This window comes from Pseudooceanicola sp. NS-SX8 (assembly GCF_057380755.1).
Window position 1 is genome coordinate 2,064,610 of the sequence record NZ_CM170819.1, and the last position, 111,754, is coordinate 2,176,363.

Below are 111,754 nucleotides of genomic sequence, written 5' to 3' on the forward strand. Positions count from 1 at the left end.
CAGCCGCTGCCGTCGGTGAGCCCCGCTGCGCCTGCGATCGTCCCTGCGCCAAGCGGCGTCATGAAGTTCACCACGTCGGCGGTCAAACGTCCGGCAGAGGTCTCCATCCATCCGCGATCTGCATCCACGGACAGGACCCGCCCGCCTTGGTCAGGGCGAAGCCACTGAATGAGGTCTGAAACGTCCCCCGGCAGGAGGTGCCGCAGCTGCCCGTGATGGCCACCGTCAAGGACGGTGAACCGGGCCGAGGTGCGTCTGGCGACCTCGGCCAGAGATCCGACCCGGTCCAGGGCGACCTGCGGGTGGGACATGGTTTCCGGTAAGCGCAGTACCAGGTGTTGCCCCTTGGTGATGCCCGCCAGGCGGGCCGCCAGGCGGCGGGCCTCTGCCAGGCTGCCAAGGGCAGCGGGCCAGGCATGCCGGGCCCGGGCATCCAGACCCGGCAGGTTTTCCTCCACTGCCGTTGTGCCGGGGGCGAGTATCAGCCGGTCGAAGGCAATGTTGCGCCCGCTGAAGCCCGCGACACGGGCGGCGGTCCAGTCGATACCGATGGCGTCATCCAGGTACAGTTCGACTCCGGCGGCGGAGAGGTCCGCAAACGTCGGGCCGGCGAGGGGGCGGACGAAGGCGCTGACCTGTTGCGGTAGTTCGGAACGTCCCGCAAGCCGCGCAGGATCCCGTTCCACCAGGGCCACGCGGTGACCGGCACGGGCCAGTGTCAGGGCCGCAGTTGCGCCGGCAGGACCGCCGCCGAGGATCAGGATCCGCTCCGCCGCCCCTGGACGGGATAGCGACAGGCCAGCAGAGATGGCACCGCCAAGCAGAAGGCCGTTGAAACGACGCCGGGTTAGCGCCGGGACGAGGGGGGACGCAGCTGTCATCTTTTCTTCTCCAGCAGTTCGGCTTCGGGGTGGATGGGGCGGTAGATCTCGATCCGGTCGCCTTCGGCCACGGGTTTGTCCAGCTTTGCCACCGCGCCGAAAATGCCCACGCGGTTACGGCCGAGGTCCAGGTCCGGAAACTGATCCAGAAGGCCCGAGGCCTCGATCACCTGCTGCACCGTGGCACCGGGATCGACATCCATGTTGCGCCAGACCTGGGCTCCGGGACGGGCATGGGCGACGGAGACGATCATCGGGGTTCTCCTTCCGGATCGGGCTGCAGCACGCCGATGGCGGTGAAGCTGCGCGGAGGTGTGTCGGGCAGGGGGACGGTGTGAGTCTTGCGGCGGCTGTCGGCCATGGACTTCAGCGCCAGTAGCCCGCCCAGCACGATGAACCCCCCCGGCGGCAGGATCAGCAGAAGGAAGCCATCGTAGTTCGGGAATACCGTGGTTTCGAGAAAGGCAAAGTGCGGTCCCAGAAGGACATCGGCATTGGCAAAGAGGGTGCCGGAGCCGAGCACTTCTCTCAACGCGCCAAGCAGGACCAGTGCGAGGGTGAACCCAAGCCCCATGGCAAGCCCGTCGACACCTGCGGCCAGCGGGGAGCAGCGGGAGGCAAAGGCCTCGGCCCGGCCGAGGATGGCGCAGTTCGTGACGATCAGCGGGATGAAAAGCCCCAGGACCTTGTGCAGGTCGTGGACCCATGCGTTCAGGGCCATGTCCACGACGGTGACGATGCAGGCGATCAGCAGGACGAAGGCGGGGATCCGGATCTCGGCCGTGATGAAGCTGCGCAAGGTGGAAACCGCCAGACCGGAGGCCACGAGGACCGCTGTCGTGGCCAGCCCCATTCCCAGGCCGTTCGTTGCGGTCCCCGTGACGGCGAGCAGCGGACACAGGGCAAGCATCTGTCCGAAAACGATGTTGTTGTCCCAGATCCCGTCGCGAAAGATCTTGCCGAACTCGGTCTGCATCAGTGTTCCTCCGGGTTTGCGGACAGCAGCGCTGCGCGGTTGCGATCCAGGAATTCCAGTCCGCGATGCACGGTTGCCACCACGGCCCGGGGCGTGATGGTGGCGCCCGAAAACTGGTCGAAGGTCCCGCCGTCGCGTTTCACCTTCCAGCCGTCAGGCGCGGGATCGGTGAGGGAGCGACCGACGAACCCTTCGATCCAGTCGCTTTTCGTTCGTTCGATCTTGTCGCCAAGGCCCGGCGTTTCGGCGTGGGAAAGGACCCGCACGCCCAGCAGTTCGCCCGACGGGGTAGCCGCCATCAGCACGCGGATTGCGCCGCCGTAGCCATACCCCGTCAGCTCCCAGGCCATGCCGGTGGTCGAGCCGTTCCGACGGGCCAGGTGGACCGTCACCTTTCCTTCCACCGGATCGTTCAGGGTGACCCGGGTTGTGCCGGGATCATTGTCATGCAGATCAGCCGGGATGACCTGCGCGAGGGAGTTCAGCATGTCCTCCGCCGCGCGTTCGGCGATTGCGTCGCGGGTCAGTTCGTCTGACGCGGCCAGGATCACGGCAGTGCCAAGCGCGAAGGCGGCCAGAAGGACACCGGGCGCCGAAGGGCCGGACAGGAAGCGGGACCATCTGGTCGGGGTCGTGACCTCCGTCATGTCCGCTCCTTGATGGGCAGGGGTTTGCCGGAACGGGTCCGCCCGAAGACGCGCGGACGTACGTAGGCCTCAATCAGGGGGGTGGCGGCGTTCATCAGCAGGACGGCAAAGGCGACGCCTTCCGGGAAGCTGCCCCAGGTGCGGATCACGAAGATCAGCGCCCCGATGCCGGTGCCGTAGATGGCCTTGCCCGCGGATGAGACGGGGGAGGTGACGTAGTCCGTGGCAATGAAGAAGGCACATAGCATGGTCGCGCCGGAGGTCAGGTGCAGAAGCGGCGGTGCATAGTGCGCAGGATCGACCGTGTTGGTCAGCCAGGCCAGCACTCCCAGCGTGCCCAGAACGGCGACCGGTACGACCGGCGTGATGATGCGGAGCAGGATCAGGCCCATGCCCCCGCCAAGAAGCAGCAGGGTGGCCGTTTCGCCAAGGCTGCCGGGAACCTTGCCCCAAAGGCGGGCGTCCAGCGACGGCAGCTCCGCCAGGATCGCAGAGAGGTCGCGCCCGGCGTCGAGGCCGCTCTTGACCGCCGCAAGCGTGGAGGCAGAGGAGACGGCATCCACCGGCGCGCCCGTGCCGAAGGTGATGGAAAGGGCTTCAGCCAGTTCGGGGCCGGTCCCGCCCATTGCGGGCACCCATGTGGTCATCTGTACGGGAAGCGCGACCAGCAGCATCGCGCGGGCGACCATGGCAGGATTGAAGAGGTTCTGACCCAACCCGCCAAAGACCTGCTTGCCCAGCACGATGGCGATGCCCGCGCCGGTCACGCCGACCCACCAGGGCGCCCAGGGCGGCAGGGTCAGCGCCACCAGCCATCCCGTCAGCAGGGCCGAGCCGTCTGTTGCAAAGGGGCCGATCGGACGCCCGGCCAGGGCCAGGCAGAGAATTTCGAAGGCTTCCGCGGCAATCAGGGTGATCACGAAAAGCAGCAGGGCCGGCCAGCCGAACTGCCACAGCCCGGCGATCGTGGCGGGCGCGAGGCAGACCATCACCGCCAGCATGGTGCGCGGCACGTTGAAGAGAGAGTGGGTATGCGGCCCGCTGGCCAGGATCGGGCCGCTCATGACCGCGCCTCCTGCGTGTCATCTGCCGGTGCGGTCGCTGTCCTTGCCGCCTCGGCTTCTGCGGCCTTCTTCGCCGCCATCTCTGCCTTGCGCCTAGCCATGGCCTGTCGCTTTGCCTCGGCGATGGCTTCCTGTCGGGCCGTGCGGGCCTCGGACAGGCGCCTGGTTTCATCGCGCTTGTGGCGCTGAGCTTCCTTCTCCGCCAGTTTGCCTCGGGCGTGGTTGAACCCCTGCACGAGCGGGATGCCGGAGGGGCAGATGAAGGCACAGCAGCCGCAATTCACGCAGTCGAGCAAACCGACATCCGCCGCACCTTCGAAGTCGCCGGCCTGGATGCGCGCGTTCATTTCGAACGGGGTCAGGCCACAGGGGCAGACCTGCATGCAGGAGCCGCAACGGATGCAGGGCATCGGCGTCTCCTTGCGGGTTTCGGCACGGGTGAGAGCCAGTATGCCGTTGGTGCCTTTCACGACAGGCACGCGCAGGTTGGTGATCGGTTGCCCCATCATCGGGCCACCCAGCAGCAAACGTTCCGGATCATCCACCATGCCGCCGCAAATCGCCAGTATATCGCCCACCGGGGTCCCGATGCGAACGCGCAGATTGGCGGGCCGGGCCACCCCGCGCCCGGACACCGTCAGCACGCGGGACGTCAAGGGTTCGCCGTAGCGCACGGCGAGGTGGACCGCATGGGCGGTGGCTGCATTTTGGACCACGACGCCCAGCTCTGCTGTTAGCGCACGCGCCGGAGTTTCCTGTCCGGTCAGGATTTTCACCAGGTGCTTTTCCGATCCCATGGGATACTGGGTCGGAACGATGCGTATCTCGATCGGGGTGCCGAGGCCCTGGGCGTGGCGGCGCATTGCGGCGGCGGCCTGGGGCTTGTTTGCCTCTATCGCGATGATGATGCGGCGCACGCCGAGCGCGCGGGCCATGATACCGGCGCCATCGGCGATCTCTTCTGCGTGTTCGCGCAACAGCCGGTCGTCGCAGGTCAGGTAGGGTTCGCATTCCGCAGCGTTCAGGACCAGGGTGTGCAGTGGGTAGCGATCACGCAGGTTCAGCTTCACCGCAGCGGGGAAGGTGGCGCCGCCCATGCCGACGATGCCTGCCTCGGCCACCCGGGCGGCGATTTGGGCAGGGGTCGCATCTTCCGGGCGCAGGCGGGGAAGGGGCGGCGTGGCGCGGTCTTCGCCATCGGGTCGGATGGTGATCGTCGTGACCGGCAGGCCGGATGGATGCGGCGCGGAAAAGGCGCCCACTGCAAGCACGGTTCCGGATGTGGGCGCATGTATCGCCGCCGAGACCGGAGAGACCGCCCGCCCGATCAGCTGTCCCCGCAGGACATGATCCCCACGTTTGACGATCGGCACGGCCTCGGCCCCGATATGTTGCTGCAGCGGCACCCGGAGAAGGGGCGGCAGGGGCATGTCCCGGATCGGCAGGTCCGCTGTCAGGAACTTCCGCGTTTCGGGATGGACCCCACCGAAGCCGGCAAAGAGCTTTGCGGGGTTGAGGAGCTGGACCAGTGTCATGCCTGTGCACCTTCCGTCAGGGTGATGCCCGCCGCGGGAAGGTCCCAATACCATCCGCGCAGGGAACGGGGCGGCGCGCGCAGCACGATCGCTTCGGTCGGGCAGACTTCGACACAGGCGTTGCAGCCGGTGCAGGCGGCGTCGAGCACGGTATGGATCTGCTTGGCGGCGCCCAGGATCGCGTCGGTCGGGCAGCGTTTGAGGCACTTGGTGCAGCCGGTGCAGTGATCTTCGAAGATGAAGGCGACCTGGGGAAGGGCGTCTCCCATGGCAGAAAGATCGGCGCCGCCGGCGTGACAGTCCGGGCCCAGGATCTCTGCCAGCTGTTCGGCTACTTCCCGACCGCCGGGTGGGCAAAGCGTGACGGGGGCGCTGCCATCGGCGATGGCTTCGGCGGCCCCATGGCAGCCCGGGTGCCCGCACTGGCCGCAATTCGTGCCCGGCAGGCAGTCTTCGATCTCATCCACGATGGGCGGGGTTTCCACGTGGAAGCGCCGGGCGGCGGCGCCAAGGATCAGCCCCAGCCCGAGGCCCAGGGAAGACATGGAAGCGGCAGCGAGGAGCATGGCGGTGTCCTTTCTCGGCTCAGTTGGGCACGAGGCCGGCGAAGCCCATGAAGGCCATGGACAGAAGGCCCGCTGTGATGAAGGCGATCGGCGCTCCGCTGAACGGGGTTGGCACGGCCAGTTGGGCCAGACGTTCCCGCAGCCCGGCAAAGAGAACCAGGACAAGCGTGAAGCCAAGTGCCGAGCCGAAGCCGTAGAGCAGGCTGCCGGCAAAACCGGTGCCTTCCTGGATGTTCAGCAGGGCGACCCCCAGGACGGCGCAGTTGGTGGTGATCAGCGGCAGGTAGATGCCAAGCGCGCGGTAAAGCCCCGGTGCCACCTTGCGCATCACGGTTTCGGTGAACTGCACGATCGCCGCAATTACCAGGATGAAGGCGAGGATACGCAGGTAGGTCAGTCCCAGCGGCTGCAGGATGGCGGCTTCCACCAGCCAGCTTGCGGCGGCGGCGAGGGTCAGCACGAAGGTTGTCGCCAGTCCCATCCCGATCGCGGAGTCGAGCTTTCGCGAAACCCCCATGAAAGGGCAGAGGCCCAGGAACTTCACCAGAACCACGTTGTTCACCAGCGCGGTGCCAAGCAGGACAAGAAAGAACTGTTCCATCGGGTGCCTCCGGGTGCCTCGGATCGGGGAGCGGCGCGGTCCGCCGGTCGAGGGGGGAAGAGCAAGGGGCGTGCCAAGCGGAAAGGTCGGGCATCGGGTGGAAGAAGGCAGACCGTACTGTCAGCCCCGTGACCCTCGATCTTCCCCGGAATGCAGTGGGCCCGGGAATGCAATGGGAATGTCGCCTTGCCGACAAATTGTCAGGTCGCGTCGCGAAGGAGGCATGGGTGGCGGGGCTCTCGTCCCCCGATGCGGCGGTGAGGGCGCCTCTGACAGTTGGCACGTTGCTTGCTGTTCCTTCCCGAAGCCAGCGCATTGCGCGAGTAGAGCCGGAGGCCGCGATGAAGGACGCGATGATCGACAACGAGGCGGGAGAGGCGACCCCGGTCGCGACCGCCCGGATGACCTTCACCGACATAGGCGCCACGGTCACGGTGCCATCGGGTACCCGCATCGTCGATATCGCCGAACGGCTGGGGGCCGGGATCACCACCGGTTGCCACGAAGGGGATTGTGGCAGTTGCCTGGTCCATATCGAGGACGGCGCCGATGGTCTGTCCGAACCCTCGGCGCTTGAACTGCGGGTGCTGCGCGATGCCATGGCAGGCCGCAAAGACAGGCTTGCCTGCCAGTGCCGTGTCCTGTCGGGCCATATCACCCTGCGTCCGGGCTGACCGGCACCGCTTTCACCTTCCTCAATTCAACCGAAACCGAAAACGCGAAAGGATCCTACCATGGCCATGTTCATCAATGCCGATCTTTGCACCTCCTGCGGGGATTGCGAACCGGTCTGCCCGACGGGGGCGATCATCCCCAAGAAGGGGGTCTACTTCATCCAGGCCAGCATCTGCACCGAATGCGAGCCCGATCACGATATGCCCCAATGCCTTGCCTCCTGCCTGGAGGACGGCTGCATCGTGCCGGCAGAATGATGGCGGGCGATGGTGAAACCCGCCGCCTGCAACAGCGTATGACGGTCTCGGGCATCCGGGATGGACAAGCCGCGGTCGAAGGGCATGGCGCCGAGGCCTGCGGCAGCTGCGCCGTCAGTTCCGGCTGTGCAGCGGCCGCGCTCGTGCAGCTGGTCGCCGCGCGCAAGAAGGCAGCGGAAGAGGCGAATGCACCCCAGATGATCACGCTCGACGCGCTGAAGATACCGGCGCCCGAGGGGGTGCAATCCGGCGATCAGGTGGAGGTGAGCGTGCCCGTCGACCGCCTTATGGGCGCGGCGGTTCTTGCCTGGCTTCTTCCCGCGCTGGTTCTCGTTGCCGGTGCATCGGTCATGACCGGCCTGGGATTGCCTGACTGGGCTGTGGTGCTGGTCTGTGTTCCGCTGTTCGCGCTCTCTCTGGTTCCCTTGCGGCGGGCCGAACTGCAGGGCATGGGACTGCGCATCGACGCCGTTCTGTCACGCAAGTCGCAACCTGATGCGTAATGCAGTCCTTGGGCTGGCCGTGTTGCTGGCCCTTGGCGGTCTGGGCGGCGTGCGCGCGGCTCAGGACAGGCAGGAGCACCGCGAAACTCTTTATGTCTTTGGAACGCTGGTGGAAATCGTGCTGCGGGACGTGTCCGCCGCCCGTGCCGAAGCCGCCTTCGAAGACATCGGGGCCAGGCTGCAACAACTGCATCGCGACTGGCACGCCTGGCGTCCGGGCGCATTGGACGAGGTGAACCGCGCCATCGCCGCAGGCCACGCCGCGCCCGTGGGTCAACAGTTGGAAGGGGTCCTTCGCCTCGGGCAGCGGTTGTCCTGCGAAAGTGAAGGTTTGTTCGATCCCGGCATCGGTGCACTGGTCGGCCTCTGGGGGTTTCACGAAGACAGTCCGCCGGTCAGCGCCTTGCCCTCAACCGCGCGGATCGAAGCTCTGGTTTCGGAACATCCGTCCATTGCCGATCTGTCCCTGGGGCAGGGGCACGTCCTTTCCGGCAATCGGGCGGTATCTCTCGACCTTGGGGGATTTGCCAAAGGCGCGGCGTTGGACCTGATTGGTGAAATGTTGCGCGAGCGCGGGATCGGAAACGCGGTGCTGAACGCGGGCGGGGACGTCAACGTGATGGGGGCCCACGGCGGGCGGCCCTGGCGGGTCGCGATCCGCGATCCCTTCGTCTGGGGGGCGGTTGCCTCGGTCGACATGGCACCGGGGGAGGTTCTCTATACCTCCGGCAACTACGAACGCTTCTTCGAGGTCGGGGGAATTCGCTTCGCCCATATCCTGGACCCACGGACAGGCTGGCCTGTACAGGATGTCGTTTCGGTCTCTGTCCTGGCAAGGAACGGGGCACGGGCAGACGCCGCCGCGACGGCGTTGAGCGTCGCGGGGGAGGCGGCCTGGCCCCGGATCGCCGCGCGGATGCAGGTTTCCGATGTCCTGATGATCACGGGGGAGGGGCGCATGCTGGCAACCCCCGGCATGGCTGCGCGGCTGGATCCGGTCGCCGGATCCTTTCCGCGCCCGCTGGAGATTGTCACCCTTCCCCAGGTCCCGGCACCGCCCTGCGGCTGAGTGAGCCTTGCCTGAGCTGTCTGCCCGCACCGCGCCCCACAGGCGCGGTGCTTTGCCTTTGTCGCTCCAGGCTTTTCACGGGACAGATCGCGCGCATCACCGCATGTGCTGTCGGCTTTGTTGCCTTTGCTCCAATTGTAGGGGTGGCGCTATCTGGCTGAAGTTAAAATGAATTTTACTCCGAAAGGGCTTGGCACGGTTCCTGCTGATTTCACCCTGAGCGCGGTCGCGCACCGTCTCGCACCCGAGTGAACGTAACGCAACCAAAGGAACCTGATATGAGCGACCTTCGTCAGATCGCCTTTTACGGCAAGGGGGGGATCGGCAAATCCACCACCTCCCAGAACACCCTCGCCGCCCTCGTTGAACTGGGTCAGAAGATCCTGATCGTGGGCTGTGACCCGAAGGCGGACTCGACCCGCCTGATCCTGAACTCCAAGGCGCAGGATACTGTGCTGCACATGGCCGCCGAGATGGGCTCGGTCGAGGACCTGGAACTGGAAGACGTCCTGAAGGTCGGCTACCGGGACATCAAGTGCGTTGAATCCGGCGGGCCCGAGCCGGGCGTCGGCTGTGCCGGCCGCGGTGTGATCACCGCCATCAACTTCCTGGAAGAGAACGGCGCCTACGACGACGTCGATTATGTTTCCTACGACGTTCTGGGCGACGTGGTCTGCGGCGGTTTCGCCATGCCGATCCGGGAAAACAAGGCCCAGGAAATCTACATCGTCATGTCGGGCGAGATGATGGCGCTCTACGCGGCCAACAACATCGCCAAGGGCATCCTGAAATACGCCAACTCCGGCGGTGTGCGCCTGGGCGGCCTGATCTGCAACGAGCGCCAGACCGACAAGGAACTGGAACTGGCCACCGCCATGGCCGAGAAGCTGGGCTCCCAGCTGATCCACTTCGTGCCCCGCGACAACATCGTGCAGCACGCCGAACTGCGCCGCCAGACGGTGCTGCAGTACGCGCCCGACAGCAAGCAGGCCAACGAGTACCGCGAGCTGGCGCAGAAGATCCACGCCAACTCCGGCAAGGGTGTGATCCCGACCCCGATCACCATGGAAGAGCTGGAGGAGATGCTGATGGAATTCGGCATCATGCAATCCGAGGACGAACGCCTGGCTGCCATCGCGGCATCGGACGCCGTCGCCGGCTGAGCCGGTCCCGGTGCGTCCCGGGACGCACCCCACGCATTGCCACGGGGGGCCGCTTCGGGCCCTCCCTCCCCAGAAACCGTGTCAGTGAAAAGGAGCCAAAAGGATGGCCAAGGATCACGCAAACGGGCCGGAAGACTACGAAGCGCTTATCGAAGAAGTGCTCGAAGCCTATCCGGAGAAATCCAGGAAGCGGCGCGCGAAGCACCTGACGGTGTCCAAGGCGGCCGAGGAAGAGCCCGATGCCACTACCGGCATCGCGTCCAAGTGCGACACCCAGAAGTCCAACATCAAGTCCGTGCCGGGTGTCATGACCATCCGTGGCTGCGCCTACGCGGGCTCCAAGGGGGTGGTCTGGGGGCCGGTCAAGGACATGGTCCACATTTCCCACGGGCCCGTCGGTTGCGGCCAGTACAGCTGGTCCCAGCGGCGCAACTACTACATCGGCAAGACCGGCGTGGACAGCTTCGTGACGATGCAGTTCACCACCGATTTCCAGGAAAAGGACATCGTCTTCGGCGGTGACAAGAAGCTGGAAAAGACCATCGACGAGATCAACGAGCTGTTCCCGCTTTCGAATGGTACCACGATCCAGTCTGAATGCCCCATCGGCCTGATCGGCGATGACATCGAAGCGGTGGCGCGCAAGAAGAACAAGGAAACCGGCAAGACCATGGTGCCCGTCCGCTGCGAGGGTTTCCGCGGTGTCAGCCAGTCCCTTGGTCACCACATCGCCAACGACGCTGTGCGCGACTGGGTGTTCGAGACCGAGGACAGCGATGCCGTGAAGTCCTACGAACCCGGCCCCTACGACGTGAACGTCATCGGTGACTACAACATCGGTGGTGACGCCTGGGCCTCCCGCATCCTGCTGGAAGAGATGGGCCTGAACGTGGTCGGAAACTGGTCCGGTGACGCGACCCTGGCCGAGATCGAGCGCGCCCCGAAAGCCAAGCTGAACCTGATCCACTGCTACCGGTCGATGAACTACATCTGCCGCTACATGGAGGAGAAGCACGGCATCGGCTGGATGGAATACAACTTCTTCGGCCCCACGCAGATCGCCGCGTCGCTGCGCGCCATCGCGAAGAACTTCGACGAGACGATCCAGGAAAACGCCGAGAAGGTCATCGCCAAGTACCAGCCGCTGGTGGACGAGGTCATCGCCAAGTTCCGCCCGCGCCTCGAAGGCAAATCGGTGATGCTTTATGTCGGCGGCCTGCGTCCGCGCCACGTTGTCACCGCCTACGACGACCTGGGGATGGTCATCGCCGGCACGGGCTACGAGTTCGGCCATGCGGACGACTACAAGCGGACCGGCCACTATGTGAAGGAAGGCACGCTGATCTACGATGACGTCACCGGCTACGAGCTGGAGAAGTTCATCGAGAAGATCCGCCCCGACCTGGTCGGTTCCGGCATCAAGGAGAAGTACCCGGTGCAGAAGATGGGCATCCCGTTCCGCCAGATGCACAGCTGGGACTACTCGGGCCCGTACCACGGCTACGACGGCTTCGCCATCTTCGCCCGTGACATGGACCTGGCGATCAACAACCCGGTCTGGGGCATGTACGACGCGCCCTGGGACAAGGCCCCGGAAGCGATCGCGGCCGAGTAATCGCGGCTCCCGGACGGTGGATTTCATCCACCCTACGGCAGAGGCGACGGCCAGAGTTCCGCGTAGGGTGGATGCAATCCACCGTACCGGCCCGGCCATCGGCCCGCGCGACAAAAGACGGAGGGCGGCAGCCCGCCCTCCCGCACTCCCGCCAATTTTCTTCACCCAAGGCGCGTCTCGGAATGCGGACGGCCAACAGAAGGATCACAGCCATGCCACAGTCGGCAGACAAGGTGCTCGATCACGCACCCCTCTTCCAGCAGCCCGAATACAAGGAGATGCTGGAGAACAAGAAGATCAAGTTCGAATGCGGTCACCCGGATGAGCTCATCCAGGAGATCGGCGACTGGACCAAGTCCTGGGAATATCGCGAAAAGAACCTGGCCCGCACGGCCCTGACGGTGAACCCGGCCAAGGCCTGCCAGCCTCTTGGCGCCGTCTTCGCCTCCCAGGGCTACGAGGCCACCATGCCTTTCGTGCATGGCTCCCAGGGCTGCGTTGCCTACTACCGCTCCCACCTGTCGCGTCACTTCAAGGAGCCGAGCTCCTGTGTGTCCTCGTCGATGACCGAGGATGCGGCCGTCTTCGGCGGCCTCGTGAACATGGTGGACGGCCTGGCCAACACCAAGGCGCTCTACGATCCCAAGATGATTGCAGTGTCGACCACCTGCATGGCGGAAGTCATCGGGGACGACCTGAATTCCTTCATCCAGCAGGCCAAGCAAAAGGGCTCCGTCGCGGAAGATTTCGACGTGCCCCATGCCCACACGCCGGCCTTTGTCGGCTCCCACGTCGATGGCTATGACAACATGCAGAAGGGCATCCTGAGCCACTTCTGGGACGAGGCGGAGCGCACCGCGAACGAGACCATCAACATCATCCCCGGCTTCGATGGGTTCGCCGTTGGAAACAACCGTGAAATCAAGCGTATGCTGGACGAGATGGAAGTCGATTTCACCTTCCTCAGCGACGTGTCCGACGTCTACGACACGCCGTCCGATGGTGAATTCCGGATGTACTCCGGCGGCACCAAGCTGGAGGACGCCAAGGCAGCGCTGAATGCCAAGGCCACGATCTCCCTGCAGGAATGGTGCACGCCCAAGACGATGGAATACATCGCGGGCAAGGGCCAGCAGACCGAGGCGCTGCACTACCCGATGGGCATCCAGGCCACGGACGAGTTCCTGATGAAGGTGTCCGAGCTGACCGGCAAGGCAATCCCCGACAGCCTCAAGCTGGAACGTGGTCGCCTGGTCGACGCCCTGGCCGACAGCCAGGCGCACCTGCACGGCAAGACCTTCGCCATCTACGGTGATCCGGACTTCGTCTATGCCATGGCCCGTTTCGTGATGGAGATGGGCGGAGAGCCGATCCATTGCCTGGCCACCAACGGCGGCAAGAAATGGGCCAAGCAGATGGAAGAGCTCCTGGCCTCCTCGCCCTTCGGCAGGCAGGGTCAGGTCTGGGCCGGCAAGGACCTGTGGCACATGCGCTCGCTCCTGAATACGGAACCCTGCGACATGCTCATCGGCAACAGCTACGGCAAGTACCTGGAGCGCGACACCGGCACCCCGCTGATCCGCCTCATGTTCCCGATCTTCGACCGTCACCACCACCACCGCTTCCCCACCATGGGGTACCAGGGGGCGCTGAACGTGCTGGTGAAGCTTTTGGACACGGTCTTCGACAAGCTGGACCAGGACACGATCATCCCGGGCGAGACCGATTACAGCTACGACCTGACCCGCTGATCCCACGGAAGGGGCGTCCCGGTGACGGGCCGCCCGTTCCGATCCCCGGACCGGCAGCCCCTGGGCTGCCGGTTTTTTGTCGCCAGCTGTGGAAAGGCGCCATTGTCGGGAAGGCGACAATGCTTCCCTCCGCGCGTCGATTGGCGGCGAACCGTCCGGTTGAAAGGTCCCGGCGCTTGGCACGGAGCTTGCTGTTCCAATTCCGAACAGGATCCCACAGCCAGGAGACGCGCCATGAGCGATGCCGTGAAGCAGAAGATAGCCGATGTTTTCGACGAACCTGCCTGCGGGACCAATGTCTCCAAGTCCGAACAGCAGCGCAAGAAGGGCTGTGCCAAGCCGCTGACGCCGGGCGCGGCGGCTGGGGGCTGTGCCTTCGACGGGGCAAAGATCGCCCTGCAGCCGATTGTCGATGTCGCCCATCTGGTGCATGCGCCCCTGGCCTGCGAAGGCAATGGCTGGGACAACCGCGGTGCTGCGTCGTCCGGGTCGGAGCGCTATCGCACCGGGTTCACTACGGACATGACGGAGCTGGATATCGTCATGGGCTATGGCGAGAAGAAGCTGTTCCGCGCGATCCGCGAAGTCATCGCGGCGGAACAGCCGCCTGCGGTCTTCGTCTATTCGACCTGCGTGCCGGCCCTCATCGGTGACGACATCGACGCTGTCTGCAAGGTCGCGTCGGAGAAGTTCGGCACCCCCTGCATTCCGATCAACGCCCCGGGTTACGTCGGATCCAAGAACCTCGGCAACAAGCTGGCGGGCGAGGCGATGCTGGATCACGTGATCGGCACGTTGGAGCCGCGGGAGAGCACCCGCTACGACATCAACATCGTGGGCGATTACAACCTGTCGGGCGAGCTGTGGCAGGTGAAGCCGCTGCTGGACAAGCTGGGCATCCGCATCCTGGGGTCAATGTCCGCCGATGCCCGCTACCGGCAGGTTGCCATGATGCACCGCGCCAAGGTGACCATGATGGTCTGCTCCAAGGCGCTTATCAACGTGGCCCGAAAGCTGGAAGAGCGTTACGGGATCCCGTTCTTCGAGGGGTCCTTCTACGGCATTACCGATACCTCGGACGCCCTGCGCACCATGTGCCGGATGCTGGTGGAGCAGGGTGCGGAGGCAGGGCTTCTGGACCGCTGCGAGGCCCTGATCGAGGTCGAAGAGGCCAAGTTGCGCGCCGATCTGGAGGCCTATCGCCACCGGGTCGAGGGCAAGCGCGTGCTGCTCTACACCGGTGGGCACAAGAGCTGGTCCGTCGTCTCTGCCCTGCAGGAGCTGGGGATGGAGGTCATCGGGACCTCGGTCCGCAAGGCCACGGAAGAGGACAAGGGCCGCGTCGTGGACATCATGGGCGACGACAAGCACATGTTCGACAACATGGCGCCCAAGGACATGTACCGCCTGCTGAAGGAGGCCGGCGCCGATGTGCTCATGTCGGGCGGCCGCAGCCAGTTCGTGGCGCTGAAGGCCAAGATGCCCTGGGTCGACGTGAACCAGGAGAAGCACGAACCCTACGCGGGGTACATGGGTATGGTCGATCTGGTGCGCGCCATCGACCGGGCGTGCAACAACCCGATGTGGCAGGAGCTGCGGGCGCCTGCACCCTGGGAGGAACCGCTGCCCACCGGGGCCGTACTGCCGGCACCCACGGGCAACTGCCCGGTGACAGGCATCCCTGCGGGCGTATCCCGTCCCGTGACGCTGGTCCCGCCGATGCCACCCGCCAAGGAAGAGGTGCCGCAGGCGAATGTCACGGCATTCACCTCTTCTGCAACCGATTTCGAGGATTGCTGAGATGGCCAAGCTGGTACACCCGAAACGGGCCCTGTCGACCAATCCATTGAAAAGCTCGACCCCGCTGGGGGCCGCTCTGGCCTACCTGGGGATCGAAAGGTCGATCCCGCTGTTTCACGGCTCGCAGGGCTGCACCGCCTTCGCGATGGTCCACCTCGTGCGGCACTTCAAGGAAGCCGTGCCGCTGCAGACCACGGCGATGAACGAGGTGTCGACGATCCTCGGAGGGGCCGACCAGATCGAGGAAGCAATCGAGAACCTGCGCAAGAAGTCCGCGCCGGGCTTTATCGGCATCGCCTCCACCGCGCTGACAGAAACGCGCGGAGAGGACGTGCCCGGTGAATTGAAGGAGATCCTGTCGCGTCGGGCGGACTTCGCGGACACATCCGTGGTCTATGCCTCCACGCCTGATTTCGACGGTGCCCTGCAGGATGGCTGGGCCAGTGCCGTGGAAGCCATTGTCGACGCCATGGTGCCGGCCTGCAGCGAACACGATCCCGACCTGCGCCAGGTCACCCTGCTTTGCGGGTCCCACCTGACCCCGGCGGAGGTGGAGGAACTGGTGCGCATGATCCGTGCCTTCGGGCTGGATCCCCTTGTGCTGCCCGACATCTCGACCTCCCTCGATGGCCACATGAGCGACAACTGGTCCGGAACATCCCAGGGAGGGACGCCCGTGGAGCGGATCGCGGAAGTCGCAAAGAGCGCCTTCACCCTGGCTGTCGGCGAAAGCATGCGCGGCGCGGCCAAGCTGATCGAGGACCGGGCCATGGTGCCCTACCGGGTGTTCCAGTCGGTCACCGGGTTGAAGCCCGTCGATGCTTTCGTCCGTACCCTGATGGCGCTTTCCGGGCAGCAGGAACCGCCTGCCTCCATCGCCCGGGACCGGTCGCGGCTGGTCGATGCCGCGCTTGATGCGCATTTCCATACCGGTGGGTTGAAGGTGGCCATCGGTGCCGACCCGGACCTGCTGTTCTCGCTTTCCTCCGCCTTGACCTCGATGGGCGCGGAAATCGTGACCGCGGTGACCACCAGCCCGCACAGCCCGCTGATCGACCGGATGCCCTGCGCCGAGGTGACCCTTGGGGATCTGGGCGATTTCGAACGCTCCGCGAAAGAGCAGGGCGCGCAGATCCTGCTGACCCATTCCCACGGGCGCCATGCCGAACACCGCCTGCATGTTCCGCTGCTGCGCGTGGGGTTCCCGGTGTTCGACCGGATCGGCGCGCAGGATGCCTGCCGCGTCGGATATCGCGGCAGCCGGGCGTTCCTCTACGAGGTCGCCAATGTCGTGCAGGCCCAGCATCACCGTTCGCGGCCCGAGGATTTCGGCGCCGCCCCCATTGCAGAGGAGTTCGAACATGTCCCGCACGCTGCGACTTGTTGAGGAAGAGGCGGCGCCCGCGCCCGGTGAGACACCGCTGCGCATCGCCATCGCGACCAACGACATGGAAAACCTGAATGCCCACTTCGGGTCCGCGAAGAAATTCGTGGTCTACGAGGTCTGGAAGACCGGGTCGCGTTTCCTTGCCGCGCATGAGTTCACGAACGTGACGAAGCAGAAAGGCAAGCACGACGATCAGGACGACAAGATCACGCCCAAGGTCGAAGCGCTGGAAGGCTGTGCGCTGCTCTTCGCGCTCGCGGTGGGTGGTCCCTCCGCGGCCAAGGTGGTGAAGGCAGGCATCCACCCGATCAAGCGCAAGGATCCCGAACCGATCGGCGCGGTGATCGAACAGGTCCAGGTGATGCTGAACGGCACGCCGCCGCCCTTCCTGCGCAAGATTCTGGGCACCTTCGAGAAGCCCGATTTCATGGACTACCTGGATGAAGAGGAAACCGTCTGATGAGCATTGAAACCCTGGCTACCCCGCGCGGTGGCGCCATGGTCGAAAGCCCCTTCCTGGATCAGCTCGCCGCGGTGATCCGAGCCGAAGACAGCTATGGCCAGTGGGATGACAAGACCGATGCCGACATCCTGTCGGAATTCATCGTCACCAAGGAGGAACGCCGGGATATCCCGATCATCGGTGATCCCGATCCGGACGTCATGTGGCGGGTGACGAAGTTCTACGACGCGGCCGGTCTGCTGATCGAAAAGCGCACCGGCTGCATGGCCAGCCAGATGCAGAAGATGAGCCATGAAGGTTTCGGCCGCGTCGTGCTGCTTGCCGGAAAGCTCGTCGTCACCTCCAGGCACCTGCGCGACATCCACCGTTTCGGTTTCGAAACCTGGGAGAAACTGGCCGCCGCGGGCGACAAGGTGGTGGAGGAGGCAAGCGCCGTCATCGACAGCTTCCCCGAAGCTGCCCGCGCCTGACCTATAGCCCGGTCGGGGCAAGCACGCCCCGTCCCGCCAACCGAAAGGACCATCCGATGGAGATTGAAGAGCTGGAAAAACGCGTGAAGAAGCTCTCCATGCGTTCGACCGATGCGAAGATGAACCTGCACGACCTCGCGGAGGAGCTCCCGACCGATTGGGAGAAGATCCCCGAAGTGGCGGAGCAGACCTTCCTTGTCTTCAAGGAGCTGACCGCCGCCCGGCGAGAGCTGAAAGCGGCAAAGAAAGCCGCGGAAGGGGTCTGAGCCATGGGAATGGTCGCCTTCACCAGGGGCGGGGCCGAATACGTGCCCGAGTTCCTCATGGCCATCAACGCCGAGAAATGCATCGGCTGCGGGCGCTGCTTCAAGGTCTGCGGGCGGGGTGTGATGACCCTGCACGGGCTGACCGAAGACGGCCAGCTCGTTCGGCCCGGTACCGATGAATACGATGATGTCGAAGATGAGATCATCAAGAAGGTCATGGCCATCGTGGCCGAGGATGACTGTGTCGGCTGCGGGGCCTGTGCCCGGGTGTGCCCTTCTGATTGTCAGACCCATGCAGCACTCTGACCTCTCCCAACCGCATGTGGAGGAGGGCAGGGCGCTGACCTGCTGGGATTTCTCGGCCATCCTGGCCCATGCCCTGGCGGAACGCGCGGCGGGCAAGGGACCCTTGACCGAACGCCTTGGCCTTTCGGGGCAGGAAATCGCCGCGCTGCGGGACAGGTGGTTTCCCGGATGTCTCCTGCCCGATACGGATCTGCCCGCACCGGACATCCCGGGTGATCAGCGGGCCGTGCGCACCCTGATCCTGTGGCGTGGCAAGACCACCAGCGACGAAGCACGCTGGTTGTCCGCCATTCTGGCCCGCCGGGCGATGGAGCCGCGCCACCTGTGGGAAGACCTGGGGCTGCCGGATCGCCCCTCTCTGACCGCCATGATCCGGCGGGAAATTCCGGGCCTTGCTGCGGCGAACAGCCAGAACATGCGCTGGAAGAAATTCTTCTATCGGCAGATATGCGCGGATTCCGCCTTTGCGCTGTGCCTGTCGCCCAGTTGCGAGGCCTGCGATGAACGGGCCGAATGTTTTGCACCGGACTGACATGTCGGACCTCCTGGCAGGGGCGGAGGCTGCACGCAGTCGCCCTGCCGAAAGCGCGGCCGCGATCGCACGCGCTCTGCAGGCCGCCCCGCATGACCCCGATGTCCGGTTGGCGGCCTATCGCTTCCATTTCTACAATCACGACCACGCGGCGGCGCTGCCGCATGCGCGGGCGCTTCTGCATCATGCGGCGCGACAGCTGAACCTCGCCCCTGACTGGAAGGATGTCCGTCCGGGCGATGCCGCATTTGGCGAAGCCGCCTTTGCGCCGGGTCTCTACCTTCAGGCGCTGGTGGCCATCGGCTACTGCGCGGCGCGGACCGGAGATATCGGCGAAGCGGTATCCGCCCTGGGCCGGGCCGCGCAACTGGATCCGAAGGATCGCTTCGGCGGGGCATGGCTTCTGCGTCAGATGCAGGCGGCGGAGACGGAAGAGGACTGAGCGCGGTGCTGTCGTTTCCGGTGTCGTCGCGACGGTCTTGTCGCAAATGCCTCAATGTCGTGTGAACTCTTTGAAGAAGTGGCGGCAGGTCTCTGAAAACACGCGGGAAAACATCTTGGCACGTAGCTTGCTTGTAGCAACCCAAAGGCCACGCTTGAACAGGAGACCCTCCCCATGATCGAGATTACCGAACCTGCCCGCACTGCCATCAAGTCTGCCATCGACGGGGCCGGACAGCCTGTCGCGGGTCTGCGCGTCATGGTGCAGGGCGGCGGTTGCGCCGGCCTGAAATACGGCATGGCGCTGGAACTGGAAGCCCAGCCCGATGACGCGATCATCCAGGCCGGAGAGGTGACCGTGCTGGTGGACCCCGCCAGCCAGGAACACCTGAGCGGTACGACGATCGACTTCACCACCGGGCTGGATGGCTCCGGCTTTGTTTTCGACAACCCGAACGCCAAAAGCTCCTGCGGCTGCGGCAAGTCCTTCTGCTGAGGAGATAAGGCAATGTGGGAATACAGCGACAAGGTGAAGGAATATTTCTTCAATCCCAGGAATGCTGGTGCCCTGGCCGATGCAAATGCTGTGGGTGAAGTCGGCAGCCTCAGCTGCGGCGACGCGCTGAAGCTGATGCTGAAGGTCAATCCCGAAACGGACGTCATCGAGGATGCGAAATTCCAGACCTTCGGCTGTGGGTCCGCCATCGCCTCCTCCTCGGCGCTGACGGAGCTGATCATCGGCAAGACGATCCAGGACGCACGCCGCCTGACCAACCAGGACATTGCCGATTTCCTAGACGGGCTGCCGCCCGAAAAAATGCACTGCTCCGTGATGGGGCAGGAAGCGCTGACCGCTGCCGTTGCCGCCTACACGGGGGAGGACCTGGAAGAGGACGACCACGAGGAAGGCGCCCTGATCTGCCGTTGTTTCGGTGTCGACGCGGGCATGATCGAACGCGCGATCCGGGGCAACAAGCTGACGACGCTGGAAATGGTGACTTTCTACACCAAGGCGGGCGGCAGCTGTAACTCCTGCCGCGAGCAGGTCGAGGAACTTCTGGCGGACACCAACAAGGCGATGGTCGAAGAGGGCGCGCTTGCCGCGGAAGAGGCCTTCGTCTTCGGATCGGCGCCGCTGCCCGCGAAGAAAAAGAAGGTTCAGGGCTTCGTCATCCCCGATACGCCCCCCGCGCCCAAGCCGGAGCCGCGCCCCTCTGCACCTGTCCAGATCGCGATGCCGGGGGCAGCCCCCGTCGCCCTGGCCGAAGCCCCCGAAGCCCGGGTGAGTGAACCCGCGCCTGCCGCGACCCAGGCTGCGCCGACCGGCCTTTCAGCGGCCAAGGAGGCAATCCTGGCTGCCAGGATCATCGAGGACCTGCGCCCGGTCTTCCGCCGCGATGGCGGGGATGTCGAGCTTGTCGACATGGAGGGCTCCATGGTCCTCGTCCGTCTGACCGGGGCCTGCTCGGGCTGCCAGCTGGCGGCGCAAACCCTGGGCGGGATCCAGCAGAAGATCACCGAGGCGCTTGGTCGTCCCGTCCGCGTCATGCCCGTCGCCAAGGTCTGAGGAGATATCGCCATGACCCTTCCTCCCGTCTATCTCGACAACAATGCCACCACCCGCTGCTTCCCCGAGGTCGTGGAAGCGATGCTGCCCTACTTCACGGAGCAGTTCGGCAACGCCTCTTCCATCCATGCCTTCGGGGCGGAGGTCGGCGGTGCGCTGCGGACGGCGCGCCGCTCCCTCCAGGCGCTGATCGGGGCGGAACATGATCACGAGATCATCTTCACCTCCGGTGGGACCGAGTCCAACAACACGGCGATCCGTTCTGCCCTGCAGGTGCAGCCGGGGCGGAACGAGATCATCACCTCCATGGTGGAACACCCCGCGATCCTTTCCTTGTGCGACTGGCTGGAGAAGCACGAGGGCGTGGTCGTGCACCGCATTCCCGTGGACAGGCAGGGCCGGCTGGAGATCGACGCCTACCGTGAGGCCCTGTCGGACAAGGTGGCCCTTGTCAGCTTCATGTGGGCCAACAACGAAACGGGCACGGTTTTCCCCGTCGATGGCCTGGCGGAGCTGGCGCACGAGCATGGCGCGCTGTTCCATACCGATGCCGTGCAGGCCGTGGGCAAGCTGCCCATCGACCTCAAGACGACCGAGATCGACATGCTGTCTCTCAGCTCGCACAAGTTCCACGGGCCGAAGGGGCTGGGTGCGCTTTACCTGCGCAAGGGCACGCGGTTCCGGCCTTTGCTGCGGGGCGGGCACCAGGAGCGCGGCCGCCGCGCCGGGACCGAAAACGCCCCCGCGATCATCGGACTGGGGCGCGCAGCGGAAATGACGATGGCGACGCTGGCCGAGGATACGGTGCGGATGACCGCGCTGCGCGACCGGCTCGAACAGGGCCTGGTGCAGAGCGTCGGCCATTGCTTCGTGACGGGCGATCCCCACGACCGTCTTCCGAACACCGCCACCGTGGCCTTCGAATACATCGAGGGAGAGGCCATCCTGTTGAAGCTGAATCAGGCAGGTATCGCGGCGTCTTCCGGCTCCGCCTGCACCTCCGGATCGCTCGAACCTTCGCACGTGCTGCGGGCGATGGACATCCCCTTCACCGCCGCCCATGGCGCCATCCGCTTCTCCCTCTCGCGGGAAACCACGGATGCCGACGTCGACCGGGTGCTGGAGGTGATGCCGCAGATCATCGCCGGGCTGCGAGAGATGTCTCCCTTCTGGTCCGAGGCCGGCGCCCAGCCGGATGGTTTCAACCCCGCCTATGCCTGAGGTGCCGTCATGAAAGCCGAAACCTTTCCCGCCGTTCCAAATCGCCTGATGCTTTGCGACACGACGCTGCGCGACGGCGAACAGACCGCCGGTGTGGCCTTTTCCCTGAAGGAAAAGCTGGCGATTGCCCGTGCGCTGGATGCGGCCGGGGTGGGGGAGGTCGAGGTGGGCATCGCTGCCATGGGATACGATGAGATCGCCCAGATCCGCGCGGTGATTGCCGAGTTGCGACAGGCCGTTCCCGTCGTCTGGTGCCGCCTGCGGATGCATGATCTGGACATGGCAGCCAAGACCGGTGCGCGGCGGGTTCACTTCGCGGTGCCGACCTCTGACCGGCAGCTGGCGGGCAAGATGCGCACCGACCGCGACTGGGCCCTGAGGGAGACGGCTGCCCTCGTCTACTGCGCGGTTGCGCGCGGGTTGGAGGTTTCGGTCGGGGCCGAAGACGCCAGCCGCACGGATCCGGACTTCCTGCTGCGCCTGGCCGAGGTCGCAGCCGCTGCCGGGGCCATCCGTTTCCGCATCGCGGATACTCTTGGCCTGCTGGATCCGATGGCGGCGCACCGGCTGGTGGCTGAATTGTCGGCCCGCTGCCCGCTGCCGCTGGAATTTCATGCGCACAACGACTTCGGCATGGCCACGGCCAACACGATGATGGCGGCCATGGCCGGTGCACCCTTCCTGTCGGTGACGGTCAACGGGCTGGGCGAACGGGCGGGCAATGCCGCGCTGGAAGAGGTCGCCGCCGCGCTGGAGGCAAGCGGGATGTCCTCTGGCATCGACCTGACGGCGCTGTCGGGGCTGTCCTGTGTCGTGGCCGCGGCATCGGGCCGGGCGCTGCCCCCGGCCAAACCCATCACCGGGGAGCTGGCCTTCGCGCATGAAGCCGGGATCCACGTCGATGCCATCCTGAAGGCCGCCGACACCTACGAGGATCCCCGCTGCGCACCGGCGCGCTTCGGACGCGAAAGGCGGATCGTTCTGGGCAAGCATTCCGGCCTCGCCGGGCTGCGTGCGGCCCTGGCCGACGCGGGCCTGCCGGTCGAAGACAGCATTCTGCACGGGCTGAAGCCCCTGCTGCGGCGCCATGCAGAGCGTCGCAAGCGTCCGGCGACCGCCGAGGACCTGCGCCACATGGTCAGCTGGCTCTCCCGGCTGAACCGCATCCGGGAGGAGGACCTGGCATGACCCGCATCACGCGACTGATCAGAAGCGACTTCGCCGCGATCCGCCTGAGGGATCCCGCCGCGCGGGGCAAGCTGGAAACGGCGCTGACCTATCCGGGGCTCCACGCGATCACCGCGCACCGTCTGTCCCATGCACTCTGGACCCATGGCATGCGCTTTCCGGCCCGGGTGCTGTCCTACCTTGCCCGCATGGCCACCGGGATCGACATCCACCCCGGTGCGAAGATCGGCGCGGGCTTCTTCATTGATCACGGCGCGGGCGTCGTGATCGGTGAAACGGCAGAGGTCGGTCGCGACGTGACGCTTTACCATGGGGTGACGTTGGGGGGCGTGTCCTGGTGCCCGGGCAAGCGCCATCCGACCCTGGGGGACAACGTCATGGTCGGCGCGGGGGCCAAGATCCTGGGGCCGATCCTGATCGACGAAGGGGCGCGCGTGGGTGCCAATTCCGTGGTGGTGGAGCCTGTGCCCGCCCTGGCGACCGTGGTGGGCATCCCGGCGCGGATCGTGCAGACCGACCGCATCGCGGGCACGGATCCCTGGCGCGTCGACCTGAACCATCACCTTGTGCCCGATCCCGTCGGCCGCCTTCTGGCGCGCCTGACCGATCGTGTTGCCTTCCTGGAAGCGCGCCTGGCTGCCCGTGATGCCATGGCCGACCCTGACACGCCTTCCCTGAGCGGAAGCGCAACCGATGCCTGCGAACGCGCCTGCCGCGCGCCCAACTGACCGAGGAGAGCCACATGAACATTATCGACCGACTGAGCCGCCTCTCTTCCGCGGAGGAAATTTTTGAGCTGCTGGACGTGCCCTACGCACCCGAGGTGGTCAACGTGGCGCGCCTGCACATCATGAAGCGGTTCGGCAGCTACCTGCGGGACGTGCAGGCCGAGGGCCGGACCGAGGAAGAGCTCCTCCTGGAATGCCGCGAAGGGCTGACCCGCGCCTATGACGATTTCGTCGAAAGCTCTCCGCTCAAGGAGAAGGTCTTCAAGGTCTTTCGCGACGAGGAGGAGAAGAGGAAGGCCAAGTTCGTCGGTCTGGACACGCTGACCGTCGCGTCCCGCTGAGGAGGAGAGAGATGCCGTTTGCCCCCCGCCGTATCCCCCGCAATCTGGCCCAGAGCGGACACGACACCCAGCCGCCCGCCGGGGCTGCCGGTGCCAAGCCCATGATCACCATTCGCCGTCGCAAGCGCGACAGCGCGGCGCTGCGGGTGCTGACCCGGATCTGCCCCGGCAATTGCTTCCACTTCGGGGCGGGGGACCGGGTGGAGCTGCAGGCCGGTGCCTGCACCTTCTGCGGTATCTGCCGGCAGGTTTGCGGCGACACCGGGGAAATCATCTGGCCCGACCTGCCGTCGGACGGGCCTCTGCAACTTGCCTGAACCCTGCCACGGGAGCCGAGACGATGAATGACCGCTGCCCTGCTTCTTTCCTGGTGAGCCTCGCATTGCTGATTGCAGCCCCGCTTGCCGCCCCGGCAGAGCCGCTGTTGCTCGCTGCGGCCTCCACCGCCCAGGCAGTGGATGCGGCGCTTGGCGAAAGTGGTGTGGGCGCCCTGACGAGCTACGGCGCCTCCGGCACCCTGGCCCGGCAGCTGGAGCAGGGTGCGCCGGCCGATCTCTTCATCTCCGCCAATCCGAAGTGGATGGCCTACCTGGTGGATGCCGGACTGGTCGATGAGGGCGAGGTTTCCGTGCTGATGTCGAACGCCCTTGTCCTGATCGGGCCCGCAGGGGAAAAACCGGCCAGCCCGCAAGGCCTTGCAAGAGCTCTCGCCGACGGGAACTTCGTCATGGCCGATCCGCAGGTCGCCCCGGTGGGGGCCTATGGAAAGGCCGCGCTTCAGACGCTCGACCTTTGGGCGACGCTGGAGCCGCGTTTCGTCCCGACCCGAAACACCCTTGCGACCGTCGCCGCCGTGGCCAGCGGAGAGGCAGCCCTGGGCCTGGTCTATGCCAGCGATGCGACGGGACAGGCGGGGGTGGCGGTGCTTGCGCGTCTGCCCGCCGAAAGTCATCCGCCGATCCGCTACCTGATCGCGCCCGTGGCGCAGGGCGAAGACCCCGAAGGCGCCCGCCAGTTGGAACATTTCCTTCTGGGGGCGGAAGGGGCCGCGATCCTGGCGCAGCATGGTTTCATCACGCTGGAAGGGACCGAATGATGGCCTGGCTTTCTCCCGTGGAACAGGAGGCTCTGCTGCTCTCCCTCGGGTCATCGACCCGGGCGGTCCTGTGGTCGCTGCCGCTGGCCGTTGGGCTGGGCTGGCTCCTGGGAAGTCGTCGTTTCCCGGGGCATGGGCTGCTCAATGCGGTCGTGCACCTTCCACTGGTCCTGCCGCCGGTGGTGCTGGGCTACCTGCTGCTGTTGCTGCTGGGGCGAAACGGGCCGCTCGGCGCTGCGCTGCAGGGGATTTTCGGTGTTCGGGTGGCTTTCACATCGCAGGCGGTGGTGATCGCCTGCGCCGTGGTCGGCTTTCCGCTGCTGGTCCGTGCAATCCGCCAGTCGGCAGAGGCGATCGACCCCCGCTATGCCCGCGCCGCGCGCAGCTTGGGCGCGTCGGAGCTTCGGATTTTCGCGACCGTGACCCTGCCTCTGATGGCCCCGGGGATCCTGACCGGGATCACGCTGGCCTTCGCCCGCGCGGTGGGGGAGTTCGGCGCCACGATCACCCTTGCGGGGAATATTCCCGGCCGTACCCAGACCCTTCCCCTCGCGCTCTTCACCGTCACGCAGAGCCCGGGTGGAGAGGCGGCGGCGCTGCGTTTGTGCCTGCTGTCCCTCGCGCTGGCGGGCGGCGCGCTGATGGCCTCCGAAGCGGTGGCGCGGCGCGTCACCCCGCAGGAGGTCCGGGCATGATCGCGATCCATCTTCGCCACCGTCAGGGAGATTTCAGGATCGAGGTTGATCTGGCGCTGCCCGCGCAGGGGATCACCGGCCTGATCGGTCGATCCGGCTCGGGGAAGTCGACGCTGTTTTCCTTGCTGGCCGGGCACCGGCGCCCGGCGGAAGGTTGCATCACGCTGCGCAACCGGGTGCTGTTCGACAGCCGTGCACGGGTCAATCTGCCGCCCGCACGGCGGGGCATTGGCGTCGTGTTCCAGGATGGCCTTCTGTTTCCGCACATGTCCGTCGCCCGCAATCTCTCCTATGGGGCACGCGCGACACCCGATGCTTTCCGGGCCGAGGTGATCGACGCGCTGCAGCTCGCTCCGCTGCTCTCTGCCCGGCCGGGGCGCCTGTCCGGTGGCGAAAGGCAACGCGCGGCGATTGCCAGGGCGCTCATGGCCGGGCCGGAGCTTTTGCTGCTGGATGAACCGGTCTCGGCGCTGGATCCGGGTTTGAAGGCACGCACGCTGGACCTGATCGCGAAGGTCCAGGAGCGGACTGGCATTCCGATGATCTACATCAGCCACGCCCCGGAGGAGGTCCGCAGGCTCTGTTCCCGGGTCGTGACGATGCACGACGGGCGCTGCACGGATATCGCCCTGGCCCAGGGTGCGACCGCGCAGTCGCCCGAACCGAAGTGCACGCCGTTGTTTCCCCCCTGTCGCCCACTGGCGGCGGCAGCCAGCCCAGGCCGATGAGAGAGGTGATCCGATGATCCTTTGTTCCTGCACCAGTTTGACCCGCGCCGATCTGCGAGCCGCCGTTCAGGTCGGCGCCCTTGCCGCGGAACAGGCGGATCACAGCCCCCACGCCGTCTTTCGCCGCTGCGGGCGCAGCGTCTGCTGCGGCAATTGCCTGCCCTCCGTCAGGAGGGAGATCGACGCGGAACTCTGCGGTGCGGGCCCCTGCGAGGCACGCCGGGCACGGCAATCGTGACTGCCGCGGGACCAGGTTCTGCCGCTTTCGGCGGCATTCAATGCCGTACGGGCGACGGCCCGCGCGGTTCCAACCCTCGAATTGACGTGAAGATGATAGGCTGATCCCCATGGAACTCGTCCAGACCCTCGCGCAGCGCCAGACGATGCAGATGAGCGGGCAGATGCTCCACTCTCTGACCATTCTCGGCATGTCTTCGAACGACCTGGATGAACACCTGCGCGAAGTGGCCGAGAGCAATCCCCACCTGCGCTACCGTCCGCCTGCGGCCTTTTCCACCGGTGCTTCGCAAGGTGGTGAGAGCTTCGATGCGGTGGCGGCCCTCGCGGCGGACCGGCCCAGCCTGATGGCCCATGTGGTCGAACAGATCGAACGCGCTTTCACCAATCCCGCCGAACGGATGATCGCCCTGCATTTCGCCGAGGCGCTGGAACCCTCCGGCTGGCTCGGGCGGCCGGTGGAAACCATCGCGGCCCTTGCCGGGGTGCCAAGCGCCCGGGCCGAACAGGTGCTGGCCGTGTTGCAGGGGTTCGAACCCACGGGGCTCTTCGCGCGATCCCTGGCGGATTGCCTGATCCTGCAGGCGAGGGAGCAGGATATCCTGACCTGGGAGGTGGAGGCATTGCTGAGCCACCTCGACCTCGTGGCGGAAAGCCGGTTCGTGGAACTGGCGGAGATCTGCGACTGCGAGCCGGTCGATATTCCCGATATCCTGGCACAGGTGCGCGGGTTGGATCCCAAGCCGGGCATGGCGTTCGACCATGCCCAGACCCCGATCGCGCCCCCGGATCTGCTGGCCAGCAAGGGCGACGGTGGCTGGACGGTGGAACTCAACCGCGCAACCACGCCGGTCCTGACCGTGCAGGAAGAGCTGCAGGAGGACGAGGCGGCGGATGCGGAGGCGCGCCGGCAGCGCAGGAAGACCCTGAACGAGGCGCGCACCCTGGCCCTGGCGCTGGAACGTCGTGGGGACACGCTGTTGCGGACGGCCGCCGTGCTGATCAGCCGCCAGGCCCGGTTCCTGGAAGAAGGCGCTGCCGCGCTGACCCCTCTGACCCTGGAAGACGTGGCCGGAGAGCTGGGTGTGCATGCCTCTACCGTCAGCCGCGCGGTCTCTGGCCGGATGATCCAGACGCCGACCCGCGCGCTGCCGCTGCGGGCCTTCTTTTCGCGGGCCGTGGCCAGCGGGGGTGGGGGTGTCTCCCGCGATCGGGCGATGGATTTCGTCGCGCAGGCCGTCGCGGCCGAAGATCCCACCAACCCCCTCAGCGACGAGGCGATCGTGGCCCTGGCGCGGCGTTCGGGCGTGCGGATGGCGCGGCGGACGGTGGCAAAGTACCGTTCGACCCTCGGTGTGGCATCTTCCTATGAACGCCGGCGCAGGGCGCTCAGCGCGTGAACCTGCTCCCGATTCGCCTTGCGCGCACTGACCCGTGGGTCAGATCCCCCCAGTTCCCGGCTGCTTTGCCGATTTCTTGCCCAGTGGACGGCGTAAATTGGCGTGTTTCAGGGGCGGCGGAGCCTTGTGAACAAGGTATTTCGCGCGCGAACCCAACGAAACGTTACAATTGATGGAACGGCCAGGAAACAGCGCCCCGACCACGGGGAAGGACTGCGGGCCGGATCTGCCAGGTACCACGTCAAAGGAGGGATCTCCGAAGATGGACTACTCAGCACTCAAGGACCGTTCCGAAAGCGAGGCGAAGGCCCCGCGCCGCACGCCCCAGGTAGCGGGAGGGCGCGATCGCCTTGCGCTGGATGCCATATACGAGATCGCGCGCAGTTTCTCTTCGGCGGACGACCCGATGGAGGTCGTGCCGCGCATCATGGATGTGCTGACCTCCTTCCTCGACCTGCGTCACGCGGTGCTCGCCTTGCTGACGGAGCCGGGCGCGAAGACGGCGCAGGGCAGGGTGAACCCCTACACCATCGCCGCAACATCTTTCACCCGCGATCCGGAGGAGCCGGCCGAAGCCGTCCTGCCGGAGGAGATCGCGAGCATCGTCTTCAAGACGGGGGTGCCCCTGGTGTCCTTTGACCTGGATCGGGAATTCGGCCCGCATGCGGTGCCCGACAGGCTGCGCGGACAGAGCCAGGCAGTCATTGCCGTGCCCCTGCGTGACCCCGATCGCAGTCACTTCGTTCTGGGCGTGCTCTGTGCTTTCCGCACGCATGATACCGGATGGTCGGGGCATTCCGATCTGGATGTTCGCGTTCTGACCATGGTCGCCTCGCTGCTGCAGCAGGCACTGCATTTTCGCCGGCGCATCGCACGGGATCGCGCCCGCGCACAGGAAGAAACCCGACGCCTGTTGCAGACCGCGACAGAGCATCGGGGCGTGCGGCCGCCGGTCTCGCTTGACGGGATCATCGGGGACAGCCCCGCGATCGTCGGTGTGATCGACCAGGTGAAGCGCGTCGCGGGGACCAATGCGCCCGTGCTTCTGCGCGGTGAAAGCGGCACCGGGAAGGAGCTGTTCGCCCGCGCGGTCCACACGGAATCCGAGCGCCGCAAGGGTCCCTTCGTACGGGTCAACTGTGCTGCGCTGTCCGAAACCCTGCTGGAGGCGGAACTCTTCGGGCATGAAAAGGGGGCCTTCACCGGGGCCACCGCCCTGAAGAAGGGGCGATTTGAGCTGTCGGATGGTGGCACGCTCTTCCTCGACGAGATCGGGGAGATCAGCACGACCTTCCAGTCAAAGCTGCTGCGCGTTCTGCAGGAAGGGGAGTTCGAGCGGGTTGGCGGGACGCGGACCATAAAGGTCGATGTCCGGCTGGTTGCTGCCACCAACAAGGATCTGGAAGCTGCGGTTGCCCGTGGGGAATTCCGCGCCGACCTCTATTTCCGGATCTGTGTCGTGCCGATCGTCCTGCCACCACTGCGCGAACGCAAGAGCGATATCCTGCCGCTGGCCCAGCTCTTCCTGGACCAGTTCAACAAGGAAAACGGCACCGAGGTGAAGTTCGCCACCGACGCCTTCGACACGATCTGCCGCTGCTCCTTCCCCGGAAACGTGCGTGAGCTGGAAAACTGCGTGAACCGTGCCGCCGCGCTGTCGGATGGGGAAGTCGTTCTGGGAGAGGAGCTTGCCTGTCAGCAGGGATCTTGCCTCTCCTCCGCGCTGTGGCGGTTGCAGAACGACGCCTCGCCCATCGGGGGACTTGCCGTCGGCAAAGTGGTGACGCCTTCGGTCCGGCGCCCGGCGCCGGCGGATCCGGTCGACGTGCCACAGGACCATGTGCCGGCCTATCCCCGCCGCAAGACCGCGAACACGGCCCGCGAAGAGCTGATCGCGGCGATGGAGGAGGCTGGTTGGGTGCAGGCGAAGGCCGCTCGCCTGCTGGGCATGACCCCGCGCCAGGTGGCCTATGCCCTGCAGAAGCACGGTGTCGAAGTGCGCAAGATCTGAACCCGGATCACTTGCGGATCCCAGGTGTTCCCGCCGCCCGGATGGTTGTCGCCGTCCGGGCGGTTTGCCCTTGGTCGCGCCCGACATCGGACGGCGCCCATCTGACATCTCCTTGCGATCCCGGCATTCCCTGCCGCGCGTCGGTTTGTCGGATGCTTTGTCTTCAATCCGACAAACCGCTGCGCTTCGGGATGCGTGGCTTGGCACGCCGCTTGCTGCTCCCACTCCATCAGGCCCGCCAAGATCCGCCAGCAACGAGAGGAAACGCCATGACTGCCAATGTCATCTCGCTCGACGGTCTCTCCGTCGGTTCCAAGGACACCCTGACCAAAGCGATGGAGTCCGAAGGCTGCTCGACCTCTCGCTGCGGCTCTTCGGATGCGCCGGAGGACATGGATCCCGCCACCTGGGAAAAGGTGAAGGATCACCCCTGCTACTCCGAGGAGGCGCATCATTACTTCGCCCGGATGCACGTGGCCGTGGCGCCCGCCTGCAACATCCAGTGCAACTATTGCAACCGGAAGTACGACTGCGCCAACGAAAGCCGCCCCGGCGTGGTCAGCGAACGGCTGACCCCCGACCAGGCCGCGCGGAAGGTCATCGCGGTGGCCAACGAGATCCCGCAGCTGTCGGTGCTGGGCATCGCCGGGCCGGGGGACAGCGCCTATGACTGGCGCAAGACATCGGCCACCTTCAGGAAGGTCCAGGAGGAGCTTCCGGACATCAAGCTGTGCCTGTCGACGAACGGTCTGTCCCTGCCGGATCATGTCGATGAGCTGCTGGACATGAACATCGACCACGTCACCCTGACGATCAACATGATCGACCCGGAGGTCGGGACGAAGATCTACCCCTGGATCTTCTACCAGCACAAGCGGCACACCGGGCTGGAGGCCTCCCGCATCCTGCATGAACGGCAGATGCAGTCGCTGGACCTGCTGCATGAACGCGGGATCCTGGTGAAGGTGAATTCGGTCATGATCCCAGGGATCAACGACAAGCACCTGCTGGAGGTGAACAAGGAGGTGAAGCGGCGCGGCGCCTTCCTGCACAACATCATGCCGCTGATCTCGGCCCCTGAACACGGCACGGTCTTTGGCCTGGAGGGGCAGCGCGGCCCGACGGCGGCAGAGCTGAAGGAGCTTCAGGATGCCTGTGCCGGTGGCGCCAACCTGATGAAGCACTGCCGCCAGTGCCGCGCCGATGCCGTGGGTCTGCTGGGAGAGGACCGGGGGCAGGAATTCACCATGGACCTGGTGCCGGATGAAGTGACCTACGACCCGCAGAAGCGCGAGACCTACCGCGAATGGGTCGCCAAGGAACGGGAGGATCGCCGCGTCGCAGCCGCCGAGGCGAGGGCGGAGACGGAAACCGCCGTCGCGCAGGACGCGGGTGCCATGCTCGTTGCCGTTGCCACCAAGGGCGGCGGACGGATCAACCAGCACTTTGGCCATGCCACCGAATTCCAGATCTTCGAAGTCGATGCAGAGGGCGTCCGCTTCGTCACCCACCGGCGCTGCGACAACTACTGTGTTGGCGGCTACGGCGAGGAAGACAAGCTGGAGCTGGTCATCAAGACGCTGGAGGGGATCGATACGATCCTGTGCGCAAAGATCGGCGACTGCCCGCGCGAAGATCTGGCCGCAGCCGGTATCGAAGCGATCCAGGACCATGCCTACGACTACATCGAAACCGCCGTCTCCGCCGTCTACCGCGCGCGCCGGGGCCTTGCCCAGGACGCAACCGTCGCGGTGGAAACGGCGTGACGGAGCGCGGCGGCAGCCCCGCTCCCCGCTGTCGCCGCGCCCTGTCTGCCCTCCTTCAACCCGTTGACCCGGAAAGGATTTCCCCATGGCCTTCCAGATCATCCAGTCCAACTGCACCGTCTGTGGCGTCTGCGAGGTCGAATGCCCGAATGCCGCCATCAGCTTTACCGGAGAGACCTACATCATCGACCCGGTGCTTTGCACCGAATGCCAGGGCAACTACGACAAGCCGCAATGTGCCGAGATCTGCCCGGTGCCGGAAACCTGCGTGCCAGATGCGCAGCCGGTGGCCTGAGGTGGGGCGCTGAACGCGATGCCGGAGGGGCCGCCCCCGGTCGACTGGCAGGGCCAGCCGCTTGATTGCGACCGCTGCCGGTTCCGCGACCGGCTGGCGCCGGGGCGCTGCGGGCAGGGCTGGGCCTGCGCCCATGATCGCTACGCCAAGCGGATAGAGCGGTTCTTTCTGCTGAACCGCGACCTGGCCGACGAATGCCTGTCGATGCCCTATTTCGAGACGCGGATGAACGCCGCGCGGGTGGCATCGGTGTTCCGCCTGCCCCGGCTGTTGTCGGATACCGACGCGGGCGTCAGGGCCATGGCGATCCTGCGGCTGCCGCCCGCGCAGGCGGAACGTCGGATGAAGGACCCGGACCGGCGGGTGCGGATCGCCGTGGCACACAGGGTGCCGGCGGAAAAGCTTCTGCCGATGACGGCGGACGAGGACAGCTACGTGCGGTCCATCGTGGCCCGGAGGGCGGAACCGGGGATGCTGCCGGTGATGATCGCCGATGCGGACCCCGAGATCCGCCGCATCGTCGCCCGGCGCCTGAACCCCGACTGGCTTGACCGGTTCCGCGCCGATCCCGATCCGCTGGTCCGGCGGGAGGCCGCGCGGCGAAGGCCCGGGCTTTTCACCGGGGACGAGGATCTGCGGGTGCGCCACGTGGTGGCCGAGCAGGGCCCCGTTGAAGCGGTGCGCGCCCTGCTGGACGACCCGGAAGACATCATCAGGGAGACCGCGGCGGCGCGGCTCTCGCAACTGGAGAAAGGGGCCCGAGATGTCCACTGACGACCGAGAGATCGAGGTCTACCGCGACCCGGCCTTCCTGCCGGGGGACAGGGTGATCTCGAAGAAAAATGTCAATAATGACGGGACGATGGCCGGCAAGGAGATCGGAGAGACCGTCGTGAGGAAGGGCGATGTCGGCTATGTCCGCGACATCGGCGTCTTCCTGCAGCAGTTCTACATCTACGCGGTCGATTTCGTCGGGCGCGGCAGCATCGTCGGCATGCGCGAGAGGGAGCTGGTGCCCGATGAACTGGGCGCGCGCAGCGCCGCGGAGCAGGGGTTGCAGCCCCATATCGTCACCCGAGTGCAGGAGGCCGCGGAATGAAGGTCATGATCCGAAATACCCCCAAGGGAATGGAAGCCTACGTGCCCAGGAAGGACCTGGAGGAGATGATCGTGGAAACCGAAAAGCCCGACCTCTGGGGAGGTTGGGCGCGGCTGTCCAACGGCTGGATCTTCGAGATGCCGGCCTTCGACGAGCCGCCCACGCTGCCGGTGACGGTGGATGCCCGCCGCATCGCGACGCAGGAGGCGTGACGATGTCCGATCTGGATCAGCTTGACCTTGCCCTGGCAGAGGTGGCCCGGGGCGCGCGCGTGCCCTACCTGGGGCCGGGCGTTTCCGCCCTGTCCGGGGGCAACCTGCCGATGACCACCGCCGACCTCTGCGCCAGGATCGAGGCAGAGGTACGGCCGCCCCGCCGGGCCGCTGGCAACCTCTGGGCGGTGGCGCAATACGTCGAAAGCCGGAAGTTCCGAGCCACGCTGGATGACATCATGCGCCGCGCCTTCGCCGGACAGGGCGGGACGAACCCGGTGCACGACTGGCTGGCCCGGATCGCGCCGCCGCTGATCGTGGACACCTGGTACGACGACGGCCTTCCGGCGGCCTTCCCCGAGGGGGGCGACTGGGCCATGGTGCAGGGGGTCAGCCGCAACGGCGAATGGATCGACATCTTCACCCGCAGCTACGACAGCCGCGGGCAAGAGATCGAAGCGCTGGATTCTGATGTGAAAACAGTGCTCTACAAGCCGCATGGCATGGCGCGCCCGGATCGGTCATTCCTGTTGTCGGACAGTGATTACGTCGAGGTCCTGACGGAAATCGACATTCAGCGCCCGATCCCCGAAGAGGTGCAGAAGCGCCGGACGGGGCGCCCCTTCCTGTTCCTTGGCTGCCGTTTCGACGACCAGATGCTGCGCAGTTTCGCGCGGCAGATCGCCAAGCGGTCGGCGCCCGGGCATGTCGCGGTGATGCCGGGGCCGCTGACGCGGATGGAGGGCAAGTTCCTGGAAGAGCTGGGCATCACCTGGCTCGACCTGCCGGTGGAGGCCCTGGAGGAAGCGCTGAGCGTGCCCGAGGGCTGAGTCGCCGGAACGCTGCGGCACTTCGCGGGCCCAGGGGCCTGCGCGGATTGAAAACCCGCCCTCTGCGGGCTCTTATGCCGGGGCCTGCAGAGGGAGGAATGCAATGGCTTATCCGCAGATGCTGCGCCCGCTGGACCTTGGTTTCACCACGCTCCGGAACCGGGTGATCATGGGATCCATGCACGTGGGGCTGGAGGAGGTGAAGGGCGGGTTCGACCGCATGGCCGCCTTCTATGCCGAACGGGCGCGGGGTGAGGTCGGGCTGATCGTGACGGGCGGCGTGGCCCCCAACGAACGCGGGCGTCCCTTTCCGGGCGGGGCGAAGCTGTCGACGCCCCAGGAGGCCGAGCAGCACCGGGTGGTGACCGAAGCGGTGCATGAGGCGGGCGGGAAGATCGCCATGCAAGTGCTTCATTTCGGGCGCTATTCCTATCAGAAGGACCTGGTAGCCCCCTCTGCCGTGAAGGCGCCGATCAACCCCTTCGTGCCCCATGAGCTGAGCGCGCAGGAGGTGGAGGAGACCATCGCCGATTTCGTCAACTGCGCCGCGCTGGCGCAGCAGGCGGGATACGACGGCGTGGAGGTGATGGGATCGGAAGGCTACCTGATCAACGAGTTCATCGCGGAACGCACCAACCGGCGCGAGGATCAATGGGGCGGCAGCTTCGAGAACCGCATCCGCCTGCCGGTGGAGATCGTCCGGCGCATCCGCGAAAGGGTGGGGCCGGAGTTCATCCTGATCTACCGCCTGTCCATGCTGGACCTCGTGGAGGGCGGCAGCACGGCCGAGGAGGTCGTCGCGCTGGCGAAGGCGGTCGAAGCGGCGGGGGCGAGCATACTGAACACCGGGATCGGCTGGCACGAAGCCCGGGTGCCGACCATCGTCACATCCGTGCCTCGGGCCGCTTTTGCCTGGGTTACCAAGCGCTTGAAGGGAGAGGTGGGGATCCCGCTGGTGGCCACGAACCGGATCAACATGCCCGAGGTGGCTGAGCGGCTGCTGGAGGAGGGCTATTGCGACATGGTGTCGATGGCGCGGCCCTTCCTGGCAGATCCGGCGTTCATGGTGAAGGCGCGCGAAGACCGCGCGGAGGAGATCAACACCTGCATCGCCTGCAACCAGGCCTGCCTGGATCATACCTTCAGCGGCAAGATCACTTCCTGCCTGGTGAACCCGCGGGCCTGCCACGAGACGGAGCTGGTGATCGCGCCGGCAGAGGTGCCCCGGCGGGTGGCCGTGGTCGGGGCGGGGCCGGCGGGAATGGCCTGCGCGGTGACCGCCGCCGAGCGTGGGCACAGGGTGGTTCTTTTCGAACAATCGCAAGAGGTTGGCGGGCAGTTCAATGTCGCCATGAAGATCCCCGGCAAGGAGGAATTCGCCGAAACCCTGCGCTATTTCCGCAAGCGGCTGGCGCTGACGGGGGTGGAGCTGCGCCTGGGGCAGCGGGCAGAGGCGGAGGCGCTGTCGGGCTTTGACGAGGTCGTCCTGGCCACCGGGATCCGCCCCCGCACACCAGAGATCGACGGCATCGGCCACGAGAAGGTGCTGGGCTACCTCGACGTGCTGCGGGACGGCGCGCCGGTGGGCGCGAGGGTCGCGGTGATCGGCGCCGGCGGCATCGGGTTCGACACGGCGGAATTCCTGGTGGAGGAGGCCGGGCCACGCTCGGTCGAGGCCTTCTGCAGGACCTGGGGCGTCGATCAGGGCTTTGCCCGCGCGGGCGGGATCATGCCGCCGGAGGACGAGGCGCCCTTGCGGAAAGTGTATCTGCTTCAACGGTCTAAGGGGAAGGTTGGCGGCAAGCTGGGCAAGACGACTGGCTGGATCCACCGCGCCACGCTGGCCAAGCGTGGGGTGCAGAGTATCGGGATGGTCACCTATGAGCGTATCGACGACGCGGGGCTGCATATCACCCGGGACGGCGTGCCGGAGGTGCTGGAGGTGGACAACGTGGTGATCTGCGCCGGGCAGGAGCCCTGCCGCGATCTGGAGGCGGCGCTGCGCGCGGCGGGGGCCTCTGTCCACCTGATCGGCGGGGCGGATGTGGCGGCGGAGCTGGATGCGAAACGCGCCATCGACCAGGGCACGCGGCTGGCGGCCGCGCTCTGACCGTGGGGCGGGGTTAACCCAGTCCTACAGCATCGTGTCCAACGTCGGTACTGCAGTGCAGCGACTCACACCGCCCGGGCCTTGGTTAACAGGGGTTTCGGGCCGAAATCGGAACGTCGGTATCACGTCGGTATTGCGTCGGTATCGCGGCGGTGCGGCATGGCCGGATCGCCCCGGGTTAACGAGGCGTGCGGTGGTGAGGGAGGTGAAGGCCGGGCCGCGGGCGGGGGAGAGGTGGGGCGAGTGGGGGAGCAGCGGTGGATTGCATCCACCCTACGGGGAGGCTCCGGGGGGGGCGATCGGCTTTGTTATCAGGCCCGGGCGCGGCGCAGGCGCAGGATCTGGCGCAGGATGGTGCCCAGGCCCACGGTCCGGAAGATGTCGCGCATCATCCCGGCATCGGCCTTCAGCCCGGCGAGGGTGCCGTACTTGTCGGCCTTCAGCGGGCTGACCACGTCCGGCCAGGAGACGACGGCCACATGCAGGTGGGCCTGCAGCCAGAGCCGGTTCATGAAGACCTCGAGCCCGAAGCGGGGCAGGTCGGCCAGTTCATCCAGGTGCCGGGTCATCAGCGCGCGCGGCATCACCCGTTCGCCGGAGATGTAATCCAGCCCGATCGCGCGCCAGGGCGCGGGGGCATTGCCACGCAGCGACAGCGAGGCGCCGGTGCGGCCCGACAGCACCGGCTGGGCGAGCCGGGTCAGGTGTTCGGGCTTCAGGCCCAGGAGGTCGCTGTCGAGGAAGAGCACGAAGTCGCCCCGCGCTGCGCGCAGCCCTTCGGCCACCGCGCGTGTCTTGCCGCCGTTCACCGGCTGGCGGATCAGCTGCAGACGGTTGCAGCCGGTGCTGCGGCGGTCGCGGATCACGCCTTCGACCACCTCGGCGGTGCCGTCTGTGGATCCGTCGTCCACCACGATGAGCTCCTCCACCTCGGGCGTGGCAAGCGCCACGTCGAGCACCCGGCGGATCCGGGGGGCCTCGTTGAAGGCGGGAATGATGCAGGTCAGCCGCGGTGCGGGGGCGGTGCGGGTGGTGTGGGGTTCGGCAGTGGGTTGGGCAGTGGGTTGGGCGGGGGACATGAGGGGAGCCGTTGGTTGGGACATGGCGTATGAGTTAGGTCGATCCTGCCCGTTCGACAGGTGGGCGGTGCTTCAGGTCGTGCGCTTGCGGAAGAAGAGCCAGCTGCCGATCGCCACGAGGATCAGGGCCAGCAGGCCGAGGGAAATGCGCCCGATCCAGTCGTCGATGCGGGTATAGGCGGCGCCGAAGCCGTAGCCCACGGCAACGAAGAACAGGCTCTTGGGTATGGTGCCCAGCAGGTTGAACCACAGGAACTGGCTGATCCGCATGCGGGCGGTGCCGGCGGCGACCAGGACGGGGAAGCCCATGGAGTGGGTGATCTTGCCCAGGATCAGCGTGCGCCCGCCCTTGCATTCGAAGTGACCGGCCAGAAGTTTCAGCCGCGCCGGGCGCAGGCCCAGCCGGCGGCGCCAGCCCTCTGGCAGTTTCGCCAGGCCCCAGCGGCCCAGGGCATAGGCCAGGAAATCGCCCAGCAGGTCCGCCAGGATCACGATGATGATCACCGACCAGAGGTCGAACCGCCCGGTGGAGGCCAGCCAGGCCGCGATCACCGTGACGATGGGCCCTTCGATCACCGCGACCGGGGCCACCAGGGCCAGGCCGTACTTGGCCAGCAGGGCCGCGACGGTTTCAAGGCCGAACATGCTGCGGTCTCCGGTCGGAGCGGGGCTTGGCGTTGCCGGGGGTATTGCCGGGGGTGACCTCTGCCTCCATCTCGTTGCCGCGCCAGGAGAAGCCCTGGCGGAGCAGGCCGGAGAGCCAGATCGCGGGTTGCAGCAGGTCGCGGGTCAGCATGGCGGAGAGGTCGCGGGCGTCGAGCGGGATGCCGTTGGCCCGGGCGAAGGCGATTTCGGCGGCGTACCAGGCCAGCAGGAAGCCCAGCGCCCAGAGCGGCGAGGCGCCCAGCGCGGTGAGCACGATCAGGCACAGGAAGCCCAGGGCGGGCGCCTGCAGCAGTTCCAGCGCGAAGAGCGTGGGGAAGCCCTGGCGGCGGATCACGCTCCAGCGCAGCTGGCGGTCCCAGACGGACCGGGCGGAGCGGCGGCCCACCGGGTGGCGCGACAGGCGGGCGGGCAGGCGCACGCGCAGGCCCTGGGCGCGGATGAGCTTGGTCGAGCCGACGTCTTCGGCGGTGTCACGGCCCAGCGCGGCCAGCCCGCCGCCGGCCTGCAGCACGCGGCGGTTCCAGAACAGGGTCTTGCCCTGGGCAAAGCCCAGTCCCAGCGTGTCGGCGGCCAGCTGCCAGCGGGCCTGCCAGGTGTTGAGGAAGGCGCATTCCACCGCGCCCCAGAAGTTTTCCGGATCGCTGCCCACCGGCGGGCCGGAGACGAGACCGGTGCCCTGTTCCCAGGCGTCCGCCAGGCCGGAGAGGTAATCCGCGTCCAGCATCAGGTTGGCATCTGTCAGCACGAACCAGTCGGAAGAGGCGGCCTCCACCCCCTTTTCGACGTTGTTCAGCTTGGGATTGGCCGACAGGTTGCTGCGCCCGGTCAGCAGGCGCGCGGGCACCTGGGGATGAGAGGCCATCATGTGGCGCAGGGGCGCGCAGGCGGGATCGGCGGGATCTTCGGCGCAGAAGATGACCTCGTAATCGGGATAGGCCTGGGTGAAGGAGCTTTCCAGGGTCGCGCGGTCGTGCGGGTCGAGCCCCTTGACGGGCCGGACGAGGGAGATGCGGGGGCGGAAGCCGGTGGCGGCGCGGGGCCGCAGGGTGGGGCGCAGGGCGGCCAGGGTGCAGCTGCCCAGCTGCGCGGAGAGGGAGAGCGTTGCGATCCCGCCGAGGAGAATGTTCGCCGCCATCATGATCTAGGCATCCTGTGTTACGGGGCCGAAGGGGGCCGTCGCAGGTACCATCTGTGGCGCATCCCCCCATTCGACAAGTCTCAATGTGCCGTCGTGATGTTCCGTGAGCGCGGTGAAGCTGTCGATCCAGTCCCCGCAGTTCGCGTAGATCGTGCCGTCGATGTTGTCGAGCATCGGGCGGTGGCAGTGGCCGCAGATCACCCCGTCGGCCCCGGCTTCGCGGGCCATGGCCACCAGCCGGTTCTGGAACCGGCCGGCCATGACGAAGAGGCCCGAGAACTTGACGATGGCGCGCTGGATCGCGGTGGACTGGTCGGGCATGCGGGTGAAGAACCGCCGCCCCAGCCAGTCGTCGAAGCCGCGCAGCATGGCATCCAGGCGGGAGCCGAGGCGGGTCATGAAGTGCTGGCGCATCAGGCGGCTGTCGGCCTGGTCGCCGTGCAGCACGAGGTAGCTGCGGCCATCGGCGCCCTGGTGGGTCATGGTTTCGCAGTGCTGCCAGCCCACGGGCAGGTCGTTGTCGCAGGCGCGCAGGGCGGCATCGTGGTTGCCGGAAAGGTAGATCACCTCCACCCCGGTTTCGGCGCGGCGGTCGAGTTCGCGCATGAAGGCCTCTGCCGCCTCGGGCCAGTGGATCTTGCCGCCGTGCCAGATGTCGAGGATGTCGCCCACGAGGAAGATCCGGTCCGCTTCATGGGCGGAGAGGAAGGCGAGGGCCGCATCGGGGCGGGAGGCGCGGGCGCCCAGGTGCAGGTCCGACAGGAAGACGGAGCGCACCCGTTCGGGCGGCTTGCCGCGCCCGCCGGGGGCTGCGGGGCTGTTGGCGGCGGTCGTGCGGCTGGCGGCACCGGGCAGGGCCGCGCGAAGCTGTTCGCAGGCCGGAAGGCCGGAGTTTGGAAGGCCGGAAGGGGCCCGGGTCACGGGCTGGCCCAAGGGCCGTGCGGGGGTGTCGGGCAGTACCGTGCCGCCCGGCAGGGCGCCGGGTGCGGGGGCAGGGCCACGCCGCAGGACATGAAGCGTGTGGGGCGCATGGGGGGGCGTGCGGCGGAAGGCGTCCTGCACGGGCAGGCTTGCGTCCGTCGGCCCCTTGGCGGGAAGGCGGTCGATTTTCCGTGCGGGAGAGGCCACGCCAGCTGCACCCTTAGAGCTTCGTTCGCGGCGATCAATGGGCGCGGCAGGTGATGTTTTCGTGACGGTCACGTATCGGATCGGTGAATTCTACCGCCCCCGTTTGTCCCGGAGGGAAGAACCGCCCGGCGATTAGACGAAGCCCCCGGCAGGAAGGTCGGGGATGCGTCCTACCTAATGACGACACCCGGCATGTCAACGGATAAGACGCCGGCGCCCGGCCCCTGAGGCAGCCCGTCGCAACCCCCGTGCGCGGGACGCAGGCCCAGCAGGCGCGGGGTTCGCGGCGCCGTGAGGCCTGTCGCGGGGGTCCGCGGAGGGGGCTGACGTTACGTCCCGCGGTGGCGGTGCGGCGCCGAAAACTGCTTGTTCAAAAGGCGAAACGGGCCTCTTTGCCGGGCTTGGCACTGGGGGAGCGCCCCGGGATGGAAAGCGGGGCGGGATCCGGCCTGCCGGGGCGGTGGGGATCGGCGGGCCATTGCCGGGCCATCGCGGCACCATCACCGGGACAGCCCGCGCGCGGGCTTTCCCAATTGCGTGATCCCGCCCCGCGCGCCCTGCGGGACGGGCCTGGAGCCGTGGGCGGCGGAGTTGATCGGGCGATGACCCTGGATGATCAGAGCGCCTTGACGATCCGTTCCGCCGCATCGGCCAGCTGTTCGGCGGGGCGGGCGACGCAGAGGCGCACGTAGCCGCGGAAGTCTTCGCCGAAGAGCGACCCGGGCGCGAGGCCCACGCGGGCGTCGGTCACCAGTCGCAGGCAGGTGGGGCCCGCGTCTTCCTCTCCGTCGAAGCGGAAGAAGGCATACATGCCGCCCCTGGGCTTTGCGGGAAGGATGACGCGGTTGGAGCGGCCCAGCACCTCGTAGACGGCATCGAGGCCATCGCGGCAGCGGGCGCGGATCATTTCGACGGTGGGTTCGCCATGGGTGAGCGCGGCCAGGGCGCCGGCCTGGATGAAGGCGGCGGTGCCGGAGTTCATGTACTGGGTCAGCGCATGCACCGTGGGCGCGACGGAGGCGGGGTGGTTCAGCCAGCCGATGCGCCAGCCGGTCATCGCCCAGGCCTTGGAAAAGCCGTTGATGCAGAAGACCAGGTCCTCTTCCGTGGCCTGTTGCAGGATGGAGGGCGCGGCGCGGCCCTCGGCCACGAGGCGGGCATAGACTTCGTCCGAGATGATCCAGACGCCGTGGCGGCGGGAGAAGTCGAGCAGGGCCGCGTAGAGCGCTGCATCGGCCATGAAGCTGTTGGGATTGGCGGGGCTGGACAGGATGATGACCCGGGTGCGGGCATCGCAGGCGTCAAACAGCCGGTCGAGGTCCAGCGTCCAGGCGCCATCGACGAGGTCGAGCGGGACGCCGCGCGGTTCCGCCCCGGTGACGGAGACGGCGTGCCGGATGTTGGGCCATTGCGGTTCGACGATGACGGCATTGTCGCCGGCCTGCAGCAGCATGGTCAGGGCGATGTGCATCGCCTGCATGCCCGAGGGCGTGATGGTGGTGCGGTCCGGGCCCAGGTCGATGCCGTGCAGGTCGGACTGGTAGGCGGTGAGGGCGCGGTGCAGGTCGGGGCGGCCCTGCATCTGGGGCACGTAGAAGACCTCTCCGGCATCGAGGCTGTCCTTTGCCGCCTGGCGGATGAAATCGGGGGTGACGATATCGCCTTCGCCGTACCACAGGGGGATCATGTCGGGCACGCCATCCGCGCGGGCGGCGAGGGAGGCGATGTTTTCGGTTTCCAGGTCCGCGAGGTTGGGGCGGATGGCGGAAAGGGCGGTGTCGGGGGAAAGCAGGCGGCGGTGCACGGGAGGCCTCTTGTCAGCGGTGAGAGCCGGGACAATCTGCGCCTTTGGGGGAGGGGTCAAGCCGGGCGGCGTACCGCCCGGCCCGGAAACTGCCGGTTCAGGTGACGGGGGCAGTTTGCGGGGTCTGTTTTGGGGTCACTGCGCGGGAACGGGTGCATCCATCCAGGACTGGTCGATCCAGCCGGAGAGATCGCCCGGCCAGTCCAGCGCGGCCCCCCCGGGCCCCTTCAGCACGCCGCTGTCGAAGAGAAAGCGCGCCATGGTGGTGAAGGTTTCGGGGGCGATCCGGCCCACGGGGGTCTGGCCGTCCGTCAGGTAGTGGCCATCGGCGATCAGCTGCATCGAGGCGCGGACAAGCTCTTCGTTCGGGAAGTCGCCCGCGTCGATCAGGATCCGGGCGGCCTGGCCCGGGTGATCGGCGGCCCAGGCGTAGCCCTGTTGCGTGGCCTGCATGAAGCGGGTGACGAGGGCGGGGTCTTCTGCCAGCAGGGCGCGGGTGGTGCCGATGTAGCCGTTCTGCTGGGCGGGCACGCCGTAGTCACCATAGGCGAAGCTGGACTGGTGGCGGCCCAGCAGGGTGCTGTTGACGCCTTCCCAGGTCGCGACCTCCAGCGTGAAGTCGACGGCGCCGGAGGCCAGGGCCTCGTAGGCGCCGGTGCCCAGGGTGACGGTGTCGTAGTGCGGATCGCCGCCGTCCGCTTCGATCATGGTGGTGATCAGGGCATGTTCCCAGCTGGTGCCGAAGCCAGCGTAGGTCTTGCCCGCGAGGTCGGCGGGGCGGGTGATGGCGGTATTGTCGCTGTTGTAGACGAGGCGCCCGGTTTCGCGCTGCATCGTGGCCCAGAGCGCGGTGATGGGCGCGCCGGAGGCCCGCGCGTTGAGGAAGCCGAGCGAGGTCATGTAGGCGAAATCCGCAGCCCCCGCCGCCAGCAGCGCGGTGGAGCTGCTGTCGGAATAGGGCAGGATGTCGACCTGCAGGCCGGCCTGGCGATAGAGCCCGCGATCGCGGGCCACGACGAGGCCCACGTGATTGGTGTTCAGCGTCCAGTCGAGGGCGATGCTGACCTCGACAGGCGCCGCGTCGGGGGTGTCGTCAGAGGTGGTCTGGGCCTGGGCTGACTGGGCCAGAGACAGGGTTAGGGCCATGGCCATGGAAAAGGCCAGCGGCAGGGCGCGCGTGGCGGCAGGCAGGAAGTGTTTCATTGTCGGTCCTCCAGGAGCAGGGTTCGAAGCATGTCCCGGGTGGGGGCCAGGGCGGCCTCCGACCGGGAGGTGCGGGGGGTGGTGATCGGGATGTCGGCCAGGATGCAGGCGGCCGCGTCGGGGCGCGGGGCCTGCGCCGGGCGGCCCATGACCAGAAGGCGGTCGGCCAGGCGGGTCGCCTCGTAGAGGTCATGGGTGACCAGCAGCACGCCACGGGGCCTGCGGGAGAGCTGATCGCAGAGCCAGTCCTGCATGCGCAGGCGGGTGACCGCATCGAGGGCGGAGAAGGGTTCATCCAGCAGGATGAAGCGGCTGTCGCCCACGACGGCGCGCAGGAAGGCCGCGCGCTGCCGCATCCCGCCGGAGAGCTGGTCGGGGAATTGGTCGGCGGTGCCGGCCAGGCCGAAGGCGGGCAGCAGGTCGTGCACGCGGGCACGGGCCTCGCGGCGGGGCAGGCCGGCGATTTCCAGGCCGAGCCCTGCGTTTTCCGCCACGGTCAGCCAGGGGAACAGGGTATCCTGCTGCGGCTGGTAGGCGATGGCGGGGTGGGGCGTGGCAAGTGGCGCCCCGTCGAGCCGGGCGCGGCCCCGGGCCGAAAGCCCGGGCGGCAGCACGCCTGCCAGCCATTTCACGACGGAGGTCTTGCCGCAGCCCGAGGGGCCGATCAGGCAGGTGATCTGCCCCTGGTCCAGACGCAGCGCAACATCGCGCAGCAGCGGCGCCCCGGCGGCGGAGATGGTGAGCGCGTCAACCTGCAGCATCGGGCGCCCTCCTGTGGCGGCGGCCGGTGGCGCGGTCGGCCAGGTCCAGAAGCGCCAGCAGCAGCAGGGTCAGCCCGGCGGAAACGACGACGGCGGCGAGCACGAGGTCGGCGCGGAAGTTGTTCTTGGCCGAGAGGATGTAGATCCCCAGCCCGCGCCGCGCCCCGGCGTATTCGGCGAAGATGGCCGCGACCACGGCGTAGGTGGCGGAGATGCGCAGCCCGGCGAAGAAGGCCGGCCGGGCAACGGGCAGGGTCGCGCGCAGGAAGACCGTGCGCCCGGACGCGCCCATCGACACCAGCTGATCACGGTAGGCGCGGGGCAGGCGGGCATAGCCCGACAGCAGGCTGACCAGCATGGGAAAGAAGGTCACCAGGATCACCAGAAGCACCTTGGGCAGCAGGCCGAAGCCGAACCAGAGCACCATCAGCGGGGCCAGCGCGACGATGGGCACCGTCTGGCTGGCCACCAGCAGGGGCATCAGCGCGCGCCGCACCCAGGGCAGCGCATGCAGCGCCACGGAGGCGGCAAAGGCCGTGACGACCGACAGGGAGAACCCCGCCAGGGTGACGCAGAGCGTCGACAGCCCGTGCCGCCCGATGTCGGCGCGGTTGAGCCAGAGCCCGCGCGCCACATCCGTCGGCGCGGGCAGGATCAGCGGGGACACCCCGGCGCGGCGGCAGTAGACCTGCCAGGCCAGCAGCAGGGCGAGAGAGATCAGGATCGTGGGAAAGATCCGTCGGAAGAGGGTCATCTTGACCTCCGTCTTGGCGCCCCGCGTCGGCCAGCCCTGTTTCACGCCCAAGGTCGGGCCACAGGTGGGGCCGTGGTTATGGCTGTGATTTCCGGCCGTGATTTCGGCCGTGGGCCGGGCGGGGGGCTTTGATGGGCGGGTTCCGTGGCCTGCGCGGTGCCTGCGCGCCCCTTGCGCGCGCATGGCGGGCGGGTGGGGCGTGCAGGCGGGACGCGCGGGCGTGCGGCGCCCGCGTGTCGTCAGCTGTTGGTGGGGGTCTTGCTGGGGGAGTTGGCAGAGGCGGTCATGTCGATGGTGACATGCCCCTCCGCCGGGCCGAAGCGCAGGAAGGCCTGTCGCAGCGTTTCGAAGACCGCCCCGGCATCGCCCTGCAGGCGGGTGCAGAAGTTCTTCGACCGCAGGAAGGTGCCGGAGCCCTTCAGGAAGTCGATGCAGCCATAGATCTCGTCCATGTGGCGATCCTGCCCAAGGACGTAGAGGGAGAACTGCAGGTCGATCTGCACCCCGGTGACGGGGGCCTGAAGGACGGCCTGCCGGGCCAGGGCCTGACGCTCGGCGAGGGTGCGATCCTGGGCACGGGTCAGCGTGTCGCAATGGCAGGCGGGATCATCGGGTTCGCCGGGGCAGCCGCGCGACAGGGTGACATGCATCGCTACGTGCTCCGGCCGCCGGGCGGCGGCGGCGAAGAGATCGCGGATGGCGTCGAGCAGGGGACCCGGCGCGCCGACCATCAGGGTCGACATGTCGTCGGTCTCGATCCTGAGATCCTGCTGGTAGGGGGTGAGGGCGTCGAGCCCGGACAGGATGACATCGACGAAATCGGACGTCATCGGATAAAGCGACACTTGGGCGCCTATGAACATGGTGACCTCGCTCCGCTGGCATTAACCAGATCAGCTGTGAAGGGTTCACGCATCATCGCGCATCTCAGCCCCGATCGGAGCACCCCTGGCTATGTGCGGGCAGGGTGTGGCAGCGCGGGCGGAGTGTCAACCGGCGGAGGAGGATTTCGGGAATTTTCCGCGAGGCAGGGCCGGGGGCCATGGGCGGGTGTGTCGCCCGGGGGAGGCGTCAGGGCGCGGAGCGCAGGCCCAGGTGGTGCATCTGGAAGGCCAGCTGGGCATCGGCCATTTCGATGCCGGTGCAGATGGCCAGGCCCCGGTCCAGGGCGGCCTGCAGGACGGGGGTCACCCTTTGGCTGGTGACCGCGTCGGCGGCCAGTCCGCCCTGTTTCAGCAGGGCCGGATCGTAGGGCAGCGGATCGCCCGGGCGCATCCCCAGGGGAGAGGCGTTTACCGCGATGTCGAGGCTGCCCGGCGCGGGCAGCTCGGTCGTGACCGCAACATCCGGGCAGAGCGCGCGGAGTTGGGCGCGCAGGGCCTGGAGGCGCCCCGCGTCGGGTTCGATGAGCACCAGCCCGGCCGGTCCCTGTGCCGCCAGGGCATGGGTGATGGCCGCCCCCGCGCCGCCACCGGCCCCGGCGACGAGGATATGCGCCCCTGCCAGCCGCTGGCCGACGGGGTGGCTTTCGAGATGGGTTTCGAGCGCGCGTACCAGCGCGGCGCCATCTGTCATGTCGCCCAGCAGGGTGCCATCGGGCTGTCGGCGGATGATGTTGACAGCGCCCACGGCCTGGGCCCGCGGGGTCAGCCTGTCGACGCATTCGCAGGCGGCCTGCTTGTGCGGCACGGTGACCGAACAGCCCAGGCAGTTCGCACTGCCCCGCAGGATGTCGAGGAAGTCCGGAACCGCGCCCGGGGCCAGGTCCATGGGCACCATCACCGCGTCATGACCCTGCGCCGCCAGCCAGGCGTTGATCGCCGGGGGCGTCTTCACCTGGGCGATCGGGTGGCCGATCAGCGGGATGTGGCGGGTGTGGCCGGTGATCCGGGCCGGGCGCCGGTCAGACCGGTCAGACATGTTCGGTCTCGTGCGGGTCGGCCGGTTCCAGCCGGGGCGCCAGGGCGTTCACCGCCGCCTGCAGCGCCATGGGCACGAAGCAGAACACCGGGGAGACCTTGAACACCGTGTCTGGGATGCGGAAGACCGGCGTCTTCAGGCCGAGGAATTCCCAGACCGCGCCAAGTTGCACCAGCACGTAGATCGACAGGATCACCGTTGCCAGGTTGATGATCAGGTCGAAGAGGCGCTGCACCCGGGGGCCCAGCATGTCGACCAGGGCGGTGACGACGATATGGCGCCGGGTCCGGAACAGCACGAAGGCCATCAGGAAGACGACCCAGGTGATTGCCAGCTGGGTCAGCTCTGCCGAGCCGACGAAGGCGCGCCCCAGGAAATAGCGCATGAACACCTCGGTCAGGATCCCCACGACCAGTGCGACCAGCACGATCTGCGAGATCCGCAGGTAGATCTTGGCGATCAGGCCAAGAAGGGTGTCGATGAATTTCATGTCTTTCTCCTGCGGCGCGCCGCTGTCACTCGATGTCCTGGATGGCGTCGTAGAGCCCTTCGCCCCAGAGGCCGTCTGCCTCCTGGTCATGGGCCGCCGCGCGCAGCTTGTCGGCGAAGGCCGCGCGGTCGACCTCGATCACCGTCGCGCCGTCCGCTTCGAGCTGTTCGCGCACGGACTGGGCGGCCTCGGCCACGATCTGGGCGGAGTAGGTGGCGGCCTTGGCCGCGGCGTCCAGCACGATGGCCTGCTGATCCTCGTCCAGCTTGGACCAGCGCCGGCCGTTCATGGCCACGGTGATCGAGTCGTAGACGTGGTTGGTGAGGGAGACATAGGGCGCTGCCAGGTGGAACTTCTGGCTGAGGACGGAATCGTAGGGGGCTTCCATGGCGTCGGTGATGCCGGTCTTGAGGGCCTGGAAGCTGTCGGACCAGGGCACCTGGGTCGGGTTGGCGCCAAGGGTCTGCCAGGTCTTGATGTAGGAGGGGATGCCGGGCACGCGGAACTTCAGCCCGGCCAGGTCAGCGGGGGTTTCCACTGGCTTGGTGGAGACGACGACGCGCGGCAGCTTGGACCAGTTCGAGGCCAGCATCTTGATCCCGGCCTCATCGAAGAGCTGATCTTCGAGGCCCTTTTCGATGTCGGAGGCCAGGAAGTGCTGGAAGTGGTCGTTGTCGCGGAAGGTGAACCCCCAGGAGACGACGTTGTAGTCGTCGATGAAGTTGCCGTAGTTCGACAGGCTTTCGACCACCATGTCGAGCACGCCCGCCCGCATCTGCTGGATCGCCTTTTCGCCCGAGCCGAGCTGCCCGCCGGGGAAGACCTGGATGTCGATGTCGCCATCGGTGCGGTCGCGCACCTCGTCCGCGAAATGGGTGGCGGCGAGGCAGGTGGTGGAGGTTTCCGCCGAGGGGCAGGCCAGCCGGTAGGTGGCGGCCTGGGCCGCGCCGCCGGTGAGGGCAAGCGCGGGCAGGGTGAGGGCGCTGAGCGCGAGGGTGGTGGTGAGTGCGGTTTTCATTGGGTCTCCTCCCTTTAGAAAACGTGGGTTTAGGGGCCTCAGTTGTTGCTGGGCAGAAGCAGTTCGCCCGGCAGGGTCACGAGGCCCGGGATGTAGGTGATCATCAGCAGCACGATCAGGATCGGGATCAGGAAGGGCATGATGGCCTTCGCCGTGTCGATGAAGCGGATTTCCGCGATTTCGGTCACGATGTAGAGGCACCAGCCGAGCGGCGGGGTGATCAGCCCGACGGTGAGGTTGAGCACGACGACCACCCCCAGGTGCACCGGATCGACGCCCAGGGCGGTGCCCATGCCCACCAGGGTGGGGGTGAAGATCACCAGGATCGACGTCAGGCTCATGAAGGTGCCGAGGATCAGCAGGATGATGTTGACCGCGAAGAGGAAGGCCAGGTGGCCGTAGCCGGAGGACTGGAAGAATTCGGCCATCGCCTGGGGCAGCTGTTCGGTGGTCACGAGCCAGCCGAAGAGCGAGGACATGCCGAGGATGAACATGATCTGGGTGGTGGTGATCAGCGCCTCTTCCAGCATTGCGCCCAGGTTGGACCATTTCATGTCCCCGTAGGCCATGGCGACGATGGTGGCGTAGAAGACGGCGACCACGCCGGCCTCGGTCGGGGTGACGATGCCGAAGACCAGGCCCAGCAGGATGACCACCGGGGTCATCAGCGGCGGGGCGTTGCGGATGAAGCTGCGGCCGATTTCCCCCATGGTGGCGCGGGGCGAGGGGGTGACGTTTTCCTTCTTCGCGGCGAAGTAGACGTAGACCATCATGAAGCCGCCCAGCATCAGCCCGGGCACGAGGCCGCCCACGAAGAGCGCGGGGATCGAGACCTCTGACATGGAGCCGTAGAGCACCATGAGGATGGAGGGCGGGATGATCGGCCCGATGCAGGAGGAGGCGGCGGTGACGGCGGCGCTGAAGGCGCGGGAATAGCCTGCCTTGGTCATCGCCTTGATTTCGATCCGGCCGAGGCCCGCGGTATCGGCCACGGCAGAGCCGGAGATGCCGGCGAAGAACAGGCTGGAGACGATGTTCACATGGGCCAGGCCGCCGCGGATATGGCCCACCAGAAGGCCGGCGAAGTGGAAGATGCGGGCGGTGACGCCGCCGACGTTCATGATCTCCCCCGCGAGGACGAAGAAGGGGATGGCCAGCAGGGTGACGCCGCCCAGGCTTTCGACCATGGAAAAGATGAAGATGGAGGGCGTGACGTCGCCCAGCAGGATGTAGACCATGGAGGCGAAGCCCATGGCCAGCGCGACCGGCGCGCCCATGGCCATGAAGATGGCGAAGGTGATCAGAAGGGCAGTGAAGGCCATGGGTCAGACTCCCAGAAAGGCATGTTCGGCGCGCAGGCGCTGTTGCAGCTGGGGCAGGGGCACCTGTCGGACCTCGCCCTGGGTGCCGGCGGCGGCAATGGCCGCGCCGATGCCCGCGGCATGGCCCATGGCCATGGCCGTCGGCATGACGCGCAGGGCCGCGAAGGCCTCATGCGTGGCGGAGATGCCGCGCCCGGCGGTCAGCACGTTGCGCAGCCCCGTGGGCACCAGGGCCCGATAGGGGATCGAGTAGTGGTGATCCTCTCCGAACTCGATGAAGGTCAGTTCCGTCCCCGTGGGCTTGTGCACGTCGATCGGGTAGGCGCCGCAGGCGACGGTATCCTCGAAGGCAGTCCCCGAGGTGATCTCTTCGCGTGTGATGACGTGGTCCCCCTCGATCCTGCGGGTATCGCGGATGCCCAGCTGGGGGGCAAGGGCAGAGAGGCGCGCGCGGTCGCAGCCGGGCATGTGCGCCTGAAGAAAACGCGAGATTTCCACGGCCTGGCGGCGGCCCTCGATCTCTCCCCGGCTGATGGAGAAGGGATCGTCGGGATCGACGGACACGCGGGAGATGTTGAACCAGGCGGCATCGGCGCCGGGCACGCGGGAATAGTGCAGCGCGGCGCGGGGCAGCGCCCCGCAGGCCAGCCCCTCGGCCACGACGCGGTCGCGGTCGTCGGGGGTCATGGCATCCATGCGGTCCAGGTCGACCGGCGCCATTTCGAACATCATCGTCCCGGGCTGCAGCGCCTGGTCGGGTTCGAGGCCCAGGAAGCTGCCCCCGGCCACGGTGACCAGGGTCATGTCGCCCGAGGCGTCGATGAAGCTGCGCGCGCCGGCCTCTATCCACTTGCCCGCGGCCCAGATGAGGACCGAGGCGATGCGGCCCTCGTCGGTTTCGGCGGAGACGACGAAGGATTTCAGCAGGACCTCGACCCCCGCTTCGACCAGCATCTGTTCGAGCGAGACCTTGAGGATGTCGGCGTCATATTCGATGCGGTTCATCACGTGGCCGGTGGACATGACGAAGGTGCCCATCTCCCCGCAGCCGCCATCGGCGCGCAGGCGGGTGACGATGTCATCGGCCACGCCGGCCACGACCTTGCGGCCCTTGCGGGTCTGCCAGCCGACGAACTGCCCCACCATGCCGGCGGTGGCGGCGCCGCCGAGGAAGGCGTTCTGTTCCACGAGAAGGACACGGGCGCCGTTGCGCGCCGCCGAAAGGGCCGCCGCGCAGCCCGACATGCCGCCGCCGACGACGATCACGTCGAAGGCATGCTGCGCCGCGTCGGCCGCATTGGGTCCCTTGCTGGATGCCGACATGCTGCGCTCCTCCTTCGCGTTCTACCGGATGGGCAGGGTATAGATTGCGGGCGCGGGCGCAGTCGATTAACATCTTGACTGAGTGGTTTAACAAAAGATCAATCGCCCTGTTTGACAAGGGTGTGGAGAGGGATCGGAGGCCCGCATGATTTCCATCCGGCAAGTGGAAGTGGTCCGCGCGGTGATGGTCGCGCGCACGATCACCGGTGCGGCGCAGCTTCTGAACGTTTCGGCCGCTGCGGTGAGCCGGATGCTGCGCCATACCGAGTCGCAGATCGGGTTCGACCTGTTCGCGCGGACCCAGGGCGGGTTCGTGCCCACGGCGGATGCGCTGGCGCTGATGCCGGACCTGGAGCGGATCCAGCACAGCCTGAAACGGATCGAGGACCGGCTGACCCTGCGCGATGCGGGGGATGCGCCGCTGCGCATCGGCACCTCGCCCGGGCTGGGGCTGAGCGTGGTGCCGCAGGCGCTGTCGGCGATGCACCGGGCCCATCCGGCGATCCGGTTCGAACTGGGCAGCCTGCACGTGGACGAGGTGGTGCCTATGCTGGAATTCCACCGCTACGACTTCGCCCTGACGATCTACGAGCTGGAGGATCCGCGGCTTGAAATCTCCCGCATCGCGGAGGCGCCGCTGGTCTGCCTGATGCCGGAGGATCACCCGCTGGCGGGGGAGGAACGGGTGACGCTGCAGCAGGTGGCGCGCCATCCGATGATCGGCTACGGCACCCATGCCTTCCAGCAGCGTATGATCGACGGCTGGTTCAGCGAGCTGGAGCTGGAACCCGAGTACCGGGCGCGCTGCCGCCTGATGAACACCGCCTGCGCCCTGGTGCAGGAGGGGCTGGGCCTGACCCTGCTGGATGAATTCACCATCTTCCGGCGCATCCCGCCGGGCACGCGGGTGGCGCAGCTGGACCTGGAATACCGGTTCCCGCTGAACGTGCTGACCTTCCGCGATGCGCCGCTGTCGCGGGTGTCCGAGGAGTTCCTGTCGAACGTCCGGTCGATGCTGGCCCCGCGCCGCTGAGGTGCCGCTATTGCTGGCCGTAGGTGCGGAAGCGGTCCAGGACCTTCGCCATCTCATGGGGCGGCAGAACCGGGACCTCCCCTGCGGCGCGGCAGAGCAGGTAGAGGCGGGCCAGTTCCTCCACCGTGCCGGCCAGGGCCAGGGCGCGTTCGGGGGTCTGGTGGCAGGCGACCATGCCGTGATGGGCCATCAGGCAGGCGCGGCGGTCCTTCAGGGCCGTGACCACCCCGTCGGCCAGGGCCTGGCTGCCGAAGAGGTCGTAACCGGCGCAGCGGATGTCCTGGCCGCCGGCTGCGGCGATGGAGTAGTGCAGGGCCGGGATCGGCTGCCCAAGGATCGCGACGGCGGTGCAATGGGTCGCATGGGTGTGCACCACCGCGTCGAGGTCCGGCCGGGCGGCCAGGATATCGCGGTGCAGGCGCCATTCGGAGGAAGGTTTGCGGGGGCCCTTCGGGGTGCCGTCCATGGTGACCAGGACGATGTCTTCGGGGGTCAGGCCATCATAGGGCATGCCGGTGGGCGTGATCAGGAAGCCATCGCCGCAGCGCATGCTGACGTTTCCCGAGGTGCCCCGGTTCAGGCCGCTGGCGTTCATGGCGCGCGCCGTGTCGATGATGCGCTGCCGCTGCTGGGGGGTGTCGGTCATCTGGGTCATTTCCGGGACGCGGGGGCGGCGGGCGGATGGATCGCGCCGCAGGTGGGGCAGGCGGCGGGGGCAAAGCGGCGGGCCTGCCAGTCGAGGTATTCGGGGATCAGCGAGGGGAGGCGCGCGAGGCGTTCCCGGGTTTCGGCGCGCAGCTCTGCCGCGGCGTCGGTGGCGCGGGCCAGGACCTCTGCCTCGTCGAAGACCAGGACCTTGCCGTCCCGCAGCAGCCAGTCTCCGGCGATCATCAGGTCGCGCACCGCGCCCATGTGGCCCTGGCTGACAAGGCCGCGCGCATCGGGGGGCGTTCCGGCCAGGCCGGGGCAGTTGCGGTCGAGGATCTGCAGGTCGGCGGGGGCGCCCGGGGCCAGGCGGCGGGGCGTGGCCCCGGGGCCGAGCGCGGCCCAGCCGTCGCAGGCGGCGGCACGCAGCACCTCTTCGGCGCGGATCCAGCCGGTGAAGTCGCTGCCGGGGGTGCGCCCGCCGACAAGGGCGTGGCGCATGGTTTCGAACATGTCGTAGCGCCCGGCGGTATTGCTGCAATCGGTGCCCAGGCCGACCCGGACCCCCGCCGAAAGCGCGGCGCGCAGGCGCATCTGGCCGGAGCCCAGCATCTGGTTCGACAGCGGGTTGTGCACGGCCATCATGCCGCCCCGGGCCATCGCCTCGAAATCGCGGTCGGACAGCCAGACCGCATGGGCGCCGGACACGCCGGGGCCCACCAGGCCGCGCCGCGCCAGGGCGTCGATCACCCCGCCATCGGGCCAGCGCCGCGCGGCCAGGTCGGCCTGGGGGAAGGTTTCCAGCAGGTGGGTATGGCTGCCGATGCCCAGCTCCTCCGCCAGCGCGCCCCAGCTGTCCAGCAGCAGGTCCGAGCTGCGCTGAGGCGCATTGGGGCCCAGCAGCAGGGAAATGCGGCTGCCCGAGAGCTCTGCCGCCAGGGTGCGGAAGAGCGCGCGCATCCCGTCGGGGGTGGAGGCCACGGGCAGGCCCAGTTCGGCCAGCAGGGCGCGGTCGCCGGGGATCTCCAGGATGTCTTCATCCCAGAGGTCGGCGAAGAAGGGGGCATAGCCCACGCGCAGGCCGCTTTGGCGGTGGACCCGCAGGGCGATCTCGGCCCGGCGCACCTGGGGGGCGTGGTCGGTGTAGCCGCCGATGCCGCCGCGGATCATCTCAATCGCCGTCAGCTGCATGGCGCATTCGTATTGCGCGGCGGTGGCGCTGCTGCCGATGCCGATGGCCCAGAAGGACCACAGTTCCAGCGGCAGGGAATCCTCTGTCCCGCGGGCCAGGGCGGAGCCGGCGTGGACATGGGCGTTGTAGAAGGGCGGCAGGATCATGCAGCCGGTGACATCGCGTTCCTGCCAGTCGGCGTTGCCGGGCGTGGCGGGATCCAGCAGCGCGGTGATCCGGTCGCCGGTGATCAGCAGGTCGCGGGGGTGGGCCGTGGCCTCCTCCCCCGTCCAGACGAGGCCCCCTGTCAGGCGCAGCGGGCGGCTCATCCGAAGACCTGTTCCAGCGCGATGGCCGCGTGGACCCCCTGGCAGGTGGCCACGGCCGAGACATATTCCGGTGGCGTGACGTCGAAGGCGGGATACCAGCCCTTCGCCAGCGGCGTGCCGGTGCGGTGGCCCAGGCAGCTGAGGACCTCTTCGCCCTCGCGCATTTCATTGCGGACGTCTTCGGGGCCGGGGGCCAGGCGGTCGGGCTGCTGGACCATGGCGATGAAGGGCACGCCCAGGGCGCGGGCGGCAATGGCGATCTGGTAGGTGCCGACCTTGTTGAAGACATGGCCGGAGAGCGTCACGCGATCCGCCGCCGTCATGAAGCGGGAGACCATGCCGCTGGCCATGGCATGGGCCGCCATGCCGTCTGTGATGACGGTGGTGGGGATGCCCATTTCCGCCACCGAATGCGCGGTGAGCCGGGCGCCTTGCAGGTAGGGGCGGGTTTCCGTGCAGATCACCTCGATCTTCTTGCCCTGGCGCAGGCAGGCGTCGAGCGTCGCGATGACGCTGGTTTCGCCCCAGCAATGGGTGAGGATCGTGTCACCGTCCCGGACCAGGCTTGCGGCGGCCTGTCCGAGGGCCTCGCTTCGGGCGCGGCGTTCCGACCAGAGCACGCGCACGGCTGCCTCCATCGCGGCGGGAAAGTCGGCGGCCTCCGCCAGGGTCTGCGCCTGTGCCTGCAGGGCGCTCATCGCGTCACGGATGGCGTTGTTGGTGGGGCGGGTGTTGCGCAGACGCTCCGCCGCCTGGGCGAGGGCGGCCAGACGCGCCCCGGTGTCGAGGGCCTGCGCTGCGCGGGCGGCCAGGACCATCCCGGCGGTGGCCGCCAGGAAGGGCCCCGCGCTTTGCGTCACCATGTCTTCGATCGCGCGGGCCACGGTTTCGACATCGGTGCAGTCGACGAAGCGCTTTTCCAGGGGGAAGACCCGGCGGTCGAGGATGCGGACGCGGTCCGCCTCGATCAGGACGCTTTCGCGCAGCAGCGTGGGTTCGGGAATATCGGCGAGGTCGGTCATCGGAAAGCTCAGTTCGTCATGTCGGAAAGGGTCAGGGTCTTGCGCCCGGCCGCCGCCGCCGTCGCATCCCAGGCAGAGAGGCGCGCCAGGGCACCGGCACCGGCCAGGCAGGCCTTCTCGATCCCGCCTTCGTCGCCCCAGACCCCGGTCATCCGGTTCGCGATGACGGAGACGACGGCGCCGGCACGGAAGCCGAAGATCCGCGCAAGTGTCAGCAGGGAGGAGGTTTCCATTTCGAAGTTCAGCACGCCCAGCTGCTTCATCTCCGCGAAGATGCGTTCGCCCTCGGCGGGCAGGAAATCGCGGAAGCCGGGGCGCCCCTGGCCGGCCAGGAAGGAGCCGGAGGTGCAGCCGGTGCCCACGTGCAGCGGTTCGCCCATGGCCTGCACGGCATCGCAAAGCGCCATCGTGACCTCGTGCGAGGCGGTGGCGGGGTATTCGGCGCGGGCGTAGAAATTGGTGGTGCCATCCAGGCGCACGGCGCTGTCGTTGATGATCAGGCTGTTGGTCGCGATCTCCTCCTTCAGGGTGCCGCAGGTGCCGACACGCAGGAAGGTATGCGCGCCGAGGCGGGCGAGGTCGCTGAACACCAGTTCCAGGGAGGGCGCGCCGATCGAGGTGGAGATGGCGCCGATGCGCTGCCCGTTGAAGGTGCCGGCGGCGGCGCGGTAGCCGCGGGGCAGGCCGATGACGCGGGCATCCTGCCACTGGCTTGCCATCAGGTCGATCCGTTCGGGATCGCCGGGCATCAGGACATAGGGCGGCATCTCCAGCTCCTGCAGGGCCTGCAGGCGTTTCATGTCACCGCTGGTGGCGGTGGGTTCGGGGGTGGTCACGGTCATGGGAAGGCTCCGGTTGATCAGCTGGTGCGCCAGCGCACGAGGAGGTGTTCGGCCAGGGTGACGGCCAGGAAGAGGACCAGGGCGAGCGCCGAGGAGACGGCGATCGCGCCGTAGAGAAGCTCTGTCCGGTAGTCGAAGGTGGTCTGGATGATCAGCACCCCCAGCCCCTTTTCCGCGCCGATCCATTCGGAGACGATGGCCCCGATGACGCAGGAGGTGGCGGCGATCTTCAGCGCGGCGAAGAGGAAGGGGATGGAGCGCGGCAGCCGCAGGCGGAAGAAGACCTCCGTCCGGGAGGCGGACATGACCCGCATCAGCTCCAGCTCGGAGGCAGAGACGGCTTCGAAGCCGCGCAGCATGTTCACCAGCGTCGGGAAGAGGCAGACGATGGCGGCGACGACCATCTTGGAGGTCAGCGTCAGGCCGAAGATCAGGATCAGGATCGGAGAGAGGGCGATGATCGGAATGGTGTTGAAGACGACGACAACGGGGAAATACATCTTCCGCGCGGTGGCGGAGTGGACGAAGACCGTGGCCAGGATCACCGCCACCAGGTTGCCGATGAGGAAGCCGCCAATGGCCGCGGCGGCCGTGGGCCAGAGGTTGTCGAGCAGCAGGGCCGCGTTTTCGATCAGCGCCTGCCAGACCGCGCCGGGCTTGGGCGCGATGTAGTCGGGCACGTCGCGCAGCACGATGATGCCCCACCAGGCCAGGATCAGGGAGAGGAAGCCCGCGAGGGGCCAGAGCCAGTGCAGTTTCGATTTCATGCCGCGTCCGCCCGTTCCAGCAGCAGCCGCAGGTCCGAGGTGATCTCGAAGAAGGTTTCGGTGGTGCGGTCGATGGCATTGCCGGGCTTGCGCGCGTCCAGGTCGACGACGTCGAGGATGCGGCCCGGCTTGGCGGCCATGACGACCACGGTCTGACCGAGGAAGGCCGCCTCCGACAGGGAGTGGGTGACGAAGACGATGGTGGTGCCGGTTTCGCGCCAGATCCGCAGGATTTCCTCGTTCAGGCGGTCGCGGGTGATCTCGTCCAGGGCGCCGAAGGGTTCATCCATCAGCAGGATGTCGGGCCGGGTGACCAGGGCGCGGGCGATGGCGACGCGCTGTCGCTGACCGCCGGAAAGTTCGTGGGGCAGGGCGTCTTCGCGCCCTTCGAGGCCGACGAGGCGTACCATCTCGGCGGGGTCGCCCGCCTGACGTTTCAGGCGGGACCAGCGGCCGACCTGCAGCGGCAGGCGGACATTGTCCAGCACGCTGCGCCAGGGCAGCAGGGTGGCATCCTGGAACACGAAGGAGAGCTTGCGGGTCTTGCGGGCCTCGGCCCCCGATCCGCCGAAGACCTGCAGCCGGCCGGAACTGGCCGGCAACAGGTCGGAAAGCACGCGCAGCAGGGTGGACTTGCCGCATCCCGAAGGCCCGATCAGAACGACGAAGCGCCCACGATCCACGTCCAGATGTACATCCTGGACCGCTGTCAGCGGTCCGGTCGGGGTTTCGAAGGTCACCCCCACATCGTCAAGGGAGAAGGCATGTGTCGTCGTCATCGTCGGTCTCGATCTGTTTCGGAATGCGGCGGCCTGCGGCAGGCTCAGAGCTTGGGGCGGACGTCTGCGGTGGCGTCCAGCACCTCGTAGGTGATCACGTCATCGACCACGGGCACCTGTTCGGCGAAGCCGTCGCCGGAGGCGAAGATTTCCACCTGGCGTTCAAGCTTGTCCTTGTCGAACCAGCCCCAGCCATGGGTCTTGGTGTCGGCGCCGAAGGCGATGTTCATGACGATGTCGACGGTGTTGTGTTCGACCTCCCGGTCGAGGTTGGGGTAGGCGTCGCACATGATGTCCACCGCCTCGGTCCGGTTTTCGAAGGCCCAGCCCCAGCCGCGCGCGGCGCCGGCGATGTATTTGGTGAAGGACTCCTTGTGCTCCTCGAACCCGTCCTGGGTGGAGAAGTAGGCATTGGCGTAGCCCACCAGCCCGGCATCTTCGGCGGTCATGGTGATGTAGTCGGGGCCCAGGGCCGCCAGCGCGGAGGTGTTGGTCATGAAGCCCGTGACCGCATCGGCCTGGCCCACCAGCAGCGGCGTCATGTCGGCGCCCTGGGTGATCATGCGCACGTCATCCTTGCTGATCCCGTTCAGGTTCAGGATCAGTTCCAGGGTGAAGCGCCCGTTGGGGTTCACCGCGATGGTCTTGCCCACCAGGTCCTGCGGGGTGCGGATCGGCGATTTCGGCAGGGAGATGTAGGCGTAGGGCGTGTACTGGTAGCCGCAGGCAAAGAGCTTCACCGGGCGACCGGCGCCGGCGGCGACGAAGGTCTGCGCGGTGGAGGAGAACTCCGCCATGGGCGACTGGCCGGTCAGTACCGGCGGCAGGGTCTGGGCGTTGGGACCGCCGGGGGCGAATTCGACGTCAAGCCCCTCTTCGGCGAAGAAGCCCTTTTCGCGGGCCACGATGTCGCCGATCTGGCCATTGCCCATCAGCCAGTCGAACTGCACCCGCAGCGGGGTGAGGTCCGCCGCACGGGCGGGGCCCGCGGTCAGCAGGGCCTGCGCCCCGAGACCGGTCACCGCCGTGGCGCCGAGGGTATTTTTCAGGAAGGCACGGCGGTTCAGGCCGCCGGGCGCGTAGGGCGCCTTGCGATACTTGGTCATTGTCATTTCCCTGTTGATTTTTTGATGGGTCCAGTATGAGCGGCCCCCGGCCGCCCGTAAGGTCCAGTTTTCGACGGCCTGAGAGTCCAGTTTCGCGCGAAGGTGTCAGGTCAGCTCCCGCAGGACGGCGGAAAGCCTTTGTACACCGTCGCCGATCCGCTCTGCCGGCAGGTTGGAAACCGACAGCTGCAGGTGATGCAGGGCGCTGCCCGGGGTGCTGAAGAAATGCGCAGAGGAGCGCAGGGCGAGCCCGCGGTCGGCCGCGCGGGCGATCAGCTCTGCCCCCGGCAGGGGGCGGGGCAGGGTGATCCAGAAGGTCGAGGCCCCGGGGCGGTGACTGACGGCGAGCTCGGGCAGATCGCGGGCGAGGGCGGCGCTCATCGTGTCGCTGCGCTGGCCGAGGACGCGGAAGGCGCGGCGCAGGAACGCACCGTAGTGGCCATGGGCCAGGAAGAGGGCCAATGCGCGCTGATTGTTGCCGGGGGGATGGCGGTGCATGATCCGGCGCAGGGCGCGCAGCTGCCGGGCGACCTCTGCCGGGGCCACGACGTAGCCCATGCGCAGGCCGGGCGCGATCAGCTTGGACATGCTGCCGATGTGGATGACCCGGCCCGAGCGGTCCAGCCCGTGAAGCGCCGGCAGCGGATCCGGCAGGAGCTCCACCTCGAAGGTGTCTTCGACGATGACGGTGCCGCTCCGGGCGGCATTGGCCAGAAGGGCCTCCCGCCGGTCGAGGGGCATGACGGCGGTGGTCGGGCACTGGTGCCCCGGGGTGATGAAGATGGTGTCGCAGCGCGCGGTTTCGGCCCCGGGGCAGAGGCCGCAGGCATCCATGGGCAGGGCGATCTTGCGCGTGGGCATCAGATCCAGGATCTGCCGCATGTCGGGCATGCCGGGGTCTTCGTAGCCCGTGGTGGTGCCCTGGCCCGCCAGAAGCTGCGCCACCAGGAAGCGGCCCTGCTGGCCGCCCAGGGTGACCACGATTTCCTCGGGCCGGGCGCGGATGCCCTGGCGGGAGAGCACCGTGCTGATCAGGTAGTCCACCAGCATGGGATCATCGGCATCGCCCATGTCGCGGGCCCATGTCTCGATCTCTGTCACCGCGAGGGCGCGGCGTTCGCAGTCGCGCCAGGGGTTGGTGGGAAAGAGCGTTGGATCGAACTGGCCATAGGTGAAGTCCAGCTCCGCCTGCGGGGGGCGGCGGTGGGTATCCGGCAGGGTGACCGAGAAACGCCGCGCCCAGTCCCGGACCGGCGCCTCTGGCGGGGGGGCTGGCTGCGCGCAGGGGCCGGCGCTGGCCAAGGGCGTGGGCGCCACGTAGCAGCCGGATCTGTCGCGGATGTCCAGCACGCCCTGTTCGGCAAGCGCCTCTACCGCGGCGATGGCGGTGTTGCGGGAAATGCCCAGCTGCAGCGACAGCTTGCGCGTGGAGGGCAGGCGGGTGCCCGGGGGCACCTCGTGCTGGCGGATCGTGTCGATGATGACCTGCATCGTGCGCAGCTTCAGGTCCCTGCGGTCATCCGCGCGAAGGGCGGGCATCAGGGGCCAGCGATCCCGCAGGGGGATCTGTGCGGTGCGGGGCGGTGGGGTGGACCGGGCGGAGGGGGCGGCCCTGGGCGGAAGTGTCGTCATTCCCCCGATCTGGCCCGAAGCCGGCCGTCCTCGCAACGTCGCCGGGGGCAATCTGCCCCGCGCGCGGGGCCAAGCGTGCAGAACGGGCAGCGGCCGGGCCGAGTGCCCAAGGAGGCGCCATTACCTGACGGAGGCCAGCAGTGACGGGGGCCAGTGCCTGATGAGGGGCAGTGCCTGATGGGGGCCAGTGTCTGATGGGGGGGCGGTCGGGGGGATCCGGCGCGGGTCTTCGGGCCGGGCCTTGCTCCCCTGCCGCTCCGATTCCTGCCTTGCCCGGCGCGCGCCCGGGCTTAGCCAGGCCAGTCCCATGCTGGCGGAGGTCCTTCTTACCCCTTATGAGGCCCCCACGATTCCCGACTGTTCGCCTGTCTGCCCTCCCAAGCCGAAGAAGCCTGTCCGTTGAAGAGTGCCAAGAAACCCAGCCCGTTCGCCCGTGCCCTCCGTTACCTGCGCGCGCGCTTCCGACATGACGAATTCTGGATATCGGGCATCGCGGCGCTGCTCGGACTTGTCTGCGGGATCTCGGTTTCCGTCTTCGACTGGATCGTGAAACACCTGCAATTGCTGGCTTTTGGCCTGGGCATGGGGGAGGTCAGCGGCGCCGATCACATCCCGCTGGACCGGCTTTGGGTGCCTGCCGCCGGGGGCGCCGCGCTTGGCCTGACGATCTGGATGGGGGCGAAGTTCCGTCGCCACATCCAGACGGTCGACCCTATCGCGGCCAATGCGACCACGGGCGGGCGCATCCCCTTGCCCGGTGCGCTGTGGATCATGCTGCAGACCATCCTGTCCCATGGCACCGGCGCCTCCGTCGGCATGGAGGGGGCGCACACGCAGATGTGTTCCGCCCTGGGATCTCGCGCGGGGCAGTGGGCCTCGGGCCGGCGGATGGACATGCGGCTGATGGTGGCCTGCGGGGCCGGGGCCTCCATCGCGGCGATCTTCCAGTCGCCCGTGGCGGGCGCCTTCTACGCCTTCGAACTGGTCGTCGCGGCCTATTCCATCGCCAACCTTGCGCCGGTGGCCATCGCCTCTCTGGTGGCTGCGGGAACGCGCGCCGTGCTGCGCCCCGCGCCGCTGCACTTTCCCACGTCCGACTTTCCCGTTGCCGCCAATGCGGTAATGGTCACCCTGCTGATCACCATCGTGACCAGCTTCATGGCCATCGGCGTGATGCGCGCCTGCACCTGGCTGGAGGGGCGCGCCTCTGCCAGCCTTCCGGGCTGGTTCGCCCCCGTGCTGGGCGGTGGTGCGCTTGGCGTTCTGGCGCTGGCCAGTCCCGCCGCGCTCTCCTCCGGGCGGACCGCGCTGCAGGGGCTCTATGGCAATGAAGTCTTCTGGCTGACCATCCTGGGGGTGCTGGCGCTGAAGGCCGTGGCGGTGACGCTGTCGGTGGGGCTTGGTTTCCGCGGTGGCCTCTCTTTCGCCTCGCTCTTTCTCGGGCTTCTTTGCGGCAAGCTGGTGGGGGCGCTGCTGCAGATGGCCGGTGTCACCGCGCTTTCGCCGGAACTGTGCGAGCTGATCGGCATGACCGCATCGGCCACCGCGATCATCGGCGCGCCGCTGGCCATGGCCTTTCTGGTGTCCTTCGCCAGCCAGGACATGAACAACGTCATCCCGATGGTCTGTGTCGCCACCCTCGCCAACCTGCTGGTGCGCCGCTACTTCGGCTATTCCTTCGCCACCTGGAAGTTCCACCTGCGCGGGGATCCGATCCGCTCCGGCGCGGATCAGAGCTTCCTGTCGGGCCTCAAGGTGGGGGAGATGATGCGCCGGGATTCCACGCCCGTGCTCTACAGCACCGACCTGGCGCAGTTCCGCAAGCGCTATCCCCCGGGGTCACGCTACCGGGTCGTGGTGACGGATCACGATGGCAGCTACCTTGGCATGGTCTCGGTGCCCGAAATGCACAATCCCGCCTCCGACGACAAGGAGATGGAGGACCTGCTGCGCAATCGGGGCGACTACCTGACCCCCGACATGACCGCGCCGGAAGCGCTGAAGCGGTTCGCCGCGACCGGCACCGACGCGCTTGCGGTGGTGGAGGGTGAGACGCGCAAGGCCCTGGGGGTCCTGATGGAGCCCTATGTGCTGCGCCGCTGTACGGAGCTGACCGAGCAGCGCATGCGTGAGATCTTCGATGAACGCGGCTCCCACGCGGCCCGCAAGGGCGCGCGCGCGGGCTGATCCCGGTGCCCTCAGGCGGTGCGTGGGCTGCCTCCGGATGCGGGGTTGTTCGTGATGGGGTGAGTCTCATTATTGTATGTATTGAATGGATAGATTGTATGTGATTGTGTGAAGGGTGTATGGCGGCCTAGTCTTCCCTCTTTCGATATACCTCTAATAACAATGGGTTTTTGGTATACCTGTGTGCTTCTGGCTCACTTTTCGATGTTGCGTCAATCCTCTTGCGGTGGGGTGGATTGAGGTATAATTGGGTTTTGAATGTATGTACGCGAAGCGCGTAACGGCGCAGGGCGGATCTCGGTCGCGCAAGTGTCGCTGGCTCCGTCCTTCCCCCTTCTCGCGCAGGACGCCGCGACCCGACTGAGGGGTGGTACGGACGTACAGCAAGCAAGGAGCAATACGATGATCTGGGTTCCCATAGCCTTTGGCGTGTTCAAGTTGTCCGTGATCGGTACGACCATCTTCTTCTCGATCAAGACCCACCGGGATGGCGAAGAGGAAGACAGAAGGAAGCGCGACGAGAGCAGGCAGGTGGCCGAACACGCAACCGATGGCCCCGCTGCAAAGCTGGAGGGCTGAGGAAGTCGGAAGACTGGGGCGAGGAGCCGGTTCAAGTTTACCCGGGATCCCCGAAAGCTGGCGCTTTGCAATCTCGGCGCCAACGGCAGGTTGCGGGGCTTCGGCCCGAGAGACTTGCCTGTGAAAATTGCCTGTGAAAATTGAGGGTCGCTGACGTTCGGGCGACCGGCCGTCCAGGCCCCTAATGGGTGCACGCCGATCCCGCAGTCATGCGTTCTTTCCAAATCTGTTCGGGCATCCCTCCGGCATGGGCCGCCGACCTTCAGGACCCCAAGTCTTCCTTGACGACGAGCATGGGGGAGCCTGCCTCCGGATCTTGCGAAATCAGGACGTCGACATCGAAAGCGTCGCGGATGTGGGGCGCGCGCGCGACCTCTGCCGGCGGGCCGCTGGCGATCAGCCGGCCACCGTTCAGCATTGCCACGTGATCCGCATAGCGGAAGGCCTGGTTGAGGTCATGCAGCACGGCGATCACCGTCCGGCCTTCGCGGGCCCAGGCGCGGCAGAGCCGCATCACCTCGACCTGACGGGCGATGTCCAGGTAGGTCGTCGGCTCGTCCAGCAGGATCACGGCGGTCTCCTGCGCCATCACCATCGCCAGCCATGCGCGTTGCTGCTGGCCTCCGGAGAGCTCGGACAGTTGGCTGTCCGCGATGTCTGTCAGGGCCAGACGTTCGAGGGCCGCGTTCACCGCGTCATGATCCCTGCGCGTCATGCGTCCCCATAGGTTGTTGTGCGGGCTGCGTCCGTAGCCCACCAGCTGGCGCACGGTGACCCCATCCGGGGAGATCATCTTCTGCGGAAGAAGGGCCACCTTGCGGGCCAGGTCCCGTGCCGCGTAGGAACCGATGTCCTTTCCGTCGAGCAGCGCCCTCCCTGTCCGGGGTGCGAGGTTGCGGATCATCGATTTCAGCAAGGTCGACTTGCCGCAACCGTTCGGACCGACGAGCGCCGTGAACTGGCCGCGCGGCAGATCGAGGGTGAGGTCGCCAATGACGGTCTTCTCGCCGTATCCAAGGCAAAGCCTGTCGAATGTCAGGACAGCATCCATCATCTCATCCTGTAGAGTAGCCAAAGAAAATAGGGCGCGCCGATGACTGCCGTCATCACGCCGATGGGGATCTCGGTCGGGGGGGCGATCGCGCGCCCGAGCGTGTCGGCTGCCATTGCGATTGCTGCCCCGACTCCGGCAGAGGCGGGAAGGGAGTGCAGCATGCGGCCCGCGAAGAGGTGGCGCGACACGTGCCCGGCGATCAGCCCGATGAAGCCGACAGGCCCCGCGACGGCCACGCACAGGCCCGTCAGCGCCACGGCAATCGCCAGGGCGAGGAACTGGATCATGCGGGTTCTCACGCCCAGGGCCTGCGCGGAAGCATTGCCAAGCGTCATCAGGTCGAGGGCCTTCGCCAGGGGCAGTGTCAGGAGCGCGAGCGGCACCATCAGCGCCAGCAGGGTGACGTCGGACCAGCCGAGCGCCCAGAGGGAACCCGTCAGGGACATCAGGGCGGTATTGATCTCGACCGGGTGCGTGAGCAGCAGGAATTCGGTCATGCCCGACAGGCAGGCCGAGACCGCGATCCCGGACAGGGCGAACCGCAGGGGCGAGAAGACACCGATGTTGTAGAGCATGAGAAACGCCGCGCCTGCGGCCCCGCCGCCGATGGCCAGCAGTGGCAGCCAGTTGACGGGAAAGCCCTGGAACACGAGCAGGCCGAGCGCCATCGCCAGCCCTGCACCCTGGGTCACACCAAGCAGGTCCGGCGATGCGAGCGGGTTTCGGATGACAGCCTGGACCAGGGCGCCGGCCAGGCCGAGAGCGCCGCCGAGCGCGGCCGCGATGATCGCGCGCGGCAGCCGATGGTTCCAGATGACGAAGTCCTGCGCATCCCTGGCAGAGAGGTAGCCCAAAAGGTCCGCCGGGGGCACGAAACTTGCGCCCAGAGACAAGGCCGCAACGAAGAGCAGCAGCAGGACGGTCACGAGGGAGAGCATGCGCAGCATCAGGCTTTCCTCGCCAGCCACAGGAAGACGGGCGCACCGATCAGCGCGGTCACGGCACCGGCCGGCGTTTCCGACGGAAAGGCAACGACGCGCGACAGGATGTCCGAGCCGAGCAGCAGGACAGCCCCCAGGATGGCCGCAAGCGGCTGCGCATATCTATAGTCGGCGCCGACGAGCAGATAGGCGAGGTTCGGGGCGATCAGGCCGATGAAAGCCAGCGGGCCCGCCACGGCGACGCAGGTTCCGGTCATCAGGCACCCAAGCGCAAAGACAAGGCAGCGCAGCGGTGCAATGCGCACCCCCATGGCCTGCGCGGCATCATCGCCAAGTGCCAGCAGGTTGAGCTTGCTGGCCACGATCGCCGCGCCCGATGCCCCGACCAGCAGCACGGGCGCCAGCAAGGTAACATCGTGGAAATTCGTGTTGGAAAGCGAGCCCGCAAGCCAGTTGAGCACGCCCAGTGCACGCTCTTCGGCCAGCAGGACGACCAGCCGGGTGAGGCCGGCACAAAGCGCTGCCATGGTCATCCCGGCCAGGACAAGGCGGATCCGCGACGCATCGGCCGAGAAGGCGGAGCCCAGCGTCACCACCAGGGCCCAGGCGACAGCGCCGCCGCAGGTCGCGGCAACGGGGCCGGGGATCGTCGCCCCCACAAGCCCGCTGGTGCTGAGCGCGAGCGCAAGGCTTGCGCCGCCCGTCACCCCAAGCAGGCTGGGTGAGGCCAGCCTGTTGCGCGACACGCCCTGCATCAGCGCCCCCGTAAGCCCCATCATGGCGCCGATGAGCAGTGCCACCAGGGACCGGGGCAATCGCACCTGCGCCACGATTTCCGTCATCGTTTCGCGGGGGCCGCCCGTGAACAGGGGCCAGACCTCGGCCGGCCCCAGCGGAAAGCTGGAGAAGGCCCAGAGAGACCAGACGAAAAGCCCGGCCCCGAGGGCCAGGCTTCCCGCAAAACTCAGGATGATGCGCGACAAGATGTCAGTCCGCCGGCGCCTGATAGCTGCCATCGAGAATGTCGAGCGTGGTCTTTGCGATCTTCTCGGCGGCGATGATGCCCCGGTTGCGGGCCCAGACGTTGCTGTCCACTGCGATGACATGGTCATCCTGTGCGGCCCGAAGCACATTCCACAGCGGCATCCCGCTCCAGGTGTCGATGATCGACGGGCGGCGATAGTGACCGACGAACAGGTAATCCGGATCAAGCGCCAGCAGCTGCTCGATGGAAACGAACTCGTAGGCATCACCCTCTGCACGCACTTCGGGAACGGTCAGGCCGAGCTTGGCCAGCACCCCGCCGGAATAGCTGTCGGGGCCGTGCAGCGACAGGCTGTCTTCCCGTGCGGCCCCGAAGATCACGGTGCTGCCTTCGGGAGCGATCTGGCGAACCTTGGCGGCGTACTCCTGCATGCGCTCCTCGTGCAGTGCCAGGCGCGCCTTCATCTCCTCCGAACGCCCGACGGCCTTGCCGACGATGACCGCCGAGTCCAGGCTTTCCTGGTAGGTCTCGCCGCGCGAGGGCAGCAGCAGCGTCGGCGCGATCGCTGAAAGCGCGTCATAGCTGCCTGCATGTCGGCCCAGGTCCGCGATGATCAGATCGGGTTTGAGCGCCGCGATCCCTTCGATGGAGGGTTGGGCACGACGGCCCAGGGAGGTCCACTCTCCCGTTACCTCGCGCACTTCTTCGGGAAGCCGGGTCGCATCGTTGTCGTCCGCGACCCCGACGGGAGAGACCCCAACAGCCGCAAGGTCATCGACGAAGGAGAACTCAAGCGCAATCACCCGTTTCGGCCTATCCGGCAGGGTGATCTCATGCGTGCCGTCGTTGATGTGGATCGGCTCTGCGATGACAGAATTTGCCATGCACAGGATGGCAGAGGCGGCCAGGGAGAGAAGTTTCACTACTATTTTCCAATGAGTTACGTCCTCCCTTGCGTCACGCCTAACATTCCTGACTAAATTACACAACTAATAAGTTCGGGACCTGCAGGCAGGGCCGCCGCGCCGATCGGATGTCAAAACGATAGCCCGGGTTGATCCGCCCGATTTCGCCCGACACGGCGCCCCGAAGTGCCCGGCGCGTTGCGCGTGGTCCACCGTCACGACGCGGGGCAAGGCGGTTACTTCATCTTCGACGATGGCGACACGGCCCTGACGGCAACTGTTCGGCTGGCCGGCGCCGGAACGTCGACAGCCTGTGGGGAGGCTGCAGCGTCGCAAGACCGGCCTGGCGAGCGTCAGCTCAGAGCCTTGGCTGTCTGGGAGAGGTCACACTGACGGCCGGCAGGCCGGCCGTCAGTGCCCTGGGCCTCGACGGGCCTTGGTGGGCGTTGTCAGCTGGTCGCCTGACGTTTCCGGCTGACGAAGACAAGAACTTCGACCGCCGCAAGGATCACCATCGACAGCCCAACCAGCGGGAAGAAGATCCCGGCCGCCACGGCCATCACCAGCAGGGTGCGGGGGATGCGCCAGTCCGCCGGAATTGTCGGCACGCCGAGTGCGCCCCGGGGCCGGCGTTTCCACCACATCACTGCCGCCGACACGCAGAGCATGACCATGGCAGCACAGGCCAGCAGCAGCACGATCTGGTTCACCAGACCCCATTCCTGCCCCATGTGAACACTGATCCCCCATTCGGCCCATCGACCAAAGGTGCCGAGATCTTCAAGACCAGCGTCGTAGAGCACCTCACCGCTGTACTGGTCGAGGTGGATAACCCGTTCATAGGTGATGTCGTCGGGATAGACCGAGGCGGTGAAGACTCCCTTCGGTCCCTTCGGCATGGAAAGCGCATAGCCCGGCACGATGCCGAGGGCTTCGACCTTGCTGACAACCGCGTCGAGCATTGCCGGCACGCCCGCAGCCCCCGCGCCCATGTCGGCGCCATGGCCGGCGTGCAGGCCTTCGTCCGACTCCGGGATCGGCTGACGCTCCATGATCCAGGGCGCGCGGTCCACCACGTCCTCGGTCGGGATCGTGGAAAGCGGTACGCCGGACCAGTAGCCATCGGGCATGCCGATGCCGAGGGCATAGGCGGTGTCGTAGAACTTCGCCCCCCAGACGCCGGACCACGGCAGGCCCGTCAGCGCCAGGAAGACGATGAAGACGCCGGTGTAGATCCCGGTCACCGCGTGCAGGTCACGCCACCAGGGCCGGCCGCGTGTGGCCTTGATCCGGATGGTCCCCACGTGCCGACGGCCCCGGGGCAGCCAGAGGTAGATCCCGGTGCCCACGAGGAGGATCATCCAGCCCGCGGCCGCTTCGATCAGCCGATTGCCGAACCAGCCGACATATTCCAGCGAATGAAGCTTGCGCACGACATACATCGCCGGGCTGCCGGCCGCGCCGCCATCCCAGAGCGTGCCCAGCACCGTGCCATCATGAGGGTCCACGTAGATCGTGTCGCGCAGCCCGTCCTCCCCCAGGATGTCGACCTCTGCGCTGCGATTCGGAGCAGCGGGAGGTGAATAGGCCTTGAGCGTGCCGGGATGGGTCTCGAGCGCGGCTGCGGCGATCTGCGACGGCGGCAGGCTCTCCCCGCTGGTTTCGACAAAGCGCAACGCGTGGTGCGCGGTGTTGTTGATCTCATCCTTGAAGAGATAGATGCCGCCGGTCACCGCAAGGATCAGGACGAATGGCAGGACCAGAAGCCCTGCGATGAAGTGCCAGCGCCAGACAGCGCGATAGAGTGCGGAGCTGGCCGCACGGGAAGTTGTATCGGTCATTTAGGTCAAATCCACCTGGCCCGCCGCGCATGCCGACAGGGGCATGTCCCGCAAGACGGGCATGAAACTGCGCCCCGCGCGATGTCACGCGGGAATTGAGTGTCAGGGTCTCAGGTGAGGTGTGGAGGCGCCCTGGTGGAGTGACCGACATTTCGCCCCCGGGCCGCGCGTTGCAGCGCTTCCCCGGCGCGCCAGTCGTCCTGGGGGATGAAGGCGCGCGCCAGGGGAGCGAAGACCACGGGTGGGGTCCCGGGCAAGGCATGACAGAAGGGGCAGTGATGTTCGTGCCCGGCATGGCTGTCGCCGCAAAAATCGGCCGGCAGGGCGCCATAGGTGAGCTCGTAGATTTCAAGCGCGGAGCTTGCCCGGTCAGGCGCCATCATCTTTGCCGAAACCATGCTCGAAATCGCCAGGCAGAGGCCCAGCGTCAAAGCACGGAGTATCGGCATCGGTAAAGTCATGCGGGTCACCTGCCACGAATTCACGGAGGCAGGAAGGGGCGAGTTTGACGCAGAGTTCCCTGAAGTGAAGCCGCCGGCGGCTGTTGATGTGGTCGCAGGCCCGCTCCTTGGCGCTGTGTCGGACGTGAAGGTCCGCTTGGGGTCAGGGGCCACGGCGCATCATGCCATGGCGACTTGGCCGTGCCGCCGCGCTGCCGCATGACAGCTCCGAGCCCTTTTTTCCAGCTTTCTACAGCAGAACCAATGTCAACTTAGGCGAACATCCTGCGAAAATACGGAATCAAATATTGCGAACACCCGCTGAGCTAAAGGTGTGCCAACCAGTTCTTCACGGCTCATTGCTGCCCCAACTAGCTCGCTGGACGCGACTGGTCGGTTGTTTGCATCGATCACTGAAACACCGGGAACGCCTTCGCTCTCAAAATGGACCAAGGAAATCGCGCATCGATCATTCTTGGTCGTTCCCTCACCCCAAGCTCCATATATTAAATCGAAATTTGCAGGGTGGTCTTCAATGGATCTACCAACAGTCCACTGAACGAAGTAACTTGCGATGGTGCCTCCACCTTCTTCATGAACATAGCCCCAAACGGTTCGAGTTTGACTGCCACAGCAATCGCAAATACCGATACTCTCTTCCGTTGGTTCGACTTCAAACATCATATCAGCCTTCTTGCCTCCCCTATGAATTGAGCTGAAAGCAGACCACTAGTCCAGTATTGGCAACGTCAGCTTTGTCCGCTCCGCCGACCTTGGATCGCTGGCAATGCTGCGCGACGCCAAGGATGGCCGGTTCCCAGAAGCTGCTCCGCCGCTATGGATCTGACGGCGAACGGCAGGCTCGGGCCGAGTGCGGTATTCGCGACGCAATCCTCGTGCGGGCGCTGGGCGAAGGGGGCGTTGCTCTGGTGTGGTCGCCGCAGATCTCAAGTGATCCTGTGCTTTCTTCGTACAGACCGAGTTGGCACCACTTGGGTCTGCCAGTCGTTCGGGTGATGTGCCTGGCTGGGGACGGCTGTGCCGCTCTACCCACGTGGCTTGCGATGAAACGAAGGGTGAGCGGCGGCGAACCTGTGAAGCACATTGCGAAGCCGGTCATGGTCGATCCGGCCCCGACACATGTGATTTTCGGAAAAATATTCGAAATCAAAATGGTGCGGGTGAAGGGACTCGAACCCCCACGCCAAAGGCGCCAGAACCTAAATCTGGTGCGTCTACCAATTCCGCCACACCCGCATCCCACGTCGCCCGGGGGCGCCGCGTGGAGCGCTGTCTAGCAAAGCCCGGCGACGGATTGAAGATGAAATCGTCACCTGCGACGCGCTTGGCCCCAGGCTGTCGCAGGGCGGGCAGGGGGCCGCGGACCGGAGCGCAATCCGCGCCTGCGCGACGGCAATCGCGGATCATCTGCGCCCGTGGGCCCCCATGGGGTCCGTTGAGTGGGCTGGGTGCTTCCCTGACGCGCGGGCTTGCGCTATTGGGCGGCCATGCCGATCAAGCTTACCTCCCTCTCCGACCTGCTGGACCACGGATTCGACGATGTCATCGATGTCCGTGCGCCCTCGGAATTCGACGACGATCATATCCCCGGCGCGCTCAGCATGCCGGTGCTGGATGACGAGGAACGCGCCCGCGTGGGCACGATCTACAAGCAGGTCTCGCCCTTCGATGCGCGCAAGATCGGTGGCGCCCTTGTGGCGCGCAACGCCGCCCGCCACATCGAAGATCGCCTGCAGGATCGCGACGGCGGCTGGCAGCCGCTGGTCTATTGCTGGCGTGGCGGGCAACGCTCCGGCAGCTTCGCCACCATCCTGCGCCAGATCGGCTGGCGGGTGGAGACGGTCGAAGGCGGCTACAAGGCCTTTCGCGGGCTGGTGGTGGATGCGCTTTACGAGCAGCCCTTCCCGGCGCCGGTGATCCTGCTGGATGGCAACACCGGCTCGGCCAAGACCGAATTGCTGAACATGTTGCCCGCCCTGGGGGTGCAGGTGCTGGATCTGGAGGGCATGGCGAACCACCGTGGTTCTCTCTTCGGGGCCATGGGGCCGCAGCCGCAGCAGCGCGGGTTCGAAACCGCGGTGGCCATGGCCATGGCCCGGCTCGACCCCTCCCGGCCCGTGGTGGTGGAGGCCGAAAGCTCCAAGGTGGGGGAATGCCGAGTGCCGCCCGCGCTGTGGTCCGCGATGAAGACCGCGCCGCGCATCGTGCTGAACGCCCCGCTGGAGGAACGCGCAGCCTACCTGACGCGTGCCTATGGCGACGTGATCGAGGACGGCGCGCGCCTGCATCAGATCCTGGACAGCCTGCGCCCCTACGTGGCCGCCGACCAGATCGAGGCTTGGCATGCCGAGGCTTCCGAGGGGCGTTTCACCGACCTGGCACGCGGGCTGATGGAACAACGCTATGATCCGGGCTACACCCGGCACCGGGCCCGCTGGGATCCGGAAACCGTGACCGAGCTTGACGCGCCGAGCCTGGCGCCTGAAGCGCTGCCGGAACTCGCGGCGCGCATCGCCGCCCGCGTCAATACACTCAAGACAGGAGATTGAGATGACTGCACCCCAACTGCGCCTGACCTCGCTCAGCCATGGTGGCGGCTGCGGCTGCAAGATCGCGCCCTGCGTGCTGTCGGACCTGCTGAAGGGCACCAAGGCACTGCCGGTGCCGCCGGAACTGCTGGTGGGGATCGGCTCTGCCGATGATGCGGCGGTCTACAAGATCTCCGATAGCCAGGCGATCGTGGCCACCACCGACTTCTTCATGCCCATCGTGGATGACCCGGAGGATTTCGGCCGCATCGCCGCGACCAATGCGATTTCCGACGTCTACGCCATGGGCGGTCGGCCCCTGTTTGCGCTTGCCGTGGTGGGCATGCCGGTCAACAGCCTGGCGCCCGAAACCATCGGCAAGATCCTCGAAGGGGGCGCCAAGGCCGCCGCCGACGCTGGCATTCCCGTCGCGGGCGGGCACACCATCGACTCGGTCGAACCGATCTACGGGCTGGTGGCCATCGGCCTGGTGGACCTGGGGCAGATGAAACAGAACGACCAGGCCCGGGAAGGCGACGTGCTGATCCTGGGCAAGCCCCTGGGCGTCGGCATCTACTCCGCCGCCTTCAAGAAGGAACTGCTGTCGGACGCCCAGTATGCAGAGATGATCGCGACCATGACCCGGCTCAACACGCCGGGCCCCGACCTGGCCGCGCTGCCGGGGGTGCATGCGATGACCGATGTGACGGGCTTCGGCCTGGCCGGGCACGGGCTGGAAATGGCGCGCGGCTCCGGCCTGCAGGCGCAGATCGACTGGTCCGCCGTGCCGCTGCTGTCCTCGACCCGCGCCCTGGCAGAGGCCGGCAACATCACCGGCGCCTCGCACCGCAACTGGACCAGCTACGGAGAGAGCATCACCCTTTCCGACGACCTGTCGGAGCTCGACCGCGCCCTGGTCTGCGACCCGCAGACCTCCGGCGGGCTGCTGGTCTCCTGCGCGCCCGACACGGCGGAGGAGGTTCTGTCCATCTTCCGCCGCCACGGATTCGACGCCGCAACCCCGGTTGGCCGCATGGCCGCGGGCAGCGGCGTTCGCTTCGCCTGAGGTCCCCACGACCCCGGGCAACACACCCGCCTCCGGCTGCGTGCCGGGGGCGATCCTTTCGCGGGGCATGGCGCCCCAACCGCAACCCTCGTCACGAGTGCCCATCATGAAACGCATCGCACTGCTGCTGCTCACCGCCTTCGCCACCCCGGCGGCGGCCGATACCCTCTATTTCTCCGCCATCCCCGATGATGACGAAACCCGCCTGGTCGAACGTTTCGGCAAAGTGGCGGATTACCTGTCCGAAAAGCTGGGCGTCGATGTCGCCTATGTTCCGGTGAAAAGCTACGCCGCCGCCGTCACCGCGTTTTCCAACGACCAGATCCAGCTCGGCTGGTTTGGCGGCCTGTCCGGCGTGCAGGCGCGGGCCCGTGTCGACGGTTCCCGCGCCATCGCGCAGGGCGCGGAAGATGCGGCCTTCGTGACCTATTTCATCACCAACAGCGCGACGGGCATCGACCCCACGGTCGAGTTCCCCACTGCCATCGAAGGGCACAGCTTCACCTTCGGCGCGCAGGGGTCCACCTCCGGCCGCCTGATGCCGGAATTCTACATCCGCCAGGAGTTGGGCGCCCCCGATGACGTCTTCGCCGACGTGGGCTTCTCCGGCGACCACGCCCAGACCCTGCGCCTGGTGTCCTCCGGTGCCTATGACGTCGGCGCGCTCAACTACACCGTCTACGAACAGGCCGTGACCGAAGGCGCGCCCGAGGTGGCCAACACCAAGGTCATCTGGCAGACCCCGGCCTATCCCGACTACAACTGGACCATCCGCGGCGATGTCGATGCCCGCTTCGGCGAAGGCTTCGCAGACCGCGTGCAGGCGGCCCTGCTCGAGATGACGGACGAGGATCTGCTCGCCTCCTTCCCGCGCTCGAAGTTCATCGAGGCGGACAATGCGCTCTATGCTCCGATCGAGGAGACGGCGCGCGAGCTGGACATCATCGACTGATGACTGCCCTGCAACCGGGGGCCCCGGCGGGGGCCCTCGCAAGGCTTGCCGATGAAACGCTGGGGTGGGGCGACAGCCCCGTCCTGACCGGCGTCAACCTGTCCCTGCAGGAAGGGGAGCGGGTGGTTCTGCTCGGCCGGTCGGGCGTGGGCAAGTCGACGCTGCTGGCGGCGCTGACGGACCGGCTGTCGGGCGTGCGCGTGGCGCTGGTGCCGCAGGATCACGGGCTGGTCGGGCCGCTGTCGGTCTTCCACAACTGCTGGATGGGCCTGCTGGATGACTCGGGCACGGCGCGCAACCTGCGCATCCTTCTGCGCCCCACGGCGGCGGAACGGGCGCGGGTCGACGGCGTGCTGGACCGCGTGGGCCTGTCGGGCCTGGGCCGCCGTCGCGTGGCCTCCCTTTCCGGCGGGCAGCGGCAGCGCGTGGCACTGGCCCGTGCCCTGCTGCGCGGGGGCGCGGTGGTGCTGGGGGATGAACCTGTCTCGGCGCTGGACCCGAAACAGGCGGCGGCGCTGCTGGGGGAACTGGCTGCCGGCTTCCCCACCTCGGTGCTGGCGCTGCATGACGTGACGCTGGCGCTCGACACGGCGACCCGGATCATCGGGCTGAAGGGCGGGCGCGTGGCGCTCGATGCCCCCGTGGCCGACTGTACCCGCGACCGGCTGATGGACCTCTACACATGAGCGCTGCGCGCAAGGTGACGGCCGGCTTCGCGCTGGCCACGCTTCTGGCGCTCTGGCTCGCCGATCTCTCCGCCCCGCGGCCCGATCCCTGGCTGACGCTGGCGGCCATCGGGCAGGGGCTGCTGCATCCCGACTTCACCGATCCGATGTCGCTGCTTTCCGGCGCGGTGCTGACCCTGGCCTTCGCGCTTTGCGGCGTGGGGCTGGGCGCGGCGGCGGGGCTGCTGCTGGCGCCGCTCTACCACCTGCGCGGCGTCCGGCTCTTCTGCATCGCCATCCGTGCGCTGCACGAACTCTTCTGGGCGCTGCTGCTGATGAACATCACCGGCCTGTCGCCGCTGACCGGCGTGCTGGCCATCGGGCTGCCTTACACGGGGATCTTCGCCAAGGTCTTCTCCGAATACCTCGAAGAGGCGGGCAGGGGCGGCGACCAGGCCCTGCCGCGCGGGCTGCCGGTGGTGACGCGTCTCCTTTGGGCGCGCTTCCCGGCGATCCTGCCGCAGGCCTCCGCCTATACGCTCTACCGGCTGGAATGCGGGCTCCGCAGCTCGGCCGTGCTGGGCTTCATCGGCCTGCCCACGCTGGGCTTCCAACTGGAAACCTGGTTCCGTCAGGCCCATTACGACCGCGCCGTGGTGGTGCTGGGCGTCTTCTTCCTGCTGATCCTGCCGATCCGCCACTGGGCCCGCTGGCGGCTGATGCCGCTCTACCTGCTGGCTTCCCTCTGGGCGCTGTCACGGGTCGAGGTGCCGCCCATGGGATCGGGCGCCCTGGCGCGCTTCCTGACCGAGATCGTGCCCGCCCCCGTGCACTCTGGCCGCTGGGAAAGCTGGCTCGACAAGGTCTTCGTGCAGCAGGCCTGGCCCGGCGTCGTTGAAACCATGGTGATGGGACAACTGGCGCTGGTGCTGGCAGGCCTTCTGGCGGCCCTGGCGTTTCCGGCCATCGTGCCGCGCGTCGCGGGCCGCATCGGCGCTGCGATCGGCCACGGGGTGCTGGTGCTCTTCCGTTCCACCCCGGAATACATGCTGGCCTTCCTCTTCCTGCAGATCCTCGGCCCCTCGATGCTCCCCGCCGTGCTTGCCCTAGGCCTGCACAACGGCGCCATCATCGCCCACCTGCTGGGCCGCCAGGCCAATACCCTGCCGCTGCGCCCCGATGCGCCGCGCGGGCTGACCCTCTGGGGGTGGGAACTGCTGCCGCGGCTGACACCGAACTTCCGTGCCCTCTGCCTCTATCGCTGGGAAATCATCCTGCGCGAAAGCGCCATCATGGGGGTGCTGGGCCTCGGCACCTTGGGGTTCTACGTGCAGAAGAACGTGGAGGAACTGCGCCTTGACCGCGTCATGGCGCTGCTGCTGGTCACCGTGCTGCTGACCGTCGCCGTCGATGCCCTGTCGCGTCGCCTGCGCGCCCGGCTGCAGCCCGATAGCCGGATCCGGATCGAAGGCACACGCGGGCAGGGCTGATCCCGACCAACCGGTCTGGCCCCTTGCCGGGCGGGACGGCCCCACCGATACTGCCCCGAACCGGAGTTGCCCGAACCGCCTTTGCCGGACCCGGAGGAGAGCCGATGACGACCCGTCCCGACACCGCCCGACTGGATCCCGTGGCCGACGCCCGCGAAATCGTCTTCACGCTGGCCTCATGGGACTTTCCCTGGGACGTGGAGAAGGCGCTCGAATTCGCACTCTTTCGGACCTACGCGGTGCCGGGCATCTCGGGCCTGCTGGTCCGCACCGGCGAATTCGAAGCCCGCCCCCGCAAGCGCTACGACGATACGGAGCTGATCCTGTCGGAGATCGTCGAGAACGGCCCCGATCATCCGCGCGGGGCGGCGGCCCTGGCCCGCATGAACGAGATGCACGGCCGCTACCGCATCCCGAACGACCAGTATCTCTACGTCCTGTCGACCTTTGTCTTCGAGCCGATCCGCTGGCTTGACCGCTTCGGCTGGCGTCCCCTGTCGCAGGCCGAACGCCTGGCGGTCTTCGCCTATTACCGTGATCTTGGCACTCGCATGGGGATCACCGACATCCCCGAGGATCCGGACGCGTTCGAAGCCTTCAATCGCGCCTACGAGGCGCGGGAGTTCCACTTTGCCGAAAGCAACGCGCGGATCGGCAAGGCCACGCTGGACCTGATGCTGGGGTTCTACCTGCCGCCTCCGCTCTGGCCCCTGGGGCGTCCGGCGGCGCTGGCGCTGATGGATCCGCCGCTGCTGGCCGCCATGGGGTTCGCCCCCGCGCCAGGCTGGCTGCAACGGGCGGTGCCCTCCGCCCTGCGCCTGCGCGCGCGCCTGCTTCGCCTTTTGCCTCAACGGCGCCGGCCGAAGCTGATCACGGCGCGCAGGCGTCCCAGCTATCCGGGCGGCTACGCGATCGAGGATCTGGGCACCTTCAGGCAGGCCGCGCGCCCCGGCAATGACCCCCGCGCAGCGGGCTGACCGCGCGGGGCACCGGGCCGTGATCAGGCCTTCGGGGCGGGGGCGTCGGCAGCGGCGTCGCCCGTCTCTTCCCTGGCGGTACTGCGGGCCGCGACCTTGCCGGCCAGCCAGGGCATCAGGAAGGAGGTCACCACGACCACCACCGCGATCTGCGCCGCCGCGGTCGAGGCATATTGCGCGTAGTCCGCGTGGCTTGCGGCGTAGATCACCGGCACGTTGGTGGAAATCCCGGCGGCACTGGCCACCCCGAAGCTGGCATAGCCCGGGCGTTTCAGCAGGTAACGGTCCACCAGGAACAGGATCGGCAGGTTGGCCAGGATGTAGATCGCCGTCAGCAAAAGCCCGGTGGCCCCTGCCGTCACGACCATCTTCAGGTCGATGACAGATCCGAAGCAGAACCCCAGGAAGGGCAGCAGAACCCCGCTGCCCGGCCGCAGGAAGGCGCGCAGATCCGCATCCAGGTTGCCCACCAGCATGCCCAGCAGGAAGGGCACCAGCACCTGCACCAGCACCATGTAATCGAACCCCCCGCCAGAGCTGAGCCCCATGAAGAGGATCGCGATGGCGGGAACGGAAATCAGGTTCAGCAGGCCGAAGTCGGCCTGGTCGATCTCATCCCCGTGGCGGTTGACGATGGCCAGGTAGATGCCCGGGTTGGTCGCCGTCAGTGCCGCCACCAAGGCGATGGCAGAGATCCCCCAGATGCCCCCGGCGCCGAAGATCTGCAGCACCAGAAGGGAACCAACGAGCCCGATCGCCAGCTTCACCAGCAGCAGGACGAAACCGCGCCGCAGGGTGGGCAGCACCTCGTCCAGGGTGAACTGGGTCCCGGTCAGGAACAGCATCAGCCCGATCAGCGTCGTCGTGCCGCTGGCAAACAGCGCCGTCGTGGCGCCGCCGATCTGCAGCGCCTGGGGCCAGAAGGTATGCACGATGGCGGTCAGCGCCATCGGCACGTTGAGCGTGCCCGCGGGCACCTTGCGCATGAAGGACAGGATTTTCATCTCGATCTCCCCGGCAGGAGGGGCGGCGAACCGCCCCGTCCCGGCCTAGCCCTTCAGACCCAGCAGGATCGCCTCGGCATTGCCGTGGGCGACCTTCTCGCGCCGCGCCTCGCCGACATCCGCCGCCGCGATCCAGTCGCAGGAGGCCTTGAGGTTCTCGAACGGGTAATCGGCGGAGAACATCACGCTGTCCTCGCCCAGGTTGTCCAGCGTGCAGCGCAGCGCCACGTCATCGCAGACGCCGGATGTGGTGCAGGTGATGTTGCGGCGCAGGTAGAAGGAGGGCGGATGCGGCAGCTCCTCCGTCACGTAGGCCGTGGGCAGCCGGCTGTCGAAACGCCAGGGTAGGAAGGGCAGCGTCTCGCCCATGTGGCCCAGGATGATGCGCGCATCGGGATGGCGTTCGAAGGTGCCGTTGACGATCAGCCGCAGCGCGTGGGAGCCGGTTTCCGCGCCCCAGCCCCAGAACGGCCCCCAAAGCGCCTTGGCGCCTTCATAGGTGATGGGCATCTGCACCGGGTTGCCCGGGTGGATGTAGATGGGCGCCTTCAGCGCCGCCGCACGTTCCCAGAAGACCTCGTAGCAGGGATTGTCGAGGTAGAGCCCGAGGGTCTGCCCGTTGATCATCGCGCCCTGCATCTTCAGCTCGGTCACGCAGCGTTCCAGTTCCGCCGCGGCCTCGGTCGGGTCCTGCATGGCCAGGTGCGCCAGCCCGCCGTAATGGTCGGGGTTCTGCACCATCGCCTCTGCCAGGACGTCGTTGGCCTTCTTCGCCAGGCGCACGGCCTTGGCCGCATCGGGTTCCACCTGCACGCCTGGCCCGGCGATGGACAGCACCGCCAGGTCCAGCCCGGCTTCCGCCATGGTGTCCAGCCGTTCCTGCCCCAGCTGCTGCAGGCGCGGCACGGCGCGGCTGGCTAGGGTCTTGTTGATGTTCTGGTAGGTGTCTTCCAGGTGGGGGATCAGTTCGGGGATGATGAAGTGCTCTTCGAGCCCGATAGTTCTCCTGATGGTTTTCCCGATCGTGTTCATGGTGGCGTCCTCTTGTCGCCGGCGTTCTGCCGGTCGTCTTGCGGGACAGGTCTGCACGGGAAGGGGGTGCTCGGGTGCGGGCCTGCTGGCCCCTTTCTCTCCTGACGCGCGGTCGCGCTGCGGATGCCCCGGGCGAGGGCATGAACGTCAAATTCATACGCTCACGTATATATAACTACACCTGAGATACGTCTTGTAAATTGATGTATATCAATACCTTGTTTCACGTCCCCGTGACCGCCGTCTTTGGTGGGGCCGCATTTGCCCTGTTGTTTGCGCGGTCCTGAGGGCCAGTCAGTGACCCGTCAGTTGCAGGTCACGGCGTGCCGGAAGGCGGGCTTTCGGGGTCCAGCATCTCGATCAGCTGCCCGCGCAGATCCTGCCCCAGCTGGTGGTCGTAGACCATCCACGCGCTGGAGACGAGCGTGGCCCAGAGCAGGCTGAATAGCGACCCCACCAGGAAGTATTCGGCAAAGCTCTTGTCATCCAGTTCCTTGAAGCGGCCCACGGTCTTCAGCGCGATCACCGCGGCCAGCACCTCCCAGGAATGGGTCAGGATGCCCAGGGCCAGGATGAGCCGCTCCAGGATGCCGATGATCCATCCGGCCCGGGCGCTTTCTTCTTCGCTTTCCTGCTCCGCCTCCGCCTGTGTCGCACCGCCTGCGGTCAGCCCGGTCCAGAGGAACATCCGGCGGCAGGCGCTGTTGCCCAGTCCCGTCAGCAGCCAGAGCGCGACAAGCGTGTAGGCCAAGGCATGAAGCCAGGGGCCCCAGAGGATCAGCCAGGGGGGAAATGCTTCGGTCATTGTTCCATATCCGGGGCCATGTCTGGGGCCACATTCGGGGGCAGCCCCAACTGGCGGTCCCATGCCTCCAGCGCCTGGCGCAGGGCCTGCCACTGCATCTCGTAGGCGTCGAAATGGCCGGAACTGCGGACCTTGTAGATGCTGTGCACCTTGACCTGCCGCCGCGCCGCCAGCGCCTTGGGCGTCACGCCGGCCAGCAGGGCCGCGATGTCCTGTCGCTGCCGGTCGGTCCAGCCCTGCTCGATGGTGGTCAGCCCGGCGCCCACGGCGTCCAGCAGGGCCTCGCCCACCGGATCGCCGGCCAGCGAAAACCGGTAGAGCGTCGTCGCCGCCTTCTGCTCCAGCTTCTCCCGCGCGCGCGACAGGCCGGGCCCCATCATGTTCCAGGCGCGGTCGGGGTTCACCTCTGTCCGCAGCTCCACCAGGCCCAGCACGAAACGGCAGGCGATCCGGCGATCGCCCAGGCCGAACCGCAGGTCCCGCATGACGTCCAGCGCCTGGCACAGGCTGCGTGTCAGCCCCTGGAATTCATCCCCCAGCGTGATCGTCAGGGGGGAGGCCAGCGCATCCGCATGGGCGGCGTTGGCCTCCGCGATGGCCGCGTTGAAGGCCGCGTGCAGCGCCTCGGGCGACAGGGCCTTTTCGCTCTGCACGATGTCGCCCATCAGGACGCCGTGGTAGGATGATGTCGTCTCTGCCATGGGGGGACTGTGCCGTGTAACCACTTTTGGGTCAATTTGAATTTTGACCCATTTTCGGGTCATAGTCGGCGGGGCGTATGCACTCATCGCTGCGGCCTCAATGGAAATCCCGGCTGGGGAACAGCCGCTTGGCCTGTTCGCGGGGATGCCGTGCCGCCGATTGCACCCGGCGCGGGCGCGGCGCGTCATCGGCCTGCGGCTGGGTCACGCCCACGGCCTCGTCCAGCGGGTGACCCAGATCCGACAGGCGGGGCGACAGATCCTCGATCTGCTCCGCGATCAGGTGGATGACGATCCCCTCCCGCTCGATCCGGCCCGTCACGCGCAGCAGCCGCCCGCCCATCACCGCCCGCCGGTAACGTTCGTAAAGCTTCGGCCAGACCACGACGTTGCTGACCCCGCTCTCATCCTCCAGCGTGATGAAGATCACGCCCGAGGCCGTGCCGGGCCGCTGCCGGGTGATCACCAGCCCGGCCACCGACAGCCGGGTGCCATGGGGCGTCTGCATCAGCTCCGAATGCGGGGTCAGCCCGGGCAGGGAGGGCCGCAACAGCTCCAGCGGATGGGCGCGCAACGACAGGCGCATGGACACGTAATCCTCCACCACCTCCTGCCCCAGATGCATCACCGGCAGCTCCACCTTCGGCTCCCGCGCGCCCTCGCCATCCAGCGCATCGTCGAACAGCGGCAGCGGCCTCGGCGCGCGGATCGCCTTCACCTCCCACAGCGCGTCGCGCCGCGTCAGGCCCTGACCGGCAAAGGCATCCGCCTCCGCCAGCCGTTCCAGAACCGCAGGGGCGAGGCCTGCGCGCAGCCACAGGCTCTCCGGATCGGGATAGCCATTGCCCCGCGCCGCCACGATCCACCCGGCGTCCTCCTCCCGGAACCCCTTGATCTGCCGGAACCCCAGCCGCAGCGCCAGCGCGCCATCGGTGCGGCGTTCCAGCTTGTTGTCCCAGTGGGAAGCGTTGACGCAAATGGGCCGCACCTCGATCCCGTGTTCCCGCGCATCCCGCACGATCTGGGCGGGCGCGTAAAACCCCATTGGCTGCGAATTCAGCAAGGCGCAGGCAAAGATCGCCGGGTGGTGCTTCTTCAGCCACGAAGATACGTAGGTCAGCATGGCAAAGGCCGCCGCATGGCTCTCGGGAAAGCCGTAATCGGCGAACCCCTCGATCTGGCTGAAACACAGCGCCGCCACCTCCTCGCTGTACCCATTGGCCAGCATGCCCCCCACGAACTTGTCGCGGAAAACCCCGATGGTGCCCATGCGCCGGAAGGTCGACAGGGACCGCCGCAGCCGGTCGGCCTCCTCCGGCGTGAAGCCCGCGCCGACGACGGCGATCTGCATCGCCTGTTCCTGAAACAGCGGCACGCCCAGCGTCTTGGCCGTCACCTCGGCCAGCGCGGGGCCGAAGGGCTCCGGCTCCTCCAGCCCCTGACGGCGGCGGATATAGGGCTGCACCATGCCGCCCTGAATGGGGCCGGGGCGGACGATGGCGACCTCGATCACCAGGTCGTAGAAGGTGCGCGGCCGCATCCGGGGGAGGAAGTTCATCTGCGCCCGGCTTTCCACCTGAAAGACCCCCACCGCATCGGCGCGGCACAGCATGTCATAGGTCGGCCCGTCCTCCTGCGGGACCGTCGCCAGCGTGGGCCGGTGCTTCTCGTGCTCCTCCATCAGGTCGAAGCTCTTCCTCAGGCAGGTCAGCATGCCAAGGCTCAGGATATCGACCTTCAGGATGCCCAGGGCGTCGATATCGTCCTTGTCCCATTCGATGACGGTGCGATCCTCCATCGCCGCGTTCTCGATCGGGCAGAGCGCATCCAGCCGCCCGCGCGTGATGATGAAGCCGCCGACGTGCTGGGACAGGTGGCGCGGAAAGCCGATGATCTCCCCGATCAGGCGGATGGTCTGGCCCAGCCGCCGGTCCGAGGGATCCAGTCCGATCTCCCGCATGCGGTCGGGATCGGCACCCTTGCTCGACATGCCCCAGATCTGCCCGGCCAGCGCGGCGGTCACGTCCTGGCTCAACCCCATGACCTTGCCCACCTCGCGGATCGCGGCGCGCGAGCGGAAATGGATCACCGTGGCGCAAAGCCCTGCGCGGTCGCGGCCATAGCGCTCATAGATCCACTGGATCACCTCCTCGCGCCGCTCATGCTCGAAATCCACGTCGATATCCGGCGGCTCCCCCCGGTGGCGGGAGATGAAGCGCTCGAACACCATGCCGATCATGTCCGGGCTGACATCGGTGATGCCAAGCGCCCAGCACAGGATCGAGTTGGCGGCAGAGCCGCGCCCCTGGCACAGGATGCCAATGGAGCGCGCATATTGCACGATGTCATGCACCGTCAGGAAATAGGCGGCAAAGCCCAGCTCCTCCACCAGCCCCAGTTCCTTCTCCGCCAGCGCGTGGTAGCGATCGGGGATGCCATCGGGACACCGCCTGCGCAGCCCTTCGCGGGTCAGTCGGTCCAGCCGGTCCTGCGGGGCTTCGCCCTCCGACACCTCGTCGGGGTACTCGTAGCTGAGGTCGGACAGGTCGAAGGCGCAGCGCGCCGCAATCTCCAGGCTGCGGCGCAGGGCGGCGGGGTGGCGGCGGTAGAGGCGCGCCATGTCGCCGGGGGCCTTCAGGCGGCGTTCGGCATTGGGCTGTGCCCGGCGGCCGATACGGTCGATGGTCAGCCCCTCGCGGATGCAGGTCAGCACATCGGCCAGCTGGCGGCGCGCGCCGTGGTGCATCAGCACGTCGCCCACGGCCACCATGGGGGCCGAGGTTCTCAGCGCCGCCTGCGCGCAGGCATCGAACCAGGCCTGGTCCGACCCGTCGTAGCGCGGGGCGGCGCCCAGGAAGACATGCCCTGGAAATCGCCGCTGCATCTGCTGCAGGGGCCGCGTCGCGGCCTCCAGATCGGCGGGGGGCAGGGCGATCAGGATCAGGCCTTCGCCATGGCGCAGCAAGTCGTCCAGGTGCAGCAGGCACTGGCCCTTCTCCGCCCGCCGCTTGCCCAGGGTCAAGAGCTGCGACAGCCGTTCATAGGCGGCGCGGTCGCGGGGCAGGGCGATCCATTCGACCCGGCAGTCCTGCAGGACCAGCCGGCAGCCGGTGATCAGCCGGGGCAGGCGCGGCACCTCGGGGCGCGGCAGATCCCCCTTGGCGGGCAGGGCGGTGCGTGACGACGGATCCATCCGGTGATGCGACCGGATCTGTAGATCCTCCTCGGCCGCCCGCCTTAGCTCCTTCAGCGCCGAGAAGGCCCGCACGACACCGGCGAGCGAGTTGCGGTCGGTGATGGCGATGGCTTCCAGCCCTAGTTCGGCGGCCCGCGTTACCAGTTCCTCGGGATGCGAGGCGCCGGTCAGGAAGGTGAAGTTCGAGGTGCAGCACAGTTCGGCATAGGCCGGGGCCTCCGGGCCGGTGTCGGATTTCGAGTATTTCCGGCCCGATGAGAGAGCGGGGCCTGCTCTTTCATCGGGCCGGTAAATACTCATTTTCGCCGGTGGGTTGGGGGCATTGTCTTCGGGCATCCGGGCGGAGGTCATGCGAATTCCCCCTCCACGAACCAGGCCGGGTCCTGCGGGGTGTGGAACAGCCACAGCCGGCGCCCCTGCCGGGTTTCCACCATCCAGTAGTCGCGCATGCCGCGCCGCCAGGCTGGGTCGTCGAACCACCATTCCGGCGCGATCCGCTCCGGCCCCGTGGCCCGCGCGGTGACCAGCCGCATGGCGCGCCAGCGGAAGCGCTCGGGCGGGCGCGGGCCGCGGGCTTCCAGCATCTCGGGCGCAAACAGGCGCAGCGGGCGCGGGCGCGGCGGGGTCCAGCCGGTTTCCGGCTCCGACCAGGCGGCGGGGGCCAGCAGGAAGGCGCGCTCGGGGATGTGGCTGTCGGCAGGCAGGAAACGCTGCACGTTCTCCAGCCCGATACGGGTGCCGATGCGGGTCACCAGGTCCTCGACCCGGGCCATGCCCGAATGGGGGCCGGACCCGCCGTTGCGCGGGGCCAGCTGGCGGGCGGGCAGGGGCTCCACCAGCGTCGCTTCCAGCCGCATCTGGTCGATGCCATAGCCCGCGTCCACGCCCTCCAGCCCGCGCCGGAAGAGCGGCAGGATGCGCTGCGGATCGCGCAGGGGGGCGGCCAGGCGCAGCTCCACCTCGCGGCTGTCGCGGTCCACCCGGCGCAGGGTCAGCAGCAGGCTGCGCGCTCCGGCCTCCCGGGTCTCCAGCGTTTCGCACAGGCGCTCCAGCAGGCGGCGGGTGCCCTCCATCACGTCGTCCTGCAGCCCGATCGGCTCGGGCAGGGTCAGCCGGGTGGCGTAGCGGGGCGGCTCGGTGCTGGGGCTGATCGCCTCGCCCTGCCGGCCCATGGCCTGGTCCAGCCGGGCCAGCACCCCGGGGCCGAAACGGCGGGCCAGGGGGGCGCGCGCCGTGGCCTCCAGCTGGCCGATGGTGGCCAGGCCCAGCCGTTCCAGGCCGGTGACCTGGGCGGGCTCCAGCCGCAGGGCGGCCGTGGGCAGGGGGGCCAGCGCTTCCGCCGTTTCTCCCGGTGCCGCGATCCCCTCGCCGAAGCGGGCCAGCGCCCAGGCCGCACCCCGCGTGTCCGCCAGTCCCAGCCGCAGGCCCAGGCCCGCGCGGGCCGCGCGGGCGCGCATGTCGCCCAGCATCTCTGCCTCGCCGCCCCACAGGTGGGGGGATCCGGTGACATCCAGGATCAGCCCTCCGGCCCCGTCCAGCCCCACCCAGGGGCAATAGCGCGTGGCCCAGCGGCGCAGGGTTTCAAGGAAGCGCGCATCGCGGTCGGGGCGGGCGGGATCGGTGGCCAGCCCCGGGCAGAAGGCCCGCGCATCGGCCAGCGACATGCCCCGCGTCAGCCCCGCCGCCTCGGCCGCGCGGTTCAGGTCGTGCAGCCGCTCCGCATTGCCCTCCCGCAGGACCTGGGCGTATGGCCCGTCAAGGGGATGCGCGCGCAGGGCCCGGTCGCTCGGCAACCGGGGGAACCACATCGAGACGATACGTCTTCCTGTTCCAGCGGACATCCCACGCCCCTAATGTTCCTGATTTGTTCTTGATAAGATCCCAGCGCAGCAAAGTCGAGTCCCCGGCGCCGGCATCGGGGCCAGCATCGGGCCCTGTATCGAGGCCTGTATCGGGCACTGTATCGGGGCCTGCGGGATCCCCCCGAACCTCACTCCTTCCGGGGCCCTGATCTAGCAGCGGGCTGGCGCGCCAGCGGGTTTCGGCGGCGTTCGATCCCATGCCCTCCGGGATCAGGCAGAGCCCGGTGCCGCCCCCGGTCTGCGCCGCCAGTTGCAGGCGCCGGCCCTGGCGCAGGTCTAGCGGCCGGGTGACCTCCAGCAGCACCAGGGCCACGGCGGCGTCGCGCAGCGCCTCTTCGGTCACGGCCAGGGCGTCGGTGGCGGAGGGGGCATTGGCCAGCAGCAGGCGGGAGGGGTCGAAGAACTGCGCCAGGCCCAGCGGGTTCAGGCGTTCGGCGGGCCAGTCCTCCCGGATCCAGAGCAGGGCGCCTGCCCGGGCCCGGGCGCAGGAGACGGCGGCAAAGGCCGTGGCGCCGGGGCCGCAGACCTCGTGCACGCGGGCGGGGCGCAGGGGGTAGGCTTTGGCAAAGAGGCTGGCGGAAGGGGCGGGCATGAGGCGGGACAGGACTGGGTAACAGGGACAAGGGTGGAACACGACTCGAATGTTCGCTCTATGTTCTACACTTCCGGGGGCTGCGGACAAAGCCCGGATGGGCGGGGCGGGCGGGGAACGGTGGATTGGCATCCACCCTACGCAGTGGCTCTGCCCGCGACCGGTAGGCAGGTGGTCCCGGCGGTGGGTTGGGACGCGTAGCCGGGATGGCGGCCGTTGCGGGGTGAACCCCGCCCTACGTAGGGTGGATGCAATCCACCGTTCCCACACCACCGCCACCGCGCCCCCGCCCCGTAGGGTGGATGAAATCCACCATCCCGGCGCGCCATGCAGCGACGGGAGGGCGGGGTTCCCCCCGCCACGCTCCCCGATCCTGCCTTGCGCCTTACCCCCGGGTGATGCGCCGTGCGGTCAGCGGGATCACCGCGACCAGCACCGCCAGCGCGCAGAAGGTCGTGGCCAGGCTCGTCGCCTCCGCGGCAAAGCCCAGCACCGCCGGGCCCATCAGCACCCCGGCATAGCCCGTCGTGCTGACAGAGGCGATGGCCAGCGCCGGGGGCATCGCATTCTGCCGCCCGGTGGCGCTGAAGAAGATCGGCACCATGTTGGCCGCGCCCACGCCGATCAGGACGAACCCCGCCATGGAGGCCCAGGCCCAGGGCGCGCTGACCAGGCACAGGATGCCTGCCATCACCACGGCCCCGCCCCAGACCAGCACCCGCAGCCCGCCCGCCCGCGCGATCAGCCGGTCCCCCACCAGCCGGGCACAGACCATGGCGGCGGCAAAGAGCATGTAGCCAACGCCCGCGCCCTCCGGCGCCAGCAGGTCGCGCTCGATCACCAGCAGGGCGCCCCAGTCCAGCATCGCGCCCTCCAGCAGGAAGGAGATGCCCGACACGACCGCCAGCAGCAGGACGATGCCGCGCGGAAAGGCAAAGGCCACCGGCGCCTCGGCGGGCCGGGCGCGGAACAGCTTCGGCACCGCGGCCAGCAGCGCGCCAAGTGCCAGCACCGCGCAGATCCCCGCGCCGATCAGCGGTGGCAGCCCGGCCAGCAGCATCAGCGCCATCAGGCCGGACCCGGCAAAGGACCCGACGCTGTAGAGCGCATGCACCCCCGACATGATCGGCCGGTCCGAGCGCCGCTCGACCTCCACCGCGTGGATGTTCATCGCCACGTCGACACTGCTCAGCACCGCGCCGAAGAGGGCCATGGTCGCGCCCAGCACGACCACGTTCGGCGCCAGCAGCAGCGCCACCAGCATCGGCCCCATGATCAGGCCGGTGACCCGGATGACCGCCCGTGCCCCGTGCCGCGCCGAAAGCCATCCGCTCACCGGCATGGCCAGCAGGGACCCGATGCCGAGGCAGAACAGCAACAGCCCGAACAGGCCCTCGTCCGCCCCGGCATTCGACTTCACGAAGGGGATCAGCGGCGCCCAGCTAGAAGTGGTGAAACCGGTCGCGAAGAAGGTCAGGCGGGTGGCCAGGCGGGCGGAATCGGTCTCACACCGGAGGCTGGCGGCGATTTCGGGCGTGATCTCGCCCTGGGCAAACTGGGTCATGGCAAATCCCTGGCATGACGGAGTGTCGGAAGGGCCGGACATCGGCGCCGGTCCCGGAGAAGGTCTGCGGGGCCGGTATGTGGGGAAATCGGCGCGCTGCATCGCAGCGTGTCTTCCCGCCTAGATCACGGCTTTGCAGGTGGCGCAAGCCCCGCCGCGGGCCAGGGGGCAGGCGAAGCGATTCAAAGCCGTTTCAAATTCGGCAAGGCCCCGCCCACTGCCGCAAACCTGCCCGCTGCCGCAAACCTGCGCCTTTCCCGGCAGGCCGCCCGTGCGCCCGTTGCGGCCCACCAGCCGCGCCTCGCCGGCTCAGTCCGCCAGCACCTCGGCGCTTTGGCAGACATGGGCAAATTCGCCATGCAGATGCGCCAGGGCGGTGCGGTGGATCTCCTGCGCGGTCAGGGCGGGACCGCCGTCAAAACTGACGTCCGCGTTGGAGGTGAAGGCGGCGCAGGCATCCGCCACCAGGCGGACCCCGTAGCCGAGGTTCGCGGCCATCCGCGTGGTGGTCGACACGCAATGCGGCGTCGTCAGCCCGCAGATCGTCAGCTCGGTCACGCCCCGGGCCTGCAGCAGGTCCTGCAAGCCGGTGCCGATGAAGGCGGAGTTCACGGATTTCTCCACCACCGGCTCCCCCTCGCGCGGCTGCACCTCGGGCTTGAACGCGGTGCCGGCGCCGCTCAGCGGCGATCCCGGCGTCACGCTGACATGACGGACATGGATCACGGGCCAGCCCCTGGCACGCCAATGGGCCAGCAGGGCGGCGGCGCGGGCCTCTGCCTGCGGATTGTTGCGCGCGCCCCAGACAGGGGCGTCGAACCCGGCCTGAATGTCGATCAGCAGCAAGGCGTCCATGGTGTCTTCCTTCGTTGGGTCCGGCCTTTGTTGGGTGCGGCCTTCGTCGGCTCCGGGCGTCCGGGCCAGGGCGCTATTCCAGGGGGCAAGACCTAGCCTGCGCCCGCCCGAGGGGCAATCTGTCCGCAGGCTCCCGGGCGTCAGGTTCCGCGCCAAGGTCCCGCGCTCTGGACAGGATGCGCGGCGCATGCGACCGGGGCGGTCCCTTTCGGAACCGCCCCAATCTGTTGTCGTCTGTTGTCACCTGACCCGGCGGATCACTCCGCCGCCTCGCTCAGGAAACCGCCCGACTGGCGGGTCCAGAGCCGGGCATAAAGCCCCTCGCGCCGCAGCAGTTCCGCATGGCTGCCGTCCTCGACGATCCGGCCCGCCTGCATGACGATGATCCGGTCCATCTCCGCCAGGGTGGACAGCCGGTGCGCGATCGCGATCACCGTCTTTCCGTCCATCGCCGAATGCAGCGACCGCTGGATGGCGGCCTCCACCTCGCTGTCCAGGGCCGAGGTCGCCTCGTCCAGGATCACGATCGGCGCATCCTTCAGCATCATCCGCGCGATGGCGACCCGCTGGCGCTGCCCGCCCGACAGGCGCACGCCGCGCTCGCCGACCTGGGCGTTGTAGCCGGTGCGCCCCTCGCGGTCCTGAAGCGTCAGGATGAAGTCATGCGCCTCGGCCCGACGGGCGGCCGCCACCATCTGATCCTCGGTCGCATCGGGGCGGCCGTACATCAGGTTGGCACGGATCGAGCGGTGCATCAGGGAATTGTCCTGCGTCACCACGCCGATATCCTTGCGCAGGCTTTCCTGCGTGACGCCCGCGATGTCCTGGCCGTCGATCAGGATCCGGCCCTGCTCGATGTCGCGGAACCGCAGCAACAGGGAGATCAGGGTCGACTTGCCCGCGCCCGACGGCCCGACCACGCCCACCTTCTCGCCCGCCCGGATCGTCAGATCGACGTGATCCAGGCCGCCACGGCCCTTACCGTAATGGTGGCTGACATCCTCGAAGCGGATCTCGCCCGCGCCACGCGCAAGGGCAGGGGCCCCCGGCGCATCGACCACGTCATGGGCCACCGCGATGGACCGCAGCCCCTCGCGGATCACCCCGAAATGCTCGAACAGGCGGATGGTGACCCACAGGATCCAGCCCGACATGCCGTTCAGCCGCAGGGTCAGCGCCAGCGCCGCCGTCACCTCACCCACGGTCATCAGGCCATGCGACCAGAACAGCAGCGCCAGACCGCCCACGCCCACCATCAGGTAGCCGTTGAGCAGGTTCAGCACGACCTGCATCTCCGTCGCCAGCCGCAGGAAACGGTGCACCCGCAGCCGCAGCCGACGGAAGGCCGACAGGGCATAGCGTTCCTCTGCCTTCGTGCCGGCGAAAAGCTTCACCGCCTCGATGTTGGCATAGGCGTCGACGACGCGCCCGGTGACGGCGGACCGCCCGTCGGACCACTTCTCCGCCGCGCGGGTGATCCGGCGCACCAGGAACTGCATGTAGCCCACGTAAAGCGCCAGCCAGCTTGTCAGCACCAGCGCCAGCCAGGGGTTGATCTGCGCCACGACGAAGGTCGCGCCGACGATGTAGACCATCGAGAACCAGACGGCCTCCAGGAAGATGTAGGCGCTGTCCTCGGTCGCCGGGCCCATCTGCATCACGCGGTTCGACAGGCGCCCCGCGAAATCGTTCTGGAAGAAGCCCATGGACTGGCCCAGCAGGTGCTTGTGCGCCCGCCACTGGGACTGGACGTTCAGCGTGCCGACCAGGGTCTGTTCCAGCAGCAGGTGGTTCAGGCCGATCAGCCCGGGGCGCAGCAACAGCAGGAAGAGCGCGGCAAGCAGCGTCTCCCGCCCGTGCTGGGACCAGAAGCCATCGGGCCCGGCGCCGGTCATCAGGTCGATGATCCGGCCCGAGTAGAACACGAGCAGGCTTTCCGCCAGGGCGACAAGCAGGCTGGTGAAGGCCATGATCGGCAGCCAGCCTTTCAGGGTGCGAAGCTGTGACCACATGTAGGGCATCAGCTTCGCCGGAGGCGTCGCCTCCTCAAAGGGTTGAAACGGGTCAATGAGTCGTTCGAAGAAACGGAACATGACGATGCATCCAATCGAATTGGGGCAATGCGAACGCCGGTCCCGTCAGAATCCATCTGGGGTGGCGGTCACGAATGTGCGGATTTTTGGAAGGGGGATGTCAGATGACAGAATGCGGAAGGCGGGGCATGCGCCCAACCGTATCGGATCGGCGCTTAGTGCTGATCTGGGATACGGTCCTGATACATTCTGCGAATCTCCATCGTCTGAGGTGAGAAGACCCATACGGGCCCGATGACGATCCGTCACCCCTGAAGATGCATTTTTACAAAAACTTCGCCTCGGCCCGGCAAAACTGCCGCTTTTTCGCACCCTTTGCCGTGGCAGGCCTGGCGACAGCCCGTCGCAGCGTCGTTTCGCGCCCCTTGGGGACGGGGGGAGACGGGACAGGGCGAAACCCGACGGGGCGGGGCCGGCTCGACAGGCCCGCAGCGCCAGCGCCCCGGGCAAAGAAGCGGCATCCATCGCAGATCGCTCAAAAGTGAAGGTCTGCCGGAAACCCCTCTATTTTCAGCGATTTTCCAAAGAGGGCTTGCCGGGGCGCGCATCTGTCGCGGTTTGGCGCGACTTCGGCGCGAAACCCGACGCTTGCGAAGGGGGCGGGGCCTGTATAGCAAGGTTTTAACCGCATCGTTCATTCTTGTTGACTCATTTAACTGTCTAGTTCAAAGTCGATGGACAAAGAATCGCAGGTGCGGAGTAAGGGAGGCGCATCGGCCATGCAGCACGTCATTCCAGGGCAACAGCCCCAGCTTTTGGCTGGCCTCATCGGTCGCGGCATCACCCTGTCGCGCACGCCGTCCATGCACATGGCAGAGGCAGAAGCCCAGGGCATGCGCGGTCTCTACCGCATCCTCGACGCCGATCTGAACGGCCGCACCCTCGAAGAGCTGGTGCAGGCGGCAGAGACGGCGGGCTTCGACGGTCTCAACATCACCTATCCCTTCAAGATCGAGGTTATCGGTCTGCTGGATGAACTTTCCGATAACGCCCGTGGCGTGAATGCGGTCAACACCGTGGTCTTCCGCGACGGCAAGCGCTTCGGCCACAACACCGACCTCTGGGGCTTTGCCGAAAGCCACAAGCGCGGCCTGGCGGATGCCGCCATGGATCACGTGCTGCTGCTCGGTGCCGGCGGGGCAGGCGGGGCCGTGGCCCATGCCCTGGCCCTGCGCGGGGCAAAGCGTCTTTCGGTCTTCGACACCGACGCGGCCCGCGCCGACGCGCTCTGCGCCCAGGTGATGGCGGCCCATGCCGGGGTCGAGGCGACCCATGTCACCGACCTTGCCGCGCTCTGCGCCGCCGCCCTGCCCGACGGGGTGGTGAACGCCACGCCCATGGGCATGGCCAAGCTGCCGGGCACGGCGATCGACACCGACCTGCTCGCGCCCTCCATGTGGGTGGCCGACATCGTCTATTTCCCCCTGGAGACGGAACTCCTTCGCGTTGCACGCGCAAAGGGCTGCCGTGTCCTGCCAGGCTCGGGCATGGCCGTCTTCCAGGCGGTGCGCGCGTTCGAGCTTTTCACCGGTCGGCCCGCCGACCCTGACCGAATGAAGGCAACCTTCGATGCCTTCGACATCCAGCCCGCAGCCGCGGGCACCTGAACGACCTACGGGAGGAGCAAACCATGACGTTCAATTTCACTAAGATCGCCGCAACCGCGGTGCTGACCCTTGGCCTGGCCTCTGCTGCCGGCGCCCAGACCATCCGGTTCGCCCACGTCGACCCCGATGACTGGACCGCGTCCAAGAAGGGCGCCGCGGCCAATATCTTCAAGAACATCGTCGAAGGCGAAACCGACCTCAAGGTCGAGCTCTTCCCCGCCGGCGCCCTCGGCAACGAGGACGAGCTGATCGGCCAGGCCCAGGAAGGTCTGACCCAGGTCGTCATGGTCTCCGGTGCCATGTCCAAGGTCTGCCCCGCGGCTTCCGTCCTGGACATCCCCTACACCTTCTCCTCCGCCACCATCGCCTGGGACGTCCTGGATGGCCCCTTCGGTGACGCCCTGGCCGAACACTGCCTGGAAGAAACCGGCCTGCGTACCCTGGCCTACGGCGAAACCGGCTTCCGCAACTTCACCAACAACACCCGGGAAATCCGCTCTCCCGAGGACATGGAAGGCCTGAAGTTCCGCGTGCAGCCGATCCCGCTCTACCTGGAAATGGTCAAGGGCCTGGGCGGTGAACCGACCCCGATCGCCTGGACCGAACTGCCGAACGCCCTGTCCACCGGCGTGGTCGACGGCCAGGAAAACCCCGTTGGCGTGATCTACAACAACGGCCTGCACAAGCTGCAGAAGTACATGACCCTCGACGGTCACGTCTATGCGGCCGACTACATCCTGATCGATGACCTGTTCTACCAGGATCTGACCCCCGCCCAGCAGCAGGTTGTCGCCAAGGCCGCCCGCATCGCCGGCACCATGGGCCGCGCGATCCAGGAATGGGGCACCGCCGAAGGCGTGAAGAAGGTCCAGGACGAAGGCATGCAGGTCTATTCCCCGACCGCAGATGAAATCGCCGCCTTCGCCGAAAAGGCACAGCCGGCCGTCATCGACTACCTGCGCGGAGAACTGGGCGATGATGCCGAGTGGATCGACCGCCTGCAGGACGCAGTGGCCGAAGCCTCCGAATAAGCTTCGCCAACCCGGGACCGCCCTCCATCCCGGTCCCGGATCACCCCGGGGCGGCGTCCTCCCGCCGCCCCGGGGTTCCCTCTTCCCGAAGGCCCGGCCCGCCGGGCAAGCTCGGACCATGCAAGCCCCGGACCCAGCAAAGCCATGACCCAGATCAATCGTGCCGTGCAGAGGATCTTCGCCTTCGGGGCGGGCCTCTCCATGGGCCTCGTCTTCATCATCATCTTCGTCAACGCGCTGCGGCGCTATACCTTGGGCCGCTCCGTGCCCTGGGGCGAAGAACTGCCCATCTATCTCACCATCTACGGCGTCATGTTCGGCCTGGCCTGGGCCTACATGCAGGATCGCCACATCCGCTTCACCATCCTCACCGACATGCTGCCGCATGGGCTGCGCGAAAAGCTCTTCCTGCTGGTCGATATCGTGACGGTGATCTCCGGCGTGGCACTGGCCTTCGCGGGGCATGCCTATGCCACCCGCCGCGGCCACATCGCCTCCTCGGGTCTGAAAAGCACCGGCGCCTGGCTGGCCGAAACCTTCAATCAGCCCTGGCTTGAATGGTTCGGCAAGGTCGGCACCTGGCAGTACGCCATCGCCATCGGCGGGGCCATGCTGGCCGTGGCGGCGCTCATCCGCTTCTTCACCCGCCTCTCCGAAATCCGCGCCGACGGGCGCCGCGCCCAGGGGGGAGCCTCCGCATGACCTACGTGATCCTTCTGGTCGGCCTGCTGGCCGGCGTCCCCATCGCCATCGCCATCGTCGCGGCACTGCTCTACTTCATGTCCGTGGGCGAAGCGCCCTACGCCCTGCGCGTGGTCGCCACCCAGATGTTCAAGGGCCTCGACAGCTTCCCGCTGCTCGCCATCCCGCTCTTCGTGCTGGCGGGCGAGGTGATGAACGAATCCGGCATCACCGGCCGCATCATCGCCTTCGCCAACGTCCTGGTGGGCCGCATGCGCGCAGGGCTCGCGCTGGTCAACATCTGGGCCTCCGTGATCTTCGCGGGCCTGTCGGGCTCCGCCGTGGCAGATACTTCGGCCATCGGCCGCGTGTTCATTCCGGAAATGGAAAAGCACGGCTACAAGCGTGACTTCGCGGCGGCCCTGACCGCGGCCTCCTCCGTCATCGGCCCGATCATCCCGCCGTCGATCCCGGTGATCATCTACGCGCTGATCGTCTCCGGCGTTTCGGTGCCCGCGCTCTTCATGGCCGGCGTCGTTCCGGGCATCCTGCTGGCGATCTTCCTGTCGGCCTACGTCATGCTGACGGTGAAGGTGGACGATCCCCACCCCGAAGCCTCCATCAACACGCAGACCGCCTCCCAGGCGCTGCTGGGTGGCATCCTGCCGCTGCTGATGCCGGTCTTCGTCGTGGGCTCCATCCTGATCGGCATCGTGACGCCCACCGAAGCGGCGGCCTTCGCCGTGGCCTATGCGCTGATCCTGGGCTTCTTCGTCTATCGCAAGATCAAGCTCTCGGCCCTGCCGCGGATCTTCTCCGAAGCGATGCGCGACAGCGCCGTCATCCTGATCATCATCGCGGCGGTCTCCGCGGCCAACTGGCTGCTGACCTACAACCGCGTGCCGAACATGCTGACGGACTGGGTGCTTTCGAACGTCGACAGCAAGACCGCCTTCCTGATCGCCGTCATCATCCTCTTCCTCTTCGTCGGCCTCTTCCTGGAAGGGATCGCCGCCATGCTCGTCCTGGTGCCGATCCTGCACCCGATCGCCGTGTCGATGGGGGTGGACCCGGTGCACTTCGGGATCCTGGTGATCTTCAACCTGATGATCGGCTTGATCACGCCACCACTTGGGCTCTGTCTCTTCGTGGCCGAGGGGATAGCCCAGGTCGGCATGGCTAAGCTCACACGCGCCATCCTGCCCTTCTTCCTGGTGGAGGTGCTGGTCCTGCTGATCCTGACCTTCGTACCGGAAACGGTCACCTTCCTGCCAAGGATCATGGGCTACTGATCCGGGGGCGGCGCGAAGGGAAACCTTCGCGCCGTTTCCCTTTTTGGCACCGTCGTGCTACCGACAGGATACCGACGTAATACCGACGTTTTTTCCCAATGAAATCAAGGGGGGGCTCTGCCGATGAAAACCTCGATCGCGACCGTTTCCATCTCGGGAAATTTCCGTGAAAAGCTGGAGGCAATTGCCGGGGCCGGCTTCGATGGAATCGAGATTTTCGAGCAGGACTTCCTGACCGACACCGGCACCCCGCGTGAGGTGGGCAACCTGATCCGGGACCACGGGCTGGAGATCACGCTGTTCCAGCCGTTCCGGGATTTTGAATGCCTTCCCAGTGGCTTGCGCGAAAAGGCCTTTGACCGGGCGCGCCGCAAGTTCGACCTGATGTCGGAGCTGGGCACCGATACCGTGCTCTTCTGCTCCTCCTGCCATCCCAAGTCCCTCGGCGGTATCGAACGCGCTGCCGATGATTTCCGGGAACTGGGCGATATCGCCAAAACCTATGGAATCAAAGTGGGTTACGAGGCGCTGGCCTGGGGGCGTCACATCAACGACCACCGCGACGCCTGGGAAATCGTCCGCCGCGCCGATCACCCCAACATCGGCGTCATCCTCGACAGCTTCCACACGCTCAGCCGGAAATTGTCCCCGGATTCAATACGTTCCATCCCGGGCGACAAGATCTTCTTCGTCCAGCTGGCCGATGCGCCGCTGATCGACATGGATCTGCTCTACTGGTCCCGCCACTTCCGCAACATGCCCGGCGAAGGGGACCTCGACGTGCTGGGCTTCATGCAGGCCGTCGCTTCCACCGGCTACAAGGGCCCGATTTCACTGGAGATTTTCAACGATCAGTTCCGCGGTGCCAACCCTTCGGCGGTGTCCCGCGACGGCTATCGCTCGCTGATCGCGCTGATGGATGACGTCCGCCGGGCAGAGCCGGACGTGACGGTGGACCTGCCGGACTTCGCCCCGCGCATCAAGCCCGAGGGCGTCTCCTTCGTGGAATTCACCGCCCGCGGGGATGAGCGGGAGAAGCTGGCCAAGTACTTTGAAACCCTCGGGTTTTCCAAGGTGGGCAAGCACCGCAACAAGGAGGTCGACCTCTATCGTCAGGGCGATATCCGCCTGGTGCTGAATGCCGAAACCTCTGGCCATGCGGCGTCGGCCTGGCATGTGCGCGGCACCTCCATCTGCGACATCGGCCTGCGGGTCCCCTCCGCCCGCGATACCGTCATCCGGGCCGCGGCCCTGGGCGCCAAGCCCTTCACCCAGCCCCTGGGAGAGGGAGAGCTCGACATTCCCGCGATCCGCGGCCTCGAAGGTTCGGTGATGCACTTCCTGGATACCCAGGACGGCACGGAGAAGGTCTGGGACATTGAATTTCAAGAGGTTGCGGCCAACACTTCAGGTGCCGGCCTGACCCGCGTGGATCACGTCGCCCAGACGATGAGCTACGAGGACATGCTCTCCTGGACGCTGTTCTACACCTCCATCTTCGACATGCACAAAGCGCCCATGGTCGACGTGATCGACCCCGACGGCCTTGTGCGCAGCCAGGTCGTGGCCAGCCCCGACGGCGCCCTGCGGGTGACGCTGAACGGCGCAGAGACACACAGGACCCTGGCGGGGCGTTTCCTGGCCGAAAGCTTTGGCGCCTCGGTGCAGCATATCGCGCTGGAAACGAAGAATATTTTCGAAACGGCCAAGAAGCTGGCCGCGCTTGGTTTCGAAAGCCTGGAAGTGCCGCCGAACTACTACGACGACGTCGCGGTGCGCTACGACATCGCGCCCGAAATGCTCTCGGCCATCCGGTCGCAGAACATCTTCTACGACGCGGATGAGCAGGGGGAGTTCCTGCAGGTCTACTCCCGCAACCTTGTCGGCGGCGTCTTCTTCGAAATCCTCGAACGGCGCGGAAACTACCAGGGCTATGGCGCCCCGAACGCGCCGTTCCGGATTGCCGCGCAAAAGCGCGCCGCGCGTGGGAATGCCATTCCCCAGTCTTGAGCGCTGGTCTTAAGAGCGCCTCGCAAGGCACTGATCTGAAACGACATGATTGCGCCCCTTCGGTTCCCTCCGAAGGGGCGCTTCGCGTTTTGGAAGGGGTGCTCCTGCGGCGAAATGCGCGCGGGAAAGGTTTCTCTTGCGATTCAGTCAATCGTTTGATTGAATTCTGCCATGACCGATACAGCCACCACCGACGACACCCGCCAGCGCCTGATCGCGGCCGGCTTCCGCCTGTTCGGCGAAGCGGGTTTCGCGGCCACTTCGACGCGGAAACTGGCAGAGGCCGCGCGCACCAACGTCGCTTCGATCTCCTACCATTTCGGCAGCAAAGCGGGCCTGCACGAGGCCTGTGCCCGCGCCGTGGTGGAATGCATCAGCCAGGTGGCAGGGGCGCCGAGGGACCATGCGGGCATCTCCCGCGAAGAAGCCGTGGCGCGGCTGGAAGCGCTGCTGCGCGGCATGACACACTACCTGGCGACCGATGGTCAGGCCTCTGAAATCGTTGAATTCATCACGCGGGAGCTGAACAGTTCCGCCGATATCGCGGACCTGCTCTATGATGAGTTCATAGGGGCGAAGCACCGGGAGCTCTGTCAGCTTTGGTCCCGCGCAACCGGCCTTGCGGAAGAAAGCGAAGGGGTGCGTCTCGCCGTTTTCGCGATGATCGGGCAGGTGGTCTATTTCCGGATCGGACAGCGCTTCGTGCTGCGTCGGATGGGATGGGATCGCATCGGCCCGCAGGAGGCCACGCGGCTGGCCGACCTGCTTTGCGGACACCTCCACGCCGCCCTTGAAAGGAGCCGCGCATGACCGCGTTTCTCTGTGCTCTGCCCATGGCGGGCTTCTTCTTTTCGGCCTGTGCCGCCCCTGGCCCCTTGGCCACCGGCTACGTCGAGGGCGAGTATACCGAGCTTGCCCCGGTCGCCACGGCCCAGGTGCGGCAGCTGGACGTGACGCGCGGTGCACGCGTCGCACCGGGCCAGGTCCTTGTGGAGATGGAGAAAAAGGATGCCGAGATCGCGCTTGCGCAGGCCCAGGCGGCACTGGCCCAGGCCGAAAGCGAGCTGGCGGATTTGAAGGAGGGCAGCCGGGAGGAGGAGATCCGCGCGATCGAGGCCTCGCTGGCCTCTGCCCGGGCGCAGGCAGACGAAGCCCGGCGCACCGAGGCGCGGATGATCAGCCTCGCGCAGCGTGGGGCGGTGACCGAAAGCGAGCGTGACGACGCGGAAACCGCCGCGCGGGTGGCAGAGGCCAGCGTGGCCCAGATCGAGGCGGAGCTTGCCGTGGCCAAGCTGCCCGCCAGGCCACAGGCGATTGCCGCTGCGCAGGCCGCGCGCGACGGGGCGGAAGCGGCGCGCAACCAGGCCCGGTGGGATCTGGAACAGCGTGACCTTTCGGTGCCCTTCGCCGGAACCGTGGATGATATCATCCGCAGGCCCGGAGAGATTGCCGGGCCGTCCTCTCCGGTGTTGTCGGTGCTGGGCGACGAGGCGGTGAAGCTGCGGCTCTACGTGCCCGAGACGGAGATCGCACAGGTGGCCGTCGGGGATCTTCTTGCCGTGGGCTGTACCGGCTGCCCGGCCGGGATCCAGGCCGAAATCACCTATGTTTCCAACGAGGTGGAATTCACCCCGCCGGTGATTTACTCCCTCGAGAACCGTCAGAAGCTGGTCTACCTGGTCGAAGCGCGGCCCTTGGACGGCGCGGCACTGAAGCCCGGGCAGATCGTCGATGTGCGCCTGCCGGAGACAGTGGAATGAGCGAGCCGGCGATTTCCGTCCGGGGGCTGACCAAGGCCTTCGGCGACCGGAGGGTCGTGGATGACGTCTCGTTGGAGGTCAGGCGGGGGGAGATCGCGGGGTTTCTTGGCCCGAACGGATCCGGCAAGACCACCACGATCCGCCTGATGTGCGGCCTGTTGCAGCCCGACAGTGGCGAGGGCCGTGTCCTGGGCCTCGACATCCTGCGCGACCGCACGGCGATCAAGCGCCGGGTCGGCTACATGACCCAGCGGTTCTCCTTCTACGAGGATCTGACGATCCGGGAGAACCTGGCTTTCGTAGCCGGGCTTTACGACATGAAGAACCGGCGCCGCGTGGTGCAGGAGACCCTGCAGGACCTTGGCCTGCATTCGCGGCGGGATCAGCTGGCCGGGTCGTTGTCCGGCGGGTGGAAGCAACGCCTGGCCCTGGCCGCCTGCGTGATGCACAAGCCCGACCTGCTGCTGCTGGATGAGCCGACGGCGGGCGTCGATCCAAAGGCCCGGCGGGAGTTCTGGGATGAAATTCATCGTCTTGCCACGGGCGGGCTGACGGTTCTCGTGTCGACCCACTACATGGACGAGGCCGAGCGCTGCCATCGGATCAACTACATTTCCTATGGCAAGCTGGTCGCATCGGGCACAGTGGCCGATGTCGTTCGCGATGCCGGGCTGACGACGCTGGTGCTGACAGGGCGTGGTGCGCAGGGTGCTGCGGCCACGGCGGAGGCCGCAAAGCGGCTGCGCGGCGCCCCGGGGGTGGAGCAGATTGCCCCCTTCGGCACCTCTCTTCACGTGGTCGGGCGGGACGCCACGGCATTGCGGGAAAGCGCCGCCAGGGTGGCGCGTGAGACCGGGACGGACCTGGCGGAGGCAGAAACCAGCCTGGAGGACGTCTTCATCCAGCTGATGGGCCAGTCCCGCGACAACATGGAGGAAGAGGCATGAGGTGTCTTTTCTCCTTCGGCCGGCTGGCAACGCTTCTGGCCAAGGAAAGCATCCAGATGCGGCGCGACCGGCTGACCTTCGGGATGATGATCGGCATTCCCCTGGTCCAACTGATGCTGTTCGGCTTCGCCATCAATACCGATCCGAAGGAGCTGCCAGCCGCTCTGGTTGCGCCGACCCAGGACAGGTTCACCCGGGCCATGGTCTCCGCGCTGGAACTGACGGGCTATTATCGTTTCGTGTCCCCCCATGCGACTGCGGCGGAGGCAGAGGAGATGATACAGCGGGGCGATGTCGTCTTTGTCGTGACCGTGCCGTCCGACTTTGGTCGCCGGGTCGAACGGGGCGATGATCCGTCGATCCTGATCGAGGCCGATGCCACCGATCCTTCGGTCGCCTCCGGTGCGATTTCCACCCTTGGGACCGTCGCAACCCAGGCGCTGCAGCGGGAGCTGGGGCAGGCCAGCGCCTCTGCTCCGCTCTCGGTCGTCGTGCACAAACGCTACAATCCCGAAGGGATCACGCAGTACAACATCGTGCCGGGTCTTCTGGGGGTGATCCTGCAACTGACGATGGTGATGATGACCTCCATGGCGCTGACCCGGGAAACGGAACGGGGCACGATGGAAAACCTGCTGTCGATGCCCGCCACCCCGCTGGAGATCATGCTGGGAAAGATCATACCCTATTTCGTCATCGGCGCGGTGCAGGTGGCGGTCGTGCTGCTGGCGGCCAAGGCGGTCTTCGGCGTACCCATGGTGGGGCATCTTTCGGTGATCCTGCTGGGGATTTTCGTCTTCGTCCTGTCGCTGGTCATCCTGGGCTACCTGATTTCCACCGCCAGCCGGACGCAGATGCAGGCGATGCAGCTGACGTTCTTCTTCTTCCTTCCCTCGATGATGTTGTCGGGCTTCATGTTCCCGTTCCGGGGCATGCCCACCTGGGCGCAATGGTTGGGGGAAATCTTCCCGCTGACCCATTTCCTGCGGCTGATCCGGTCTGTCATGCTGAAAGGGGCGGATCTGGGCACCGTGGCGGGCTCGCTCGGGGCGCTCTTGCTGTTCGTCGTGGTCCTTTCGGCCCTGGCGCTGAAGCGTTTCCGCAGAACGCTGGACTGAAGGATCCGACGTGGCGTCGCGAGGCCCGGATATGACACGGATATGACCCGTGGCGACGGAAGGGCGCTCTTTGCACGTATAGGTTCCTGAACGCCCCCTGTCCGGGGCACAGTCAAAAGGGACCTGCCGAATGTTTCGCAAGTCGATCATCGTGCTCATTGTGCTGCTCGCCGCCGGTGCGGGCGGATACTACTGGTACAGCACGCAAAATGCCGAACCGCCTGCGCCGCCGACCACTGTCAGCGTGACGCGGGCCGATGTGGAAACCACCGTGCTTGCCTCCGGTGTGATCGAGGCGTCCCGCCTGACCTCGGTGGGGGCCGAGGTTTCGGGCCGGATCGAGAGCCTGTCGGTCGCCGTGGGCGACAAGGTGGCGGAAGGGGACATCATCGCCACGATCGACAGCACCGATCAGGAGATCGAGGTGCAGAGCGCCGAGGCCGCGCTTGCGCAGATCAACGCGGAGATCAAGGGCAAGGAAGCGGAGATCGTCACCCTGAAAGCAGAGGCGGAGCGCCAGCAGGGCCTGATGAAGCGCGGCGCCACGACCAGTGCCGATGCCGATGCCGCCCAGGCCGATTACGAGGTTGCCCTGGCTGATCATGAGGCGCTGGATGCCCAGCTCAAGGTGGCCGAACTGGATCTGAGCACGGCGCAGAAGGCGCTGGAGCGGACGCAGATCAGCTCCCCCGCGGCGGGGACGGTGGTGGCCATCGTCAACGACGAAGGCACGACCGTGAATGCCTCCACCGACGCGCCCACCATCGTGAAGATCGCGGATCTGGAGCAGATGCATGTCGTCGCCTCCGTGTCGGAGGCGGATGTCGCGGGGGTGAAGGCAGGCGACAAGGTGCGCTTCACCCTGGCGGGCCTGCCCGGCCAGACCTTCGATACCGAACTGGAAAGCGTGGCCCCGGCGCCGGCGTCCATCGCGGATGACGACGAGATCGATACGGATGAGGCGATCTATTACGAGGTGCAGATGACCGTGCCCAACCCCGAAGGTCAGCTGCGCATCGGCATGACGGCCGAGGTGACGATCATCCTCGACAGCGCGGAAGATGCGCTGAGCCTGCCGATTTCCGCGGTGAGCGGAGATATCTCCTCCGGTACGGCGCACCTTATGGTGATGGGCGATGGCGCCCCGGAAATGCGTGAGGTCAGCCTTGGCCTGCAGGGGGATGAGCGGATCGTGGTGGCCAGCGGCCTCTCCGAAGGGGACCAGGTGATCGTGCCTGATGCCTCTATGCCTGCGCCTCCCTCTGGCGAGACAGACAGTGGTGGCCCGGGCGGCATGCCTCCGGGCGGGCCCATGGGGTTCTGACATGACCGATACGGATGACACATTGATCAGGTTGCGGGGCATCACCCGCGCCTACAAGACCGGTGAAACCGAAACCGTCGTGCTGCACGGGGTCGACCTGGCCATCGCACGGGGCGAGTTCGTGGCGATCATCGGCAGTTCCGGGTCCGGCAAGTCGACACTGATGAACATCATCGGGTGCCTCGACCGGGCGACGACCGGGGATTACAGCTATGACGGCCGCCCGGTGTCCGAGATGGACGCGGAGGAGCTTTCGGCGCTGCGGCGCCGCCACTTCGGGTTCATTTTTCAACGCTATCAGCTGCTTGGAGACCTGGATGCACGCCAGAACGTCGAGGTGCCCGCCGCCTACCAGGGCGCGGACCACGGCAAGCGGAAGGGCCGGGCCGAGGCATTGCTGAAGCGGCTGGGTCTGGGTGAGCGGATGAGCCACCGCCCGTCGGAGCTTTCGGGGGGGCAGCAGCAGCGGGTTTCGGTGGCGCGCGCGCTGATGAACGGGGGCGAGGTGATCCTGGCCGACGAGCCCACGGGGGCGCTTGATAGTGCTTCGGGTCTCGAACTACTTCGCCTCCTGCGGGAGCTGAACGCCCAGGGCCACACCGTCGTCATCGTGACCCATGACCCCAAGGTGGCCGAGGCCGCCGGCCGGGTGATCGAGATCAGCGACGGCAAGATCCTGTCCGACACCACGCGCGACCTGCCGGAAGCGGAGGCCACGCCCGCGGACGAACTGCCGCCGCCCGCGCCGGTCAGCCTGTCGCCCGCCCTGTCACGCTTCCGCGACAGCTTCTATTCCGCCGTGCTGTCGTTGTCGCGGCACCGGCTGCGGTCCTTCCTGACCATGCTGGGGATCATCATCGGCATCGCCTCGGTCGTCTCGGTCGTGGCGCTCGGCACCGGCAGCCAGCAGCAGGTGCTGGAGCGGATCTCGGCCATCGGGACCAACACCATCACGGTGCGGGCCGGGACGGGCTTCGGCGACCGCCGCTCGGATGCCATCGACACGCTGGTGCCCGCCGATGCCACTGCACTGGCGAACGAGGACTTCGCGACCTCTGCCTCTGCCATCCTGACGACGACGGCGCGGCTGTCGCGAAACTCGGTCAGTTCCACCGCGTCGGTCTATGGCGTGGGCGCCGATTATTTCGATGTCAGCGCCTATACGCTGACGGAGGGCCGCCTGTTCACCGAGGCGGAAAACACCCGCCGCGCGCAGGTGGTGGTGATCGACGACAACGCGGTGGATACCTATTTCGACGATGGCACCGACCCGATCGGGGAAACCATGCTGGTCGACAAGGTGCCGCTGCGGGTGATCGGGGTGGTCGAAAGCTCCTCCACCATGGGGCCGCCGGACCAGGTGCGGATCTTCTCTCCGCTGCAGACGGTTGCGGTGCGGATCACCGGGGATGACCGGCTCAGCTCCATCTCTGTCCGGGTGGCCGATGACATCGACATGGACGCGGCGGAGGCCGGGGTGGAGGCGCTGATGCTGGAACGCCACGGCGTGGTCGACTTCAGCCTGCAGAACTCCGACACCATACGGGAGGCGATCACCTCGACCACGCAGACGATGACCTACCTGATTTCGGCCATCGCGGTGATCAGCCTCGTGGTGGGCGGCATCGGAGTGATGAACATCATGCTGGTTTCCGTCACCGAACGGACGGGGGAGATCGGGGTGCGCATCGCCGTGGGCGCGCGGCGGTCCGACATCGTGACCCAGTTCCTGCTGGAGGCGGTCATGCTGTGTCTGCTGGGCGGGATCCTGGGGATCCTGGGCGCGCTTGGCGTCGGTTGGGCCATGGCCAAGTTCCAGAGCACCTTCACCCTGGTCTTCAGTTCGACGACCATCTGGCTGGCCTTCCTGACCTCGACCCTGATCGGGCTGGGCTTCGGGTACCTGCCGGCACGCTCTGCCTCCCGGCTTGATCCGGTGGAAGCGCTGGCGCGGGATTGATCCCGCGCCGGTTGGCCCCGGAGGACGCCACGTCGAGAAAAATGCGGGCCCCGTCGTAGGGCTGTGAATTCCTGTGCGTATGGTTTGGCAGAGGGGGCGTTTTGACACGCCGGTACGCTTTATGGTTGCAGGAAGTAGACCGTCGGGTTCAGTTTCGCCCCATACGGCCCCGTCACGTCGCCGGATTCTCCGGTGCGGGCGGGGTGCATGCGTGAGGGAGACGACACGGCATGGCGCACAAGGCCCGCAAATTCATCCTTCCTGCCGTTCTGGTCGTTCTGGCCGTGGCGGGATATGTCCTTTGGAAACAGGCGAATGGCGCCGACGGTTGGCCGGGTATCGCGCAGGGCAACGGGCGGATCGAGGCGGTGGAGATCGACATCGCCGCCAAGTCTGCCGGGCGCATTTCAGAGATCCTGGTCGAGGAAGGGCAGCTGGTGCAGCAGGGCGATGTGCTGGCGCGGCTGGACAGCCGGCAGCTTCTGGCCTCCCTGAAACAGTCCGAGGCGGAGAAGAAGCGCGCGGTGCTGGGCGTGGACAGCGCGAAGATCAAGGTGCGCCAGGCGGAGGCAGAGAAGCGCGCGGCGGATGCGCAGATAGAGGAGGCGCAGGCCTCTTACGATGCGGCGCAGAAGCAGTATGAGCGCAGCCAGGCCCTGGCGGAATCGGCGACGGTTTCGGATGCGACGCTGGACAGCGCCCGGGCCACGGCATTGAGCGCCAAGGCGGCAATCGCGGCGGCGGAGGCGCAGTCGGCGGCATCGGAGGCGGCGATCAACTCTGCTCAGGCGGCTGTGGTGGACGCCGAGGCCGCGGTGGAGGCCGCGGATGCCGCCATCGACCTGGTGAAAGTGCAGATCGAGGACAACGAGCTGGTCGCGCCCCGCGATGGCCGGGTGCAGTACATCGTGGCGCGGGAGGGCGAGATCGTCAGCTCCGGCGGGCGGGTGATCAACATGGTCGACCTGGGCGATGTCTACATGTCCTTCTTCCTGCCGACGGAGCAGGCCGGGCGGATCGGGCTGGGCACCGATGCGCGGATCCTGTTGGACGCGGTGCCGAACTACTCCATCCCGGCCAGCATTTCCTTCGTGGCCGACGTGGCGCAGTTCACGCCTAAGGCGGTGGAGACCGAGATCGAGCGCGAGAAGCTGATGTTCCGCGTGCGCGCCAAGATCGATCCGGAGTTGCTGAAGGAATACAGCGGTTTCGTGAAGACCGGCCTGCCGGGGGTCACCTATGTGCGGATTGATCCCACGGCGGACTGGCCCGACACCCTGCCGCAGACCGTGCCGGATCACCTGCCCGAAGGCTTCATCGAGGGGCTGCAATGACCCAGCCTGAAACGGCGGGTCCGGTGGTGACGCTGACCGACTGCAGCCTGACCTACAAGAAGACCCGGGCGCTGGACCATGTCAGCCTGCAGATCCCTGCGGGGGTCATGGCGGGGCTGATCGGGCCGGACGGTGTCGGCAAGTCGAGCCTGCTGTCCATGGTGGCGGGGGCCCGGGCCATGCAGGAGGGGCAGTTGATGGTGCTTGGGGGCGACATGCGCTCCGCCGGTCACCGCAGCCGGTCCTGCCCCCGGATTGCCTATATGCCGCAGGGGCTTGGCCGGAACCTTTATGCCACGCTGTCGGTCTTTGAGAACGTCGATTTCTTTGGCCGGCTGTTCGGTCATGGCAAGACGGAGCGGGAGGCGCGGATCGCCGAGCTGCTGGCGGCCACGGGGTTGGCGCCCTTTGCGGACCGTCCGGCGGGGAAGCTGTCGGGCGGCATGAAGCAGAAGCTGGGCCTGTGCTGTGCGCTGATCCATGATCCGGACCTGCTGATCCTGGATGAGCCGACGACCGGGGTGGACCCGCTGTCGCGGCGCCAGTTCTGGGACCTGATTGACGGCATCCGCGCGCGCCGTCCGGGCATGAGCGTCATCGTCGCCACCGCCTACATGGAGGAGGCGGCGCGGTTCGACTGGCTTTGCGCCATGCACGGCGGCAGGGTTCTGGACACCGGGACGCCGGCGGAGCTGTTGCAGCGGACGGGGGCGGAGGACCTGGACGCGGCCTTCATCGCGATGCTGCCCGAGGCGCTGCGCCAGCGGCACCTGGAGGTCTCCCTGCCGCCGCGCCGGGCCGAGGCGGGGGAGACCTTTGCCATCGAGGCCGATCACCTGACCATGCGGTTCGGGGATTTCACGGCGGTGGAGGACGTCAGCTTCCGCATCCCGAAGGGGGAGATCTTCGGCTTCCTCGGCTCCAACGGCTGCGGCAAGACCACGACGATGAAGATGCTGACCGGCCTGCTGGCGCCGACCGAGGGGCAGGCGAGGCTCTTCGGCGAGGAGATGGACGCAAGCGACCTCGCGACGCGGCAGCGGATCGGTTACATGAGCCAGGCCTTTTCCCTGTATCGGGAGCTGACGGTCCGGCAGAACCTTGAATTGCATGCGAAACTCTATGATCTGCCGGTGGAGTCACGGCCCGCGCGGGTGGCGGAGATGCTGGAGCGGTTCGACCTGAAGGCGGTGGCGGAGACCTATCCCGATGCCCTGCCGCTGGGGATCCGGCAGCGGATGTCGCTGGCCACCGCGATGATCCACGGGCCCGACGTGCTGATCCTGGACGAGCCGACCTCGGGTGTGGATCCGGTGGCGCGGGACGGGTTCTGGCAGATCCTGGGGGAGCTGTCGCGGCAGGATGGCGTGACCATCTTCATCTCCACCCACTTCATGAACGAGGCGGAGCGCTGCGACCGGATCAGCCTGATGCATGCGGGTCGGGTCCTTTTGACCGACACGCCGGAGGCGATCCGGGACGCGGCGGGCGCTGCGACGCTGGAAGAGGCCTTCATCACCCGGCTGGAGGAGGCCAGCGGCGGCCGCGACACTGGCGCCGGGGCCGATGCGCTGGCCCTGCACAGCGCCCGGGGCGGGGTGCAGCGGCATTTCAGCTTCCGCCGGATGTTCTCCTACGCGCGGCGGGAGGCGCTGGAACTGCAGCGCGACCGGATCCGCGCGACGCTTGCGATCCTCGGCTCCGTCATCCTGATGTTCGTGGTGGGCTACGGCATCAACATGGACGTCGAGGACCTGACCTTTGCCGTGCTCGACAATGACGACAGTGCGATAAGTCGCGACTACATATCGGATATTTCCGGGTCGCGCTATTTCGTCGAAAAGGCCCCCCTGTCGGGCTACGACGACATGGACGCGCGGATGCGGGCCGGGAATATCGACCTTGCGATCGAGATCCCGCCGGGCTTCGGTGCGGATCTGGAGCGCGGGCGGCAGGTGCAGGTCGGTGCCTGGCTCGACGGGTCGATGCCCAGCCAGGCGGAGACGGTGAGCGGCTACGTGCAGGGCATCCATGCCTGGTACCTGACCGAGCGCGCGCGGGAGGAATACGGCGATGCCGCCGTGGCCTCCGACTTCGACCTGGAAGTGCGCTATCGCTACAATCCCGACATCCGCAGCCTGAACGCGATCGCCCCGGCGGTGATCCCGTTGTTGCTGATGCTGATCCCGGCGATGCTGGCGGCGCTGAGCGTGGTGCGGGAGAAGGAGATGGGATCCATCACCAACCTCTACGTCACCCCCGTGACGCGGTTGGAATTCGTGCTGGGCAAGCAGTTGCCCTATGTCGTCGTGGCCATGCTGAACTACGTGCTGATGGCGCTTTTCGCGGTCCATGTCTTCGGCGTGCCGATCACCGGCTCGGTCACGACCCTGACGGTGGCGGCGCTGCTGTTCTGCATCGGCTCCACCGGGTTCGGCCTTGTGATGTCGAGCTTCATGAACAGCCAGATCGCGGCGATCTTCGCCACGGCGCTGCTGACCATGATCCCGGCGGTGCAGTATTCGGGCATGATCGACCCGGTCTCCTCGCTGGAGGGGCTGGGCGCGGTGATGGCGAAGATCTTCCCCTCGGCCTACCTGGTCACGATTTCCCGGGGGGTCTTCGGCAAGGCCCTGGATTTCCAGGATCTTCGCGCGGATCTGACGGCGCTGCTGATCATCGCCCCGGCCTATCTGGCGCTGAGCACGCTGCTGCTGCGCAAGCAGGAGCGATAGGATGCGGCTGAGAAACATCTGGCATCTGGGCATCAAGGAATTGCGCGGGCTGATGCGCGATCCGGTCCTGATGGTGCTGATCGTCTATTCCTTCTCGCTGTCGATCTACACCTCGGCCACGGCGATGCCGGAAAGCCTGAACAAGGCCGCCATCGCCATCGTGGACGAGGACAGTTCGCAGCTGTCCGGCCGTATCGCGCAGGCCTTCTACCCCCCGTATTTCCAGGTGCCCCGGATGATTTCCACGGCAGAGATGGATGCGCGGATGGATGCGGGCCTGGATACCTTTGCCATGGTGATCCCGGCGGATTTCCAGCGGGACCTGCTGGCGGGCAAGGAACCGGTGATCCAGCTGAACGTCGATGCGACGCGGATGACCCAGGCCTTCACCGGCACCGGCTACATCCAGGAAATCGTGACCTACGAGGTGAACGAATACCTGGCCCGCCATCGCGACGTGCCGGAGGTGACCGCTGATCTGGTGCTGCGCGCCCGGTTCAATCCCAACCTGGAACAGGGGTGGTTCGGGGCGATTTCGGATGTCATCACCTCCATCACCATGCTGGGGATCGTGCTGACCGGCGCCGCCCTGATCCGCGAAAAGGAATATGGCACCGTCGAACACCTGCTGGTGATGCCCGTCAGCGCCTTCGAGATCATGGTGGCCAAGATATGGTCCATGGGGGCGGTGGTGCTGCTGGCCTCGGCCTTTGCCATCCGTGTGGTGGTGCAGGGGGCGCTGGACGTGCCCATCCCCGGGTCGATGCCCCTGTTCCTGGCGGGGACGGCGTTGCAGCTTTATGCCATTACGGCGCTTGGGATTTTCCTGGCCACGGTGGCGGGATCCATGCCGCAGTTCGGGCTGCTGATGGTGCTGGTCTTCCTGCCGCTGCAGGTGCTGTCGGGGGCGATGACCCCGCGGGACTCGATGCCGGAGATCATCCAGGCGATCATGCTGGCCGCGCCCAATACCCACTACGTCATCCTGTCCCAGGCGATCCTGTTCCGCGGCGCGGGCCTGTCGGTGGTCTGGCCGCAGTTGCTGGCGCTGGCGGGGATCGGGACGGCACTGTTCCTGCTCGCCCTGGCCCGGTTCCGGGCCTTCCTGCGGTAAGGGGGAGCCGGAAAAGGGGCGCAAGCAGCATCGTTGCGGGCTGCGTGGTGGGTTTTAACCGAATCTCCATCTGCCTCGGGTTTCCTGCGCTGGACGCCCATCTGCCCGAGGGAGCCCCGATGACGCCGTTCCGACATGTTCTGCCTGCCGTGCTGCGCCTTTTGGTTTTGCGTCTGCCGATATGCCTGGCGGTGGCGCTTTCGCTGCTGATGGCGCAGCCGCAGCCCCTGCGGGCCGAGGTCCGCTCGGAAATCGAGGGGGTGAAGCGCAAGATCAACCTGGCCGGGCGGCAGCGGATGCTGTCGCAGCGCATGGCGATGCTGACCTGCATGGCCGATACCCGGGTGCAGCACGACAGCGCGCTGACCCGCGCCCACGGCGCCCATGAGCTTTTCGACAAGACCTTGAAAGGCCTACGCTTCGGAGATGCGGAGCAGGGGCTTCCGGTGGAAACCCACCTGGAGGTGCTCGACTCCCTGGCGGTGGTCGAAACGCTCTGGACGGGCTACGGCGCCGCGGTGGAGGATTTTGTCCAGGCGGAACGGGCCAGCACCCTGCGGGCCATCCATGCCCGCAACGGCGCGGTCCTGGTGAACATGAATGCCTCGGTCATGAAGATGGAGGAGCTATATGGCGAGGGCACCGTCGATCCGGAGATTGCCACGGCGCTGAACATCGCCGGGCGGCAGCGGATGCTGATCATGAAGGCGCTGAAGGAGGCCTGTATGGTAGGCCGAGGCATCGCGCCGGAGCAGGACCGCGAGGCGCTGCAGAAGACGATCTCGCTGTTTTCCAGCAGCCTCTACAAGCTGCGCACCGGCAATGCCTGGGACGGGATCATCCCACCGCCCAGCTTCGAGGTCGACATGCAGCTGGAGCTTGTCCAGGCCGTCTGGGACTGGATGGAGCCCTACCTGAAGGCGGTCGTGGCCGGCGAAACCCCCGATCCGGAACTGCTGTCGCAGCTGCTCTACCACGGCGAGGTCGCCCTGACGGAGATGAACGTGGCGGTCTGGCTTTACGAGCAGGTTTGATCGGCCGGGGCCGGATCGCCAGTGGGTCATGCAGAGGCGGGGCTGAAGGCCGCGCGTGGTGGCGGGATGTGATGCTGGGATGTGAGGGACGGGCGTGACGGCATGTCATCAGGCCGGGATGGAAGGCGGGACAGGACTGCAGGGCATGACTGGAGGATGCGGCGGGGCTGGGGGATGGGGACTGGGGGATGTGACGGGATTGGGGAATATGAAGGGGGCTCTTCGGGGCCCCTTTGCTTTTGCCGGCCCCGATGTCGGCTCCCTGTGCCAGCCCCCGGTGGCGGAGGGGCGCGCGCCGGGGCGATTCCGCCAATCGGCAGCTGCCGCCCGCCCAATGGGTGCAATGGGACGCAGAAAGGCGCTTCCGAAGGCGAAAACGCCATTCTTGCACCTTGCAACGCGCCGGGGCTGCCCATAGAAGAGCGTCTGATTTCGTTGGCCGCGCGACCGATGCGGCCCCGCTATGGAAGGACAAGCGACGATGCAGGTCACCGAGACCCTGAACGAGGGGCTGAAACGCGGCTACACGATCACCCTGACCGCGGCAGAGCTGGACGGCAAGGTGAACGAGAAGCTGGCCGAAGCCCAGCCCGACATCGAGATGAAAGGCTTCCGCAAGGGCAAGGTCCCGATGGCGCTGCTGAAGAAGCAATTCGGCCAGCGCGTTCTGGGCGAAGCCATGCAGGAAGCCGTCGATGGCGCCATGAACGATCACTTCGAGGCCTCCGGCGACAAGCCCGCGATGCAGCCCGCCGTGAACATGGTCGACGGTGAGACCTGGAAAGAGGGCGACGATGTCGTCGTCGAGATGTCCTACGAGAAGCTGCCGGAAATCCCGGAAGTCGACCTGAAGGCCGTCAAGCTGGAGAAGCTGGTCGCCAAGGCCGGTGACGAAGCCGTGGACGAGGCCCTGGCCAACCTGGCCGAGACCGCGCAGGACTTCGAAACCAAGGACGGCGCAGCCGAAGAAGGTGACCAGGTTGTCACCGACTTCCTCGGCAAGGTCGACGGCGAAGCCTTCGAGGGCGGCGCGGCAGACGACTACCCG

106 protein-coding genes, 1 tRNA gene, 1 pseudogene and 1 riboswitch (2 of these 109 running past the window's edge) are annotated in these 111,754 nt (G+C 67.0%); of the genes and pseudogenes, 60 read left to right on the top strand and 48 right to left on the bottom strand.

The window, feature by feature from the left end; translation table 11 throughout:
* The 8 genes in view from AC2IR1_RS09385 to rsxA are tightly spaced (at most 19 nt apart) and all read right to left on the bottom strand, a layout consistent with a single transcriptional unit that may run on beyond the window.
* A protein-coding gene (locus AC2IR1_RS09385; protein WP_486476015.1) for an FAD-dependent oxidoreductase crosses the window boundary here: on the bottom strand, nt 1–881 show its 5' portion. It extends 121 nt beyond the left edge of the window; only the first 881 of its 1,002 coding nucleotides appear in the window; its start codon is at nt 879–881; its stop codon lies off the left edge, out of view.
* Entirely contained in the window at nt 878–1,135 is a 258-nt protein-coding gene (locus AC2IR1_RS09390) for an RnfH family protein (RefSeq protein ID WP_486476016.1), read from the bottom strand. The genes AC2IR1_RS09385 and AC2IR1_RS09390 overlap by 4 nt, the downstream gene beginning before the upstream one ends.
* A complete protein-coding gene (locus AC2IR1_RS09395; protein WP_486476017.1) occupies nt 1,132–1,857 on the bottom strand; it encodes an electron transport complex subunit E in 726 nt (241 codons plus the stop codon). The genes AC2IR1_RS09390 and AC2IR1_RS09395 overlap by 4 nt, the downstream gene beginning before the upstream one ends.
* Nucleotides 1,857–2,504, bottom strand: a complete 648-nt coding sequence (rsxG, locus tag AC2IR1_RS09400) for an electron transport complex subunit RsxG (RefSeq protein ID WP_486476018.1) — start codon at nt 2,502–2,504, stop codon at nt 1,857–1,859. The genes AC2IR1_RS09395 and rsxG overlap by 1 nt, the downstream gene beginning before the upstream one ends.
* A complete protein-coding gene (locus AC2IR1_RS09405) occupies nt 2,501–3,568 on the bottom strand; it encodes an RnfABCDGE type electron transport complex subunit D (RefSeq protein ID WP_486476019.1) in 1,068 nt (355 codons plus the stop codon). Before AC2IR1_RS09405 ends, rsxG begins: the two co-directional genes overlap by 4 nt.
* Nucleotides 3,565–5,103: an electron transport complex subunit RsxC gene (rsxC, locus tag AC2IR1_RS09410; RefSeq protein WP_486476020.1), complete on the bottom strand. Its 1,539-nt coding sequence runs from the start codon at nt 5,101–5,103 to the stop codon at nt 3,565–3,567. The genes AC2IR1_RS09405 and rsxC overlap by 4 nt, the downstream gene beginning before the upstream one ends.
* Nucleotides 5,100–5,669 carry an RnfABCDGE type electron transport complex subunit B gene (locus AC2IR1_RS09415; protein ID WP_486476021.1) on the bottom strand — a complete coding sequence of 190 codons (570 nt, stop codon included), beginning with the start codon at nt 5,667–5,669 and terminating at the stop codon, nt 5,100–5,102. Before AC2IR1_RS09415 ends, rsxC begins: the two co-directional genes overlap by 4 nt.
* A 19-nt stretch (nt 5,670–5,688) precedes the next feature.
* Complete coding sequence (gene rsxA, locus AC2IR1_RS09420; RefSeq protein ID WP_486476022.1) at nt 5,689–6,270, bottom strand: electron transport complex subunit RsxA; 582 nt, start codon at nt 6,268–6,270, stop codon at nt 5,689–5,691.
* Between the two features lie 341 nt (nt 6,271–6,611).
* On the opposite strand from rsxA, the gene AC2IR1_RS09425 reads away from it, so the two are divergent.
* From AC2IR1_RS09425 to AC2IR1_RS09590, 34 genes are all read left to right on the top strand, one after another.
* Nucleotides 6,612–6,944 carry a 2Fe-2S iron-sulfur cluster-binding protein gene (locus AC2IR1_RS09425; RefSeq protein ID WP_486476023.1) on the top strand — a complete coding sequence of 111 codons (333 nt, stop codon included), beginning with the start codon at nt 6,612–6,614 and terminating at the stop codon, nt 6,942–6,944.
* A gap of 24 nt (nt 6,945–6,968) precedes the next feature.
* Nucleotides 6,969–7,202: a 4Fe-4S binding protein gene (locus AC2IR1_RS09430; protein ID WP_486476395.1), complete on the top strand. Its 234-nt coding sequence runs from the start codon at nt 6,969–6,971 to the stop codon at nt 7,200–7,202.
* Nucleotides 7,199–7,705 carry a SoxR reducing system RseC family protein gene (locus AC2IR1_RS09435; protein WP_486476024.1) on the top strand — a complete coding sequence of 169 codons (507 nt, stop codon included), beginning with the start codon at nt 7,199–7,201 and terminating at the stop codon, nt 7,703–7,705. The genes AC2IR1_RS09430 and AC2IR1_RS09435 overlap by 4 nt, the downstream gene beginning before the upstream one ends.
* Entirely contained in the window at nt 7,698–8,774 is a 1,077-nt protein-coding gene (locus AC2IR1_RS09440) for an FAD:protein FMN transferase (RefSeq protein WP_486476025.1), read from the top strand. Before AC2IR1_RS09435 ends, AC2IR1_RS09440 begins: the two co-directional genes overlap by 8 nt.
* 278 nt (nt 8,775–9,052) lie before the next feature.
* Nucleotides 9,053–9,937, top strand: a complete 885-nt coding sequence (nifH, locus tag AC2IR1_RS09445) for a nitrogenase iron protein (protein ID WP_486476026.1) — start codon at nt 9,053–9,055, stop codon at nt 9,935–9,937.
* Between the two features lie 103 nt (nt 9,938–10,040).
* On the top strand, nt 10,041–11,552 hold the full coding sequence (nifD, locus tag AC2IR1_RS09450) for a nitrogenase molybdenum-iron protein alpha chain (RefSeq protein ID WP_486476027.1): 1,512 nt from the start codon (nt 10,041–10,043) through the stop codon (nt 11,550–11,552).
* A gap of 212 nt (nt 11,553–11,764) precedes the next feature.
* Nucleotides 11,765–13,303: a nitrogenase molybdenum-iron protein subunit beta gene (gene nifK / locus AC2IR1_RS09455; RefSeq protein WP_486476028.1), complete on the top strand. Its 1,539-nt coding sequence runs from the start codon at nt 11,765–11,767 to the stop codon at nt 13,301–13,303.
* 234 nt (nt 13,304–13,537) lie between these two features.
* Complete coding sequence (gene nifE / locus AC2IR1_RS09460; protein ID WP_486476029.1) at nt 13,538–15,103, top strand: nitrogenase iron-molybdenum cofactor biosynthesis protein NifE; 1,566 nt, start codon at nt 13,538–13,540, stop codon at nt 15,101–15,103.
* Between the two features lies 1 nt (nt 15,104).
* Complete coding sequence (gene nifN / locus AC2IR1_RS09465) at nt 15,105–16,490, top strand: nitrogenase iron-molybdenum cofactor biosynthesis protein NifN (protein ID WP_486476030.1); 1,386 nt, start codon at nt 15,105–15,107, stop codon at nt 16,488–16,490.
* Nucleotides 16,465–16,950 (top strand): nitrogen fixation protein NifX, encoded by a 486-nt coding sequence (gene nifX, locus AC2IR1_RS09470; protein ID WP_486476031.1) that lies wholly within the window; start codon nt 16,465–16,467, stop codon nt 16,948–16,950. The genes nifN and nifX overlap by 26 nt, the downstream gene beginning before the upstream one ends.
* Nucleotides 16,950–17,423, top strand: a complete 474-nt coding sequence (locus AC2IR1_RS09475) for a NifX-associated nitrogen fixation protein (RefSeq protein ID WP_486476032.1) — start codon at nt 16,950–16,952, stop codon at nt 17,421–17,423. The genes nifX and AC2IR1_RS09475 overlap by 1 nt, the downstream gene beginning before the upstream one ends.
* A 56-nt stretch (nt 17,424–17,479) precedes the next feature.
* Nucleotides 17,480–17,689 (top strand): CCE_0567 family metalloprotein, encoded by a 210-nt coding sequence (locus tag AC2IR1_RS09480; RefSeq protein WP_486476033.1) that lies wholly within the window; start codon nt 17,480–17,482, stop codon nt 17,687–17,689.
* A 3-nt stretch (nt 17,690–17,692) separates the two neighbouring features.
* Entirely contained in the window at nt 17,693–17,995 is a 303-nt protein-coding gene (fdxB, locus tag AC2IR1_RS09485; RefSeq protein ID WP_486476034.1) for a ferredoxin III, nif-specific, read from the top strand.
* Nucleotides 17,982–18,527: a nitrogen fixation protein NifQ gene (locus tag AC2IR1_RS09490; protein WP_486476035.1), complete on the top strand. Its 546-nt coding sequence runs from the start codon at nt 17,982–17,984 to the stop codon at nt 18,525–18,527. Before fdxB ends, AC2IR1_RS09490 begins: the two co-directional genes overlap by 14 nt.
* A gap of 1 nt (nt 18,528) precedes the next feature.
* Entirely contained in the window at nt 18,529–18,969 is a 441-nt protein-coding gene (locus tag AC2IR1_RS09495) for a hypothetical protein (protein WP_486476036.1), read from the top strand.
* A 174-nt stretch (nt 18,970–19,143) separates the two neighbouring features.
* Complete coding sequence (locus AC2IR1_RS09500; RefSeq protein ID WP_486476037.1) at nt 19,144–19,464, top strand: iron-sulfur cluster assembly accessory protein; 321 nt, start codon at nt 19,144–19,146, stop codon at nt 19,462–19,464.
* A 12-nt stretch (nt 19,465–19,476) separates the two neighbouring features.
* Complete coding sequence (nifU, locus tag AC2IR1_RS09505; RefSeq protein ID WP_486476038.1) at nt 19,477–20,535, top strand: Fe-S cluster assembly protein NifU; 1,059 nt, start codon at nt 19,477–19,479, stop codon at nt 20,533–20,535.
* A 12-nt stretch (nt 20,536–20,547) separates the two neighbouring features.
* A complete protein-coding gene (gene nifS / locus AC2IR1_RS09510) occupies nt 20,548–21,756 on the top strand; it encodes a cysteine desulfurase NifS (RefSeq protein ID WP_486476039.1) in 1,209 nt (402 codons plus the stop codon).
* A 9-nt stretch (nt 21,757–21,765) separates the two neighbouring features.
* The gene (gene nifV / locus AC2IR1_RS09515) at nt 21,766–22,944 is read left to right on the top strand and encodes a homocitrate synthase (RefSeq protein ID WP_486476040.1); all 1,179 of its coding nucleotides are present in this window, start codon (nt 21,766–21,768) and stop codon (nt 22,942–22,944) included.
* A complete protein-coding gene (cysE, locus tag AC2IR1_RS09520; RefSeq protein ID WP_486476041.1) occupies nt 22,941–23,672 on the top strand; it encodes a serine O-acetyltransferase in 732 nt (243 codons plus the stop codon). The genes nifV and cysE overlap by 4 nt, the downstream gene beginning before the upstream one ends.
* A gap of 14 nt (nt 23,673–23,686) precedes the next feature.
* Nucleotides 23,687–24,013, top strand: coding sequence for a nitrogenase stabilizing/protective protein NifW (gene nifW / locus AC2IR1_RS09525; RefSeq protein WP_486476042.1), 327 nt, complete (start codon nt 23,687–23,689; stop codon nt 24,011–24,013).
* 11 nt (nt 24,014–24,024) lie between these two features.
* Complete coding sequence (locus AC2IR1_RS09530; RefSeq protein ID WP_486476043.1) at nt 24,025–24,330, top strand: hypothetical protein; 306 nt, start codon at nt 24,025–24,027, stop codon at nt 24,328–24,330.
* Nucleotides 24,331–24,353: 23 nt separating this feature from the next.
* A complete protein-coding gene (modA, locus tag AC2IR1_RS09535) occupies nt 24,354–25,109 on the top strand; it encodes a molybdate ABC transporter substrate-binding protein (protein WP_486476044.1) in 756 nt (251 codons plus the stop codon).
* Nucleotides 25,106–25,804: a molybdate ABC transporter permease subunit gene (modB, locus tag AC2IR1_RS09540; protein ID WP_486476045.1), complete on the top strand. Its 699-nt coding sequence runs from the start codon at nt 25,106–25,108 to the stop codon at nt 25,802–25,804. The genes modA and modB overlap by 4 nt, the downstream gene beginning before the upstream one ends.
* On the top strand, nt 25,801–26,532 hold the full coding sequence (locus AC2IR1_RS09545; protein WP_486476046.1) for an ATP-binding cassette domain-containing protein: 732 nt from the start codon (nt 25,801–25,803) through the stop codon (nt 26,530–26,532). The genes modB and AC2IR1_RS09545 overlap by 4 nt, the downstream gene beginning before the upstream one ends.
* A gap of 347 nt (nt 26,533–26,879) precedes the next feature.
* Entirely contained in the window at nt 26,880–28,169 is a 1,290-nt protein-coding gene (gene rpoN / locus AC2IR1_RS09550; protein WP_486476047.1) for an RNA polymerase factor sigma-54, read from the top strand.
* 262 nt (nt 28,170–28,431) lie between these two features.
* Nucleotides 28,432–30,180 carry a nif-specific transcriptional activator NifA gene (nifA, locus tag AC2IR1_RS09555; protein ID WP_486476048.1) on the top strand — a complete coding sequence of 583 codons (1,749 nt, stop codon included), beginning with the start codon at nt 28,432–28,434 and terminating at the stop codon, nt 30,178–30,180.
* A 269-nt stretch (nt 30,181–30,449) separates the two neighbouring features.
* Entirely contained in the window at nt 30,450–31,946 is a 1,497-nt protein-coding gene (gene nifB / locus AC2IR1_RS09560; RefSeq protein WP_486476049.1) for a nitrogenase cofactor biosynthesis protein NifB, read from the top strand.
* 85 nt (nt 31,947–32,031) lie between these two features.
* Entirely contained in the window at nt 32,032–32,241 is a 210-nt protein-coding gene (locus AC2IR1_RS09565; RefSeq protein ID WP_486476050.1) for a 4Fe-4S binding protein, read from the top strand.
* Nucleotides 32,242–32,259: 18 nt separating this feature from the next.
* Nucleotides 32,260–33,015: a 4Fe4S-binding leucine-rich repeat protein gene (locus tag AC2IR1_RS09570; protein ID WP_486476051.1), complete on the top strand. Its 756-nt coding sequence runs from the start codon at nt 32,260–32,262 to the stop codon at nt 33,013–33,015.
* Nucleotides 33,005–33,340, top strand: a complete 336-nt coding sequence (locus AC2IR1_RS09575; protein WP_486476052.1) for a nitrogen fixation protein NifZ — start codon at nt 33,005–33,007, stop codon at nt 33,338–33,340. The genes AC2IR1_RS09570 and AC2IR1_RS09575 overlap by 11 nt, the downstream gene beginning before the upstream one ends.
* Nucleotides 33,337–33,552 carry a putative nitrogen fixation protein NifT gene (nifT, locus tag AC2IR1_RS09580; RefSeq protein WP_486476053.1) on the top strand — a complete coding sequence of 72 codons (216 nt, stop codon included), beginning with the start codon at nt 33,337–33,339 and terminating at the stop codon, nt 33,550–33,552. Before AC2IR1_RS09575 ends, nifT begins: the two co-directional genes overlap by 4 nt.
* Before the next feature lie 2 nt (nt 33,553–33,554).
* Nucleotides 33,555–34,382 carry an SIR2 family NAD-dependent protein deacylase gene (locus AC2IR1_RS09585; RefSeq protein WP_486476054.1) on the top strand — a complete coding sequence of 276 codons (828 nt, stop codon included), beginning with the start codon at nt 33,555–33,557 and terminating at the stop codon, nt 34,380–34,382.
* Nucleotides 34,383–34,485: 103 nt separating this feature from the next.
* Nucleotides 34,486–36,492 (top strand): FAD-dependent oxidoreductase, encoded by a 2,007-nt coding sequence (locus AC2IR1_RS09590; protein WP_486476055.1) that lies wholly within the window; start codon nt 34,486–34,488, stop codon nt 36,490–36,492.
* 311 nt (nt 36,493–36,803) lie between these two features.
* Here the strand turns inward: AC2IR1_RS09590 and AC2IR1_RS09595 are convergent, their stop codons facing one another.
* The 14 genes from AC2IR1_RS09595 to AC2IR1_RS09660 all read right to left on the bottom strand — a co-directional run bounded on the left by AC2IR1_RS09595 (nt 36,804) and on the right by AC2IR1_RS09660 (nt 51,098).
* Nucleotides 36,804–37,571, bottom strand: coding sequence for a glycosyltransferase family 2 protein (locus tag AC2IR1_RS09595; RefSeq protein ID WP_486476056.1), 768 nt, complete (start codon nt 37,569–37,571; stop codon nt 36,804–36,806).
* Between the two features lie 72 nt (nt 37,572–37,643).
* A complete protein-coding gene (locus AC2IR1_RS09600; RefSeq protein WP_486476057.1) occupies nt 37,644–38,216 on the bottom strand; it encodes a DedA family protein in 573 nt (190 codons plus the stop codon).
* Nucleotides 38,203–39,375 carry a glycosyltransferase gene (locus tag AC2IR1_RS09605; protein ID WP_486476058.1) on the bottom strand — a complete coding sequence of 391 codons (1,173 nt, stop codon included), beginning with the start codon at nt 39,373–39,375 and terminating at the stop codon, nt 38,203–38,205. The genes AC2IR1_RS09600 and AC2IR1_RS09605 overlap by 14 nt, the downstream gene beginning before the upstream one ends.
* Before the next feature lie 3 nt (nt 39,376–39,378).
* Nucleotides 39,379–40,503: a UDP-2,3-diacylglucosamine diphosphatase gene (locus AC2IR1_RS09610; protein ID WP_486476059.1), complete on the bottom strand. Its 1,125-nt coding sequence runs from the start codon at nt 40,501–40,503 to the stop codon at nt 39,379–39,381.
* Nucleotides 40,504–41,119: 616 nt separating this feature from the next.
* Complete coding sequence (locus AC2IR1_RS09615; RefSeq protein ID WP_486476060.1) at nt 41,120–42,307, bottom strand: pyridoxal phosphate-dependent aminotransferase; 1,188 nt, start codon at nt 42,305–42,307, stop codon at nt 41,120–41,122.
* Between the two features lie 135 nt (nt 42,308–42,442).
* Entirely contained in the window at nt 42,443–43,510 is a 1,068-nt protein-coding gene (locus AC2IR1_RS09620) for an ABC transporter substrate-binding protein (RefSeq protein WP_486476061.1), read from the bottom strand.
* Complete coding sequence (locus tag AC2IR1_RS09625) at nt 43,507–44,271, bottom strand: ABC transporter ATP-binding protein (RefSeq protein WP_486476062.1); 765 nt, start codon at nt 44,269–44,271, stop codon at nt 43,507–43,509. The genes AC2IR1_RS09620 and AC2IR1_RS09625 overlap by 4 nt, the downstream gene beginning before the upstream one ends.
* Nucleotides 44,258–45,025 carry an ABC transporter permease gene (locus tag AC2IR1_RS09630; protein ID WP_486476063.1) on the bottom strand — a complete coding sequence of 256 codons (768 nt, stop codon included), beginning with the start codon at nt 45,023–45,025 and terminating at the stop codon, nt 44,258–44,260. Before AC2IR1_RS09630 ends, AC2IR1_RS09625 begins: the two co-directional genes overlap by 14 nt.
* A 239-nt stretch (nt 45,026–45,264) precedes the next feature.
* Complete coding sequence (locus AC2IR1_RS09635) at nt 45,265–45,888, bottom strand: YkoF family thiamine/hydroxymethylpyrimidine-binding protein (protein WP_486476064.1); 624 nt, start codon at nt 45,886–45,888, stop codon at nt 45,265–45,267.
* Nucleotides 45,879–45,985, bottom strand: a riboswitch (TPP riboswitch). It overlaps the preceding gene by 10 nt.
* Nucleotides 45,986–46,096: 111 nt before the next feature.
* Nucleotides 46,097–46,945 (bottom strand): shikimate dehydrogenase family protein, encoded by an 849-nt coding sequence (locus AC2IR1_RS09640; RefSeq protein WP_486476065.1) that lies wholly within the window; start codon nt 46,943–46,945, stop codon nt 46,097–46,099.
* The gene (locus AC2IR1_RS09645) at nt 46,938–47,435 is read right to left on the bottom strand and encodes a TRAP transporter small permease (protein WP_486476066.1); all 498 of its coding nucleotides are present in this window, start codon (nt 47,433–47,435) and stop codon (nt 46,938–46,940) included. Before AC2IR1_RS09645 ends, AC2IR1_RS09640 begins: the two co-directional genes overlap by 8 nt.
* A gap of 25 nt (nt 47,436–47,460) precedes the next feature.
* The gene (locus AC2IR1_RS09650; RefSeq protein WP_486476067.1) at nt 47,461–48,453 is read right to left on the bottom strand and encodes a TRAP transporter substrate-binding protein; all 993 of its coding nucleotides are present in this window, start codon (nt 48,451–48,453) and stop codon (nt 47,461–47,463) included.
* A 38-nt stretch (nt 48,454–48,491) separates the two neighbouring features.
* Entirely contained in the window at nt 48,492–49,775 is a 1,284-nt protein-coding gene (locus AC2IR1_RS09655) for a TRAP transporter large permease (RefSeq protein ID WP_486476068.1), read from the bottom strand.
* 3 nt (nt 49,776–49,778) lie between these two features.
* Nucleotides 49,779–51,098 carry an FAD-dependent oxidoreductase gene (locus tag AC2IR1_RS09660; protein ID WP_486476069.1) on the bottom strand — a complete coding sequence of 440 codons (1,320 nt, stop codon included), beginning with the start codon at nt 51,096–51,098 and terminating at the stop codon, nt 49,779–49,781.
* A 145-nt stretch (nt 51,099–51,243) separates the two neighbouring features.
* On the opposite strand from AC2IR1_RS09660, the gene AC2IR1_RS09665 reads away from it, so the two are divergent.
* On the top strand, nt 51,244–52,131 hold the full coding sequence (locus AC2IR1_RS09665) for a LysR family transcriptional regulator (protein ID WP_486476070.1): 888 nt from the start codon (nt 51,244–51,246) through the stop codon (nt 52,129–52,131).
* Nucleotides 52,132–52,138: 7 nt separating this feature from the next.
* On the opposite strand, the gene AC2IR1_RS09670 is transcribed toward AC2IR1_RS09665, so the two are convergent.
* From AC2IR1_RS09670 to AC2IR1_RS09705, 8 genes are all read right to left on the bottom strand, one after another.
* Nucleotides 52,139–52,777, bottom strand: coding sequence for a class II aldolase/adducin family protein (locus AC2IR1_RS09670; protein WP_486476071.1), 639 nt, complete (start codon nt 52,775–52,777; stop codon nt 52,139–52,141).
* Between the two features lie 5 nt (nt 52,778–52,782).
* On the bottom strand, nt 52,783–54,276 hold the full coding sequence (locus AC2IR1_RS09675; protein ID WP_486476072.1) for an amidohydrolase family protein: 1,494 nt from the start codon (nt 54,274–54,276) through the stop codon (nt 52,783–52,785).
* Nucleotides 54,273–55,298, bottom strand: a complete 1,026-nt coding sequence (locus tag AC2IR1_RS09680) for an S-methyl-5-thioribose-1-phosphate isomerase (protein ID WP_486476073.1) — start codon at nt 55,296–55,298, stop codon at nt 54,273–54,275. The genes AC2IR1_RS09675 and AC2IR1_RS09680 overlap by 4 nt, the downstream gene beginning before the upstream one ends.
* 8 nt (nt 55,299–55,306) lie before the next feature.
* Complete coding sequence (locus AC2IR1_RS09685; RefSeq protein ID WP_486476074.1) at nt 55,307–56,140, bottom strand: nucleoside phosphorylase; 834 nt, start codon at nt 56,138–56,140, stop codon at nt 55,307–55,309.
* 17 nt (nt 56,141–56,157) lie between these two features.
* On the bottom strand, nt 56,158–56,907 hold the full coding sequence (locus AC2IR1_RS09690; protein ID WP_486476075.1) for an ABC transporter permease: 750 nt from the start codon (nt 56,905–56,907) through the stop codon (nt 56,158–56,160).
* Entirely contained in the window at nt 56,904–57,686 is a 783-nt protein-coding gene (locus AC2IR1_RS09695) for an ABC transporter ATP-binding protein (RefSeq protein ID WP_486476076.1), read from the bottom strand. Before AC2IR1_RS09695 ends, AC2IR1_RS09690 begins: the two co-directional genes overlap by 4 nt.
* Before the next feature lie 44 nt (nt 57,687–57,730).
* Complete coding sequence (locus AC2IR1_RS09700) at nt 57,731–58,792, bottom strand: ABC transporter substrate-binding protein (RefSeq protein ID WP_486476077.1); 1,062 nt, start codon at nt 58,790–58,792, stop codon at nt 57,731–57,733.
* A gap of 105 nt (nt 58,793–58,897) precedes the next feature.
* Nucleotides 58,898–60,424, bottom strand: a complete 1,527-nt coding sequence (locus AC2IR1_RS09705) for an aminotransferase-like domain-containing protein (protein ID WP_486476078.1) — start codon at nt 60,422–60,424, stop codon at nt 58,898–58,900.
* 399 nt (nt 60,425–60,823) lie between these two features.
* On the opposite strand from AC2IR1_RS09705, the gene AC2IR1_RS09710 reads away from it, so the two are divergent.
* Both AC2IR1_RS09710 and AC2IR1_RS09715 read left to right on the top strand, forming a co-directional pair.
* Complete coding sequence (locus tag AC2IR1_RS09710) at nt 60,824–62,611, top strand: chloride channel protein (RefSeq protein WP_486476079.1); 1,788 nt, start codon at nt 60,824–60,826, stop codon at nt 62,609–62,611.
* A 402-nt stretch (nt 62,612–63,013) separates the two neighbouring features.
* Nucleotides 63,014–63,190 (top strand): hypothetical protein, encoded by a 177-nt coding sequence (locus tag AC2IR1_RS09715; protein ID WP_486476080.1) that lies wholly within the window; start codon nt 63,014–63,016, stop codon nt 63,188–63,190.
* A 262-nt stretch (nt 63,191–63,452) separates the two neighbouring features.
* On the opposite strand, the gene AC2IR1_RS09720 is transcribed toward AC2IR1_RS09715, so the two are convergent.
* The 8 genes from AC2IR1_RS09720 to AC2IR1_RS09755 form a co-directional block, all read right to left on the bottom strand.
* Nucleotides 63,453–64,241, bottom strand: a complete 789-nt coding sequence (locus tag AC2IR1_RS09720; protein ID WP_486476081.1) for an ATP-binding cassette domain-containing protein — start codon at nt 64,239–64,241, stop codon at nt 63,453–63,455.
* Complete coding sequence (locus AC2IR1_RS09725) at nt 64,241–65,191, bottom strand: iron chelate uptake ABC transporter family permease subunit (RefSeq protein WP_486476082.1); 951 nt, start codon at nt 65,189–65,191, stop codon at nt 64,241–64,243. The genes AC2IR1_RS09720 and AC2IR1_RS09725 overlap by 1 nt, the downstream gene beginning before the upstream one ends.
* On the bottom strand, nt 65,191–66,168 hold the full coding sequence (locus AC2IR1_RS09730) for an iron chelate uptake ABC transporter family permease subunit (protein ID WP_486476083.1): 978 nt from the start codon (nt 66,166–66,168) through the stop codon (nt 65,191–65,193). The genes AC2IR1_RS09725 and AC2IR1_RS09730 overlap by 1 nt, the downstream gene beginning before the upstream one ends.
* Before the next feature lie 4 nt (nt 66,169–66,172).
* Entirely contained in the window at nt 66,173–67,093 is a 921-nt protein-coding gene (locus AC2IR1_RS09735; protein ID WP_486476084.1) for a Fe(3+) dicitrate ABC transporter substrate-binding protein, read from the bottom strand.
* A 431-nt stretch (nt 67,094–67,524) separates the two neighbouring features.
* Nucleotides 67,525–68,916 carry a PepSY-associated TM helix domain-containing protein gene (locus AC2IR1_RS09740; RefSeq protein ID WP_486476085.1) on the bottom strand — a complete coding sequence of 464 codons (1,392 nt, stop codon included), beginning with the start codon at nt 68,914–68,916 and terminating at the stop codon, nt 67,525–67,527.
* Nucleotides 68,917–69,026: 110 nt separating this feature from the next.
* A complete protein-coding gene (locus tag AC2IR1_RS09745; protein WP_486476086.1) occupies nt 69,027–69,365 on the bottom strand; it encodes a hypothetical protein in 339 nt (112 codons plus the stop codon).
* A 258-nt stretch (nt 69,366–69,623) separates the two neighbouring features.
* Nucleotides 69,624–70,037: a hypothetical protein gene (locus AC2IR1_RS09750; protein WP_486476087.1), complete on the bottom strand. Its 414-nt coding sequence runs from the start codon at nt 70,035–70,037 to the stop codon at nt 69,624–69,626.
* Between the two features lie 492 nt (nt 70,038–70,529).
* A tRNA-Leu gene (locus tag AC2IR1_RS09755) sits at nt 70,530–70,613 on the bottom strand.
* A 251-nt stretch (nt 70,614–70,864) separates the two neighbouring features.
* On the opposite strand from AC2IR1_RS09755, the gene mnmH reads away from it, so the two are divergent.
* From mnmH to AC2IR1_RS09785, 6 genes are all read left to right on the top strand, one after another.
* Complete coding sequence (gene mnmH, locus AC2IR1_RS09760; RefSeq protein ID WP_486476088.1) at nt 70,865–71,926, top strand: tRNA 2-selenouridine(34) synthase MnmH; 1,062 nt, start codon at nt 70,865–70,867, stop codon at nt 71,924–71,926.
* A gap of 1 nt (nt 71,927) precedes the next feature.
* On the top strand, nt 71,928–72,971 hold the full coding sequence (gene selD / locus AC2IR1_RS09765) for a selenide, water dikinase SelD (protein ID WP_486476089.1): 1,044 nt from the start codon (nt 71,928–71,930) through the stop codon (nt 72,969–72,971).
* A gap of 106 nt (nt 72,972–73,077) precedes the next feature.
* A complete protein-coding gene (locus tag AC2IR1_RS09770; protein ID WP_486476090.1) occupies nt 73,078–73,923 on the top strand; it encodes a putative selenate ABC transporter substrate-binding protein in 846 nt (281 codons plus the stop codon).
* Entirely contained in the window at nt 73,923–74,609 is a 687-nt protein-coding gene (locus tag AC2IR1_RS09775) for an ATP-binding cassette domain-containing protein (RefSeq protein WP_486476091.1), read from the top strand. Before AC2IR1_RS09770 ends, AC2IR1_RS09775 begins: the two co-directional genes overlap by 1 nt.
* A complete protein-coding gene (locus AC2IR1_RS09780) occupies nt 74,606–76,078 on the top strand; it encodes a PhnE/PtxC family ABC transporter permease (protein WP_486476092.1) in 1,473 nt (490 codons plus the stop codon). The genes AC2IR1_RS09775 and AC2IR1_RS09780 overlap by 4 nt, the downstream gene beginning before the upstream one ends.
* A 104-nt stretch (nt 76,079–76,182) precedes the next feature.
* On the top strand, nt 76,183–77,055 hold the full coding sequence (locus AC2IR1_RS09785; RefSeq protein WP_486476093.1) for an oxygenase MpaB family protein: 873 nt from the start codon (nt 76,183–76,185) through the stop codon (nt 77,053–77,055).
* Nucleotides 77,056–77,078: 23 nt separating this feature from the next.
* Here AC2IR1_RS09785 and AC2IR1_RS09790 read toward each other — a convergent pair whose 3' ends face one another.
* The 10 genes from AC2IR1_RS09790 to AC2IR1_RS09835 form a co-directional block, all read right to left on the bottom strand.
* The gene (locus AC2IR1_RS09790; protein WP_486476094.1) at nt 77,079–78,059 is read right to left on the bottom strand and encodes a 2-keto-3-deoxygluconate permease; all 981 of its coding nucleotides are present in this window, start codon (nt 78,057–78,059) and stop codon (nt 77,079–77,081) included.
* 45 nt (nt 78,060–78,104) lie between these two features.
* Complete coding sequence (locus AC2IR1_RS09795; protein WP_486476095.1) at nt 78,105–79,091, bottom strand: amidohydrolase family protein; 987 nt, start codon at nt 79,089–79,091, stop codon at nt 78,105–78,107.
* 316 nt (nt 79,092–79,407) lie between these two features.
* Nucleotides 79,408–79,896 carry a hypothetical protein gene (locus AC2IR1_RS09800; RefSeq protein ID WP_486476096.1) on the bottom strand — a complete coding sequence of 163 codons (489 nt, stop codon included), beginning with the start codon at nt 79,894–79,896 and terminating at the stop codon, nt 79,408–79,410.
* Nucleotides 79,893–80,597, bottom strand: coding sequence for a SatD family protein (locus AC2IR1_RS09805; protein WP_486476097.1), 705 nt, complete (start codon nt 80,595–80,597; stop codon nt 79,893–79,895). Before AC2IR1_RS09805 ends, AC2IR1_RS09800 begins: the two co-directional genes overlap by 4 nt.
* A 97-nt stretch (nt 80,598–80,694) precedes the next feature.
* Nucleotides 80,695–84,144, bottom strand: a complete 3,450-nt coding sequence (locus AC2IR1_RS09810; protein WP_486476098.1) for an error-prone DNA polymerase — start codon at nt 84,142–84,144, stop codon at nt 80,695–80,697.
* Nucleotides 84,141–85,634 carry a Y-family DNA polymerase gene (locus AC2IR1_RS09815; protein ID WP_486476099.1) on the bottom strand — a complete coding sequence of 498 codons (1,494 nt, stop codon included), beginning with the start codon at nt 85,632–85,634 and terminating at the stop codon, nt 84,141–84,143. Before AC2IR1_RS09815 ends, AC2IR1_RS09810 begins: the two co-directional genes overlap by 4 nt.
* Nucleotides 85,549–86,247, bottom strand: coding sequence for an ImuA family protein (locus AC2IR1_RS09820; protein ID WP_486476100.1), 699 nt, complete (start codon nt 86,245–86,247; stop codon nt 85,549–85,551). Before AC2IR1_RS09820 ends, AC2IR1_RS09815 begins: the two co-directional genes overlap by 86 nt.
* A 385-nt stretch (nt 86,248–86,632) precedes the next feature.
* Nucleotides 86,633–87,811: an MFS transporter gene (locus AC2IR1_RS09825; protein ID WP_486476101.1), complete on the bottom strand. Its 1,179-nt coding sequence runs from the start codon at nt 87,809–87,811 to the stop codon at nt 86,633–86,635.
* A 309-nt stretch (nt 87,812–88,120) separates the two neighbouring features.
* Nucleotides 88,121–88,666, bottom strand: coding sequence for a cysteine hydrolase family protein (locus AC2IR1_RS09830; protein ID WP_486476102.1), 546 nt, complete (start codon nt 88,664–88,666; stop codon nt 88,121–88,123).
* 257 nt (nt 88,667–88,923) lie between these two features.
* Nucleotides 88,924–90,759, bottom strand: a complete 1,836-nt coding sequence (locus AC2IR1_RS09835) for an ABC transporter ATP-binding protein (protein ID WP_486476103.1) — start codon at nt 90,757–90,759, stop codon at nt 88,924–88,926.
* 719 nt (nt 90,760–91,478) lie between these two features.
* On the opposite strand from AC2IR1_RS09835, the gene AC2IR1_RS09840 reads away from it, so the two are divergent.
* From AC2IR1_RS09840 to tig, 17 genes and pseudogenes are all read left to right on the top strand, one after another.
* Nucleotides 91,479–92,366, top strand: a complete 888-nt coding sequence (locus AC2IR1_RS09840; protein ID WP_486476104.1) for a shikimate dehydrogenase — start codon at nt 91,479–91,481, stop codon at nt 92,364–92,366.
* A gap of 23 nt (nt 92,367–92,389) precedes the next feature.
* A complete protein-coding gene (locus AC2IR1_RS09845) occupies nt 92,390–93,397 on the top strand; it encodes a DctP family TRAP transporter solute-binding subunit (RefSeq protein ID WP_486476105.1) in 1,008 nt (335 codons plus the stop codon).
* Between the two features lie 144 nt (nt 93,398–93,541).
* Nucleotides 93,542–94,099 carry a TRAP transporter small permease gene (locus AC2IR1_RS09850; protein ID WP_486476106.1) on the top strand — a complete coding sequence of 186 codons (558 nt, stop codon included), beginning with the start codon at nt 93,542–93,544 and terminating at the stop codon, nt 94,097–94,099.
* Complete coding sequence (locus tag AC2IR1_RS09855; RefSeq protein WP_486476107.1) at nt 94,096–95,370, top strand: TRAP transporter large permease; 1,275 nt, start codon at nt 94,096–94,098, stop codon at nt 95,368–95,370. The genes AC2IR1_RS09850 and AC2IR1_RS09855 overlap by 4 nt, the downstream gene beginning before the upstream one ends.
* A gap of 123 nt (nt 95,371–95,493) precedes the next feature.
* Nucleotides 95,494–97,380: a bifunctional sugar phosphate isomerase/epimerase/4-hydroxyphenylpyruvate dioxygenase family protein gene (locus AC2IR1_RS09860; RefSeq protein ID WP_486476108.1), complete on the top strand. Its 1,887-nt coding sequence runs from the start codon at nt 95,494–95,496 to the stop codon at nt 97,378–97,380.
* A 171-nt stretch (nt 97,381–97,551) separates the two neighbouring features.
* The gene (locus tag AC2IR1_RS09865) at nt 97,552–98,190 is read left to right on the top strand and encodes a CerR family C-terminal domain-containing protein (protein WP_486476109.1); all 639 of its coding nucleotides are present in this window, start codon (nt 97,552–97,554) and stop codon (nt 98,188–98,190) included.
* Nucleotides 98,187–99,140: an HlyD family secretion protein gene (locus AC2IR1_RS09870; protein WP_486476110.1), complete on the top strand. Its 954-nt coding sequence runs from the start codon at nt 98,187–98,189 to the stop codon at nt 99,138–99,140. Before AC2IR1_RS09865 ends, AC2IR1_RS09870 begins: the two co-directional genes overlap by 4 nt.
* Nucleotides 99,137–100,087 (top strand): ABC transporter ATP-binding protein, encoded by a 951-nt coding sequence (locus AC2IR1_RS09875; RefSeq protein WP_486476111.1) that lies wholly within the window; start codon nt 99,137–99,139, stop codon nt 100,085–100,087. Before AC2IR1_RS09870 ends, AC2IR1_RS09875 begins: the two co-directional genes overlap by 4 nt.
* A complete protein-coding gene (locus AC2IR1_RS09880) occupies nt 100,084–101,205 on the top strand; it encodes an ABC transporter permease (protein ID WP_486476112.1) in 1,122 nt (373 codons plus the stop codon). Before AC2IR1_RS09875 ends, AC2IR1_RS09880 begins: the two co-directional genes overlap by 4 nt.
* Before the next feature lie 130 nt (nt 101,206–101,335).
* Nucleotides 101,336–102,529 carry an efflux RND transporter periplasmic adaptor subunit gene (locus AC2IR1_RS09885; RefSeq protein WP_486476113.1) on the top strand — a complete coding sequence of 398 codons (1,194 nt, stop codon included), beginning with the start codon at nt 101,336–101,338 and terminating at the stop codon, nt 102,527–102,529.
* Between the two features lies 1 nt (nt 102,530).
* The gene (locus tag AC2IR1_RS09890) at nt 102,531–104,489 is read left to right on the top strand and encodes a MacB family efflux pump subunit (RefSeq protein ID WP_486476114.1); all 1,959 of its coding nucleotides are present in this window, start codon (nt 102,531–102,533) and stop codon (nt 104,487–104,489) included.
* A 230-nt stretch (nt 104,490–104,719) separates the two neighbouring features.
* Complete coding sequence (locus tag AC2IR1_RS09895; protein WP_486476115.1) at nt 104,720–105,823, top strand: HlyD family secretion protein; 1,104 nt, start codon at nt 104,720–104,722, stop codon at nt 105,821–105,823.
* Entirely contained in the window at nt 105,820–108,558 is a 2,739-nt protein-coding gene (rbbA, locus tag AC2IR1_RS09900; RefSeq protein ID WP_486476116.1) for a ribosome-associated ATPase/putative transporter RbbA, read from the top strand. Before AC2IR1_RS09895 ends, rbbA begins: the two co-directional genes overlap by 4 nt.
* A 1-nt stretch (nt 108,559) precedes the next feature.
* On the top strand, nt 108,560–109,672 hold the full coding sequence (locus tag AC2IR1_RS09905; protein ID WP_486476117.1) for an ABC transporter permease: 1,113 nt from the start codon (nt 108,560–108,562) through the stop codon (nt 109,670–109,672).
* Between the two features lie 209 nt (nt 109,673–109,881).
* Nucleotides 109,882–110,211 (top strand): annotated as a pseudogene (locus AC2IR1_RS09910) (type IV pili methyl-accepting chemotaxis transducer N-terminal domain-containing protein); the annotation flags it as partial.
* A gap of 78 nt (nt 110,212–110,289) precedes the next feature.
* Nucleotides 110,290–110,706 carry a type IV pili methyl-accepting chemotaxis transducer N-terminal domain-containing protein gene (locus tag AC2IR1_RS09915; protein WP_486476396.1) on the top strand — a complete coding sequence of 139 codons (417 nt, stop codon included), beginning with the start codon at nt 110,290–110,292 and terminating at the stop codon, nt 110,704–110,706.
* 481 nt (nt 110,707–111,187) lie between these two features.
* Nucleotides 111,188–111,754 carry the beginning of a trigger factor gene (tig, locus tag AC2IR1_RS09920; protein ID WP_486476118.1) on the top strand. Its footprint extends 762 nt past the window's final position, so only the first 567 of its 1,329 coding nucleotides appear in the window; its start codon is at nt 111,188–111,190; the stop codon falls past the right edge of the window.

Excerpts from the sequence above, each read along its gene's own strand:
- AC2IR1_RS09390 (WP_486476016.1), bottom strand. The coding sequence starts at position 1,135 with ATGATCGTCTCCGTCGCCCATGCCCGTCCCGGAGCCCAGGTCTGGCGC.
- AC2IR1_RS09395 (WP_486476017.1), bottom strand. The coding sequence starts at position 1,857 with ATGCAGACCGAGTTCGGCAAGATCTTTCGCGACGGGATCTGGGACAAC.
- rsxG (WP_486476018.1), bottom strand. The coding sequence starts at position 2,504 with ATGACGGAGGTCACGACCCCGACCAGATGGTCCCGCTTCCTGTCCGGC.
- AC2IR1_RS09405 (WP_486476019.1), bottom strand. The coding sequence starts at position 3,568 with ATGAGCGGCCCGATCCTGGCCAGCGGGCCGCATACCCACTCTCTCTTC.
- rsxC (WP_486476020.1), bottom strand. The coding sequence starts at position 5,103 with ATGACACTGGTCCAGCTCCTCAACCCCGCAAAGCTCTTTGCCGGCTTC.
- AC2IR1_RS09415 (WP_486476021.1), bottom strand. The coding sequence starts at position 5,669 with ATGCTCCTCGCTGCCGCTTCCATGTCTTCCCTGGGCCTCGGGCTGGGG.
- rsxA (WP_486476022.1), bottom strand. The coding sequence starts at position 6,270 with ATGGAACAGTTCTTTCTTGTCCTGCTTGGCACCGCGCTGGTGAACAAC.
- AC2IR1_RS09425 (WP_486476023.1), top strand. The coding sequence starts at position 6,612 with ATGAAGGACGCGATGATCGACAACGAGGCGGGAGAGGCGACCCCGGTC.
- AC2IR1_RS09435 (WP_486476024.1), top strand. The coding sequence starts at position 7,199 with ATGATGGCGGGCGATGGTGAAACCCGCCGCCTGCAACAGCGTATGACG.
- AC2IR1_RS09440 (WP_486476025.1), top strand. The coding sequence starts at position 7,698 with ATGCGTAATGCAGTCCTTGGGCTGGCCGTGTTGCTGGCCCTTGGCGGT.
- nifH (WP_486476026.1), top strand. The coding sequence starts at position 9,053 with ATGAGCGACCTTCGTCAGATCGCCTTTTACGGCAAGGGGGGGATCGGC.
- nifD (WP_486476027.1), top strand. The coding sequence starts at position 10,041 with ATGGCCAAGGATCACGCAAACGGGCCGGAAGACTACGAAGCGCTTATC.
- nifK (WP_486476028.1), top strand. The coding sequence starts at position 11,765 with ATGCCACAGTCGGCAGACAAGGTGCTCGATCACGCACCCCTCTTCCAG.
- nifE (WP_486476029.1), top strand. The coding sequence starts at position 13,538 with ATGAGCGATGCCGTGAAGCAGAAGATAGCCGATGTTTTCGACGAACCT.
- nifN (WP_486476030.1), top strand. The coding sequence starts at position 15,105 with ATGGCCAAGCTGGTACACCCGAAACGGGCCCTGTCGACCAATCCATTG.
- nifX (WP_486476031.1), top strand. The coding sequence starts at position 16,465 with ATGTCCCGCACGCTGCGACTTGTTGAGGAAGAGGCGGCGCCCGCGCCC.
- AC2IR1_RS09475 (WP_486476032.1), top strand. The coding sequence starts at position 16,950 with ATGAGCATTGAAACCCTGGCTACCCCGCGCGGTGGCGCCATGGTCGAA.
- AC2IR1_RS09480 (WP_486476033.1), top strand. The coding sequence starts at position 17,480 with ATGGAGATTGAAGAGCTGGAAAAACGCGTGAAGAAGCTCTCCATGCGT.
- fdxB (WP_486476034.1), top strand. The coding sequence starts at position 17,693 with ATGGGAATGGTCGCCTTCACCAGGGGCGGGGCCGAATACGTGCCCGAG.
- AC2IR1_RS09490 (WP_486476035.1), top strand. The coding sequence starts at position 17,982 with ATGCAGCACTCTGACCTCTCCCAACCGCATGTGGAGGAGGGCAGGGCG.
- AC2IR1_RS09495 (WP_486476036.1), top strand. The coding sequence starts at position 18,529 with ATGTCGGACCTCCTGGCAGGGGCGGAGGCTGCACGCAGTCGCCCTGCC.
- AC2IR1_RS09500 (WP_486476037.1), top strand. The coding sequence starts at position 19,144 with ATGATCGAGATTACCGAACCTGCCCGCACTGCCATCAAGTCTGCCATC.
- nifU (WP_486476038.1), top strand. The coding sequence starts at position 19,477 with ATGTGGGAATACAGCGACAAGGTGAAGGAATATTTCTTCAATCCCAGG.
- nifS (WP_486476039.1), top strand. The coding sequence starts at position 20,548 with ATGACCCTTCCTCCCGTCTATCTCGACAACAATGCCACCACCCGCTGC.
- nifV (WP_486476040.1), top strand. The coding sequence starts at position 21,766 with ATGAAAGCCGAAACCTTTCCCGCCGTTCCAAATCGCCTGATGCTTTGC.
- cysE (WP_486476041.1), top strand. The coding sequence starts at position 22,941 with ATGACCCGCATCACGCGACTGATCAGAAGCGACTTCGCCGCGATCCGC.
- nifW (WP_486476042.1), top strand. The coding sequence starts at position 23,687 with ATGAACATTATCGACCGACTGAGCCGCCTCTCTTCCGCGGAGGAAATT.
- AC2IR1_RS09530 (WP_486476043.1), top strand. The coding sequence starts at position 24,025 with ATGCCGTTTGCCCCCCGCCGTATCCCCCGCAATCTGGCCCAGAGCGGA.
- modA (WP_486476044.1), top strand. The coding sequence starts at position 24,354 with ATGAATGACCGCTGCCCTGCTTCTTTCCTGGTGAGCCTCGCATTGCTG.
- modB (WP_486476045.1), top strand. The coding sequence starts at position 25,106 with ATGATGGCCTGGCTTTCTCCCGTGGAACAGGAGGCTCTGCTGCTCTCC.
- AC2IR1_RS09545 (WP_486476046.1), top strand. The coding sequence starts at position 25,801 with ATGATCGCGATCCATCTTCGCCACCGTCAGGGAGATTTCAGGATCGAG.
- rpoN (WP_486476047.1), top strand. The coding sequence starts at position 26,880 with ATGGAACTCGTCCAGACCCTCGCGCAGCGCCAGACGATGCAGATGAGC.
- nifA (WP_486476048.1), top strand. The coding sequence starts at position 28,432 with ATGGACTACTCAGCACTCAAGGACCGTTCCGAAAGCGAGGCGAAGGCC.
- nifB (WP_486476049.1), top strand. The coding sequence starts at position 30,450 with ATGACTGCCAATGTCATCTCGCTCGACGGTCTCTCCGTCGGTTCCAAG.
- AC2IR1_RS09565 (WP_486476050.1), top strand. The coding sequence starts at position 32,032 with ATGGCCTTCCAGATCATCCAGTCCAACTGCACCGTCTGTGGCGTCTGC.
- AC2IR1_RS09570 (WP_486476051.1), top strand. The coding sequence starts at position 32,260 with ATGCCGGAGGGGCCGCCCCCGGTCGACTGGCAGGGCCAGCCGCTTGAT.
- AC2IR1_RS09575 (WP_486476052.1), top strand. The coding sequence starts at position 33,005 with ATGTCCACTGACGACCGAGAGATCGAGGTCTACCGCGACCCGGCCTTC.
- nifT (WP_486476053.1), top strand. The coding sequence starts at position 33,337 with ATGAAGGTCATGATCCGAAATACCCCCAAGGGAATGGAAGCCTACGTG.
- AC2IR1_RS09585 (WP_486476054.1), top strand. The coding sequence starts at position 33,555 with ATGTCCGATCTGGATCAGCTTGACCTTGCCCTGGCAGAGGTGGCCCGG.
- AC2IR1_RS09590 (WP_486476055.1), top strand. The coding sequence starts at position 34,486 with ATGGCTTATCCGCAGATGCTGCGCCCGCTGGACCTTGGTTTCACCACG.
- AC2IR1_RS09595 (WP_486476056.1), bottom strand. The coding sequence starts at position 37,571 with ATGTCCCCCGCCCAACCCACTGCCCAACCCACTGCCGAACCCCACACC.
- AC2IR1_RS09600 (WP_486476057.1), bottom strand. The coding sequence starts at position 38,216 with ATGTTCGGCCTTGAAACCGTCGCGGCCCTGCTGGCCAAGTACGGCCTG.
- AC2IR1_RS09605 (WP_486476058.1), bottom strand. The coding sequence starts at position 39,375 with ATGATGGCGGCGAACATTCTCCTCGGCGGGATCGCAACGCTCTCCCTC.
- AC2IR1_RS09620 (WP_486476061.1), bottom strand. The coding sequence starts at position 43,510 with ATGAAACACTTCCTGCCTGCCGCCACGCGCGCCCTGCCGCTGGCCTTT.
- AC2IR1_RS09625 (WP_486476062.1), bottom strand. The coding sequence starts at position 44,271 with ATGCTGCAGGTTGACGCGCTCACCATCTCCGCCGCCGGGGCGCCGCTG.
- AC2IR1_RS09630 (WP_486476063.1), bottom strand. The coding sequence starts at position 45,025 with ATGACCCTCTTCCGACGGATCTTTCCCACGATCCTGATCTCTCTCGCC.
- AC2IR1_RS09635 (WP_486476064.1), bottom strand. The coding sequence starts at position 45,888 with ATGTTCATAGGCGCCCAAGTGTCGCTTTATCCGATGACGTCCGATTTC.
- AC2IR1_RS09640 (WP_486476065.1), bottom strand. The coding sequence starts at position 46,945 with ATGTCTGACCGGTCTGACCGGCGCCCGGCCCGGATCACCGGCCACACC.
- AC2IR1_RS09645 (WP_486476066.1), bottom strand. The coding sequence starts at position 47,435 with ATGAAATTCATCGACACCCTTCTTGGCCTGATCGCCAAGATCTACCTG.
- AC2IR1_RS09650 (WP_486476067.1), bottom strand. The coding sequence starts at position 48,453 with ATGAAAACCGCACTCACCACCACCCTCGCGCTCAGCGCCCTCACCCTG.
- AC2IR1_RS09655 (WP_486476068.1), bottom strand. The coding sequence starts at position 49,775 with ATGGCCTTCACTGCCCTTCTGATCACCTTCGCCATCTTCATGGCCATG.
- AC2IR1_RS09660 (WP_486476069.1), bottom strand. The coding sequence starts at position 51,098 with ATGTCGGCATCCAGCAAGGGACCCAATGCGGCCGACGCGGCGCAGCAT.
- AC2IR1_RS09665 (WP_486476070.1), top strand. The coding sequence starts at position 51,244 with ATGATTTCCATCCGGCAAGTGGAAGTGGTCCGCGCGGTGATGGTCGCG.
- AC2IR1_RS09670 (WP_486476071.1), bottom strand. The coding sequence starts at position 52,777 with ATGACCGACACCCCCCAGCAGCGGCAGCGCATCATCGACACGGCGCGC.
- AC2IR1_RS09675 (WP_486476072.1), bottom strand. The coding sequence starts at position 54,276 with ATGAGCCGCCCGCTGCGCCTGACAGGGGGCCTCGTCTGGACGGGGGAG.
- AC2IR1_RS09680 (WP_486476073.1), bottom strand. The coding sequence starts at position 55,298 with ATGACCGACCTCGCCGATATTCCCGAACCCACGCTGCTGCGCGAAAGC.
- AC2IR1_RS09685 (WP_486476074.1), bottom strand. The coding sequence starts at position 56,140 with ATGACCGTGACCACCCCCGAACCCACCGCCACCAGCGGTGACATGAAA.
- AC2IR1_RS09690 (WP_486476075.1), bottom strand. The coding sequence starts at position 56,907 with ATGAAATCGAAACTGCACTGGCTCTGGCCCCTCGCGGGCTTCCTCTCC.
- AC2IR1_RS09695 (WP_486476076.1), bottom strand. The coding sequence starts at position 57,686 with ATGACGACGACACATGCCTTCTCCCTTGACGATGTGGGGGTGACCTTC.
- AC2IR1_RS09700 (WP_486476077.1), bottom strand. The coding sequence starts at position 58,792 with ATGACCAAGTATCGCAAGGCGCCCTACGCGCCCGGCGGCCTGAACCGC.
- AC2IR1_RS09705 (WP_486476078.1), bottom strand. The coding sequence starts at position 60,424 with ATGACGACACTTCCGCCCAGGGCCGCCCCCTCCGCCCGGTCCACCCCA.
- AC2IR1_RS09715 (WP_486476080.1), top strand. The coding sequence starts at position 63,014 with ATGATCTGGGTTCCCATAGCCTTTGGCGTGTTCAAGTTGTCCGTGATC.
- AC2IR1_RS09720 (WP_486476081.1), bottom strand. The coding sequence starts at position 64,241 with ATGGATGCTGTCCTGACATTCGACAGGCTTTGCCTTGGATACGGCGAG.
- AC2IR1_RS09725 (WP_486476082.1), bottom strand. The coding sequence starts at position 65,191 with ATGCTGCGCATGCTCTCCCTCGTGACCGTCCTGCTGCTGCTCTTCGTT.
- AC2IR1_RS09740 (WP_486476085.1), bottom strand. The coding sequence starts at position 68,916 with ATGACCGATACAACTTCCCGTGCGGCCAGCTCCGCACTCTATCGCGCT.
- AC2IR1_RS09745 (WP_486476086.1), bottom strand. The coding sequence starts at position 69,365 with ATGCCGATACTCCGTGCTTTGACGCTGGGCCTCTGCCTGGCGATTTCG.
- AC2IR1_RS09750 (WP_486476087.1), bottom strand. The coding sequence starts at position 70,037 with ATGTTTGAAGTCGAACCAACGGAAGAGAGTATCGGTATTTGCGATTGC.
- mnmH (WP_486476088.1), top strand. The coding sequence starts at position 70,865 with ATGCCGATCAAGCTTACCTCCCTCTCCGACCTGCTGGACCACGGATTC.
- selD (WP_486476089.1), top strand. The coding sequence starts at position 71,928 with ATGACTGCACCCCAACTGCGCCTGACCTCGCTCAGCCATGGTGGCGGC.
- AC2IR1_RS09770 (WP_486476090.1), top strand. The coding sequence starts at position 73,078 with ATGAAACGCATCGCACTGCTGCTGCTCACCGCCTTCGCCACCCCGGCG.
- AC2IR1_RS09775 (WP_486476091.1), top strand. The coding sequence starts at position 73,923 with ATGACTGCCCTGCAACCGGGGGCCCCGGCGGGGGCCCTCGCAAGGCTT.
- AC2IR1_RS09780 (WP_486476092.1), top strand. The coding sequence starts at position 74,606 with ATGAGCGCTGCGCGCAAGGTGACGGCCGGCTTCGCGCTGGCCACGCTT.
- AC2IR1_RS09785 (WP_486476093.1), top strand. The coding sequence starts at position 76,183 with ATGACGACCCGTCCCGACACCGCCCGACTGGATCCCGTGGCCGACGCC.
- AC2IR1_RS09790 (WP_486476094.1), bottom strand. The coding sequence starts at position 78,059 with ATGAAAATCCTGTCCTTCATGCGCAAGGTGCCCGCGGGCACGCTCAAC.
- AC2IR1_RS09795 (WP_486476095.1), bottom strand. The coding sequence starts at position 79,091 with ATGAACACGATCGGGAAAACCATCAGGAGAACTATCGGGCTCGAAGAG.
- AC2IR1_RS09800 (WP_486476096.1), bottom strand. The coding sequence starts at position 79,896 with ATGACCGAAGCATTTCCCCCCTGGCTGATCCTCTGGGGCCCCTGGCTT.
- AC2IR1_RS09805 (WP_486476097.1), bottom strand. The coding sequence starts at position 80,597 with ATGGCAGAGACGACATCATCCTACCACGGCGTCCTGATGGGCGACATC.
- AC2IR1_RS09810 (WP_486476098.1), bottom strand. The coding sequence starts at position 84,144 with ATGACCTCCGCCCGGATGCCCGAAGACAATGCCCCCAACCCACCGGCG.
- AC2IR1_RS09815 (WP_486476099.1), bottom strand. The coding sequence starts at position 85,634 with ATGTCCGCTGGAACAGGAAGACGTATCGTCTCGATGTGGTTCCCCCGG.
- AC2IR1_RS09820 (WP_486476100.1), bottom strand. The coding sequence starts at position 86,247 with ATGCCCGCCCCTTCCGCCAGCCTCTTTGCCAAAGCCTACCCCCTGCGC.
- AC2IR1_RS09825 (WP_486476101.1), bottom strand. The coding sequence starts at position 87,811 with ATGACCCAGTTTGCCCAGGGCGAGATCACGCCCGAAATCGCCGCCAGC.
- AC2IR1_RS09830 (WP_486476102.1), bottom strand. The coding sequence starts at position 88,666 with ATGGACGCCTTGCTGCTGATCGACATTCAGGCCGGGTTCGACGCCCCT.
- AC2IR1_RS09835 (WP_486476103.1), bottom strand. The coding sequence starts at position 90,759 with ATGTTCCGTTTCTTCGAACGACTCATTGACCCGTTTCAACCCTTTGAG.
- AC2IR1_RS09840 (WP_486476104.1), top strand. The coding sequence starts at position 91,479 with ATGCAGCACGTCATTCCAGGGCAACAGCCCCAGCTTTTGGCTGGCCTC.
- AC2IR1_RS09845 (WP_486476105.1), top strand. The coding sequence starts at position 92,390 with ATGACGTTCAATTTCACTAAGATCGCCGCAACCGCGGTGCTGACCCTT.
- AC2IR1_RS09850 (WP_486476106.1), top strand. The coding sequence starts at position 93,542 with ATGACCCAGATCAATCGTGCCGTGCAGAGGATCTTCGCCTTCGGGGCG.
- AC2IR1_RS09855 (WP_486476107.1), top strand. The coding sequence starts at position 94,096 with ATGACCTACGTGATCCTTCTGGTCGGCCTGCTGGCCGGCGTCCCCATC.
- AC2IR1_RS09860 (WP_486476108.1), top strand. The coding sequence starts at position 95,494 with ATGAAAACCTCGATCGCGACCGTTTCCATCTCGGGAAATTTCCGTGAA.
- AC2IR1_RS09865 (WP_486476109.1), top strand. The coding sequence starts at position 97,552 with ATGACCGATACAGCCACCACCGACGACACCCGCCAGCGCCTGATCGCG.
- AC2IR1_RS09870 (WP_486476110.1), top strand. The coding sequence starts at position 98,187 with ATGACCGCGTTTCTCTGTGCTCTGCCCATGGCGGGCTTCTTCTTTTCG.
- AC2IR1_RS09875 (WP_486476111.1), top strand. The coding sequence starts at position 99,137 with ATGAGCGAGCCGGCGATTTCCGTCCGGGGGCTGACCAAGGCCTTCGGC.
- AC2IR1_RS09880 (WP_486476112.1), top strand. The coding sequence starts at position 100,084 with ATGAGGTGTCTTTTCTCCTTCGGCCGGCTGGCAACGCTTCTGGCCAAG.
- AC2IR1_RS09885 (WP_486476113.1), top strand. The coding sequence starts at position 101,336 with ATGTTTCGCAAGTCGATCATCGTGCTCATTGTGCTGCTCGCCGCCGGT.
- AC2IR1_RS09890 (WP_486476114.1), top strand. The coding sequence starts at position 102,531 with ATGACCGATACGGATGACACATTGATCAGGTTGCGGGGCATCACCCGC.
- AC2IR1_RS09895 (WP_486476115.1), top strand. The coding sequence starts at position 104,720 with ATGGCGCACAAGGCCCGCAAATTCATCCTTCCTGCCGTTCTGGTCGTT.
- rbbA (WP_486476116.1), top strand. The coding sequence starts at position 105,820 with ATGACCCAGCCTGAAACGGCGGGTCCGGTGGTGACGCTGACCGACTGC.
- AC2IR1_RS09905 (WP_486476117.1), top strand. The coding sequence starts at position 108,560 with ATGCGGCTGAGAAACATCTGGCATCTGGGCATCAAGGAATTGCGCGGG.
- AC2IR1_RS09915 (WP_486476396.1), top strand. The coding sequence starts at position 110,290 with ATGGAGGAGCTATATGGCGAGGGCACCGTCGATCCGGAGATTGCCACG.